The sequence below is a fragment of the Salinirubrum litoreum genome (genome assembly GCF_020567425.1).
Classification (GTDB): Archaea; Halobacteriota; Halobacteria; order Halobacteriales; family Haloferacaceae; genus Salinirubrum; species Salinirubrum litoreum.
In genome coordinates, this window is the sequence record NZ_JAJCVJ010000003.1 from 288,358 (window position 1) to 401,934 (window position 113,577).

The following is a 113,577-nucleotide window of genomic DNA, read 5'->3' on the forward strand; positions in this document are numbered from 1 at the left end:
GTCGTCCGTCGCACGTCGTCGGGTGCGAGGTTGGTCGGGTGAACCTTCGTCGCGAGAACGACCTCGGAACGGTCGACGCTACTCTGCCGGATGCCCGCGCCGACCTGTGCTTCGTTCTCGTACATCTGTGCGGTGTCGACGTGTCTGTAGCCGGCATCGAGCGCCGCAGCGACGCTGTCGGTCCACACCGCGTCGGTCTCGTCGCCGGACGTTCCGTATCCGATCGGCGGGAGTTCGAGCCCAGTCATAGCCACACCGACGGAGAGGAGGCGGAAAAAGGCGAGTGAACGGGCAGGTTCGCGTGACGTACAGGTGTCAGTAGCACATACCTGTTCGTGGCAGCGAGTGACGCCGACCTGAGTCGGCACGCCAACAGCGTTCTGGGGGACGATCGTCTCTGCTCCCACAGCTTTTTCCGCTCCTCCGCCGCGTCTCCTGTATGGAACGACGACACCTCGGGAGTACCGAGTTGCCACTGTCCGCAGTCGGCCTCGGGACGTGGAACGTGGGGCCGGTCTGGGACGACGTCTCGGACGAACAGGCCCGCGAGGCGATCCGGACCGCCCTCGACGCGGGTGCGAACTTCGTCGACACGGCCGAAGTGTACGGCGACGGCCGAGCCGAGACCCTCATCCACGACGTCCTCGCAGAGCGGCCCGCTGACGGAGAGCGGGTCTACGTCGCGACGAAAGCCGCCCCGGACGCAGACGAACGTCACTCGGAGGCGGGACTGCGCGCGTCTGTGGCCGGCTCACAGGAGCGTCTCGGCGTCGACGAACTCGACCTACTCCAGTTGCACTGCCCCGAGACGGCCGCCTTCTACGAGCCCGAGACGTTCGCCGTGTTAGAAGAGCTCGAGGCCGAAGGCGAGATCGCACACGCCGGCGTCAGCGTCGAGAAGGTCGAGGAGGCGACGAAGGCCATCGAGTACGACGTGGTCGAGTCGGTGCAGATCATCTTCAACCCGTTCCGCCAGCGACCCGCAGAGCGCTTCTTCGAGCGTGCCGCCGCCGAAGACGTCGGGATCATCGTCCGTGTCCCCCTCGCGTCGGGGCTGCTCGCAGACGCGTTCGACGGGATCGACGACTTCGGTCCGGACGACCACCGCCGGACGGCAGCCGAGGGTGGCGTCTCCGCAGGCGTCGGGCGTGAGGGTGGCGAGACGTTCGCGGGCGTGCCGTTCGAGGACGGCCTCGATGCCGTCGCCGCGCTCCGGCGACTCGTCCCCGAGCAGGCGACGATGGCGCAGTTCACACTCCGCTGGATTCTCGATTTCGACGCCGTGACGACGGTCATCCCCGGGTCGACGACACCCGACCACGTCGCGGAGAACGTCGCCGCTGCCGACCTGGACCCGCTCTCTCACGAGACCCACGGCGCGGTTCGCGACGTGTACGAAACCCACCTCTACGACGCAGTCCACCACCGCTGGTGACAGTCGACTCGGGCGGGCCACCACACGCTCGGACTGTGTGTCGGTAACACGACGAGTCGGTCGGAGCAGAGGGTCGAGCGACAGGCCGGCTCAGCCGTCGAGTGTGACCCCGACTCGGCGGATCACGGGCGGGGCAGCGGCTGCGTACTGGTTCGCGAGGGCGTACTCCGCGTAGAGGTAGCTCGCGGGAGCGGAGACCCGTTCCTGCCGTACCTGCCGGTCGGCGTTGCCGAGTTCGGTCGCGACCCGCGAAGCGAGTCGGGAGGCCAGCGGCGCAGGCTCGGTGTCGAGTAGTGTCTGGAGTTGCTCTACGGCGGCGGTCCGTTCTGCGGCGATGGGGTCGACCGACTCCGGCGTCTCGTACGCACCGGCTTCGACGGCCTCGGTCACGGCGGCAAAGGCGCGGTCTGCGACCAGGCTGTGCATCGCGGCGCTGATCGTGAGTACGTCGTCGCCGGCGTCGTCGTCCGCTTCGACCGCGGTCTCTGCGTGACTCCAGCGACGGCGGGCGAGTTCCTCGAGCAGGCGTTCGGCCGCCGTGTTCTCGATGTCACGCTCGAAATCACTCGTCAGTGTCTCCCAGTCGGGTGCTGCTGCGTGAGTTTCGACCTCGACGACGAGGCCGTCTGCAACCCCTGCGAAGCGATCGGTGTAGTCGGTGGTGTCCGCCAGCGTCGAGACGTAGTGGTCGCGGAGACGGCGAGCGTCGGCGGCGTACGCACGCCCCCACTCGATGTCCCGTGCGAGTTCGGCTCGGTGCAGGACGGTGTTCTCGTACTCGTAGTACTGATCGGGCTCGAGCAGCCGACTCCCGGTCGTAGCCCACTCCACGATCCGGGCGTGTTCGGCGAGCGTCTCCGCCGGCGCACCCGACGAGCCGACGTACCGGTAGTCGTCGAGAAACGCGGTCGCCTCGCGCTGCTGTCGGTCGCGGCGGGCCGTGAGATCCGTGGCGGTGAGCCGCCCGTCGAAGGCGGCGAGGCCGGCCTGGACGAACATCGCCTCGGCACGAGGATGCGTGAGACCGGCGAGTGCTTCGACGCGCGAGTCGCCGGTCTCGTCGGCAGCGAGCGCGTCTCGTGCAGAGTCCCGCTCACGGTCGAGTCGCTGACGGACGACCGCGTTCGGCACCCGTGAGAGGTCTGTCCCCGCCAGCGACGATCGAACCCGGTCGCGGGCGGCCTCGAGGTGTGCTGGCGTCGGCTGGACGGGTTCCGGAGCGGGTACCTCGGGGACGTCGCCGGGGAGTGCAGCGAGTGCCGAGTCGTCGTACTCGACGGTCGACTCACTCGAGAGGCCTTCGAGCGTGCTACACCCTGCGAGCGTGCCCGCGAGTGCGGTCCCGGCGGTCGCGAGGAGCGACCGGCGACCGTGGTCGGTCACGCCGACTCACTCCCGTTGTGCTCCGCCCGCCGAACGGGTCGACAACGACTGCTCCGTCCGATGGAGTAGCCGCCGAACTCACCGGGGAACGGCAGGCGGACGAACGCAGCGACGGCGTCGCGCACCTCACGCTCGCAGGGGGTCTGCGCGTCGCGGATCACCTGACAGAACTGGAAGTCCGGATCGCCGTCGGCGTCTCGGCTCACGTCGATCAGCTTCAAGCGGTAACACTCCTGGATCTCCGTCTGGTAGACGAAGACGGACTCCTCGGCGAACGCCGTCTCGGCGAGGAGTCGACGAACGGCGGCGACGTTCGTCGCCTCGTCGGCGAACTCGACTCGGGCGGCGTCCGTCTCGTTTCCGATCGACCGAGAGAAGATCCGGTCGGGTGTCGACGCCGACGCCTCGTCGGTCACTCCGTCGTCGGCAGTGTCGGGCAGGGCGACGACCGGCGGGCGCTCACCCGTCGAGCGGGTGAACTCGACGGCGTACTCACGGATCCGTGTCTCGCCGTCGGGTGTACGCCCGGCCTCGGACGCACTGCACCCCGAAAACAGGGTGGTGAGGCCGGTCCCGACGCTGGCGAGGAGGACACGTCTGGAGGGCGTGTGAGCCATCGTATCGGGTTGTGAACGGACGGTCAATAAGCACCGGGGAGTCGGGGGAGTCGCCGTCGAACGCCACCGAAGCCGTCGGAGAGACGCTCACTCGACAGTTTGGTGTCGCCGTCGAATCGGACCGAGAGCTGGAGCAGTCCGGCGAAGCGGTAGCCGACGATGTCCGGACCCGGTCGCGGACCACGAAGAGCGGGGTCTCCTGAAGAGGTTATGCGGCTGGACGACCGAGAGTCCGTATGCAGTGGGTCAGCCGAGCGACGAGGGCAGTAGGGAGGGCGACTACAGCGTCGCCGAACCAGCACCAGACGGAGCGACTGCCGTGACCGGCGAACCGCTTCCGGGTGAACACCTCACGCCGCTCGCCGCACTCGTCGAGGAGGTACTCGCCGCCGTAGGGTACGAGATGGAGACCGCCACCGACCGCATCGACGAGGCCATGCCCGACTACGGCGGCCTGTTCGCCCCGACGACCACCCCTGCCGAACTGCGAGACGCACTCGAACGGCTCCGTGGATCGGACATCGGCCGGCCCCCAGTGGCCGAGCCGACGGGGGACTCGTTCGTCCTCTACGTCGACGGAAGTTCACGCGGGAATCCCGGCCCAGCAGGTGCCGGAGCCGTTATCCTGGATGCGTCCGAAAACGACCTCGCCAGACTCGGTCGGCCCGTCGGCTCGCAGACGGGGAACAACACCGCCGAGTACGGTGCGCTCCACCTCGGCCTCTCGGAACTGCTCGCGCGCTACGAGCCACAGACACTGGAAGTGCGGATCGACTCGATGACCGTGATCCGGGACGTGTGGGGCGGCACCGAGCCGACCGAACCCGGCGTCGAACCGTACAGCGAGGCCATCGCGGCGGCACTGTCGACGATTCCCGACCACCGGTACACACACCTCGCCGACCACGAGCCGAATCCCGCAGACGCGCTGGCGACGGTCGGCGCGGACATCGCGGCGCTGGGGCCCTGAGACGCGCTCCGGTGGTGACCACGGGAGGCGACGACCGACCGATGCACACTGCGGTCCCGGAGCCGGTCTCTTTCGGGTGAATCCCGAGGATATATTCGCGTTCACCCGGAGAACAGACCAATGCAGTCATCCACACCGCTGTGCCTGTTCACCGGACGCGTCGAGAAGCAGAACGGCGAGTACGTCCTCACGATTCCCGACCAAGAGATCGAACTCGGCACGCTCCAGCGCGGAGACACCTACCGGATCGGTGTCCACCCGAGCGAGTCGGTCCCGCCTGCCACCGGTGATCGCCAGCACGAACCGACAGCACGGCGTGTCGAAGAGACCGACGAGGATCGGCAGCCCTCGAAGCCCGCCCAGCGCGGTGATACGCCACAGACGGGAGCGAACGCTGGTCGGTCACACTCCCCGACCGAGTCACACTCGGACCAGCCACCGGTCACGGAAGGGGAGACACTCGAAGTCGAGATCGAGAGTATGGGCGAGAAGGGCGACGGCCTGGCCAGAGTCGGCCCGGGGTACGTCGTGTTCGTCTCGGATACCGACGTCGGCCAGCAACCGCTCGTTCGGATCACCGCCGTCCGCGAGAACGTCGCGTTCGCCGAAGTCGTCCACGAGTAGGAGACAGAACTCCCGTCTACAGAACGACCGAGGCGTCACCAGCGCTTCGGGGTCACGCTCCGAGGCGACGCTACTCCTCGCCGAGTTCGTCGCCGAGCGACCCCTCGTACTTCTCCCGATCCTCGGCAGGCAGATACTGCTCCTCCCACTCGACGACCTCGGGGAAACCGGAGAAGTCGTGGAGACTCCCGAGTGACTGGGCGTCGAAGGCGTCGTCCACCCCGCGCATCGCCGCACCCGGATCGTCCGCGAACGCCTGCATGTCGGCGTGGACCGACGCGATGGTCGACAACGTCGAGAGGATGGGGAACAACACGAGGTCGAACCCCCACGCGTCGAGATCCTCCATGGCGACGTACGGCGAGGTCCCGAGGTCGCCGACGAAGTTGTAGAGCACGGGCCCGTCCACTTCCCGGCCGACGCGCTGTAACTCCGCGGGATCGGTCGGCCCCTCCACGAACCCGACGTCCGCACCGGCGTCGAGATAGGCGTTCACTCGGTCGATAGCCTCCGCGAGTGAGCCGCCACCCGTGCCACGGGCGTCGCTCCGGGCGATGACGACGAACGAATCGTCGCGCTCGTCGCGGACGTCGGCGGCGGCTTCGATCTTGCCGACCGCTTCGGCTTTCGGAACGACCTGCCGCCCCTTCGTGTGGCCACAGCGTTTCGGGAAGGTCTGGTCTTCGATGTGGATCGCCCCGACGCCGGCTTTGATGTACTCGCGGACGGTCCGGACGACGTTCGTCGCGTTGCCGTAGCCGTTGTCGGCGTCCGCGATGAGCGGGACGCCGATTCGCTCCTGGATGGTGCTCGCGTTCTCGATCATCTCCGGCATCGTGATGAAGCCGGCGTCGGGGTAGCCGACCTTCGAGAGCGACGTGCCGTATCCGGTCATGTAGATCGCGTCGAAGCCGACCGAGTCGGCCACGGCGGCGGTGAGCGGGTCGTGGACGCCGGGGCAGACGAGCAGTTCGTCCTCGGCGAGTCGATCGCGGAGTGTCTCCCCTGTGGTAGTCATGGTCGGATCAGCCGCCGGGTCGCTAAACGGTCGTCGATTGTCGTGCGTCGCTGGGTGAGACAGGTCGTGTGAGAGTCGGGTGAGTGCATGATCGGATCAGGTGTCGCTGTCGGTCGCGTCGGTCGCATCAGTCGCGTCCGTATCGGATTCGTCCCCCGCAGTCCCGGCGAGGTCCGTCGCGGTCTCGGTGAGGTGATCGACGACGTCGTCGGTTCGGACGACGTCGCCGTACTTCGCGTCGATGTCGAAGAGGTTGGCTCGGTGGGGACCCTCGGCCCGGTCGCCGACCGCGTCGGCCGGAACGATGGTCCGGTAGCCGTGCTGGAGGCTGTCGACCGCCGTCGCGCGGATACAGCCACTCGTCGTCACGCCCGTGATGACGAGCGTATCGACGCGGTGGGTCGTCAGTTCCGTGGCGAGGTCGGTGCCGAAGAACGCACTCGCGTACTTCTTGAGGATCACGCGCTCGTCGCCGACCGGCGCGATGCGGTCGTCGACGGCGACGCGGTCACTCCCGAGGCGGAGTTCGCGCAGAGCCGGGACCTTCTCGACGAATCGACCGGCGTCGCCGTAGGACTCCTCGAACGCGACGGTGGTGAAGTACCGGGGCAGGTCGTGCTCGCGGAACGCGTCGAGGAGTCGGCGGGTCTGCGCTACGACGTCGCTCACGTCCGCCCCGAGGTCGCTGTCGGGATCGGTGAAAGCGGTTATGAGGTCGACGACGAGCAGTGCTGGTTGGTCACCGAAGCCGACGCGCTCGCCGAACTCCCGGTCGCCGTAGTGGTCGGCGACGTCGGTGGAGTCGTTGGAGTCGTCGATGTCGCCGACCTCGTCGAAGTCGTCTGGCCACGTCATGTGAGATGGGATGAGGGCAACGAGAAGGGCCGGGAGTCAGTTCCCCCGACTGTCGAACTCGCGGCGTTCGGCCGCGATCTGTGCTTCGAGGGCCTCGTCGTCCGGAAGCGGCCCGTAGTCGAACTCGGCGAGTTCGTCTCGCGTCTCGCGGATCTCCGCGCGCCGAGCCTCGGTCGCTTCCTCGTCCACACTACCGTCCGCGAGGACGACGCCGTACTCCTCGTCGGCGGCCGACTCGGAGACGAGTCCACGACGCACTTCGACCGCGACCTGCTCCGGATCGCGTTCGAGTGGGTCGCCGAGTCCGCCGCCGCCGGCGGTGCTGAAGACGAGTTTGTCGCCCGCCGCGACCGGGACGTTCTCGACTTTCGAGGGCAGATCCTCCTCGGTGCCGTCGGTCCGGAGCAGTCGCTTCTCGCTCGGCTGGGCGTATTTCCCGCCGTCGACGCCCCACGGGTAGGTGTGCGCGCGGTCGTCCTGGAAGGTGATCGCGCCGTCCTCCTCGAAGGTGTAGAGCTTCGTGATGCCGTGGCCGCCACGGAACGTCCCCGCCCCGCCCGTGTCGGCTCGCGTGCTGTACTCGTCGATGCTCAGCGGGTAGTACGCCTCCTGGTACTCGGCCGGGACCGTCCGGAACAGCGGCCACCACGAGTGGCCGTCGAGACCGTCGCCGCCGGGCCGGGCCGGAATCCCCCCGTAGAGGATCTCCAGCATCTGGAAGTCGTTCCCCTCCGAGTCGGTGCCGGCGTACACCAGATTGGGCGAGGTGCCGTAGCTCCCGGCGACCGAGAAGCCGTCGATGAGCTTCGAGAACGTCGCCTGCAGGACGTCGAACTGGCGGGCCATCATCGGCAGGCGGTTGCCGAGTGCGGCCGGGTACTCCGGTTGGACGACCGACCCCTCAGGGAGCGTGACCTCGAACAGGTCGTAGTAGCCGTCGTTGAACGTGAGGAGCGGGTCGAACGCCATGATGAGGAAGACGCCGGTGAACATCTTGAACATCTTCTCGTTCAGGAGGAAGTTCACCGTCCCCGGCACCTGCGCGTCTGTGCCCGTCCAGTCGAGGTACACAGTCTCGCCCTCGCGGTAAATCTCGAGGTGGAGTTTGATCGGGCCGTTGCCCATGCCGTCGTCGTCGACGTAGTCCTCGAAGGTGTAGCGTTCGCCCTCGGGGACGAACTCGTGGATGAGGTCGATCATCCCGTCCCGCGTCCGGTCGAGGATGGCGTCACACGCCTCGACGTAGGTCTCCTTGCCGAAGCGATCACAGAGTTCCTGCACGCGTTTCTCGGCCGTCTTCGTGCCGGCGGCGAGTGCCTTGATGTCCGCTTCGGCGTGTTCCGGCAGGCGCGTGTTGTGCGCGAACGTCTGGAGGAGTTCGCTGTCGAACGCGCCTTCCTTGTAGAGTTTGACCGGCGGCAGGCGCATCCCCTCCTCGAAGATGGTCCGTGCCTGCACGGGCATACTGCCGGGGGTCTTCCCGCCGACGTCCATCAGGTTCCCCCACTGACTGGAGAAGCCGACGAGGTCGTCGTCGTAGAAGATGGGTCGCAAGAGGAGCATGTCCGGCGTGTGTGACACCGCGCCGGCACACATGTACGGGTCGTTCGTCGCGATGACGTCACCGTCTTCGAGGTCCTCGATCTCGAACGGGGAGTTCTCGATGATGGTGTCGATCGCCGACCCGAACTGGCCCATCACCATCCGGCCCTGCGCGTCGGCGATGAGCGGGAACTGGTCGGACTGTTCGCGGATGACCGGGCTGATGGCCGTCGTCTCGACGACGCGGTCCATCTCCTCGCGGGTGTTCGCCAGCGTGCTCTCGACGATGTCGAGGGTCGTCCGGTCGATGTCGTGCTCGCCGACGAAGTCGGGCGTCTCACTGCTCATCGGTCGTCACCTCGGGTGATCTCCAGGTTGCCGTACGGATCGACCGTCGCCGTGTAGGCCGGCTGCACGACGACCGTCGAGTCGTTCTCGACGACGATCGCCGGGCCGGTGATCTCGTTGCCTGCCACCAGTTCGGTTCGGTCGTAGATCGGCGTCTCGTGATAGCTCCCATCGAAGTACACCTCGTTCGTCGCCACCTGCGCGCCGCTCGGATCGCTGTCGCCCGGTTCGCTCGCCTCGATGGAGACGCCCTCGATCTCGCCCTTGCCGATGACGCGGATGGTGGCGATCTCCAGCGGGGCGTCGAGCGAGAAGCCGAACTGCTGGTCGTGTCTGGCCTCGAAGTCGTCTTTGATCTCGGCGAGTCCGCCGTCGCGCCGTAGGTTGTCGACGTCCACCGGGATCGACATCTGGATGTCCTGGCGGAAGTAGCGACAGTCGGCGTAGTACTCGAAGCGGTGGTCGTCTGCGGCGACGCCTTCGGAGTCGAGCCAGTCTGCCGCGTCCGCTTGGAGTGTTCGGAACTCTGCCTCGACGTCCGTGCCGTCGACGTCTTCGTCCGTCTCGAGGTAGGTCTCGGAGAACTCGTTTTGCACGTCTGAGGTGAGGAAACCGAACGCGGACATGACGCCCGGTCCCGGTGGCACGATCAGCGGGTCTGCACCCATCACGTCCACGAGGGCGTTCGCGTGCATCGGGCCAGCGCCGCCGAAGGCGACGAGTCCGAAGTCGCGGGGGTCGTAGCCGCGTTCGACCGAGACGACCCTGAGCGCGCCGTACATGTTCTCGTTGACGATGTCGAGGATCGCCTGTGCGGCCTCCTCGATGGAACTGTCCCGTTGCTCGGCGATGCCGGCGACCGCCTCGCGGGCCGCCTCGTGGTCGAGATCCATCTTCCCGCCGAGTTGGACCATCGGCGGGATGCGACCGAGCACGACGTTCGCGTCCGTGACGGTCGGTTCCTCGCCACCCTGGCCGTAGCAGGCCGGGCCGGGGTCCGCACCGGCGCTCTCGGGGCCGACCTGTAAGGCACCGCTGAGTTGGACGCGGGCGATGGAGCCACCGCCTGCACCGACCGTGTTCACGTCGACCGACCGGGACTTGAACTCCCGATAGCCGACCTTCGTCTGTCGGGTGGTCCCCGGTGTGCCACCTTCGACCAGCGAGACGTCCGTCGACGTGCCGCCCATGTCGAGGGTCAGCACGTCGGGAACGCCTTTTTTCGCGGCGATCGTCGCCGCGCCGACGACGCCACCGCTCGGGCCGGAGAGTGCGAGTTCGACCGGTCGACGTTTCGCAGCCGTCGAACTCATCAGTCCGCCGTCCGACCGGACGACGTTCATCGTCGCGGTCGACCCCGCCTCCTCGAGCGACACGTCGAGGTCGTCGAGATACTGGATGACCTGCGGCCGGGCGTAGTCGTTGATGACCGTCGTCAGGGTCCGCTCGTACTCGCCGTACTCCGGGACGATCTCCGAGGAGATCGACACCGGGAGGTCGGGCGCTTCGGCTTCGATGATCTCGCGGACGCGCTCTTCGTGTGCCGAGTCGAGATACGAGTTGAGCAGTGCGACCGTGACGGCCTCGACGCCGGACGCGTGCAGTTCCTGTACGGCAGATCGGACCGCAGATTCGTCGAGTGGCTCGGTCTCCTCGCCTGCCGGCGAGTTGATCTTCCCTGCCACGCCGCGCGTGTCGACGAGATCAGCGAGGGGGTCGGGCTTCTCCATCCCGATCCACCCGTACAGCGGGCCGGGCGTCCAGGCACGTGCCAGGTGGAGGATGTCCTCGTGGCCGGCACTCGTGATGAGACCCACCCGAGAGCCGGTCTCCTCGAGCAACATGTTCGTCACGACCGTCGTGCCGTGAAACAGCAAGTCGAGTTCGCCGACCGACGTGTCGGCTTTCGTCGTCGCCTCTTCGATACCTCGCAGGACGCCCTCCGATGGATTCGCGGGCGTCGAGAGGACCTTGTCGATCGTGAGTTCGTGTGTCTCCTCGTCGAACACGATCACGTCGGTGAAGGTCCCGCCGACGTCCACACCCAAGTTGTATGTCATGTGTTACCGCGTGAGTTGGCAGTCTCGGTATCGGGGGGTAAGCATTCTCCCAACAGCTGTTGGTGGTTTTTATACTGCCACCTCGGCGCTGACACCCGCACATAGCTTTTTGTGCCGGTCTCGCCCATACGGGGGCGAGAACGAGGATGTTCACTGCCACGATCCACTTCAACCAGCACCGGGAGTGCATCCTCAGAGACCTCACGGCCGACGTCGACGGGCCCGTGCCGATCGAGATCGAGGAGGTCCGAAACGGCTCCGTGACGTTCGTCCTCCGGGCCGGCGAGCACGCCGATGCGTTCCAGACGGCTCTCGAAGCCGCCGAGCACGTCGAGTACGTCGCCCGACTCGACGACGTGAACCTGCTCGTCACCAAGCCCTCGTGTGGTGCCTACTCGGCCATCTACCGGAACCACGGGACGCTCCGCCGCTCGAACACGGTTCGCGGTCGTCACCGCGAGTACAACGTCCTCGTCTTTCGCCGCGACGACCTGAAGGCCATCATCGACGACCTCGAAGGGTTCGGCACCGTCACACTCGGGAAACTGGAGACGTTCACCGAGACGACCGAGTCGCCGCTCACCGACCGCCAGCGAGAGGTGGTCGTCGAGGCGCTGGCACGCGGCTACTACGAGTGGCCGCGACGGATCAACAACGAGGACCTCGCCGAGGAACTGGGGATCAGTCGGGCGACGCTCCACGAACACCTCCGACGGGCCGAGAAGAAACTGCTGACGATGGGGTTGACCGACGAGTCACCACTGCCGGCTCAGACGCGTCCCGACTTGGGGGTGTCACACCTGCCCGATGGCGGTCCCGGCTGATCGTCGGGACTGGTTGCCCAATCGCGATTCGCGGGTGAGACTGGGCTGTAAGGACGACAGTCGCCCGTTCGTCAGCACCGGCGTCTCGAAGAGTCGGTCTCACGAGGGGAACGGGCTATCCGGTGCCGACCACGACCTGTCGTCTCGTCTCATCTCGTCTCCGGTAGGCAGTACGTGCTTAATACCTGAAGATGCGATTCTGGGTGCATGAGCCGAGCAGACGCCGAATCGACGGGGGGAGCCGGGACCGATCACGCGGACACGTTCAGACGTCGGTCCTTCCTCGCCGGGGTCGGCGTCGCCGGAGCGAGCCTGCTCGCCGGCTGTACGTTCAACGTCGACAGCGACAGCGTCTCCCTGTCCGACGGCAACTCCTCTGTCGCCTGCGTCCGAGACGGGAACAGCCTCACCTGCGAGACCGACGAGGCGAGGCCCGCGACCACGACGCCGGAGTTGGAGGTCGCACCGATCGAGGACCCCGAACTCGCCCCCGTCGATCAGGACTTCGAGGTCATCACGCCCGAGCCAGCGACGCCGACGGCCACCCCGGAGCCACGAGCCACCAGATACCGCATCTACGACGTCACCATCGTCGTCGACGAGGCCAGCGACGGGAGCGGGCCGTTCGCGGACGACGAACTCGAACTGGTCGGGTGGGTGTTCGCGCGGGGGTACGACGCCCGGAGCGGTCGCTGGATCCGCGCCGAGGGTGCAGACGAGTACAACCAGATCGGGACGCTCGCCCCTCGGCGGAGTTCGCTCCCGATGCGTGCGGGCGAACGGCGACGATTGAACGTCGACACGGTGGTCGAGTTCCCGGCCGGCGAACCGCTCGATGCACGGTCGTTCATCTCCGTCGGTGCGACGTTGCTGGAGGACGACGACGGGTTCAACAACTCGGATCAGTTGGGCTCCTACGGGGACGGCTACGAGTACCGGTGGCGGCCAGCAGACGGTGGTCCCGGTGGGGAGGTTCTCTATCGGGAGGGCGACAGTCAGGTCCGACTCCTGTTCCGGGCCGAACAGGTGGCCTGAGCGGAGCGTCGAGTCTGCGCCTGACCGTCTCGCTACCGACAGTCTCAGCATCGACGAGTGGTATCCCGAGTCAGACGGAATAGTCGGTGTCGGACCTCCTCGATCACGTGAGCGAGGGCCCGGTGTCCACTTACTCTCGATCTGCTCCGGAGAGGATCGACCTTCGGAATCCGCGTCGTCGGAGGTGTCCACAGTCCGACCTCGACGCCGTCGCCACAGCGTGCGGCCAAGGTCGGTCAGAGCAGTCCGACAGAAGACCCATTGTCCGTCGGTTCGGGGTCGTAGAACGTGCCCCCGCAGACGCCCCTCCTCCGACCTGGGAGATACTTCCGAGAGCGCGAGTTGCACCCCGGTCGCGTGTTCCTCGCCGTCTGTCTCGTCCTGTTCGGCGCGCTCGGACTGGTCTACGGCGTCGGCCACGTCCTCGCGTCTCACGTCGACGGAACGGTGCTGGTGGACAACCCGGAACGTCCGCCGGAGACGTTCTGTGAGGGGACCGTGGACCCACCGGGTTTCGACGACGACGCGTGTGACGCCCCACAACAGGTCGAACGGAACGTCGACCGGATCATCGAGCGGGCGATCGGAGAGATCGCCGGCATCGTGTTCGTCGGGATGGCTCTCGTCGTCGTCGGTCTCACGCTCGTCGTTCACACGGGGTCGTGGCTCGCAGGCGGATCGAACGGTCTCGGTGCGTCGTTCGCGGTCACCGTCTGGGGGCTGACCCCGATCGTGTTGACCGTCCCCGTCTCACTGGTCGCGCTGTCGATAGTGCTCGATCCCGTGACCGTCTCCACGGCGAGCGAACCGACCAGCGTGTTCGCCAAGATGGAGGCGCAGATCCGCTCGTTCGGCTGGATCGGGACGGTCTCCTCGGTCGTGAGCGGACTGTGGAGCGCGGTCATCTGGAAGTTCGGTCTCGAGCATCGACGTGACCTGACCGGGGCTGAGGCGACGACCGTCGCGGGGGCCACGGCACTTTTGCTGGTCCTCGGCGGGGCGATCTGATCGCTGCACGCACCGCCCGTCCATCGATCTCACAGTGTCCGCCAGGTGTGCAGTGAGGTGGCCACGACCGTCACAGGTCTCCGTCCGGGAACACCGGGTCACCGATCGGGCTGTCCGGGAGCACAAGTTACTTCTACTGTTGCTCACTCGATATGCCCATGTCGATACAACGCAGACGGTTCCTGCAGGCGCTCAGCGTCGGCGCGGTCGCGAGCATCGCCGGGTGTCAGGCACCCGGACAGACGAGTGCAGACGGGGCGGGCGTCGCCGGCGAGACGCTGACGCTCACGACGACGACGAGCACCTACGACACGGGACTGCTCGACGCGATCCACCCGCAGTTCGAGGAGATGTACGGCGTGACCGTCGACGCGGTCGCACAGGGCACCGGTGCGGCACTGGAGTCCGCCCGGAACGGCGACTCGGACGTGGTGATGGTCCACGCACGCGGCCTCGAAGACGAGTTCATGCGCAACGGCTACGGCATCAACCGCCGGAATCTCATGTTCAACGACTTCGTCATCGTCGGTCCCGAGAGCGACCCGGCCGGGATCCAGGGGATGGACTCGGCGACCGACGCCCTGACGGCCATCGCCGACGCGCAGGCGACGTTCGTCTCTCGGGGCGACAACTCCGGGACGCACACGAAGGAACTCAACCTCTGGGAGGCCGCCGGCACCGATCCCGGCGGCGACTGGTACCAGGAGACCGGGACCGGGATGGGCGAGGCGCTCAACATCGCTAACCAGCAGGGAGCATACACCCTCTCGGACCGCGGAACGTTCATCTCTCAGCGCTCGGAGATCGACCTGACGATCCTCGTGCAGGGGCCGATCGAGGGCGGGCCGGAGATCCTGGCGAACCCCTACGGGATCATGGCAGTGAACCCCGGCGTCCACGACAACGCCAACTACGATCTGGCGATGGCGTACATCGGCTGGATCACCAGCCCACAGGCCCAAGAAGCCATCGCGGAGTACCAGGTGAACGACGAGCAGTTGTTCTTCCCCGAGGCCGTCTCCGAGGATCCGAACTTCCAACAGTACGTGCCGGAAGGCTGGAGTAGCGACGACTCCGAGGAGTGAGCGTGCCGGTCGAATCGGGTCTCGCAACGCTACCAGCCGTCGTCAGATCGATGACGGCCGGGCACACTGTGCTCCCGGCAGTCGCCGGATCGGTGTCGGTCGGCATCAGTTCGCTCCCGGCCGTCGTCGACCTCCCCTTCAGAGACGGCTACGTCTCCAGTATCATCTTCGTCTCACTGTACGTGAGTCTCGTCGCCGTGACGCTGAGCACGCTCGTCAGCGTCCCCATCGCCCTGCTCACCGGGTTCACCGACTTCCCCGGCAAGCGACTCGTGAAGTCGATCATCAACACCGGGATGGGGTTCCCGAGCGTCGTCGTCGGCCTGCTGGTCCTCTTTGCGGTCTCGAATCAGGGACCGCTCGGCTCCTTGGAGCTGATCTTCACCAGAGAGGCGATGATCATGTCGCAGTTCGTCCTCGCCACGCCGCCGATCACAGCGATCACGCTCGCGGCGATCACCGGCGTCGGCGACGACGTACGGGACGCCGCCCGGGTCCTCGGCGGGACGCGACTCGACGTGGCACTGGTCGTCATCAAGGAGGCACGCTACGGCATCGCCACGGCGATCCTCGCCGGTTTCGGCCGGGCGATCAGCGAGGTCGGGTCGGTCCTGATCGTCGGGGGCAACATCACGAGTTCCGACGGTGTCTCGAAGACCCGGACGCTGACGACGGCGATCCAACTCGAAGCCCGCCAGGGTCAGTACGAGACCGCGATGGTCCTCGGGGCGGTGCTGGTCGGTCTCGTCTTGACCGTCAACGCCATCGTCGTCAGACTCGGCGACACGGGGGCGATGAACCGATGAGCCGATGCAGTGTGTCGGAGGGACGCCGAGGATGATCGAACTCGACGCGGTCTCGTACAGCTACGGCGACGACTCCGTCGTCGAGAACCTCTCGCTGTCGGTCGAACCGGGCGAGGTCGTCGGCATCATCGGCCCCTCCGGCGTCGGCAAGACGACCGTCCTGCGACTGCTCGCCCTCCGCCTCCGGCCGAGCGCCGGCGAGGTACGACTCGACGGCCAGTCGGTGTGGGACACGGACGAGCGCACTCGGTTGTCGCTCCGCCGGCAGGTCGGCATGGTCGCACAGGAGGCGAGTCTGTTCGACGCCACGGTCGCCAGAAACGTCGAGTACGGCCTCCACGTCCGCAAGGAGTGGGACGAACGCCTCCGCGACCGACTGGCCGCGCTCGTCAGTTCCAACGGGACGCCCGAGGCGGTCCACGACGCCCTCGACCTGGTGGAGTTGCGCGAGAAGCTCGACCAGCCAGCCCGGTCGCTCTCGGGTGGGGAGGCCCAGCGCGTCTCCTTTGCACGGGCGGTCGCGTACGAACCGAGTCACCTCCTGCTCGACGAACCGACCTCCGACCTCGACCCCCGGAACACCGGGCTGATCGAAGACGCCATCCGCGACGCGAGAGCGCGCGGCATCGGTGTCGTCGTCGCGACCCACGACATGCACCAGGCGGAGCGCATCGCAGACCGGGTCGCGGTCCTCCTCGGGGACGGCTTCACCGAGGTCGGTCCCACCGAGCGAGTCTTCGAGTCACCGACCGACGAGCGGACACGCCGGTTCATCGACGGTGAACTGGTGTACTGAGTCGGCGCTCGATACGAGTCGACGGTGGACCGCCTCGGGGTCGAGCCCCGAGGCACTCGCCGTGTTTCCTCTGTAGAGGGGTTCACCGAGTCCGGACGACCCGCCGCCGGAATCCGGGGTCATCGCTTAAGACACCCGGTGGTGTTGAAGCGCACAGCTATGACCGAACAGAAAGTCGCAATCGTCACGGCGGCAGGACGTGGAATCGGCGAAGCCTGTGCCCGACGACTCCACGAGGACGGCTACACACCCGTCTTGCTCTCGCCGTCGGGGAGTGCCGTCGACGTCGCAGCAGAACTCGGTGGGGACGGGTTCGAGGGGTCGGTGACGGAGCCCGACGACCTGGCGACGCTCGTCGAGGCGACCGCGGACCGCTACGGCCGTATCGACGCGGTCGTGAACAACACCGGCCACCCGCCGTCTGGCGACCTCCTCGACATCACCGACGACGAGTGGTACCAGGGACTCGACCTCGTGCTGTTGAATACGGTTCGGATGGCACGACTCGTCACGCCCATCATGGAGACGCAGGGTGGCGGGGCAGTCGTGAACATCTCGACGTTCTCGGCGTTCGAGCCGTCGACCGAGTTCCCCGTCTCGTCGGTGCTCCGTGCCGGACTCGGCAGCTTCACCAAACTCTACGCCGACCGGTACGCGGCAGACGGTATCCGGATGAACACTGTCCAACCGGGGTTCGTCGACAGCTACGAGATCGACGACGCGACACGCGCTCAGATTCCGATGGGTCGGTCGGCCCGGACTCGCGAGATCGCAGATGCGGTCGCCTACCTTCTCTCGCCGGCATCGAGTTACGTCACCGGACAGAACATCCGCGTCGACGGCGGCTTGACGGCGTCTGTCTGACCGACGACGACTGTGTTCGTCACAGCCGCGAGGTTCGCCGGACAGCGGTCGGCGACGGAGTTTCTTCCATGCACACTGACATCGATCAGTACACACACTCGGGGAGGCGAATCGTCTCCCGAGCGGGAGTTACTCTGCCTCACTCCCGGTCGCGGTCTCGACGCTGCTCCTGTTCGCGGTCGCGGTCGAGTTCTCTGTCGAGTGCGCTCCGGTCGTCGTCCAACAGCGCCGCGTCGCGTCTCTCACGAAACATCTCTTTCTCGTGGCGATGCCGTTCCTGCTGGCTGAAGTAGCGGTAGGCTCCGAGGACGGCGGCAAGCAGGACGACAGCCAGCGTGAGCATGACGAGTGCGAGTTTGGCGACCATGAGCGTGCTCCTCAGCCGGTCGTGTTCGCGGTGGTGTTCGTCCCGGTGGTCGACTCGGCGTCCACGTCCGCGGTCACGTCGCGGGTGAGGGTGAGTCCACCACTCTCGGTCGGGACGTAGATCGTCTCGCCCTCCTTGAGCGCCTCGATGTAACGCTGTTGCAGGACGACCTGGTTCTCCCGGAGCGCTTCACCGCGAATCTCGATCGCCTCGGCGTCGGCTTCGGCCTGCACGATCTTCTGTTCGGCACGGGCCTCTTCCTGTCTGACCTTCTCCTTCTCGACTTCGACCTGTTGTTTCGCCTGTTCTTTCTGGTCGAGCGTCTGGTCGATCTGTTCCGGCAGGTCGATGTTGCGGATCTGGACGGCTTCGAGCGTGATCGGTTCGTCGTCGAACTCCTCACGCAGTGCACCGAGTGCCGCCTCTTCGAGTGCGGCACGGCCCGTCTGGGTGTAGATGGCGTCGGTGCCGGTCGTCTGGAGACTCGACGCCTCGTCTCTGAGGACCGTCCGGATCGTCGGACGGATGAGTCGTGCTTCCATCTGCTGTTCGCGGTTCCAGTCTTCGACGAACGTGTCCGCCTGCGAGGGGTTGATCCGGTAGCGGATGGTCACGTCGACGTCGACCGAGGAGCCGTTGACCGTCTTGACGGTGATCGCGTCGGCTCTCGACTTCTCACCCTCACCTTCGGTCGCGCTCATCGTGTACGTCCGGGGCCGCGTCTCCACGCCCTGGACGGTCGTCATGATCGGGACCTTCCAGTGTGCGCCGGGTTCGAGTGTCGTGCCGGTGACTGCACCCCACTCCTTTTGGACGCCGGCCTGTCCTTCGGGGACCTGTCTGTATGCCAGTACGCCGGCCACGAGACTCACGACGAGGAGGAGTCCGAGGCCGACTGCGAGTGCATTCTGTCGTGCGGAGGGCATTGCGTGCTACGGTCAGGGTGGCTGGTATAAAGTACAGGTGGTTCATCGCAGGGAGGAGTCGAGACGTGAACCGCACGGTCTCGCCGGGAGCACGCCAATCGTCAGTCACCGTCTGTCGCTTCAGAGGCACGCCGGCTGTTGACACATCGACCGACCTGTGCCGCTAGATCCCACAGACTTTTTCCTCACTGTCGAGAACGTCACGACGATGCCCTCCCGCAGGTTCACCCTCGTTCTCGTCGGGCTCCTCCTCGCCAGTGGCGTCTCACTCGCCGCCGGTGCCGTGATCGACGGCCCGCCGACGGCGACGTTCACGAACGAGGACGACGAGTCGTACCGGATCACGATGATCACGCCGCCCGACCGACACGCTGCACTGCTCACCAACGTCGCCGTGACCACCCAGGGGGGTGACCGACAACTCGTGACGGTCGAGGACCTCGTCTGGGACGAACCGTATCGAAACGCCTCGGTCGCCGACGACGTGGAGACGAGTCAGATCGTCGTCGATCCGGGTGAGACGGTCACCACCAGCGTCGAGTCGTGGGAGCCCGGCGACAACACGGTGTACCTCATCGAGCGGCGGGCAGGCCCGGACAGTTCCGTCCGTGCAGACATCGTCACCTGTCCCCAGCGACAACAGGAGTACAACTGGACGTTCGAGAACAGCGGTGGGTCCGGGTCGTCGGTCTGTGCGTCGTCACTCGGCTGGTTTCTCGCCTGAGCCGTCTGGTGTGGGTCCCGTGCTCCCTCCTCGAGTCGCTCAGGCCGTCGACCAGTCGACGAGGACTGCGAGTGCAATCGCGTGAACCACACCGCCGACAGCCGTGCTGACGCCCCCGCCGACCGGGCCGAACAGGACGGCGAGCGCCCACGAGAGTGTGCCGAACCCGACGGCGAGGCCGAGTATCGCCAGGGCGTTGCCGGTCGATTCCCGGACGCTCCGCCGGACTGCTGTCACCAGTGAGTCACCGCCGACGACGTAGCCGGGGACGAGAAACACACGAATCGTGAGGAAGGCCCCCACCACGAGGAGCAACAGCCCGACGAACAGCGAGGACACGTCGACGGTGGGAACGTCGACCAGCGTCGGGACTGTCACGACGGCGAGCACGACCCCGAGGTATCGGACGAGTCCACCGAGCGTCCGACCCCGAGTACTCGCTCGACCGACCGTGAGCCACCCGGCGGTCGCGATCACCAGCGGGACGAGCAGTTCGAGCCCCACCCCCGCGACGAGATACGTCGCTTGCAGGTCGACGAGTGCGTCGACACGTCTCACGGTCCGCGGGACGCCCGACGGGACCACGGTGGCTTGCACTTCGAGTGTTCTCGACAGTGAGTCCGGTCGCGAGACCGGGAGCGGGTCGCGGCGTCGCCAGACGTCGACCGAGACGAGGACCAGTCCAGCACACGCAAACGGGAGGACGAGCACTGGGTCCGCGCGGAGTCGACGCACGACCTCCCGGAGCACGTCGACCAGCCGCCAGTGAGGGTCGTTGGGGAGCTTCTGGTCGGTCGCGCTGTTCGAGGCTGCGCCGGTGCTTGCATCCACGTCCCGAGGTCGCTGACCGGTCATCGACCGTCCTCCAGTGCGACGACGCGCTGCCGGTTCGAGAGGTACAGCGTCCCGTCGCCGACGGCCGGTGGAGAGAGTGGGACCTGCGAGGGTGAGAAGCGAAACTGGCGGTCGCCAGTCGCCGCGTCGAACGCGAGGAGTTCGACCCCCGAGCGGACCGCGTACACGACACCGTCTGCGACGACGGGCGCAGTGGCTCCGTCGAACGACGCCGTCCAGTCGGTCTCGCCGGTTGCGAGGTCGAGTGCGTACAGCGACCCCTGTTCGTCGGTGAGAAACACGCGCCCGTCGGCGACTGCGGGTGCGCTCTCGGTCGCGTTCCCGTCGAGGTCACGCCGCCACAGCGTGGTGCCGTCGTCCGGGTCGAGTAGCCACACGTACTGCCGTGAGGGGACGACGACCCCTTCGGTCGTCGCGACCGGCGGGAGCAGGAGCTGGTCGTCGAGGTCACGTCGCCACCGTCGTTCGCCCGTCGTCGCGTCGTACGCTCTCGTCCGGGACGGCCAACTCGTCACGTACACCGTCCCGTCACGGACGGCCGGACGCCGGGGCTGAGAACTGACCGTGTCGTCTTCGTTGACGACACGCTCCCACGCGACGTCACCGTTCGCTGGGTCGACCGCCACGACGTCGTTCGTCCCCGCGACTGGGGTGAACACGCGACTGCCCGCGGTGACGGCTGGAACGGGCGCGAGGCTGCCGAGGTAGCCTGACCCGGTGGCCCTCGGCCCGTGCCAGCGTTCGCCACCGAGGTTGCGATTCGTGAACGGGAGGTCGATGCCCCCCTTCGCGTTCACACCGAACAGGCCCGCCGTGGCCGTCGTCGCGAGCGTCGGGGTTCGATACACGTCTGTCCGTGCGACCGCCGGTGTCGACCGATACGCGCCGGGAAAGTCGAATCGTCGCGCGCCCGTCTCGACGTCGAGTGCGAGCATCCCGCCGCCGGCCGCGTACAGCGTCTGCTCGAAGAGAATCGGCGCGCTCGTCCCGGCGAACCAGTCGGGTGCAGCGGTCGTCCACGCCGTCCGGACGTCGTCTTTGGGGCCTGTGGCGGTCGGTGAGGACGCGGTCCCGGCCGGGTCGTACCGGGACATCGGCCAGTCGGGGACCACCTCGGGAGTCGTCGACTCCGTGTCTGTCGGGGGAGTCCGAGTGTCGCCGAGTGCGGTGCTGGCACCGACGGCTGCGACGGCCGCAGCGCCTGCACTCGAGAGGACGCGGCGTCTGGAGGGACACATGGGCTTCCGTTCGGCGATGGGTTGTTTAGTCATTGTGGGAGACGCCTGCCCGGCGGTGAGAGGACGTGACCACGGCGAGAGTCTTCAGAGTCGTTCGGTCAATGGCGCGTGCCGTCCTCGGCGTCGCAGTTGTGTCGTGTCGTGCGTGGTTCAGGTGGAGTGTCTTCCGCCCGTGTGTCACCGCATACGGCGGTGCGTACATTCAACTCCGGCCCGCCCTACAGACGTGTATGCAGCGGCGGCAACTCCTCGCGCTGGCTGGACTCACTGGGCTCGGAGGCTGTCTCGGCTACGACGTCGTCGACTCGGAGGCGGTGACGGACCGGAAGGTCCGCATCGCGGAACTGGAGGCGAAACTCGACCGCCGCGACGAACTTCTCGCAGAGCGAGACGCGCGAATCGAGGAACTCGAAGCGGGGGTGGCTCGCCGGCGTGATCGCCAGCGAGCACCACGGATCAACGCTGTCGGGATCGTCGACCGCTGGGACCGGATCGGCGACGTGGTCGAACGCCGGATCGACGCGGTGCCGCCCGGCGAACCGGCACGCATCGCGGTCAACTTCACCTACCGCCGCGACCGGCCGACGGACACACCCGGATCGACTCCCGCCGTCGGCGTGGTCGCGCGACTCCTGACACTCGAGGGGTTCCGCATCGAGCGAGTCGGTCGTCGGATCGACCTGTCGACCGACAGCGCCGGGTCGCTCCACGAGACGGTGGTGACGGTCGACGTGAACCGGTTCCCGACCGGGACGTACATCGCCGTCGTCGAACTGACCGACCTCGTCTCTGGGCGGAGCGCGTCGAACGAGTCGATCCTGCTGCCGGTCGGGTGAGGAAGTGGCGTCGTGCGACCGCGGCGGTGGACTGTTTCACCGGGCGATCGAGGTGCTGCGCAGTCGGTGTGTCTCGGACAGAGTCGGACACGCGCCGCCACAAGAACTATACTGTCGGTGTAAGGACAGTTCTGGACGGTGACGACAGATGGACCCCAAGACACTCGTGCGACCACTCCTCCTCTACACCGGTCTGCTCGGACTGCTCACGGTCGGTGCGGCGTATCTCGCGACACGCTCGGGGCTCGTCATCCTCGTCGTCGCAGGGGGCGGACTCCTCCTCGCCGTTCTCGGTGGCGGAACCGCGTCGAGCGTCGTAAACAGTAGCGGTACGGAACCGGCAGACGGGGACGGACTCGGGATGGAGGCGACCGGGCTGTCGGCGTACACGAACACGGAGAGCTCTCTCCGTCTCGTGTTGCTGTGTTACGGGAGCGGCGTGTTGCTGTGGAGCCTCGTCGTGTTGTTCACACTGCGCGAGACGCTGGTGTGATGGGGGGCGGACGACCCACCGCCGCCGACGACCAGTCACTCGTCCGTGAGACCGACCGCCGGACTCGACTTCCGGACGAACGCGAGACCGTCGAAATCGCGTTTGGGGTTCGATTCGACCGAGCCGACCGGATCGCCGTCGATGGCCGTACCCGTGATCGAGTAGCGCGCTGGCCCGCGAGCGAACCACTCGCCGAGGGGACCGGTCTCGGAAAGGTCCGTGAGATCGAGATAGCCGACATCGAGGCCGGTGTCTGTGAGGGTCGCCGGGAGCGAACCTGCCGGCAGGTCGGAGACCGGATACACTTCGTATCGCCCCGCGTCCGGCGAGTAACTCCGGACCGACCCCGAGCCGATGCTGATCCCCACCGGGACGTAGTCGACGTCGTCGCGCGCAGCGAGTCGTTCACCCATCGAGTCCATGTCGCCGTAGCGGCCCGAGGCGAGCGAGCCGCGTTTGACGTGGTCGTTGTGCGCCCAGACCGCGACGAGGTCGTCCTCGGTGCCCACCAGTCTGGCGACGTTCTCGGCCATCGCCTCGTCTCGAATGCCGACGTGGTCGAACGACTGCTCGCCCGGCTCCAACGCGTCGAACTGGCGGGCGGCCTGTCCCAACACCCGGACCTGGTGGCGCGCCCGCTCGAAGGCCTCCGGACTCGTCTGTTCGACGTACGCCTGTCGTGACTCGTCGAACCGGTCTGTCAGCGCCGTGGCGACCCGGTCGCACGCCTCGCCGTACGCCTGCAGGCTCTCGACGTCCTGCTCGTCCTTGGCCGGCAGTTCGACCGCTGTGAGGTCACTCTCGATCCGGTCGAAGAAGTCGGGGTCGACGGTTTCGAGATACGACCGGAGGTGGTCGGCGGTCGTCTCGTTGTGCTGCATGTCGAAGCCGGCGACACCGATCTGGTCGTCCGGGTGGCGCTCGTTGTACGACCGGATCCACTCGAGCAACGCGAGGACGGACTCACAGTGCCACACGTCGTGAACCGCCGAGTCGAGTAGTCGGTCGCGTGCGGTGCCGTCGCCCTCCTTGACGTAGGCGTCGAGTGCGAACGCCTCGGAGACGTTCGCCTCGATGGCGAACGTCCGACAGCCACACTCGGTGACGAGGTATCTGAACAGTCGGTGTTTGAGTCGGAACACCTCTCTGGTCCCGTGTGACGGCTCTCCCAGTCCGACGACGGTGGCGTCGCCGACGGTGGTGCCGAACGCCGCGAGGTCGGTCAAGGGGTCGAACGGGTCGACCGTGTCACACGGCACGATCGCGTCGTGGAGGGCTCGACGAACCGACTCGGCCGGGCGGCCGTCTGCTCCGTGGTCAGCCATCGATCCATCTCTCTCCCGAACGTGTGATAATAGTGGGTGGTGAACTCGGTCGTACTGCTGTCCAGTGCGTGAGCGTCACGACGAACGTCTCACTCGACGAGTCGAACCTCGCGGCGACGTTCCCCCTCGGGGAGTTGGAGGACGTACGACAGGTCGGCCATCTCGTCGCCAACCTCGTCGCCGCCGGGGTCGTCGAGGTCGAACCTGTCGGTCACCTCGAAGCGGAGCGTCTCGCCGGCCGGAATCCGACGGGAGACGGACGTGATGGGGGCGTAGGCGACTCGCGGCCCGATGCGGTTGAGCGCCGCGACGAACCGGCCGTCGAGTTCTCCCGTGTTGGTGACCGTGAACCCGAGCGTCGGTGTCGTGTACAGTTCGGCGGTCTCGGGGACCGACCACTCCAGCGACAGGGGTGGCGCAGGCGCGGAGAGGCGCTCACGCAGTGCTTGTGGTGGCGTCCACTCGCCACCAGGCCACCGCAGCGCAGCCCCTGAAGCGTCCCCGGTCGCCGGGAGGTCGAAGGCGAGCCACCCCTCTCCCTGCTTCCGACTGTACCGTGTCGCGCCGGGGTTGTAGTCCGACCAGTAGCTCCCCTGCGGTTCGAGCGGGGGCGCCTCGGCTCCGGCGAACCAGAACGTGAACTCGTCGACTGCCGGTGGTTCACCGTCTTCCACGTCGACGGCCACGAAGAGATACTGGCTCGTCTCGCCGGAGACGGTGATCGAGTCGGTCACGAAGGTCACGACCGCTGGCTGGAGTGAGATGAGAGAGGCGGACACCGACGGCGACGGTGTCGGCGTCGCCGTGGCCCTGTCGGTGGGTCTCGGTGTCTCCGACTGGTCGGTCGCCCCGGCCGGATCGTCGCGGCCGCCGGTCAGACAGCCCGCGAGTCCGCCGAGTGTGCCGGCACAACCGACGAGGAGGGCTCGTCGTCGCATAGCTCCGCGCTGTCCACCTCGCGGTAAGTGTCTTCGGGGCGAACACACCGCACCCACACAACTATCATCGATCGTGAATAACCACGCTGCATGCCCGAACTCACCGACGGCGACCGGGAGCGACTTCGCGCAGCCTTCGACCGACAACTCGACGTCGGCCTGCACCACGGCGCACAACTGGCCGTCTACGTCGACGGTGAGTTGGTCGCGGACTTCGCCGGCGGGACCACCGGCCCCGAGGGTGAACAGACCACGCCTGACACACGACATCTCGTCTTCTCCTGTACGAAACCCTACGCCGGCGTCGGACTCCACCAACTGATCGAACAGGGCGAGGCCGACTACGACGACCCGGTGGTCGACCACTGGCCCACGTTCGCCGACGAGGGGACACAGAAAGCCGAGATCACGATTCGCCACGTGTTGAGCCACACGGCCGGCATCCCCTACGGCGAGTTCGACGACCGTGCCGAGGAGTGGGGCGACTGGGACGCGGTCGTAGAGGCGATGGAGGATATCGACCCCGTCTTCACACCGGGCGAGCGACCCGCCTATCACACCTTCAACTACGGTTGGCTGGTCGGCGAACTGATCCGACGGCTCAGCGGCCAGCACGTCGACGAGTACGTCGCAGAGCACGTCTTCGAGCCACTCGGGATGGAACGGACCTCGATCGGACTCGCCGACGACGAGGCGGACGACGTGGCGACGCTCTCCGGCTTCGAGATGTACGACCGGTGCCGCGATCCGGGTGAGGGACTCGGCATCCCCGCCGCCGAGTCGGCGACGGCGTTCAACGAGGAGTCGGTTCGGCGGGCCGTCATCCCGGCGGCGAACGGGGTCGGCACCGCCCGCGACATGGCGCGCTTCTACGCCTGCATGGCGAACGGCGGCGAACTCGACGGGACGCGCCTGCTCGACGACGAGACGGTCGCGGCGGCGACTCGCACCCACGCCGAGACAGAGTCAGATGGAACGCTCTCGCGGCCAGCACGCTACGCACTCGGCTTCTGGACCGGCGGGCTGGCGAACGACATGTTCGGGTCGCTCAGCCGCGAGCGGATGTTCGGTCACGCCGGCCTCGGGAGCATCTTCGGGTGGGGCGATCCGGAGTTGAACGTCGGGTTCGCGTACGTCACGAACGGGATTCGCGAGGAGTCGTGGGAACACGCCGCCCGCGTCGCCGGGCTCTCGGATGCCGTCCGGTTGGCGCTGTTGGAGTCGCGCTGATCGGGTCCGGCGGGACACGACCGCGACCGGGCGTGCGACAGTTCAGGGTGGACGGCGGCCGAACGACCGCCACGACTCGTAGCAGGCACCGATCGGGTGGTATCCCGGTTCGACCGCCGGTCCCGCCGAGGTATCGTACGGCTCCCCCTGCCGGGAGACACGCTCGTACCAGTTCCCGGCGGGTGCGGTCAACCGGCGCTGTGCGTAGTTCCAGAACCGGTCGTAGTCCGCGAGGTAGCGTCGCTCGCCGGTTCGTTCGTAGAGGACGGCCGCCGCACCGATGGCCTCTGCGACCGGCCAGCCGTACTTGTCGTCGACGATCGGCTCGTCGTTCCGGTCGAGGGTGTAGTGGAACCCGCCGTACAGTTCGTCCCACCCGGCGGTGACCGCGTAGTCGTACAACGACCGGGCACGAGGGAGGAGCCAGTCCGGGGCCGACTCGTGGCTGCGGTCGAGCAGGCCCAGCAACTTCGCCCACTCCACGTGGTGGCCGGGCTGGAACCCCCACGGACGGAACTTGTCCGCCGGCGAGTCCCGGTAGTACTCGAAGTCGTGCGTCCAGTCTGCGGTGTAATGTTCCCAGATACGACCGTCGGTCGGCCCGGTCAGGTCGACGCAAAGCCGCTCCGCGAGACGTGTCGCCCGGTCGAGGTGGGTCCGGTCGTCGGTCGCCTCGTAGGTCGCGAGCAGTGCTTCGCAGGCGTGCATGTTGGCGTTCTGTCCACGGTAGTCCTCCGAATCGGTCCACGTCTCGTCGTACTCGCTGCTGTACAACTCGGCTGAAGGTTCGTAGAATCTGTCGTCGAGTACCGACGCGACGTCAGCGAGCCCTCGCTCGGCACCGTCGACGCCGGCACTGACCGCGCGGGCGAACGCGAGGAGGACGAACGCGTGACCGTAACAGACGCGTCGGGACGACACTGGTGTCCGGCCGTCGAGTCGCCAGTGATAGCCGCCGTGACGGTCGTCGCGGAAGGCCGACCGGAGGGTCTCGACGCCACGCTCGACCTGTCTCTGGAGCGCCGTGTCGGTCGACGGGGCGTCGCCGAACTCGGTCCCGGTCGCGTCCGACTCGGCGGCACAGAACTGGAGTCCTCGCCAGAAGTTCGTCGTGAAGCGAGCGGTCGCCACGACGTGCTTCGCGTGCTGGTCGTAGACGTCGCCCGTCTCCGCGTCGAGTTGTGCGACGAATCCGCCGTTTGCTTCGTCGACACACGTCGGGTAGTAGAACGAGTGGATCGCTCCGGCACGGTCGGCGAGCCACGGTCGGCGACGATACTCGGTCATTGTTCTGTGGACGACGGGTCCGTCTGTGAGCACTCGTCTCGCTGTCCGACTCCGTCGACCGAACCGTCGGGCACCGCAGTGTGCGGGAACAGCGACGAGGACCGGGTCGCCTCGACGCCACCGGTACCGTCGGGTCGCAGGCCGAGGCTCGCTCTGAGGAAGGCGAAGGGCGCGCCCGCAGCCCACGCTTGCGGTGTGCAAGCCGCAGGGTACGTCGTCGGCTGTGCTGTCCGGTCGAACCCACAGTACAGTTCCGGGAGTCGCTGGTGGGAGAACGACGTCGCCGCGTCCAGCACGTGGCGAGCCAGTTCGTCCGCGGCGTCGCCGTAGCCGTGCGCCGACAATCCGAGGGCAGTCAGCGAGGTGTCGTGGGGCCAGACCCCGCCAGCGTGGTACGAGACCGGACTGTAGCCCTTCTCGGCCGCGCTCAGCGTCCTGAGTCCCCAGCCCCCCGCGAGCGCGTCGTCCGTCAACCGCGCTGCGACTGGGTCGACACGCTCGGCCGGAATCGTCTCCATCCAGAGACAGTGGCCGATGTTCGACGTGACCGAGTCGACGATGTCGCCCGTACCGGTCTTGGCGACGGCGTAGAACTGCGCGTCCGGGAGCCAGAACTCCTCGTCGAACCGCGTCCGAAGGGTCGACGCACGAGCCGCGTACTCGTCGAGCGGGCGGGGCGGTGCCGTGTCGGTGTCGATCCGTTCGAGCAACTCCGCACCGTCCGCGAGTGCCCTGCTGGCGTAGCTCTGGACCTCGGCGACCGCGAGGGGGCGACCGGCGGGGGTCCCGTCGGCAGCGCGAATGCTGTCTGCGGTGTCCTTCCACGCCTTGTGCGTCAGCCCGTGGTCCGAGGAGTCGTAGTAGACGAAGGGGTCGTCGGGGCCGCGCTCGGTCGCACGGTAGATCCACTCGAGAGCGTCGCGGAGCGGCGCCCGGAGGTCGGTTGCGAGCGCGGGCGAGTCGAGCCACGCGACCGTCTCTGCGAGCAGGACGACCCACAGCGGTGTCGCGTCGACCGTCCCGTAGTAGGGCGTGTGCGGAATCAGGCCGCGCGCCGCCAGTTCGCCGTTCCGCTGCTCGTGGAGTATCTTCCCCGGTTCCGCCTCGGTCACGGGATCGGTCGTCGTCGCCCGGTGCCGTGCGAGGTACCGGAGCGTCCCGACTGCCAGTGTGGGGGCCACGGGGAGCGTCTGGTACGCGGTGAGCAGTGCGTCCCGACCGAACGGCGTCACGAACCACGGCGTTCCGGCGAGCGGGACCGGTCCCACCGGCGTCTCGGTCGTGAGGGCCGTGAGGTCGGCGGCCGCCTGTTCGACGACGGGACCGTGGCGTGCTTCGGACGTGGGGACCCCCTCGACGTCGATCGGTCCGGCGGTGTCCGACGACAGTTCGTCGGGCGACGTCGACGGCGTACGCCCGTCGAGACCGACCGCGAGTTCGACCGTCCGCGTCCCCTGTGGTGGCACCGTCGGCGACCACGCGAACGCGTCGACCGATGCCTCCACCTCGTCCGACTCGGTCGTGAGTCGGGTCGTGTATCGCGACGTCTCGCCGTCGTGGGCGAACTCGTAGGTCCCGGTCACCACTCCGTCCTCGTGTGCCCGCGTGATCGCTCGCTCGATGGTGCTGTCGAACCCCCGAACCTCGAACAGATCCGCGAAGTCGACGTCGAACGTCACGCGGACCTCGTGTTCGGTCGACTCCGGCGTGTGGTTCGAGACGGTGAGTCGTTGCACGAGTCCCTGCCCCTCGGCGACGGCGGTCGCTCGTCTGGCGACCAGTCCGCTGTGCTTGGGGACGCTCCCCGCCGAGATGTCGTTGACCGTGGGAGTCGCCGGCGCGAGGAGTTCCCGCTGGACGGCCGGCGTCCGAAGCGTCGACTGTAACGTTCGGAGGGGTTGGCCGTCGACGGTCCACTGTAACGCCGAGAGATACCGCGTATCCCGGTGGTACAGCCCTCCGACGTCGTCCCGTGTGAACCGCGTGCTCTCGCCGTCGGGGAGGACGAGATACGTGTAGCCGTCGACGAGTGTCCTCGGTGGCATAGCTCAGGCAGTGTGGTGGCCGGACGACTGCACAGTCGGCGGGTTCGTGCGTAGCATGCACACGACTCAATCGTACACCGAAATAACACTTGTGGGGAATACAACAACTGAACGGGGTTGCTCGCCGGAAGCTTTATTTCGCTGGTCTGACGATACCGTGACATGGCTGGACATGGTAACGGTCAACACACGGCGGCAGTGACAGACGCGCTGAGCCGGCGACGACTACTCCAGCTCGGTGGCACGGCGGCAGCAGCCGGCCTGGCTGGCTGCACCGGCGGTGGTGGGGGTGCCGACGAGATCGACTACTGGAACATCCACAACGGCGACGACTTTCGCGGGCCGATCAACGGGATCGTCGACGGCTTCGAGGAGTCGAACGGGACGACGGTAAACACCCGCTACGTCGACAACGACGACATCGCCGAACAGCTCTCCAGTGCGGTCGCGTCCGACACGCTCCCGAACGTCGGGCTGTTGGCGATCCAGACGATCCAGCGCCTCGGTGCGGACGGCTCGCTCGCACCGGAGAGCACGACCGCGGTCATCGAGGAGATCGGCACCGACGACTTCCGCGACGGCCCGCTCCAGTTCATGAGTTCGGGCGACGGCGGCTACTACGGCGTGCCGGCGGACGCGTGGGTCCAGGGGATCTGGTACCGGCGGAGCGCCTTCGAGGAGGCGGGACTCGACGAACCGGTGACGTGGGACGCGATCTTGGAGGCCGCAGAGACGTTCCACGATCCCGACAACGACACGTACGGCATCGGCTTCGGGACGCAGGTCGACGCGTACGCACGGCAGTGTTTCACGCAGTTCGCCCGCTCGAACGGGGCGCGCGTCCTCGACGCCGACGCCAACGTCGTCTTCGACTCCGACGCGATGGTCGAGACGCTCGAGTACTACCAGGAACTCGGCCAGTACACACCGGGGTCGGTGACGTTCGACGACACGCGGAACCTCTACGGCAACGAGCAGGAACACATGTTCCTCTACTCGTCGTACCTCCTCCCGGACCTGCTCTCGGACGAGGGCGAGGAGATGGTCCAAGACACGGCGCTCGCGCCGGCCACGGAGAACACCCGACGGAGCACCTACGGACAGGTGCTCGGTCACGCGATCTTCGGCGCGGGCGACGCCGCCCTCACCGCCTCCGAGGACCTCGTCACCCACATCATGAGCGGGGACTCGTACGTGTCGTGGGTCCACACCAACCCCGGCGGGACGATGCCCGTCAGGCAGTCGACGGCGGAGAGCGACGCCTACCGTGACAACGACATCATCTCGGCGTGGGGCGAGACGATCGGCCAGATCTCCTCGGCACTGGGGAACATGGACCGGTTCGACGTCGTCGAGGGGACGCTGTTGCCGGAGTTCGGACAGATCTCCAGCCAGTCGCTCGTCGCCGAGGCAGTCAACCGGGTGGTCATCAACGGCGACGACCCCGAGACGGTCGCCACCGAACAGGCCGAGGCGATGCGTAGCGCACTCTCATAATGTCGGTCGGGGGTCGTCTCGTCACGGTGGCCGGACTCGAGCGTTACTTCGAGTCGCCCGCTCAGCGACGCGAGACGCTACTCGGCATCGCGCTCATCCTCCCTTCGGTGGTGCTGATCAGCGGGGTCGTCCTCTACCCCATCGTCTACAACGTCTATCTCAGCTTCACGACGGTCCCCCTGAACCCGAACCAAGCACCGACCTGGGTGGGCCTGTCGAACTACGTCGACCTCGTGACGAGTCCCCGGTTCTGGCAGGCGTTCCGGACGACGCTCGTCTTCACCGTCGGGAGTACGGTCCTCTCGACGCTCGTCGGCCTCGGCGTCGCGTTGCTGTTCGACCGCGAGTTCCGGGGGCGACGACTGGCGCGTGGACTCGTCCTCCTGCCGCACGTCACCCCGATCATCGCGGTGGCGTTCGTCTGGCAGTTCATGCTCAGTCCGCTGTGGGGGACCATCCCGAACATCCTCGCAGAGTGGGGGCTCTACAGCGCCGAGGCCGGACTGCTCTCCCGGCGGAGCACCGCCCTGCCGACGGTCATCGTCTTCTCGGCGTGGCGGAACTTCCCGTTCGCCTTCCTCCTGTTCGTCGCTCGACTCCAGGCGATCCCCGAGTCGATGTACGAGGCCGCACGCATCGACGGTGCCGGGGCCGTCGCACAGTTCAAGGACATCACGCTCCCCGAACTGAAGGGAACCATCGCCATCGTCGTCCTGCTCCGGTTCATCTGGGAGTTCAACGCCTTCGCACAGGTGTGGCTCCTCACCAAGCAGGTGCTCACGCTCCCCATCTTCGCGTACCAGACCGCGTTCGCGAACTTCGAACAGGGACTCGGCGCGGCCATCTCGCTCCTGTTGTTCGTCGTGCAGGCGATGTTCGTCGTCGGCTTCGTCACCCTGTTCGGGGAGGACAAGGTATGATCGGACAGATCACGGCGCAGGTCAGGTCGAGTCTCCGCGTGCTCCGGACGGGGTACCGAAAGGACAGCCGACTCGGAAAGCTCGGCTTCTCCCTCGCGTTGGGGCTCACCCTCCTCGTCTCCCTGCTCCCCTTCTACGTGATGCTGCTGACGAGTCTCACCCCGGACGGACAGATCTACTCGAACACGCCCTCGCTCCTCCCGAACACGATCACGTTCTCGCAGTACACGGTGTTGTTCGGCTCCGAGACGTTCGCCTTCGGTGCGTACTTCCTCAACAGCGCCATCGTCGCCACGGTGACCGCGTCGTTCTCGCTCGTCGTCGGCGTCGTCGGCGCGTACAGTTTCACCCGACTGGAGTTCCCGGGGAACGGACTCGTCCGTCGCGGCGTCGTCGTCGTCTACATGCTGTCGTCGATCACGGTCATCGTCCCGCTGTTCCAACTGATCGCCACGCTCGGGATCGTCGACACCCGACTCAGCCTGTTCATCACCTACACCGTGAGTACGCTCCCGCTGACGCTCTACATGCTCTGGAACTACTTCGAGAGCCTCCCGATCGAGATCGAGGAGGCCGCCCTGCTCGACGGCTACTCCCGGGTGGAGACGATCTACCAGGTCGTCGTCCCGCTGAGCCTGCCCATCCTCGTGGCGGCGTTCCTCTTCGCGTTCAAGATCGCGTGGAACGAGTACATCTTCGCCTCGGTCTTCCTGAAGTCGCAGGCGAAGCTGACGCTCCCCATCGGGATCGAACAGATGAACGCCAACTTCCAGAACGTCTGGGGACAGGTGATGGCCGCGTCGTTCCTGACGACACTACCGATCGTCGTCATGTTCCTCTACCTCGAACAGTACATGGTCGAGGGACTCACCGCCGGCGGGGTGGAGGGCTGAGATGTCGCCGAACGACGGACAGAACGGTGGTGCGGCGGGGAGCCGTGCCACCGACGCGCCCCCGTACACTGAAGCGGACTCGCTCACAGAGCCAGACGTGGACAGTGGCGCAGTCGAACTCTCCAGGCTGACGAAGCAGTTCGGAGAGGCACTGGCCGTGGACGCCGTCGACCTCTCGGTCGCGCCCGGTGAGTTGCTGGTCCTGCTCGGGCCGTCGGGGTGTGGCAAGACGACCACGCTCCGGATGGTCGCGGGACTCGAAGCACTGACGAGCGGCTCGGTGTCGATAGACGGCCGCGACGTCTCCGAGACCACGCCACAGGAGCGTGACGTGGCGATGGTGTTCCAGAACTACGCGCTGTACCCCCACAAGACGGTCCGAGGGAACATCCGCTTCCCCCTGCGGAAGATGGATCTCGACGAGGCGACGATGCGGGACCGCGTCGAGTCGACCGCGTCGTTGCTCGACATTCAGGACCTGCTGGACAAACAACCGGCCGCTCTCAGTGGTGGACAACGCCAGCGTGTCGCCGTCGGGCGCGCACTGGCGCGACGACCGTCCGTACTGCTGATGGACGAGCCGTTGTCGAATCTTGACGCCAAGCTCAAACTCCGCACCCGCTCGGAACTCCGCGACCTCCAGCGACGACTCGGCATCACGACGATCTACGTGACCCACGACCAGGAGGAGGCGATGAGTATCGCAGACCGCATCGCGGTGATGAACCACGGGACGGTCGAACAGGTCGGCACGCCACGGGAGATCTACCGGGAGCCACGGTCGGAGTTCATCGCCTCGTTCGTCGGCGATCCGGCGATGAACCTCTACTCGACGGCGACGGCCGATCCGCTGGTGGACGCACTCACCGAGACCGCCCCCGAGCGCGCCGCACGGGTCGGTATCCGGCCCGAAGACGGGTACGTCGTCGGGGAGGACGGCCCGGTCGGGACGGCACCGGCGTCGCTGACCGCGACCGTCGACTCGACGGTCACGGTCGTCGAACCGCTCGGACGAGCCTACGAGGTCGGCCTCGAGACCGCCACTGCGGAGTGTCTGATACGGACCCGCGACTGCCCCTCGTGAGTCACCGGCGGCGCGTCGGTGTCCGTCGCCTTCGATACGACGGGGATCACCTACTTCGACGGCGACAGCGGGAGGCTCGACGATGGTTGAACTGACACTCACGGACGTCACGAAGCGCTACGACGACACACAGGGAACCGAGGTGGCCGTCGACGACCTCTCGCTGACCGTCGAGGACGAACTCGTGGTCCTGCTCGGCCCCTCGGGGTGTGGCAAGACGACCACGCTCCGGATGATCGCCGGTCTGGAGACGGTGACGGACGGTCGGATCTCGATCGACGGCCGGGACGTGACCGACCTGCACCCGAGCGACCGCTCCATCGCGATGGTGTTTCAGGACTACGGGCTGTACACGACGATGTCGGTCCGCGAGAACATGGCGTACGGGCTGAAACACTCGACGAGTCTGTCGGCGAGCGAGCGTCGTGACCGGGTCGAAGAGATGGCGACCATGTTCGGCATCGAGGACCTCCTGGCGCGGGACGTCTCGGACCTCTCGGGCGGGCAGAAACAGCGTGTCGCGCTCGGCCGAGCGATGGTCCGTGAACCCGACGTCTTCCTGCTCGACGAACCGCTTGCCAGTCTCGACGCGAAGCTTCGCTCGGAGATGCGGACCGAACTCCAGCAGCTACAGTCGAGACTGGACATCACGACGGTGTACGTCACCCACGACCAGAAAGAGGCGATGACGATGGCCGACCGTGTCGTCGTCCTCGACGGCGGTCGCCTCCAGCAGGTCGGTCCCCCCGAGGAGGTGTACGCCTCGCCGACGAACCGGTTCGTCGCGGACTTCCTCGGCAACCCGCCGATGAACCAGCTACCGGCGGTCGTCGTCGACGGTGGTCCCTCGGCGCAGGGGCTCCGATACGCGGGCGATGCGGCGGTGTCGCTCGGCACGGTCCCGGCGTCGACGCGCGGTGTCACGCCCGGCGACGAGGTGATCGCCGGGATGCGTCCGGAGTCGCTCTCGCTGACGGCGTCCGGCCCGGAGACGGCCGGGGCGGCCGAGACGGAGACCACCGGGTTCCCCGGGACGGTCACGGTGACCGAGTACCAGGGCAACGACAACTTCGTCCACTTCGCGGTCGGGGACGAGGCGTTGACGGCGGTCGTCGGTCCGGACGTCGAGTTCTCGCCCGGAGAACGAGTGTCGGTGCACGTCGCGCCGGAGGATCTCTATCTGTTCGATCCTGCGACCGGCGACGCCCTGTCGACCGGGGCGGACGCGCGGGAGCGACGGCCGGGTGCGTCACGGTAGGCGGTCGTCAGTCGCGTCCGAGGCGGAGTGACGATGCGGCGACGTCTTCGACCGTCGCGCGCCATCCACCGACCGTCACTCGGCCGTCTCCAGTGTCGACGGTCAGTGACGCGATGGTCGGCGGCGCGATCCCGAAGTCCGTCTCCACCGGGCCGCTGATCTCGTAGTCGACGATCCGGCCATCGAGCGCCACCGCGGCCTGTGAGTCCGTCCAGTGGCCGTCGACACTGACGGTGAACTGTCTGCCCTCGTCGAGTTCGTCTCTCAGGTCGACGATCAGCCGCCGGGGGTCGAGATATCTGCGCGGGAGCGTGGCGGCGTCCTGCACCTCGGCGGAGGTCTCCCAGACGGTCTGGACGAAGTTCTGGAGCAGGTGTACGAGCGTCGCCTCCTGGGTGATGAGGTACGACCGGTTCGTCGCGCGGGGGTGCCCGCTCCCGTAGATACCGTAGCGCCGATCCGCCGCGACGACCGTGTCTGCCGCACTGCGAAACCGCACCGGGACGTCCGCCGGATAGGTGAGATCCGGAGGCTCGGCGACCCCACTGATCAGCAGTCTGACCGTCACACCCCGCTCGATGGCGTCTGTGACCTCGTCGGCGATTCGTTCGTAGAGGTCGGCGGGCACGGCGACGACGAGCCAGCACTCCGCACGCTTGATCGCTCGCTCGATGTGGCGGACTGCCGTCTCCCGACGACGGGCCATCGTCACGTAGCCGTCTTCACCCTGATCCGTCGCCGTCTCGTCGTACAGTTCCGCGAGCCCTTCGGTGACCGACTCGATCTGTGAGTTCAGCGCCGTGACTCGCCGCTCGCGCAGGTCCTCGAGCACCGTCTCGGGTCTCGGTGCCATCACGACTTTCCCGCGACTCCCGGACCGGAGTTCGACCAACCCCATCGACTCGAGGTCGGCGAGTACGTCGTAGATACGTCCCTGTGGAACGTCCGACAGTTCTACCAGGTCGTTCGGCCGCGCCTGTCCCGCTTCGACCGCCGCGACGTACGCCTGGGACTGGTACGTCGTGAGGCCGAGGTCCTGTAGTTGACTCGTGAGTGCTGGATCGGTCATCGGTCGGTGTCGTCGTCACTCCGCGTTCGGCGTCGTCTGCTCATACTCTCTCCGCGTGCACGTCCACTGTGTCGGCCCGCACCTATATAAAACCACGAATCGTGGTTGTCTTTATGTCTACGTACGGACGCCCCCCGGACGCCTCGTTTGCGGACGCGACGACGGTGCTCTCGCCGCCGGGCAGTGGACAGGGACACTGGGTCGGCGCGCCGTGTGTCCACCGGCACGGAGACCAGACGTACCTCGCCGTCCGGTGGCGGACCCCCGAGGAGCGCGGCCACGCGGTCACGGTGTACGAGTACGACGGCCCGGCGTCGCTCTCGGAGTGTGCGCGGATCACCGCCGACGACCTCGGCGTCGTCAGTGTCGAACGTGCCGCACTCTGTACGAACCCGCGAACCGGCGACCTCCAGTGTTACCTTCCCGTCGACCGGGGCGGGAACGACTGGGTCATCCAGAAACTCGGTGACGTCGCCGACCCGGAGACGTTCGATCCGACGACCGCACACACCGTCCTCGCACCGACACCGGGAACCACCGACGGCGGAACGGTCAAGGACCCCGTCGTCGACGTCGTCGGCGGACAGTACGTCATGTTCTACGCCGGCGCGGACGGACTGTCCGAACAGGCGCACCTCGCCACCAGCGTCGACGGGGAGACGTGGACGAAACACTTGGACAACCCGGTCGTCGACCGCGCCTACTGGCACGACCACCACGTCCGCGTGTCGACGGTCGTCCCGGCCACCGACGCCCCGGTGTGGCTGGTGTTCTACGACGGGAGCGGCGTGGCCGACCACGGCCGGACGTGGAACCTCCGGACGGGGATGGCCGTCTCGCCAGATCTCAGGCGCGTCACCGACACGTCCCCGGACGGGCCGGTGTACGAGTCCCCGGTCGCCGACCGCGCGACCGGTGTCGACTCCTTTGCGACCTGCCGGTATCTCGATGTCCTGCGACACGACGACGAGTGGGAACTCTTCGCCGAGGTGGCGCGCCCGGACGAGTCGTTCGAGTTGCGTCACCTGCGCACCGACCCACCGTGAACCCCGTCCCGACGGCGGCCGCCTCACCCGGTGCCACTGTCTCGTCACACCGACGCCGTGAAACGACGTCGTCCACGAGGAGTCACAGCCCACGCAATGTGCGCGTCCGAACTCGTCGAGGACTACCTCGTCGTGTGGTCACTCTGTGCGGTCTGGCTGGGAGTCGCCGTGCCGAGAAACGGTAACCCGAACCAATCGGCGCCTGTCGCGATCGAGGTCTGGAGGAGGAGTCCACCGATGAGCACACCGACACTACCAACAACGGGCTGAACGAGCGGAGGGCACCGAAGCTCAGAGAGCACAGTGGCCCGGATGAGCGACTCTGGGCGATGATTCCCTCCTCAGCGAATGCTCCTTCCTCGAGATGTCGTCGGAACCGTAGAGGAGTGTCAGATCCTTTGCCTTCTCGATCGACAAGTAATTAAAATCTCGACGAGAGACGCAGCACAAATGCCCTCCACTCCCGCAATCGAGTTCGACAGCATCTCGAAGCAGTTCGGGGACGTCACTGCGCTTCACGATCTCGACCTGACTGTAGAAGAAGGAGAGATCTACGGCTTTCTGGGTCCGAACGGTGCCGGAAAGTCTACCGCAATCAACATTCTGCTGGGGTTTCTGCCCCCGACCGATGGACAGGCGACCGTCCTCGGATACGGGACCCAGACCGAGTCGACGACGCTCCGGCAGCATCTCGGCGTGCTCCCCGAAGGATATCAAGTGTATGGCCGTCTCACCGGACGGGAGCATCTCGAAGTCGCTGCGGAGTCGAAGGGTGCGACGCCAGAGTACGATCGACTGTTAGACCGAGTCGGAATCCGGGAGGCGGCCGACCGGAAGGCGGGAACGTATTCGAAGGGGATGACCCAGCGCCTCGTCTTCGGGATGGCACTGGTCGGAGAGCCAGATCTCTTGATTCTCGATGAGCCGTCGAGCGGACTCGACCCGAATGGTGCAAAGGAGATGCGTGAGATCATCCTCGAAGAGAACGACCGCGGAACGACGGTGTTCTTCTCGAGTCACATCCTCAGTCAGGTCGAAGCCGTCTGCGACCGGGTCGGCATCCTTCGGGCCGGGAGTCTGATCGCCGAAGATTCGATTCAGGGGCTGCGGCAGACGGTCGACACGGGTGACGTCTTGACGGTCAGTCTCGATTCCGTCACCGACGACTGTGTCACAGCCGTCGAGACACTCGACGGTGTCTCAGACGTGCAGACCGAACGCCGGGAGTTAACTGTCACCCTGGACGGAGGGTCGAAGACCGCTGTGTTGCAAGCGCTGGAGTCGACTGGAGCCGAGGTGAGAGACTTCTCGACGGAGGAAAAATCCTTGGAGGAGCTATTCACCGCCTACACCGAACCCGAGGGGCGCTCGGCGTGAGCATCCGAGTCGTCGCGAAAGTCGACCTCCGGGAGACAGGTCGGTCGTGGCGCCTGCTGGGGTTGGGCGCCGCGTACGTCTTCTTTTTCACAGGCGCGGCTGCCATCTTCGTCTCGTTAGGGCAGCTTCCAGGTGTCGTCCCAGTGAGTCCGGGGTTTACTGGGGCGCTCGTACACCCATTGGGGCTGTTGTTCCCCGTCGTCGGCATCCTGCTCGGCTATCGGACGATCATCGGTGAGCGCGTGAGTGGAACCATCCGGCTTCTGCTGTCGTTGCCTCACGCTCGGGTCGACCTCGTGGTGGGAAAACTCACCAGTCGTATCGTGCTCGTGTCGACGACGGCAACCCTCGGGGCGATGTGTGGGTATCTCGCTTCGGCGCTGTTCGAGGGGTCGATTAGCGGGCTGGAGTACGCGTTGGTGATTGCGCTGGCGCTCGTGTTACAGGCGACCTTCGTCGCGATCAGTGTTGGGCTGTCGGCGGGAATCGAGTCGGAAACAATGGTCGTCGCTACTGCGCTCGGTTCGGTACTCCTGTTCGCGGTCCTCTGGCAGGGCGTCGTACAGACACTTGTGAGTCTCGTCTCGGCGATGGGTGCCTCAGCGATCGCAGAACCATTCACCGTAATCTTAAACGCGGTCAATCCCGTTCTCGCGTTCTCACGACTCGCCTCGCTGGTACTCGGTACCGGGGGACAGGTCTCGTCGCCGTGGCACGAGTGGGTAGTTCCCGCACTCGTCTTGCTCTCTTGGCTCGTTCTTCCGGTCTTGCTCGGCGTGAAACGGTTCGAGGGTGCAGAGATATCGTGACAGTTCACGGGGTAATACGGGGACACTACATTCGTGGAGCGGCTACGAGAGGTGCGCAGTCCGAAAGCGGTAATACCCGATGCCGAGAGGAACGAGCCCCCAGAGAAGCAACAGCGGGAACCCGACCCATTCTTGCATGTACACCGCAGTCGAGTCGGGATAGAACGTGAGCTCTCTGTACGCCGGGATGACAGTCCGGACAGCATACATGAACGAGGTCGACGGATTCGCCAGTCCGATGAACTTGAACCAGTCGGGGAGCCCCCCGTCGGGCACCTGCGGTCCATAGACCGCCAGTTGTAAGAAGAGCAGCAAGATGTCCCATCCGATGATGAACAGAAGATACGCAGCACTCGCACCGACCAGTGCCTTCTCCTTCGATTCCAGGATCGAGGAGATGCCGATCGCGAGAGCGATATACATCGTTCCGTAGAGGGCGGTGAGTCCAGTGTAGATTCCAAAGATGCGGACATCGAACGTCTCGTAGGTTGCGAGTGCGATCGTGCCAGCAACCGCATACCCGATTCCGATCGACACGAGCACGACCAGCGTCTGGCCGATGAACTTCCCAAAGACGACATCCGCCCGTGAGTTCGGTAAGCTCAGCAGTAGTCTGAGGCTGCCCGTCTGTCGCTCGTTCGCTATCGCACCGTATCCGACGGCGAGTCCGATCATCGGAACGAAGAAGACGGTTGGCTGTCGCATGCTGTTGAGCAGTGCCAACGTACTGGTGTCGTACTCACCAGTCAGGTACGTCGGCGGGACGTGCTGAATGAGAGCGAGACCGCCGGCAAATAGGGTGAACACACCGATGAGGGTGATAAGCGAGTACGACCGGATCGAATCCGTGAATTCCTTTTTGGCGACAGCTCTGAGACTCATCAATTTCCCGTTTATACGTAACCAAGTTGTGATTTTCGGTTGACACGCAGCAGTGGCCGATCGAAAATGTGGATAGAGAAGTTCAGAACTGTAGACCTGCGGCCTGCCCCCGAAAGAGAGGTTCACAGCCGAGACGAGCCACCGTCGGGGTTACGGGGAGTCGAGGAGAGAGCTCCGCTGTTCAGGGTGGGAAGGATGTCACCGCTGTAGACGATCCGCCGCTCGTCGACGTCCTGGTGTGCGGCGATGCGAGCCAGTGGGAACGCAGTCGCCAGACAGTCCGGGTCCGGGTGTAGTGGCAGACGATGACAGTTCGTCGCCGCTCTCGATGAGGGCCGACAGCGCGTCGAGGGCGGGGATCGTGGCTCTGTCGTCCCTTCGACGGACGGTGAGAAGATTCTACGGCCTGACCACGCGGTGGAGGCCGTCGCCCGACCGGAATCGACCGCTACGCCGAGGCGGCCGCGCCCGCCTCGACGCGCGTCTTGAGGTTCTCCAGAGTCGTCCGGAGTTCCCGCTCGTTGTATCGCCTGACGAACGGTTTGACGACGGCGTCGAGCACCGGAATCGGGATCTCGTAGCGCCCGACGTAGGTGACGACCGTCTCGTCGCCGTCCGCCGTGAACGTCCACTCGATCTCACCCGACAGGTCGCCGGACATCTCCCACAGGATGTGCGCCTCGGGGTCGTACTCGACCGCTTCGATCTCCCCGTCGAGGTCGATACCGGCCATCGTGTAGGTGTAGGCCACTCGCTTCCCGCCGTTCGACAGTTCCTCCAGCGTCTCCGAGTGGGTGAGACTGGGCGTGATCTCGGGTTGGTTCTCCGGGCGATCCATGTACTCGAACACCTCAGCTACCGGCGCGTCGATCCGTACCGTCTCTTCGACTTCGAGCATGGTTGGTACCTCCCCTCACCCTACGCAGCCTCGCCCCGTAGGCGTTGTCATCGACAGTCGTTCACACGGTCACCGAGGGCCGACAACTGGACGACCTGTCGTCACCAGACGCTCCCGTCGTACTCGAACGTCAGGTCGGCGGCGGCGTCCGGGGGGATGCCCAGCGCCGCGAACCGGTCGCGGATCGACTCGCGGAGGTCTCCTTCGGCGCGTTCGGCACCGGGAGGTCCGTGGACGGTCACCCCTATTGTGCCCGCGCGGTCGACGTTCAGGACGTACGTCCACCGGCCGTCGCGGTCGGTCAGTTCTGCCCGCCCGACGACGAACCAGAGTTCGCCGGCGTCCGCGCCGTCGGTGGTGTACTGGTAGACGACGCCGCCCTGCCCGTCGCCGCTCGTCCGGACGATGGGTGACCCCTCGGCCTCGAACGCTGCGTACACCGGCGCGAGGCGGAGTCGCTCGTCGGCGTACGTCTGTGGCGTCTCGCCGTCGGCGGCCCGTGATCGCAGCTCATCGACGTACCCCTCGGCGGTCGCACGGTCGACCCCGAGGGCGAGTTGGAGCCGGTCGGTCAGCCAGGCCGGTGGGAGGCGGTCGGAGTCGACCGGGGTGTACTCGCGCCCGTAGACCACCAGTTCGGTGCGGTCCCCGTCGGCGACGGTCAGGTGTAACTCGACCCCGCTCTCGTGGTGGAACACGACACGGGTGACCTCGTAGTCGTCACCCAGTGCCGCGTCGAGCGCGGTGACTCCATCGGGGTGGAAGCCAACCGAATCGACCCTCTCGACGGCGTAGCCGGACGATTCGGCCGTCGTCAGCACCTCGTCGTAGTCGTAGACTGCGGTCGTGTTCGCGGTGTAGGTCGCCTGGTCGAACGAGTAAAGGATCACACCGAACGCGGCGTACGCGGCCACCACGACGAGCACTGCGGCGACCAGCAGGAGTCCCAGTGTCCGGAGCGCTTTCATGACAATAGTACAACAGGCGGGGCGATATACCCGGGTCTCGGCTCTCACGGGGTGAGAAACGGGACTGCGGCGGTGGTACGGGGGATCGAGCGACGACACCGACGCCCTGCTCGTCGCCAGCGTGGCGGTCCTGCTGCTCGTCCGGTACCGCCCCTGGGACTTCACGGGGCGGGCGCGTGTCCGACTCTCCGAACCGGTCTGACCGCTCGCACGGGAGCCCACCCGCAACGCTTTGCTTCTTCGTAGATACCGACACCCATGCACCGCAGAGCGCTGCTCCGCGGCCTCGGCACGCTGGGTATGCTGGGCACAGTGGGTGTCGCTGGCTGTACCGGCAGGCTCGACGGCCCGGCGTTCCGCGAGAGCTTCGAGGCGGGGCTCGGCGACTGGGAGTCGGGTGCGGCCATCGGGCCGGAGGTCGACCTCGCGGAGTTCGAGTGGGAACTCGACGTCTCCGACGCGCAAGCGGCCGACGGCGAGCGGTCCCTCCGCATCTGGAACGAGGGCGACTACGACGACGGGGTGACCTGGGGCGTCCACCCCGTGTCCGTCGAGTCCGGGCGAGCCTATCGTGCCAGGGTCACGGCACAGCTCTGGAGCGAGTCGGAGTCGTTCAACACGCTCCGCGACGCCGTGATGCGACTCGGTCCCGAGCCGCCGTCGGTCGAGGAGGACTTCCCCCAGCCGGGCGTGAACACGAGCCAGCTCGGCGAGACGCCCTACGGGGGCCTGCGCGAGCCACTCTGGCTCGCAGACGGCTGGCGCGAGTACCGCTTCGAGTGGACCACTCCCGAACTGACGACCGACACGCTGTACGTGGCGGTTGGGACGGCCGTGATCTGGGAGGGTGACGCGACGCACTTCGTCGACGACCTCAGCGTCGAGATTACGCCGCGGTGACGCGACGACGAGCGTGTGGCGGGGCAAAGTGAAGCGACGACGGGGTAGTATCTGGTCGGGGTGAGGCGCCGACGAACGACCCCTCACAACTCCCGCGTCGCGTCCGGCCACGTCGCGAAGGAGCCGTCGAAGAACGTCTCACGCTGGTGGGCGAGGTACGCACGCTGCGCCCCGTGGATCGCCTCCGTCAGCGAGGCCCCCGCGTCGAGTCGCGTCGCCGTCTGTGCCCGCTTCCACCCCGCCGGTGTGCGTCCCCGCCGGACCCGGTCCCGGAGCGGTTCGAGCCACGCCGCGGCTCGCTCCGACTCGAGCCCGCGCCGGCGGAGTCCCTCACTCGCCACGTCGAGGACGTCGTCCAGACAGCGAGTGAGGTCGTCCGTCCGCTCGCCGTCGGCGGTGATCCAGCGGATGTCGGCGTCCAGCCCGTCCCGGGCGGCGGCGTAGAAGTTCTCCTCGGCGCGGTCCCACGAGAGGTCCGCGGCCGGGTGGTCCGTGGCCGGGAGCGCCGTCATCAGCCCCGCGAAAGCGGCGAGGAACGCCATCGCGTCCCCGAGGGTCGGCTGTCCCGGCAGCGGCCGGAACTCCAGTCGGGCGTTGGCGTCGGACTCGGAGGCGCCGTCGAACACCGGCCGGACCCAGCGCCAGTAACTCCCGTGTTTGTGTCTCAGGTGGACGAACGCGTCGTCGAACCGCTGGCCGGCCTCGATGGACGCCGGGACGATGAGGTAGTCCTCGACGATGCGGTCGACCGCGTCGGTCAGTCCATCGAGGTCCGCCGGGAAGCGTACCTTCGGCGGGCCGTCGACTGGGTTCATCATCTGTTCGTACACGGGGACACGGTTCTCGACCCACCCGTCTTCGAGAACGGTCGCGCGGTCGGTCTCCTCGTACAACTCAGGCGGAAACAGCGGCGAGTTGACCCCGAGTGCTAACAGTGGGCCGGCGATGCGGAGTGCGTAGTTGAAGTGTCGGGGGAGCGTCGCCGCCCGCTCGACCTGGTAGTGCGGCTGGATCGACGTCGTCAGGCTCACCGGGCCGGAGTTGTCCGCACTCAGGGTGACGCCGGGCACGTCGATCTCGGTGGCGAGCGCCCGCTCGCTGCTCGCGAACCCGTGGTACCGCACGGCGTTGCTGACGTTGATTGCCAGCGTCAGGCCGTTCTCGTGTGTCGCCTCGAAGAGATACGACGGCGTCGAGTGGTCGTCCGGCCCGATCGTCCACATCCCGTCGCTGACCAGTTGGACGCCGTGGTCTGCGGCCCACTCCCCGGTCGCGGTCACCTTCCCGTCGAGTTCCGCCGCGATGGCGTCGAAGCCGGCGGCCGTACACGGGTGGACGCCCGTCGTCACCTCGGCGTTGTGCAGGCCCAGTTCCTGCTCGAAGCCGAGAAAGTCCATGAGTGACCGATCGAGTCGGCGGATCGCCCCGGTCTCGCTGTCGGCGGCGTAGAACTCGTGTTCCAGTCCGATGGTCGACTGGGGGTTGTCGAACGTCCCGGCCTCGAGGTGGTCCACGACGACGGCGGCCTCCTCGCGGACGCGTCGCTCGAACGCCTCGTAGTCGATCCCCTGCGAGGTCACCAGTTCGTCGACAGGGTTGTCAACTATTAGCACGATTCATGCGAACGGGCCCTAATAATTCATTCCCCGACGGGGGTACAGACGGCGCGCGGGACCTCACGGCCACCATCCGACAGGGCTGGATCCGACTCGCTAGAGTCGTCGTTCGGCTACCACAGGTCGAAGTCGTCGCTGATCGTCGTCGTCCGAGACGGGCGTGACCGTGCGAGCAGGGAGACCGTCCCGGACCGTCTCGGACCAGCAAGATACTTGAGACTCCCAACGAGACCGAGGGACGGAGATGCCCGGTCAGGACTCCGCAGGACCAACAGGCCCCACGAGCGACGAGACGAACCAGACGCACGGTGACGACGTCCTCGCGGATCAGTTGTCGACCGACCAGGTCTACCAGCGGGTGGTCGCAGACGCCGACCACGAGGTCACCTCCGGGGGGCGAGAGCTGTTCTTCAGCGCGCTCGCGGCGGGCTTCGCGATCACGATCACCTTCCTGGTGTACGCCTCCGTCACGGCCACGACGGACTCCAAGTTCGTCGGCGTCCTCCTGTATCCGCTGGGGTTCGTCTACATCATCGTCGGCGGCTACCAGCTCTACACGGAGAACACGCTCCCGCCGGTGGCGCTGACGCTCGAACGACTGGTCTCGATCCCCACCCTCTTCCGCCACTGGCTCATCGTGTTGGCCGGGAACTTCGTCGGCGGTGGGCTGGGTGCGGTGGCGCTCGCGTACGGCGGCGTGTTCGACGAGGCGGCAGCACGCACGGCCGTCGGCTTCGCGGAGAAGGGGATCGCCACCCCCGCACCCGATCTGTTCGTCAAGGCCGCCTTCGCGGGGTTGATCGTCGCCGGCGTCGTCTGGGTCAACTTCTCGGCCCGCGATACGGTCTCGCGGTTGCTGGTCGTCTACCTCGCGTTCCTCGCCATCCCGATGGGGAACCTGTTCCACGTGGTCGTCTCGTTCACCGAGGTGGTGTACCTGGCGCTCACCACCGGGGTCGACCCGGTCCCGGCGCTGGGCGGGTTCGTGCTACCGGTGCTGCTCGGGAACACGGTCGGCGGCGTGGTGCTCGTGACCGTGGTCAACTACTACCAGACCTCCGACCGGCGGCTGGAGATCGACCGCTTCCGGAACGTCCGTCGACTCTCCGTCCGCGAGTGGATCGCGGGGCCGCTGGCCGGCCGCTCGTACGTCCCGGTGATCGACACCGTCGAAGAGATCGTCCGCGATCCGGACACCTACCGGATCCTCGTCCCGATCGCCAACCCCCGGACCGAGAGCGAGGTGGTTCGCCTCGCCTGCCAACTCGCCAGCAGTCGCAAGAAGGGGAAAGTCCACGTCGTCCACGTGGTTCAGGCACCCCGGCGCTGGTCGCCCGACGCCGACAGCCGACAGCAGGCACGGCTCAAACAGGAGTCAGAGCGGCTCTTGGAGAACGCCCGGACGATCGGTCAGCAGCACGACGTGGCCGTGGAGACGTCGACCGTCGTCACGCCGCGCTCGTTCGAGGAGGTGTTCACGGTCGCCCGGCGCACCAGTCCAGATCTGGTGGTGATGGGCTGGGATCGGGAGGGGCTGTGGAGTTCCGCGCGTGCGGAACGGCCTCTCGCCGAACTGACGAACCGGCTCCCCTGTGACTTCCTGGTGATCAACGATCGCGGCCTCGACCCGTCACGGATCCTGCTGCCGACGGCCGGAGGCCCCGACTCCGACCTGAACGCCGAAGTCGCACGCGCACTCCAGCAGGTTGCGAACGCCGAGGTCGAACTGCTCCACGTCGTCGCAGAGGAGAGCGACGTCGGCGCGGGCGAGGCGTTCCTCCGCGACTGGGCCGACCAGCACGGCCTGGACGACGTGGAGACGACGGTCGTCGTGGGGGACGTAGAGGGGGCAATCGTCCAGCGGGCCGGGGACAACACGATGCTCATGCTCGGGGCGACCGAGGAGGGCCTGCTCTCCCGACTGGTCCACGACTCGCTCCACCTGGACGTGGCCACGGACGTCGACTGTTCGGTGTTGCTGGCAGAACGCCCCTCTCCACGGTCGATCCGCGATCGACTGTTCGGGACGCCGACCCGGGACCGCCGCCCCGCGCTCGCGTTCCGTGACAGTCTCGAGACGGTCGACGGGGACACGACCGACGAGTGAGCCAGTCGGGGCGCGCAGATTCGACTGGCTACCTGCCGAGCGTCACGTGAGGAGCGACGTGAGTTCCTGGCTGTCGCCGGGTTCGCGGGCCCGAGTGGCTGTCTGGGGTACGACGTCGTCGGCGGCGAGTCGGTCACCCAGCGAAAGGTACGCATCGCGGAACTGGAGGAAAACATCAACCGACTGACTTCACGGTTCGCGTGGAGAGCATAGAGGGCGTCACGAACCTCACCGTTGAAGTGGTCGATCCGGTCGCAACGGACGGGGGAAGCGGTCGGCAAGACCGGCATGATCCCCCCGAAGTCTCGGTGATTCTCAGATCCATCGTAGTATGGATGCAATCACTCACTACGGAGAGCGCAAGGTGTAGAGGCCCTACTTCATCCCAGTCCGTGTATCGAGGAGAGACCGAATGGACGCCGTCTAGATAGCTACTGTGACCGTATTTGTTTCAGTCAGCCATCGGCCCTGCTCACGACTTCTTCTTGATTATAAACAAAGACACAAACATATTTGAGAGTGTAGTGCGAACACTGTTGATAGAGGTGCCCAGCATGTCCGAATCTCCGCGAGATGGAGTCCAATCGTGGACTGAGTCGATGAGCGCCCGCGACCGTATTCGAGCCGTCGCCGAGACGCTTCGTGAACCCCGGTCGGTTAATTGGATCAGCGAGCACGCCGACGCCGCCTGGAGTACGACCAACGATGAACTACAGGATCTCGTCGATCAGGGGCAGCTGCGCCGCGTTGAGGCCGGCGAGACGACACGTTACCAGCCGGACTACACGCGTCTGCTCTTCGAGGAGATCCGCACACTCATCGAAGAGAATACGCGCGAGGAGTTGCGGAACGAATTGGCCGCGATTACCGAAGAGATCGAGGAGTGGCAGGCGACCTACAATGTCGAGACATGGGAGGAGCTCGAACAGTCTCTCGCGGACGGCGACCTCACAAGTGCCGAGCTTCGCGAACGCCGAGACGTCATCGCGTTCTGGCGCGAGAACGAGGAGGATCGCCGCCTCATCAAGCACGCACTGGAACTCTACTCCGATGTCGAAGCCGCCCGCGAGCAGCTGACCGACGTGGCTGACCGCGCCACGAGCTAATTCTCCTCTCTCACAGTATGATTTTTCTTGCCGGTCGCGACCGCTATACACAGCGGACCCTCCTCCGCGACGTTCACGACCGATTGTCGAGGCAGGCTGGGTGTGAGGACGTGCGGTATCGCCCGTCTCGACGACGGCCTCGGTACGTCATTGCGGATGTTGACCCGACGACGTTCCTGAGTGACTCCTACGACCCGGAGACCGCCCGACTGGAGATTCGTTTCTGGTACCCCGCCGGCGTCGACCACGAATACTACCGTATCAACTGGGTCGAACCAGACCGGAACCTGATGGTCGGCTTCCACCAAGATGCCGACCAACCGGACCTTGGGCCCTGTCACATCCAACTCAATTACGAAGACGCACCCGTCAATCGGCATAACGCGACGTTTCTCGATGCACACCCGCTCGCTGTTCTTGATGACCGACTGCAGCAGTTCCCAGCGGCAGTAGAGGCGATTCATTGGGAAAATGGGATCCCCTCGCTTCCGACTTGGCCCGTCTAGACAGTGAGTTCTTCGAGCGTTTCGTGATGCGTCCGAACCGTGGTTGGCGTGACGTTCCCAGTCTCCGCGACGGTACTTTGCGTCAGCCATCGCCCCTCCTCGCGACCGGCCTTGTAGAGGCAGGCTGCGGCGAACCCGGCCGGATGGACGCCCGTCGTGACGCCGCGCTCCTCGGCCTGTTCCGCGAGGGTGCGGGCCCGCTGTCGGATTTCGTCCGGACACTCGAGGTCCGAGGCGAGGCGCGGTACGAACTGACGGACAGACTGGTGTCAGCGAGTGCGTCTCAACTCGTCAAGGGTATTCCTGAATCAGACCGGGTACGGGTGCGACCGCGTCGTCTGGGGTCCACCGACATGGTTCGACGCTGGCTCACAGCGATACGGAGAACCCACCCCAATCGTCAACACAAACGATGCCCATTTATTACGTGATGGATAACTCGCGGACGCCGATCAACTCCAAGGAGGAAGCTGTGCTCGAACACCTCGAGCAGTATCTCGACACAGCGAGCGATGACGAGACGCTCACCCGAGAGGCGGCCGTCGGCCATCTCGTACAGCAGGATTTCGAGCGTCCCGATGCGCGAGCCCACATCGAACAACTGCTTCTGAAAGGGAATCTCTACGAGGTCGACGAGGAACTGCGGATTCCACCCCGCCCCTGACGGGGATAGCAGCTGTAGTTCTCAGTCCCATAAGCGACGGCTGTCGCAACGCAATGACAGAGGAGGCTGTAGGTTGTAAGAGAATTAACCAACACTGACCGTTGGTATCGACCACGTGTTGGTTAATTCCCGAGAACGCACAAAATCGAGTCTCTGTGAACGAGAACTCATTTTCCCTGTCTACGACGCCGATCAGCTCCAGTCGATCCTTCAGTCGCGGTCGGCGGCGTTCAAAGATGGTGTCCTGAACGACGACGTCATCCCCCTCGTCGCGGCTGTCGCAGCGAAAGAACACGGCGATGCGCGGAAAGCGATCGACGTGCTGCGGTTCACTGGCGAGATTGCCCAAGAGAACGACGACGACGGGGTTCGAATCGAACACGTCTATGACGCAGACCGGGAGGAGGGCAAAGAGCGAATCCGGGAGTTGATCGAAGGGACCTCGCCGCACTCTCAACGGTTGCTCCGGTCACTCGCCTTACTGATCCAGTCGTCCTCAGAGTCTGACCCTGCAATCCCGAACGAAGATGTGTACGAGTTCTACAGGGACTTGAGCGAGCGGAACAGCTACGAGACGCTGAAGAAACGCCGTGTTCGTGACCTACTCAACGAACTGGAATTCCTCGATCTCATCGAGCAAGAAACAGAGAGTCGTGGTCGGGCTGAAGGGCTCCGTGTAGTGAACCGACTTCTGCATGAACCTGGGTTGGTGGTCGATGCCTGTAGTACTGAAGAGTAGCCACGACTGGTTGCAGTCGTCAAAGTCCGGTCCTGTGGTCTAGCAATACATCAGGATTGAGGAGAGGTTCTGTGAAGCCAGAAATGAGGCTACGCTTGGACCACCCGATCACTTCTATCTCGTCATACCCTTTTGATATTGAGTGGACGGAACGCTTTGATCAGGACGGTGGTGATCGGAAGACACCAAGATCAATCTCGTAGGGTCGAATGTCTTCGACTCGGTATTCTAACTCGCCGTGCTGGCCCCCGGGTACGTCCGCAATTCGTGTACGCCGGAACGTCCGTCTCTGGTGACTGCCTGCACAATATCACTCTTCGACCATCCCACCTGTCGAGTCTAAACCCTCGATTTCATGCTTCTTGAGCCGTAAGACGGTTGTCTTCCATGAGCCATCAAATATTCTGCCTCAGCATTGGTAGAAACGAGAGTGCGACTCAGACCACCGAAGCCGTTCTCTCACTCACCGACTCACACCCCTCGTTCAGACTGAAACTATGCTTATCTCAGCGCTTTCAAGCCGTCTAGACGTGGTTTCTGGCCAACGGTCTTGATACCAGAGCGTTCGATACAACTTTGCCAGCGCCAGAAGAGCAGGGACGGCGGTCACACCGATTCCCCCCTCACTCGATCCCCACAGTCAACGTGTCGCTAACGCCACAGAGGAGTATATATTCCCTCGCTCCATGAGAATTCACTGTAACAGAGAGGGGTAAGTTCAGGATAGTCCGAAGCTGGCTCAGAGAGTCAGGCCAGTTGGTTCTCGAAGACAGACGTGCCCCGGACTCTCCCGACCAAGATCGGTGTACCCGCCCAGCCCCGGAGACATGCAATGACCACCACACCCGCCGCACACTGGTATGAAGTGACCTTTCCAGTCCCGTAGATCGTCCACAACGTCGCCACCGCACAGGACGCGATCAACATCGCTGTCGCCGAACTCGGCAAGTGCCTCGCCACCGTCAGTGGGCCAGTCCGAAAGGCCGATATTTCGGTGCAGACAGCCCGCTGTCGCGGCTGTGAATCGCCTCGGGGTCAAGCCCCGAGGCTTCCCGTTTCTACGACGCGCTTTGCAGACACCGAATGGGTGTCCGTAGGGAGCGCAGTCTCCACGGGCGTTGATTCGGGCCATCCCAGCCCTAATTCAGAAAAACCGCGTTTCAAGACGTTCAACGAAGCGTTCGCGTCACGGTCGCACTCAAAACCACACGACGGACAGGAGTGTTCTCTGACCCAGATGGGTTTCGCCGTCTCCACACCACACGACGCGCACTCTTTGGTGGTCCCTCGTGCTTCGACCTGCTTGACGTGTGTACCGTACAGGTCGCCCTTGTATTCGAGGAGCGTGATGAATTGCCTCCACGCAACGTCCTGCTTGTTTCGGGCGTTACCGTCGTCCTGAAGCATACTCTGGACGTTCAGGTCTTCCACGAACACGGCATCATACTCTTTGACAAGCCACGTCGTGATTTTGTGCTGGTAGTCCAGCACCTTCCGTCGAATCCGACGTTTGACTTTGGCTACTTCGACTCGCTGTTTTTCGTAGTTGTTCGACCCCTTCTCCTTTCGAGATAACTTACGCTGTTCGTGTCGGAGTCGCTCGTAGTCGTCTTCGAGGTCAAGCCAATCCACGGTCTTGCCGTCGCTGGTGTGGATGTAGTTGAGGATGCCGAGGTCGATGCCCACGCTGTTGCTCGTGTTGAGTGAGTCCACGGCGGGTTTCTCGGGGATGTCAGCGTCTTCGGTTTCGAGTCCGAAAGAGACGAACCATTCGTCGGTTGTCTCTTTCTTGATGGTGACTTCCTTAATGTCTGCTTCGTCAGGAATCGGGCGGTGGTAGCGAATGCGAATGTCTCCGACTTTGGAGAGTTCTAACGTTGCGTGTCGGCCACTCGTGTTTTTAAGTTTGAAGCCGGACTGCGAATACGTCATACTCTGATACTCGGTCGGAGACTTCCACTTCAACTTCCCAACTTTGTGTCCATTCTGCTTCTTCTCGGAAAGGTTCGAGAGGTTCTGATAGAACCGAGTGACGGTTCGTTGCAGAGCCTTCGAGTTCACTTCGGAGAAGACGGGGAAATCGCGTTTCCAGTCGGGGAGTCGGTAGTGGTGTTTGTACGCTGAGCCGATGTTGTCGGCGTCAACGTGTTCGTATTCGTATCGAGTGTAGTTGTACGCTTGGCGATGGACGTCGATATGGTATTCCAGTCGCTCCGCTACCTCGTCGGTTGGGTAGGCGTGGTAGCGGTGACTGTACTCCATCGCTGTCTCTTGATCAGGAACGTGTTGACTTAATGGTTTGTTTCACGAAGTGTCGGATTCAACCCCGAGGTCAAGCCTCGGGGCATTCTCCTTGTACTTCTGTAAAACTGAGATGGAGGTCGCAACCGTCGTCGCAGGCCAAGCGTTGGTCGGCCTGCTGTTGACCGTCGAAGTCAGAGCCCAGAGTCCAGAAGAAGCCGGCATCATCGCCCGGCGTGAGATCGGCCCGCACGTCCCGGACACACCACTCGGTTTCGTCAACTCTCGAGAGTAGCACTGCCGCGTAGCGACTACTGTTCGACGACCTCGGCAAAGGCGAAATTTTCACGAGCGGTAGTGACCCGAACGAGTGGTTGCTGACCGATTTCAGTGTCTGAGACGAAGACGACGTATCCCGGACCCACTTTGGCGAGGCCGTCGCCCTTCTCGCCCATGCCCTCTATCTCGACTTCGAGTGTCTCACCTTCAGTCACTGGTGGCTGGTCCGGCTGGGAGTTGATCGAGACATCCGACCGATCCGAACTCGGTGACGTATCTGATGCGCCTCTATCCTGAACCGACTTCTCTGCCCGTTGGGTCCCATGCGTGACCAACGGCCTCTGTACTGTCGAGTTTTGCTCGTGTGTTCGACCCCTACCTGTTCTTGCATCAGTAGGGTAGACTCCGACTCGATAGATCTCATCAGCCTCGAGCGTGCCGAGGTCGATCTCCTGTTCGGGAATCGTGAGCACGTACTCCCCGTTCTCGCGTTCGATCCGTCCGGTGAACAGACACAGCGGCGTGGATAGCTGCATTGGTCTGTTAACCGGTGGAGCGAGAATATATCCTCTGGATTGTCCGAAAGAGAGAACTATTCAACAGTCGGTTTCGTTTCTCACGAGCGGGTGCACTGTCGTGAGATCGAGAGAGTGGCGACAACGGTCAAACGCTCGTGAACTCTATCACGGTGCACGTGTGCGTCCGGGAATGCCGGTAGCAGACAGGGGTACAATTATTCACGAAGCTGTTCTGCAGTCGATCATGGCCACCAAAGAGTCGTTACTCGAATTGGAACGGCAGTTGTGGAACGCCGACGAGGAAGTCTACGAGGATATACTCTCGAAGGATGCTGTGATGGTATTTCCTCCACCGACTGGCATCCTAGATCGGTCAGCTGTGCTGGACTCACTCGGAAGTGCCGACAGATGGCGGCGTCTCAAATTCGACGAGGCGCGACTGATCGACGTCGGTGAGGACGTCGTCCAGCTGATCTACCGAGCAGTTGCAGAACGCAGTGGGGATGGCTCTGAGTACACTGCTCTCGTCACTACGACGTACGTCGAAGCCAACGGTTCGTGGCAACTCCTCACTCATCAACAAACCCCCGTCGACGAGTAACTGCAACTCCGTACGTCTACTACTGGTTTGCGCGCGCAGTCGGTATCCGTGTTTAACCAACAGCCCGATCAATCACAGCTCGATTGTTGGTTAAGATCGTCTTAACCCGAACTCGGAGCGCATCTGGATGGCCTCGGTGTAAATCGAAACACCCACTCCACCGGTCAGACTGAAAACATGCTGTTCTCCGAGTTTTCAAGCCGTCTGCACGGTATCTGTGATCGCTGTGGCGGAATATTACGTGTGAAAAAGATTTATTCCGTCCCAGGTCGAGGAACCGAGTATGGAAGAACCGCGCGAGGAACTGAGTGCCGATGCCGATGAGCGTGCTGAGGCCCCCGACTTCGAGGCGTTGACACCCCCGGAGGAGCTCGTCCGGGGGGAGCGAACGCGGGACGATTTCTTCGACGCCGTCCTCGCACTTGACAGTCCAGCGACGGCGAACGACGTCGCCGAACTCGCGGGACACGGTGTTGATGCCGCACGTGAGTACTTGGACTGGTTCGAACGGATGGGAATCGTGACACAGGTCACGGAATCGCCAGCCACCTACGAGCGGAACCAGGAGTACCTGAATTGGCGACGGGTCCAGAAGCTCCGCCAGGAGTACGCCACTGAAGAGCTTCTTGACTTTCTGAAGACGGAGTCAGAGCGCGCAGAGAACCTAGAGAGCGAATTCGATGTCGGATCACCGGATGAGATTTCGATTTCCCGCTATGCGAGCGAGACTGATCGATCCATCGAAGACGTCTGGGAGCGTCTCTCCGCGTGGCAAACAGCACGTCGTCGGGTGGTGCTGCTCGAACGAGCCCTCACGACCGAGTCCGGTGACGGCGCTGATCTACAGTCCGCGGTATGAGTGGGGGCGACGAAAACCCGTCCGACTTGCGTAGCGGCTCGCCGATTGATTTCGACCGACTCGACGCTAATCGAGAGCGTTTCTCGGCTGATGATCGCTTCAAACGGATCGATGAGCAGCCGGCGTTTGCTCCGGACCGTCTGGTGTGCGTGTACGACCGACGGTTCTACCCAGAACGATTCCGTGGTGCCCGCCTGGAAATCGTTTGGTTCGAAAACGGAAACTTCTCGCTACACTACCACGAGGAACACGAGAGGGGCGAGTTTGACCACCGATGGGACAGACACCCGTCCGATCACAACACCCGTGACCACGTTCATCCAGGGCCTGATGCACCGACACCCGGTGACGATACATCACACCCGACGGACTGGCGAGATGTCCTCTCGATGGTCCTTTCAGAGATTGAGGACCGACAGCGCGCCTTCTGGGCAGAGTGAGCGGTGTCGAGTGAGTCGACAGTCGCTCGGGTATCTTCTCCGTGGTTCGGTGGTGAAGAGTACATCTCACGGTACGACAATGACGAGGTGACGCTGGTGAGTGACGGCAGTGCCAAAGATGAGGGATTCGAGGAAGGAGCCGATGCTGAACGAGTACGGTGAAACACCTATCTTTCTTCGAGGAGAGAATCCCGCCGTTTACCGCGGGGAGGATGTCACCGGGTAGTGTCCTACGAACTCGGGCGAACGCTTTCTGGGAGAGTCGGGACACGGTCTCGAAGCTCTGTGAGGCAGGTATCGAGGATTGCCATCGGATTCGAATCTGTGAACGATGCAGATTCGCGGTGCGGTACTGACCACTCTTTGTGATCAACTTGGAAGTGACTCGGGCCCAGGTTCTCGTGGGTTTCGTCCTGATGCCAACCGCATGACCACTGTGTCCCCGGCTCGTTGTACTGGATGCGGAATTCATCGCGCTCGGAATGCGGACGCCACTCGAACTCGAGCGTTGCGTCGCCAGCATCCAGATCCTGAGCAGCAAAGACCGCACGATCGAGTGTCGCCACGAGACGAACTGGACGCATCGGACTTGGATCCGCGTTCACGCCCGTGACGCCAGTTTCTCGTCGAAGACGCGTCGCGACTCGCTTGTGGACCTCATATCGGTGGAGATGCGTGTCTCCAGGAATCGGTGAGTTTCCCATTCGCTGTCACCGAGTCAGTTGGCGGATGCGAGCCGATTATCGCGAGTCGCCTCGATCGTGTCGTAGAGCTGGATTGCCTGCTTGATGAGCGTGGCTTGGTGCTCGTAGTACTCCCAGTCTTCTGCGTTGTGCTGTCGCTGTCTGCGTTCGGCTGCCGGAATATCATCACCGACGGTCGCCCGGAGTTCGTCAGCAGACTCCACGCCGTATGCATCCTTCCACTCGTCGATATCCTCCCGGATGGCAGCTAATTCAGCCGTGAGTTCGTCCTTCTGATGCTCGTTAATGAGGTCACGGATCTGATCGAAATACTGGGTGACTGGATCTGGATAGTAGCAGGTCTCACGGCCACGCTGGATCGTTGCGAGTTTATCAGCCTCAACGAGTTGGGTGAGGTACTTTTCTGCCGTGTTCCGGGCAACACCAGCAGCATCAGCTATCTCGCCCGCATTTTTTGGTTCGCGAACCGTCATCGCAACTTCCCGAATCCGAACGACCTTTTCGGTGTGGTCCGTGGTTCCTGTATCGCTCATAGGCATACTCGGATCTCCAGCATCATTAGGATTTTGAAATTTGATTCAATATACTGAATTAGTAAGGCGCAATTCGCTGCCTGCTGCCAGCTGAGGGGTTGGAATCCTGAAGAATGGCGATATACCGGGGGTGTAAACTATCATTTCAACAGTATTTCAGCAAAGGTAGCACTTCACCTTTGTCGAGACTCTGTGACAGTCCGATGGACGCACATCATCCACGTCCGGGCGTTTGAGCACGCTGTCTGAGGTGGCACAGTCTGGATGGATGCCCTCTCTTCGCCAGCAGAATTTATCGATGGCAATCGAGTGGCCAGGCGGGCGTGAGCGGTGTCGAGTGAGTCGGCAGTCGCTCGGGTCTCGCGTGGTCGGGGTTGGCTTCGATGTCACAGACACTACCAACGAGTGCAGACAGTATCGCTGTCGAACAAACGCAGTCTTCCAGTGAGCGGCTCTCTCCTCCGGCGTCGAGATGCCCGGAGTGCAACGACCGACTCGTGACCGTCCGGCACGAGACCTACTGTGACGGCTGTGGTGTCCTCGTCTCAGACCGTCCACTCGATCACGGTCCGACCCTCGCCGATCTCGGTGCTGGGGCCGACCATGACAGTCAGGCGTCGATCGAGCGGCACTCACCGTACTTCATCGACAAGCGCGGGTCGACGTTCTCGTTCTCGTATTTCGACGCGAAGGGCAACGCACTCTCGTCGCGGCAACTCGCGCTGGTGCGCCGGATGGAGCGGCGACAGTGCTGGGAGCGCGACAGCCGAGAGGAGTTGCTGACTGATGCCCTACACGACATCCGGACGATAGGCGCGACTGCAGGCCTCCCGAAATTCGTCTGTGAGCGCGCAACGCAGTTGTTCAGAGACGCGTTCGAGGCGGGGCTTCCCGGTGGTCGGATGTCCTACGAGTCGCTCTCGGCCGGTGCAGCGGTCGTCGCCGCGCGAGAGGCAGGCTGTCCGCAGGCGATCGAGATGCTCATCCGCGATTCTCGGACGTCGCTCGAACGTGGCTGTGCTGGTGCGCGGAAGATCCGGCTTGGCCTCGATCTCGTCGAGTCGTGTCCACCGGGACGACAGGATGCCGTGCAAACGGTGTTGGATGCGCTTCGAGACGAACTGACTGGTGAGGACCTGTGTTCGATCGGAGAGCACGCAGCGAGGCTCATCCGGCTGGCTGATGAGCGACGCATCGGTCCTGGCACCACTCGATTGACTGTCGCGTCGGCAGCCGTGTACGTCGCAGCAAAAGCGGCAGATCTCCGGCTAACACAGAGCGTGGTTGTCACCGCTGTCTCACCCATCGTCGAGACCACGACTGGGCGGGTCAGCCGGTACGGCTGTGAACTGAGTCAGACTGACGAGCGTAGTGAGATGTGTTGAGGGCGCGACGGACTGGTCAGCAGTTCACTTTGTAGTGAGCGAGCAGAGCGAGACAGCCTCGCAGATGACACTCACACCGATCCAAGCGCCAAAACCCTCCGCCAGCGAGAACCTACTGGCAGTCCCTTCGTGTGGGAAGCCCGGGCGTTCACGCCAGAGAGGATGTCATATCAGCTTATCTCGTGTGGGGTGGTAGCTTTTTACATGATAGAACGAGGACAGTCATCGAACACCGAGCAGGCTGGGATGTCACCGGCGGAGGCGTTTGCGATCTTGGGCGACAGAACGCGGCTTTCGATCATTCGGGTCCTCTGGATGGCCGATCGCTTCCACACGTACGAAGACATCGACAACAGCGCGTCGACGATGTCGTTCTCTGAACTCCGTACCCGCGTCGACGTCAGTGACAATGGTCGATTCAACTACCACCTCTCGAAGCTCGTCCCACAGTTCGTTCGGAAGATGGACGGTGGGTATCGGCTGAGCGGCGCGGGAAAGCGACTTGCACGGACGGTCGCCACGGTCGCAGGCGAACACGACGTCGAGATCGCTGGCGAGGTGGAGACGGAGTGCCCTGTGTGTGGCGGCGCAGTGACAGCCACGTACGAGGACCAGTGGCTCCGCGTTGCCTGCACCGAGTGTGCTGGAGTCTTCGGCGACGCAGCTCCTGAGGGGACCCTTCTGAACGCGCCGTTCCCGGCACCGGGGTTGGTCGGTCGGACACCCGACGAGGCGCTCGCGACGGAACTCTACCGGTGTATGCTGGATCTGACGTCGATGATGCAGGGTGTCTGTCCCGGCTGTGCGAGTGCCGTCACCGGCAGCCTCTCAGTGTGTGACGGACACGACGCGGCCTCCGACCGGATGTGTCGAGACTGCGGGACTCCCTTCGTCGCGTGGGGCGAACTCCGGTGTGACACCTGTCGGTTCGTCAAACGACTTCCAGTCGAGCTGTGTGTGATGGGTCTGGCACCCGTTATCGGTATCCTGTATGCGCAGGGAATCAACGCGCTCGCACCCTCGCTCAACGACCTCTTTGAGTTCACACGGACCCGGATGACTACTGCCGTGACCGAGGACCCCTTCGGCGTACTCGTCCATATCGGTGCCGAGGACAGGATGACGCTGACGCTGGACGAACACCTGACGGTAGTCGACACTGCTCAGTAGCCTCGCTCGAGGACCAATCCGGTCTGTGTTCACCGCCATCGGTAGTGACAGCGCTTCCTTGTCCCCGAGGAGAACGGATATTCACTCGATTTTCTGAGAGAATTATCATTCTCCAAACAGTTAATCCCAGCTGCCGTGTAGCACTGACTGCCCATGTCGATCACAACAGACCACTACAACGTGGACCTCGGGAAACTCGGTGCGCGGCTGGACGTCGCACGGACGGACAACGAGGCGAACGTGGCTATTGTCGACCACACGCTCCCGCCACACACACTGGCCGCACCGCTTCACCGGCACACCCGCGAGGACGAGATCTCTTACGTGCTGGAAGGCGAGATGACGGTGCTGGCAGACGGGAAACTGTCGACCGTGCCCGCCGGCGAGTCCGTCGTCAAAAGCCGGGACGTCTGGCACACGTTCTGGAACGCAGGCGACGAATCGCTCCGGTTTCTTGAGGTCATCGCGCCGGGTGAGTTCTCCGAGTTCTTCGAAGAGGTCGCACCACTGACCCCGCTCGACCCGTCGGACTGTGAGTCGATCGCGGAGTTCCTGCGTATCGGTGAGCGCTACGGCTTCGAGGCCGACCTCGAGAGCATCCCGAAGCTCTGTGCGGAACACTCCCTCCAGATGTAGGCCGAATCTCACGTCCGCCGTTCCAGCCGCGCCGCTGGCCTCGCCGACCACTTTGCCCCCTGCCTGCCCCCACCGACTCGTCGATGACCGTGGCACACCTGCCCGGCCGTTTTGCCGTCGACGTGCTGAGCGACTCTGTCATCTTCGCCGCCGATGTCTACGAGCTGCCGTCCACGTCGTCCGCGTAGAACGTCAGTTCTTCCCGGTCCCAGCCACGATCGCCGTCGCGAACGTTGTAGAACCAGCCTGACGTCCCTCGGTTGTTGGGATCCACGAACCCGTAAATGCCCTCTCGACCCGGCACGCCGTCGTGTTCTTGTGGGTTGGGAGGATAGGCGTACCAGACAGGTTCGGTCTCGTCAGACCAGCCGTGACCCGGACGCTGTTCGACCGAGAGTTTGTAGCGGATCGGGTTCGGAGCCGAGTGCCGATAGACAGGCACTCTCTCCCCGCCGGGTACCGTCGAGACGTGGAAGAACGGCTCGTCGTGGAGCCGCCAGCCACCGTCAGCCAGATCAGACCGGCTCAGCGAGAAGTACCACCGCCGGGGGCTGTCCGTCGAGTAGCCGTACACCGGCGCGATAGTCGGATCCGGTTCCGGGGCGAACCCACCAGAGTACTCTTTGTAAGCGGCTTCGAGTCGTGCCCGTCGTGTCTCGTCTTCACACAGGTCCCAGAGTGGCCGCAAGCTATCGGCGTTCAACGAGACGAACACGAGGTTCTGGCGGATGCTCTTGCGCCAGTCGTCGTACGATCCGTCGACGATCTTGCCGGCGAACTCTGCCTGGCCGCCCCGGGCGTGCACCTTGACCGTCGACGCCTTTCGGAACTCCTCGATCGCTTCACTGTACTGGGTCTCTTGATTGGCCGAGAGCTGGCCCGTCACCCCACGATACGACATCTCTGCTGCGACGGCGAAGTCCACCTCTGAATTATACTTCGTGGTGTTCGTCGCGGCGCTGTAGGTCGCTGCAGCGCCGACGATCAAGCTGTGCAGGTAGTGGGTTCCGTACCGATCGAACAGCACGGTCGGGTCTGCCGTCTCCAGATCAGTCGCGGCCCGTTCTCTGAGCAGTTCTGTGATCGGGACGTCCGGGTCCAGGGTCAACAGGGCGATGTCGTACTGATCGGTCTGCGTCACGAAATTGTACACCGTACTCCGGCGCTGGAGTTCGTTGAACTGGAAGTCGAGTGATCCCTTGAAGAAGCCGTAGCCGCCTTCGAGGCCGACCTGCGTGGCCAGATTGCGCTGGTAGTCGCTGGCCTGTGTGCCACTCGTCGCGGTGATCCGTGCATCTTCGATCCACTGGACGCGGACGGTCTCGGGCTTGTAGAACAGCCCACCGCTGGTGTCGAACTCGACTGGATCGCCCAACTCGAACAGTGGCATCCTCGTCGACTCCGGACTCGCGAACTGCCCGCGGAACACGTCGTAGCTGAACCCGATCGAGTCGAGACCGGGGAACGCAACGCCACTCGGTGGGGCCTCACTGTCTTCAGTCGTGGGATCGCTGTCCTCACTGGGTGTTTCGCCGATGGTATCACTGCCTTCACTGGGCGTTTCGCCGATTGGCCTCCCGCGGTCTGCACACCCTGCGAGGCCAGCGATTGTTCCGGCCCCAATTGCACGAAGGAACCGTCTCCGGTTTGACCCATTCATAATTGTTATTGGTTACGATGTTTGGGGCTATAAACAGCAATTATAGCTATATTTCCAGTTGCAATCGTCAAAACACTAGAATGCTGGAATCGAGCGGCGATGGGAGCCTGCACAGCGGTTCCCGACCTAGGCACTTCACCACGATAGAGCCCCTCGATACAGCGTCGTATCAGGCATGCCGCTGTAAGCGCGTACGATCCACTGTAGGATACGAGACGGCGTGAGTGAGGGCTTCGAACCTACGGACGGGCGAATAGCGTGGAGAAGTGTTCGGATACGCCGAACTTTCGATTCTGCTGGTCCCGGTCGGCCTCAGATTCCTCTTGCCGACAGCGGCCAGCTACCTGATACAAGGAGAGAGTCCCGCCCTTCAGGGCGGGCGTGAATCCGACCATTCTCAGTCCGAACCTCGTGTTTATGCTGGTCGGGGTCGCCTCTCCGGTAACTCACTGGGCAAAAGTTGGCGGTTGGATTGATGTCCGCCCGCACGACGAAGAATACCATACCGTTCCCGAAAGGGCGTCACGAGGTCGTGGAAACACGGCAACCAAAATGCGAACCTCGCCCGTGTGAGCGTCACCAGCGTGGCAGAGGGGTGACGCAGGTCGATGGCACGACCCGTGCTCGGACGCGGAGAAATCTGCGACTGGGGGCATCCCCCGACTCCCTCGTGGACGGCGGGGATGCACGTTGCAAGGAGATACCGCGTCTCTCGGGACGCAGAATACGCCACATTCCGCCCGGGACTCACGTTTCGCGCACAAACCGAGACACCTCGCGCAAGCGGGTGGAATTGCCCCCGTCCGACGGACTGGAGTCCCACGCACCGTTTTCAGTGGTGCGATGGCCAGCCCGACCCCGAGCGCGGATGGGGAAACCCCATCGTTCACCGCGGGGAGGATGTCATTCTGGTGTGGCAGTTCTTGCTTTGGTTTCGCTGGTCGTGGTGTGGCTTCTCTCACTCGGAGTGATCGGTGTGTACACACTGGCTGGGCCCCGGTAGGTTCACACCTGTTCCCCATCTGACCTGAGCCCATTCCAGAATTCAGTGCACCTGTTCACTGTCTTCAGGTCAAGTTCGCGGAAAGGGGGGTTAGAGTTCTGAGTCCGGGGGTGGACTCTGCGTACTACGATTCGCTACAGGTCTCTGCAGTCGTCAGACATCACCGATCATTCCTCATGCGATTTTGCTGGTCGTCTGTGGATCGCTTGACGATGGTCAGGCTGCTGTCCCGGCGTGTCTCGAACGTCGGGTCACCGTTGTACCATCGCTTCACGACGTTCTCACAGCGCACGACGTCGCCTTCGCGTAGCTCTGGATGGCGGTGTGAACGGACGAGCGTCCGGCCGTCATCGGTCGGGTCGGGTGTTGGACGCGTCTCGTCCCACTCGCTTTTTCGCCAGATGGCGAACTTGATGACACCAGTGTCGTCGCTCAACAGGCCAGCCTGCTTGATCGCGGGATGTGTGTTCTCGAACAACCGGGAGACCGTTCCCTGCGTCGAGAAGCGTCCCCGCGTGGAGTCAACTGACGTATACCGGACGTTGCCGACCGTCAGGACGTTCCGTGGGTCGGTCGCCTCGGCGTCGGCCTGCCGGAGCAGTGCCTGTGTCGGCTCAGTGCCGTCATGCAGTCGCGTTGCGAGGTCGATCCCGAGTGTGAGTCGAGATTTTCGAATCTCGACGACTCGGTCGAACTCCTCACTCAGCAGTCGGTCTACCATGCAGGTGACTTCCTCGTGCTGCTCGGAATCGAGCTCTGCGAGCGGTCGGATCCGCTCGCGGTACGCCGCAGTTGCGCGTTCGGCACGCGCCTCGGCGAGTTGGGCTGACGACGGACGCTGTGTAGCGTACTCGTCGTATCGGTTGGCCAGCCACTTCGCATGGCCCACGAGTTCGACGGTTTCTGGCTGAGTGTCCGGATCGGTCCGGGCAGTCAGGATACCGTCGGTGACGCGTTGCATCTCGGCTGCGACAGCGAGGGAGTACTCGATCGATTCGAGTGAACTCCGGGCGAACTGCTCGGGTTCTACGAATAGCTCACCGAGTGACGTGAGTCGCCCGTCGGGCGTCTGCACTTCCACCTCTGCCGTCGGAACACCTTCAGAGGTGTCTTCGGGTGTCGGATCGGCCGGGATGTCGAACGCACGGAGTCGTCGTAGACGTGCCTGTTCGGCAACCGGCAACGTCTCCAGCACCGTGTGATCGAGCGCGCTGTCCCGGTCCTGAGAACGGGAATGAGCACGCATCGAGGTGAATCGGCTCCGGACAGAATCCTGCGTCGTCGCGGGAGTTGTCCGGGGCATCGTCGACTCGAGGCCGCTCGCAACGCCGATCATGCGCTCACCACTCGGATCGACGAGCGTCGGGCCCGCCGTGCGGTCGTACGTGATCGCGAACGTCGTCTGCTGGTCACCGGACTGTTCGGCGAACAGGAAACTGGCGTTCGGTCCGGACGCTGTGACGTCTCCGGCCCTGTCGGGGTCGAAGAGGGTGTCTCCGGGCGTCCAGTTGGCGTCGATGCGGCTCGCGGCGAGTCGGCCGGCCGGGGCAACCACCGGGTCACCGTCAGCGGTCTGTCCGTAGACGCCGTCGACGGGTTCCGTCCGGGTACCGTACTCGTTCTTCGAGGCGGTTCGTTCGGTGTACGCTGTCGACTCGGATGCCGTCCCATCGGTCGTGGTGCTCGTCGACGACTCGGTGTCGTCGGTGACGAGCGCGTGCAAGATTCCCACGAGTCTCCGCACCAGTGCGGTACGGTCATCGAGAGAATCAGCACGCTCACTGTACTCCCGGTCGGCCCGGAAGGAGGGGAATGGCGTGTCGGTCTGCCGCGTGCAAGCGGTCGCATCTGTCGTGGTCGGTTCTGTCGTTTCGTTGTTTGTACCCGATACGCTCATATCGGGAGTGTTGCTACTGTTCATTGGAATTGTACCAATTCCATTCGTGAGGCTCTGGTCAGCCTCACACTCTACACCGACTAGCGACGCATAGCTGTATCGCCGCCAGAAGCCTCTATTCGTATGTCTTCGAAGAATACCCCACATCGAACCCACAGGCATCCTCACTAGCAAAACAGCCGTTCGTAGTTCAAAGGAAGATGGTTGTCAAATCGATCAGAGCTCGTATTTCGCTTTCATCGCGTTCCAAGAGCGACGCCACGACGGCGAAGCACCACCTCTCCACTGGCAAGGACGGCATAGAGAACGACATACAGCGGTGCGCCCGCGAACACGAAGAGGAAGCCGGGCGAGTCACCCTGCCCGGTTCCGATCGGTGGAAACTCAACGAGAATATGCCAGAACACCAGGAGTACGACCAACAGGGCTCCGGGACTTCGAATGTCATATCTCTCCCAGAGAAACACGGGGACACCGACGGTCCCGAGTGCCATCGCGGACTGGACGGCAAGTGCGACCCACAGCGACCCTGCGACCGAGACGTTCGTCGCCGGGTGCGCGCTGTACGCGAGGACGATAGCGGTGTACAGGACGCTGAGGCCGCCGCCGGCGGCGAAGGCACGGACTGTAGACCTCGACACTGGAGACCAGTGGTGACCGTCGGCCATCGTCTCCAGATAGCCCCTGTGTGACTGAAGTTGTTTGGGTGAAATGTACGAACCGGTGACATCTGAACCCCCGTGCGACAGAGCCCGCCTCGTGGACGGAGACTTGGTACGGATACCAACCAGAGGCCCTGTTGAAATCTCCTCCCACTGATAGGTATGTGTGGCGAAAAGAGCATAAAGAGTCAAGCAGCGCCGACGCCGAGGCGCGATTGGGGGGTACCGCCGATGGACGACCCGGGACGAGATGCTCAGCACCGGTCCGAACTTGATCGCAGCCGTCGTCGATGGGATTTCTGGAGTTCTCGTTGGGGACTTGTCGAGGCCGATACCGTCGCTGTCCGGCGAGAGACCATCCACCAGCTGGACCTCGAAACCGGGGATACGGTCCTCGATCTCGGGTGCGGCCCCGGCGTGAACTTCGAGATGCTCCGGGAGGTGGTCGGCCCCGCGGGACAGGTGATTGCTGTGGATCTGAGTCGTGCGATGCTGAAACGAGCGCAGGCGCGAATCGACGAACACGGTTGGGAGAACGTGAATCTGCTCCAAGCGGACGCTACCACGCCTGTCGTGGCAAACAACAAACTGGACGGTGTCGTTGCCACCACTGCCGTGAGCGCCACTCCCGACGTCACCGCGACTGTTCAGTGTGCGTACGACTCGCTGCGCCCCGGCGGTCGGTTCGCGGTATACGAGATACGTCTCGTCCCCGAAGGGCCGCCGAAGGTACTGAATCCGCTCATCCGACGGTTCTATCGGCTTTTCGGCAACTGGAACTCGGAGGAGGACGTGTGGCTGGAGCTCCGGGCTCGATTCGACGCGGCGGAGTTCATTCGGGCGTTTGCCCTCGGAACCAATTACATCGCCGTGGCCGAGAAGGCAACAGACGAAGGCTCTCCTAGCACCTGAACCACTGCGTACGGTGTCTTCTGGACTGCCTGATTCACTTCAGTAGAGCTGAACAGAGTGTTCTGTCTGTGGACGAAACCCGAGAGCTCTCCCCCCGATATTTCTATCTCCGATTCGAACGAGGTCCTATGCCCTCCCTCGTCGATGAAACCCTTTTCAGTGACCCGTCTGGACCGGGAGTCGCACTCGTCCACTTCGGCAGTGCAGTGGCGTTCACGCTGATACTCGCTCGGTCGTGGTTCCGAGGGGCTCCGTTCACGAACTACTGGTTGGTGTTCATGGTTGCTGGGACCGCGCTGGCCGGCGTGGCCGAGGCGTTACCGAGCGACTGGAATCGGACGGCCGGGTTCTTTCGACTCGCCGGTATCTTCACACTCGCGAGTCTGCTCTGTCTTCTCGTGTTCACCCCGGAGCTACTCCTGTAGGACGTGAACACCGTCACCGCGTGTTGGGGCGTCTCGGGGTCGTCAGACTACGTGGACAGCGTCGATGAGTTCGTCGTAGTCGGGTTCGTTCGTCGGGTCGTCTGCGACCCAGGTGTACGTCACGACGCCGTCCTCGTCGAGGACGAACACCGCCCGATTGGCGACACCGTAGAGGCCGAGTTCCGGGAGGTCCACCGACAGGTCGTACGCCGCAATCGCGTCACCGGCCATGTCACTGACCAGATCGAACTCGAGACCGTACTCCTCGGTGAATGCACCCTGCGCGAACGACGAGTCGGCACTCACCCCGAACAACGTCGCCCCTGCTTCCGTGAGTTCGTCGAGATGCTCTTGCAGCGCGACCATCTCGTTCGAGCAGGGCGGGGTGAATGCCCCTGGGAAGAAGGCCAACACGGTCGGTCCGTCGCCGAGGTGCTCGTCGAGATCGAACGTCTCGTGATCGCTCCCACGATAGGTCGCCGTGAAGCGTGGAGCAGTTTCTCCTGTTGAGACCATATCGTCTGTCAGTAACGGACGTAGTGGGCTAAACCCTTGGCCGAACATCTGAGGATGCCTCCGAATCGCGGAGAACAGATTCCCTATGTTCGATTCCGGCTTCGGAGGCGTGGGTCATCGGACAGGCACGGTCCGAGGGCGGGTCGGGGGTCTCCGACGTCGAGTCCCGGTCGTGCCGACAGAACCGACGTGACCACACTCTCTCCACGTCCCGATACCGTTCGACGATCGAGAGACTCACCAGAGGGTTCGCAGGCCGGCGCTGGACCACCGGATTGAAGCGACTAGTCGTGAAAACCACTCACAGACCAACCGGCCCGATGCGTGACTCAGACCAGCCGCCACCGCCAGACCACCTACCCGACCTCCTCCAGGAGGGTACACACGAGGAGACCGTGGCGTGTCTCGACCGACTCGGCGCGGCCGATGGTGAGACTCGCAAGCGTGCGTTGCAGGCGGTTCGGGAGTTCGCTGCCGAGCGGCCGTCTTCCGTTGCTGACCTCGTCGGTCCGCTTTCGACGTTCCTGACCGACGAGGACCGGGCGGTCAGGCTGACCACCGCGAAACTGTTCGTCGCGCTGGCGCAGTCGGAACCCACGGTCGTCCTGTCCGGCGTCGACGTTCTCGCCGACCGACTGGCGGACGAGGAGGAGTTCTACTACGTCCGGGCGCGATGCGCCGAGGCGCTCGGGTACGTCGCCGTCGAAGCGCCCGAAGCGGTCGCCGACCCGGAGACGCTCGCGGACCTCCGTATCGGACTGGCGTTCGACGAACCCGAGGTCAAAGAGAAACTGGCGAAGGCGCTGGCACACGTCGCACTCGGAGACCCGAGTCGACTCCGCCATCACGTCTCGTCGTTGGCCGAGCACCTCGACGACGACGACGAACTCGTCCGGTATCACCTCTGTACGGCGCTGGTAGTCGTCGGGTGTGAGTATCCCGGGACCCTGGCCGAGACAACAGGACCGCTTCAGGCGCGTCTGGCCGATGAGAACCCGTACGTGCAGGGGCGTGCAGCCGAGGCGCTCGGCCTCCTCGCGGGATCCGACACCGGAGTCGAGGGAGGGCCTGCCTTCGGTGACGGTGCGGGCGAGCGCGAGGAGCCACCGACGTTTCTGACCGACCGACTGGCGTTCTGCCGACGGCAGGGTGCCGCCGAACAGTCCGGGGAAGACCCGGACGGAGTCGGGACGAGAGAGTCGATACGAGAGGCCACGGAGGAGGTGGTCGAGGAGATGACCACACCTGACGGCAGCGCGTGTCCCCACTGCGGGTTCGATCTGCCCGAGAGCGGCCCGCCGATGTGTCCGGGCTGCGGTGCTCCGCGCTGACGTTTTTGGCTGGCCTAAAATTCGGTACGCTTTTGATCGTTTAGGTGAGCCTAAACCGTATGGGAGACGATTCGAGCGATCACGAAACACCGACGCGCAGGGACTACGTGAAGTACGGCGGGGCGATCGTCGGCAGCGGACTCTTCGCCGGTTGTACCGGAGAGGGTGACTCGGGGGCGATGCCCACGACCGACAGTGGCACGGCTACCGACAGCGCCCCGACGACCGACACCGAAGCAACGGAACCGACGGCCGCAGACAGCTCCTATTCCGTAGAGATGGCGCCGGTCGGCGAGGTGACCTTCGAGTCGCCGCCCGAGAGGTGGGTCGCCTACGACGGCGGCTACGCAGATATGGCGGTGGCGCTGGGTCGTGCCGACGGCCTCGCCGGTAGCGGCTACGCGAAGCGGTACTACCGATCCATCTACGACGAACTGCCCGGCGTGGACGTTCCGGAGGACCCTCTGGAGACGTTCCCCGAGGTCAGGACCAAAGAGGCGTTCTACGAGATCGACGCCGACGTCCACCTCTACGACCCGCAGATGCTGGTAAACTGGTTCGACTGGGACCGGTCCGACGTCGAAGAGATCAGCGAGAACGTCGCGCCCTTCTTCGCGAACCTGATCTTCCGCCGGTCCGACGACTGGCACACCTATCGCTACTACACGCTGTACGAGGCCTTCGAGAAGGTCGCCGCGATGTTCCAGACCCAGGACCGCTACGAGGCCTTCAGCGCGCTCCACGACGAGTTCATCGCGAGCATTCAGGCCGAACTACCGTCCGAGGAGGAGCGCCCGCGGGTGCTCCTCACCTACGAGGGAACGGACGAGCCATCGACGTTCTCGCCGTACCGGCTCAAAGACAAGGGCACGAGCAAGAAGCAGTGGCGGGACCTCGGCGTGAAAGACGCGCTAGCGGGGACCGACATCGAGAACCTCAGCACGACGAACCGTGGGGAACTCGACTACGAGAACCTGCTGGAGGTCGACCCCGACGTGATCCTGATCCGTGGTCAGGAGCGCAAGAGCGCCGAAGAGTTCCGCGACGTCGTCTTGGGGTACATGCAGGACCACCCCGTCGGCAGCGAACTCACCGCGGTCGAAAACGAGCGCGTCTACCGCGGGGGGTACCTCAACCAGGGGCCGATCCAGAACCTGTTCCTGACCGAACGGGCCGCAAAACAGATCTACCCCGAAGTCTTCGGCAGGGTGACCGGTGACGAAGAACTGTTCGACCGCCAGCGCGTTGCAGACATCGTCAACGGGAGCATCTGAGATGGGCCATTCGAGCCAGCGAGAACGTGCTGTCGACCACGACGTGGTCATCGTCGGCGGGGGGCCAGCAGGCTGCGCTGCCGCGCTGTTCACCGCCCGGTACGGACTCGACACGGTCGTCTTCGACAAGGGGAGTGCCGCCCTCCGGCGGTGTGCCTATCTCGAAAACTATCTCGGCTTCCCCGGCGGCATCGACGTCGGCGTCTTCCACGACCTGCTGCACGCCCACGTCGAGGAGGTGGGCGGTGAGATCGTCCCGGAGACGGTCGTCTCGGTCGAACGTGAGGACGCAGACGACCCCTTCGTGGTGGAGACGCAGACGGGACGCAGGTGTACAGCGTCGTCCGTCGTGGCTGCGGCGTGGTACGACGGCTCCTATCTCCGCTCGCTCGACGAGGACGCGATGTTCACAGAAGAGGAACACCACGGCGAAGTGGAAGAACGATTCGACACGGAGTACGCCGACGCGGATGGACGAACCCCGATCGAGGGGCTGTACGTCGCGTCCCCTGCTGGCGACCGGAGCGCACAGGCCATCGTCGTGGCCGGACACGGCGCACACGTCGCTCGATGCCTGCTGGAAGACCGGCGGCACCGACGAGGGTACTCGGGAGGCGTCGCCCCACACTACGACTGGCTTCGTGGCGACGCGGAGTTCGCAGGTGAGTGGGCCGACAGGGATCGCTGGCGCGAGTGGTTCCACAACGAGATCGAAGCCGACGAAGTAGCCGACGATCGGCTCGCGGACCTCCGGGAACGCTACATCGACCGCGCGTTCGAGACACGCCGCACCGACGAGGAGATCGACGAGGAGGCCGAACGAGGACTCCGGCGTCTCGTGGACACGATCGGGACCGACCGAGTACTCGACGCGATCGACGATGCGGAGATCGAACAGTACGTCGGTGACAGAGGTGAGCCCGCTCGTGAGTGACCTGCCAGCCGACTGTGGAGGGATCGAGAGGCCCGAACGAGCGGCCCGCGATGCGCGGTCACTCGACCGGCTGTTCGAGTGCTCGGTCGAGCCCCACCCGGACCAACAGCGTCGCCAGCACAGTCTCGGGGAGAACTAGCCGAAAGAGCCGATCCACAGGACCACCCATGGTTGGCCCCACACTCATCGACATCAGAGAACACATCGACGCCCTCGCCACCGAGGACGGCCAGTACTACGTCCGCTGTGGACGCACGGGCGACCGGCCGGTGCCAGCGGCCGGGCACCGATTCTCCGACCGTGCCACCGCCCGCGCCGCTGCCCGCGCGACAGCACAGTATCGCTCGGCACTCCGTCGATACGACCCGCAGGTCCCCTACTACGACCTGATCGTCTGTGAGACGCCCCGCGACGACACGGTGGGACACCCACGGGAGTCGAGTGAGAGACCGGAGCACCGTCTCTCCGACCCCGTGGTACCCGACAGCACCACGCCCGCGCGGCGTGATCTCGTCGAGTTCTGTCACCGCGTGGCAGGAGCCGTCTTCGAGACGCTCTCCAGTGCAGGCTACGACGCCGTCGAGAGAGCCGTCATGGACGCGTACTTCGAACTCGCAGAGACTGTCGACGACCCCGATGAACTGTGTCTGTGTCTGCTCGAGAGCATGGCCAGTGAACTTCGAGGCAGTCTGTCTCCCGGCGAGCAAGCAGAGGTTCTCACCGACGCCGCAGCCCGGCTGGATTCGCCCAGAGACGACGACGACCCACTCGACGCGACACTTACCGCGCTCGAACAGCGAGGACTGATCGAGAGCTTCACGCGCTCGCCGTACTCGGTCGACCGCGATGGTGAGGAACGATCTGCGGTCGTTCAGATCTCCGGCTACGTGCTTTCGCCACGCGACGGTCGACTCCCCGTCCTGCCGCTGACCCTCGAGCTCTGCCGGCACCACGCAGAGCGATCCTCTCGATCCGTTCAGGTGACGGCCGTGGACGGTGGGTGGCAACTCACGTTCGCACTCGCTGACACGGAAGACCAGAACGGTCTCGTGAGCGCCCCGATCGACGGGGAGGTGTGAGATGGCAGTCGGGGGTCAGACGGACCGCTTTACCACACCGACGGCGGGGAGATCAGCTCTCACAGGCCGTGCATTCGAGGATATTTCGGCTGAACTTCTGTGCCGCGTTCACGCTGTTCTGATAGTAGAGGCTCTTCACTCCGTTCTTCCACGCCTCGATGTAGAGTCGATTGATCTCTTTGACGCTCACTTCACTTGGATCGATCGAGACGTTCAGGCTCTGTGCCTGATCGATGTGTTTCTGCCGCTGGGCTGCCTGGTTGATGATCGCCATCTGTGGGATCTCGGCGAAGGTCTTGAAGACGTCTTTCTCTTCGTCCGTCAGACAGTCGAGATGCTGTACGCTCCCATCTTTGTTCGCGATACTGTCCCAGACGTCTCTCGTGTCTCTCCCTCGCTCTTTCAGTAGTGCTTCGAGGAATCTGTTCTTTTGAGTCGACTTGAGCTTCGCTCCATCTCTCACGAAGTAGTTCGACTGTAGCGGCTCGATGCTCGGACTGACCTGGCCCAGAATGACGCTGCTCGATTTCGTCGGGGCCACACTCATCGTCGTCGTGTTCCGTCTGCCGTATCCCTCGAGCACCTCTGGTTCACCGAACTCGTCGGCAAGCGCTTCGCTCGCCTCGTAACTTCGCTCTTTGATCGTCCGGAATATCTCCTCGTTCTTCTGCATCGCCTCCATGCTGTCGAACGGGATCATGTTGCTCTGGAGGTAACTGTGCCAGCCGAGGACGCCGATTCCGACTGCTCTGTGTCGTTTCGCGAACCGCACGGCCCGTTCCATGAACTGTGTTCCGTCTGCTTTCTGGACGAACTCCTCCATCACGGCGTCGAGGAAGCGCGTCAGGGTTTCAACTGCATCCGTGTCCTTCCACTCGTCGTAGTGGAGCGCGTTCATACTCGAGAGACAGCAGACGAAACTCTCGTCCGGTGTGGCTGGGAGTGCGATCTCCGTACACAGGTTGGACGCGTTTATCTCGTATCCCTTGTCCTTGTAGACCTGTGGCTTCCCCTCGTTCATGTTGTCTCTGAAGATGATGTAGGGGACGCCGATGTTGATCCGTGTCTCGATGATCTTTGCCCACGTCTCTCTTTTATCCTCGTCACCGTCGACCATCGCTTGGAACCACTCGTCGCCGATGATGACACCGTAGAAGATGTCCTGTATCGGATCACCCTCGGTCTTGATGTTGAGCCACTCTTCGAGGTCACCGTGTTCGACGTCGATGTATCCTGCAAACTGACCTCGTCGGGTTTCGCCCTGACTCACCACGTTGATCGCAGTGTCGAACAGTTCTGTGAAACTGTAACTCCCGTTGCTCTTTCCGTTGTTCGTTATCGGGCTGCCTCGTGGCCGGATTTCACCGAAGTATCCGCTCGTGCCGCCGCCCAGCTTCGTCATTTCACCCACTTCGGCGTGGGTGTAGAGAATGCTCTCCATACTGTCTTCCATGTAGCTGCCGAAGCAGCTGATAGGGAGGCCCCTGTCGAGTCCGAAGTTCGCCCAGATTGGGCTTGCGAGACTGTAGAACCCGCGGCTCATGTAGTCGTAGAACCGGTCTGCGAAGCCCGCTTCGCCCAGAATCTCTTCGGCGTTCTCCGCGATCTGTCTGATCCGTTCTCTCGGTTCGACCCCTTCGATCAGGTATCCTTCCCTGAGGAACTCCTCGCTGTCCTCGTTCAACCAGTAGAAGGGTTCGTCGTGCTGTTCTCTGACTCGCGTGAGTGCTGCGTGTGACATCGTTAGAACATCTCCTCGGCCGTGACGCTCTGCGTGTGTTTGTTGTACGTGGTCGATCGTTTGCTGAAGAAATCGTTGTCCTTCGTCATCATGATATCCTCGTCGAACCAGCGAGTCTCGTCGAGGAGGGCATCGTCCGTCTCGAACATCGGATCTACGCCGACGTTCTCCAGACTCTGATTGAATCGGGCTTGCAGAAACTCGTCTACGTGCTCTCTGGGAAGGAATGCCAGGTCTCCCGCTTCGAATATCCAATCCAGAATCTCCATCTCTGCTTCGTAGGCCTGCCGACAGGCCGCCTGGACTTCCGCTTCGAATTCGTCGTCGAACAGGTCCGGGTTCTCTTCTCTGATCGTCTCGACCAGTTCTACTCCGAACAGCCCGTGGATCTGTTCTTCTTTGCTGGTTGCTTCGACGGCGTTGGATATCCCCGTGAATTTCTTCTCGTACTTGTCGAAGCTCGTCATTATCAGGAACTGACTGAACAGCGAGACGTGTTCGACGAACGTACTGAACAGGAGGATGCTCATCACGTACTCTTCCGTGTCGTCACTTCGAGTCCGTTCCAGACATTCGTCGAGGTACTCGATCCTGTTTTTGACGGCTGGGACGTCAGTCACCTGCTCGAAATCGTCTGTGATCCCCAACACATCGAGGAGGTGACTGTAGGCGTCCATGTGTCGCACTTCACTCTCTGCGAAGGTCATGCCGACACTGCCGATTTCTGCTTTGGGCATCTCTTCGTAGATATCTGACCAGAACGTCTTCACCTGCACCTCGATCTGTGCGATAGCCAACATCGTCCGTTTGATGACGGTCTTCTCGGCGGGCGTCGTGTTGACCTTGAAGTCCTGAACGTCTCCTGAGAAGTTGAACTCCGTGTGAACCCAGTAGCTGTTCCGTATCGCGTCCTTGTAGTCGAGGAACCTGGAGTACTCGTACGGTTTGAGCTCTGTTCGTCCCGAGAAGATGTCGGTCTCTGCATCCTCGTCTGTGGGTTTGTGTTCAGTCATTGGTACGTACCCCGGACGGGCCATCCGCCGGTGGTTGGCTTCTGTTTCCGTCGTTCTCGGTTCGGTGTACTCGGATGCCCCCGCGGTGGCTTCTGTACGTCCGTTCGTGGTCTCTGTTCACTCGGTCGGGGGGTGACCGAACGTCCATTTGCTCTGTGTGTTCGTGTCATTGTGAGTCGGTGGGGGCTTCGAAGTCGTCGACTTCTGCATCGAGGACCGCATCGAGTTCGCGAAGGAACTCTTCGGGTTCGGAGAAGGCCTTGTAGACCGAGACGAATCGAATGTACGCGACCTTGTCGACGTCGCGCAACCGCTCGGAGACGAGTTCGCCGATGAGACTCGACGAGACGATGCGCGTCTCTCGATCTTGCAGCGCGCTCTCGACGTCGTCGACGAGACTCGTCACAGTCGTCTCGGCCACGTCACGCTTCTCTACGGCCCGTTCGATCCCTGCGCGAAGTTTCGCGCGGTCGAACGGGTCGATGGTTCCGTCGCGTTTCTTCACCTGGAGGGAGTCCCACTCCGGACGTTCGTAGGTCGTAAAGCGGAACGAGCAGCGTTGACACTCACGACGCCGCCGGATGGAAGTTCCATCCGCGCTGGTCTCGGTATCGACGACGCGTGTTCGCTCGTCCCCGCAGTCCGGGCAGTTCATAGTTGTCACTACGTGTCCCTCCAGCTCCTTAACCCCATATGTGGGGGTTGTCGTCTTCAGCCGCAATATCTGGTGCCGGCGGGACCCACATAAAACTTCCCCAACCAATTTGATGTAGTACAAATACACTTGTACTCGGCGGAGATCGACTTGCTCGATCCGGTGGGCACGATCGGGGCTACATTGGTGGTCCCGAGAGTCTCGGAGCCTCTCGCTCGTCATCGCGAGCGCGTACGCCTCGATCGATCGTGCGATCGTCCCGCAACAGATCTGGACGCCGACCGTACGATGCTCGCCCGCTGCCTGCAGGGTTTCGACAACCTCGACGAGCCGACGTGGTTTCGTCGGCTGTGTCTTCGGGTCGTCGTCGGCACCGATTCCGTCCTCGAAGGCAGTCCGACCGCGCCCGACCATCTCGAAGCCATCCTGTGCACGTTCGAGACGCAAACAGACTGAGACGCGTCGAGTACTCGGGTTCTAGCATCACACGACAGCTGCGTCGAAAGTGTCGACCTCGCGTCGAGGCGACGGGTCTGCCACGGCAGCCGCCGAACGGAGAGCGGCCGTCCCCGGTCGGCTACCGGCTCACAGAACCGCCTGCGTCGCCGTCGACCCGACGAGGAACCACGTGATCAGGAGGGCGTTGACCAGCGCACCCGTCCAGACGCGACCGGTTCGGTGGAAGAAGTACGTCGAGACCACCGCGATGAGCGGGAGCGCCGGCACGAACGGGAGTCCAACGATTGCGTACAGCGCGAGTTGGGGAATCGGCAGTGCGTTACTGGTGAACAGCACGCCGTACTGCAGAGCCAGCAGGAGCGCCATCCCGCCGGTGAGGATCACGCTGTTGATGACCATCGCGCGGCGGAGCGAGTCAGTCGTCGCACGCGTCCGGAGTCGCCCGTGGAGCAGCACCCCGACCGCCACGAAGAACACGAACAGCAGGGGCAGGTACGCCACGAAGGCCTGGAACTGCCACGGCGTGAGCAGGCGGAAGGCGACGAACCACACCCGGAAGTCCACGTTGAACAGTGCGTCGACGACGAGCGAGAGCGCGTAGACACCCCCGACGACGCCGACCGCGAGACCGACCGACCGGGTGAGCGAACCCCACCCCTGCGGGAGCGAGAGACCGTACGCCGTCGACGCCGCACGGTCGGTCGCCGACCCGCGAGTGAGGAGCCACCCGCCGAGCGTCACGCCGACGAGGAGTGTGCCCACGACCGTCGGCAGCCCCAGCAGATCCTGTCCGGTCACGAGGAAGTCAGCGACGCTGGCGACGACGATACCGAGCGCACTCCCGACGAGGACGGCCGGGACGATCAGTCGGCCCACGCGGTCCTCGGCCGTTCGCCGGACGTGCCAGGCACCGACCAGTCCGGCGATGACGACGGTGTTCACCAGCGCCCAGAGGACGACCGCGTTCGTCAGTTGCTGTGGGAACAGCCAGTTCGGAGCGAGCGGAACGAACGAGTCGCCGGCGACGACGGTGGGGAAGTACGTCACGGCGGGAATCAGCGTCGCCAGGAGCGCACTCACGTGCCACCCGGCGTCACGCTCGGTGGCGGCCTGCGGGACCGTCGCCTGGAGCGAACTGAACGGCTCACGGTCGAGCAAGAGACCGCCGGCGGGGAAGACGAACAGCATCCCGCCGAGGAGAGCGAGGAACGTCCCGACCTCCTTCCAGTACCACACTTGGTTCGAGGGGGCCGGACTCTCGCCACCCGGGAGCGTTCGCTGGATCCAGTCGACCGAGTCGGCGACCGCGTTCGTCGAGATGTGGTCACCCGGATGGGTCGTCGCCGGCGTGTAGAGCCTGCGTGCCGTGCCGTCCTCGATACTGCCGTATGTTCGTCCCTCCTCGACGGTCGCGTCGGTGCCGAAGAATTCCTGCATCTTCTGTGTCTCCTCGGCGGTCGCTGCACTCGCAGAACCGGGCCACATCAGCCAGTGGAACTCGTCGTACTCGCTGAAGACGACACCCGTGTTTCGCGGAAACTCCGCCGTGCCGTTCGGCACCGGGAGGCCGGCGATGGGGCCGGGTGCAGAGCCCTGATACAGCGCGGCGTCGTAGCCGTCGGGATCACTCGCGGCCGCCGCCGTGATCGCCCAGCCACCCATCGAGTGACCCGTCACCGCTACCCTCTCTGTGACCATCGGTCGGTCGTTGAGATACGCCAGCCCCGCCGGGCCGCCGAACCCACCCGCGAAGGCCGGTGGTGCCGACCCGCCGTGACCGGTCTGATCCAGCGCGAGGACGACGTACCCTCGACGGGCGTACTCGGTCGCGAAGGGTGCCTGCACACCCTTCGTGTTCACGTAGCCGTGGACGGCCAGCACCCCCGGAGCCGGGTCGTCTGCCGAGACGCCCGCCGGGACGTAGAGATGCCCCGACATCTGTGTGCCGTCTGCCGACTGGAACTGCACGTCGCGCACCTCGACGGTCCCACCCGCAGTGTGCCCCCAGTAGCCGATCACGCCACCACTGAACACGAGCAGTAGTGAGAGTACCAGTACCGTCACCCGTCTGTCGACAGCTACCATCGTGTAGGTACACTGAGTAGTTCACTTTATAATTATTGTTCGTAGATCACGGCGACGAGTGACCGCGTCGGCGCAGTCGCTCGGTCGGCGAGTCCGTGTGCGATTCGACCGCGAGTCTCGGGACAGTCGTATCGTGCCGATTTCCGGTCGTTTTTGAGCCGTCGGTCCGTGTAACGGACATGAACACGACGGCGATACTGCACTCGGTGGCCGCTGTACTGGTGCTGGGCGGAATCCTCCTGTCGGGAGAGGTTCTCACGATCGGCCTCCTGGGACTCGGCGCGGTGCTGTTCGTCGCGGGCATCGTCGTCGCACGGCGCGACGACACGGGCGACGCGGCCTGATCGGGACACCTGCGAGTGTGGCGTTCACTGCACGCGAGCCGACTCACTCCCGACGAATCTTGGTCGTCCGCTCGAAGCCCTCGCGAGTGAACGCGCCACTCGCCGCGACCGGCCGTTTCGTACCTGTGCGTCGGGGACGCCGACGAGAGAGACGAGAGCGACCGGCGAGCAGTCGGGGACGCGTCGCGGCTCAGATCAACAGTTGGATGTCCGCGTCGGCCATGTCCTGGATGGCGGTCGCAGCCCCGACGCCGGTCCGGACGCCGTCGAAGAAGTCGTCCTCGTCGTAGTCCATCAGTTCGATGGTCATCTGGCAGGCCTGGAACTCGACGCCCATGTCGAGTGACGTCTCGATCAGTTCCTCGATGGTGGCGGTCTCGTTGTCCGCGATGCGTTTCTCCATCATCCGGGTCGTCATCCGGTCCATGCCGGGGAGCGCACCGATGAGGTTCGGAACCGGCATGTTGGGGTTGCCGACCGAACTCAACTTGAGGTGCTTCGAGCGTTCCTCGTGGAGGATGTCGAGTCCCCAGAACGTGTGGAACACCGTCACGTCGTAGCCGAACGCGGCGGCGGTACTCGCCAGAATGAGCGGTGGGTAGGCCATGTCCAGCGTCCCCTTCGTGGCGATGATCGACATCTTCCGGGTGCCGTCGTCGGTCGTCGCCTCGGCGAGCGACTCCTCGAGGTCCGCCACTCTGGCGGCCAGTTCCGCCCGTGACGGGAGGTCGTCGTCGGGTGCGGTGGGAGTGTCGGTACTCACGATGCTCACTCCGTCTTGCGGACGTAGTGCGTGTAGCGCCCGTCGTCCTCCTCTTGTGCGAGCAGTTCCACGCCCGCCGTCCCGGAGGCCCAGCCCTCGATGTCGCTCATACTCCCGGAGTCTGTCGCGACGACTTCCAGCACCTCGCCGGCCGCGAGGTCGTCGATGGCCCCTCTCGTCTTGACGACCGGCATCGGGCACGATTCACCTTGCACGTCGAGCGTCTGTGTGATGTCGAATTCGGCACTCATTGAAGTACACTCCTGTTGTGTCTTGGAGCTAACGCACAATATTGAGGCTGTGGGTATAAGGATGACGATCCGGGACACCGCGACGATCGAGGCGGCCGTATCGCTCTCTATAGCCACTCTGTCGGAGACTGTCGGATGTTTCCCGACGGACCACAAGCCACTCGGCGGAGCACCGACCACGTCCTCTTTGCGCACACGGTGTTGAACTGTATTCACAAGTGTCCGGACGGTGGGCCGTTCAGGGCGACCCCGCACGGACCGTCGTCGTCACCGCCGGCGGCCGCCTGGTCGACCGCCTCGCGTGGCTCAGCGTGGGGTCGCCGACTCCGGCGGGACGAGGAGGACGTTGTTGTTCCCGCGTGCGACGACCGTCTCGGCGGTGTCGCCGAGGAGCAGTCGCCGGAGGCGACTCGTCCCGCGGGCACCGAGGAGGGTCGTCGTCGCCCCGACGCGCGTCTCCTCGGCGAGGATCTCGTCGACCACCCCGCCGGTCCGGACGTTCGTCTCCACCTCGATCCCCATCCGGTCGCGGAGTTCGGTCGCCATCTCGTCGAGTCGCTCGCGGGCGTCCGCTTCGGTGTCCGAACCGTCCTTCTGTTCGCGACCGCGCACGTGGAGCAGGTACGCTCGCTGTGTCGCGCCGGTCAACTGCGGGAAGAAGTCGAACGCTCGCTCGGCGTTCGCCGAGAAGTCGGTCGCATAGAGCGTGTCCCGGAACAGGTGCTCTTTCTTGACGGCCGGGCCCGACTCCGTGCGTTCGATCCGTTCGACGAGCAACGGTCTGACCGCCGTCCGCGCGACGTTCCGCACGGTCCCGCCGATGAGTCGGTTCTCCAGTGGCGACTCCCCGCGAGAGCCGACGACGATCATGTCGGCGTCGATGCGTTCTGCGAGGCCGTTGATCCGCCGGTGCGGCGTCCCGCGGGCGACGTGTGTCTCGACCTCGAAGCCGGCGTCCTCGAACACGTCTCGCTGGGCCGCGAGCGCCGTCCTGGCGTCACTGGCGATGTCCATCCCCGGGAGACCGCTGGAGACGTTGTCCGGGACGACGGTGAGCAGGTGGACTTCCCGCACGCCGATGTTGGCGAGACACTCCAGACAGGTGCGTGACTCGATCGCCGTCTTGCTCGCGTCCGAGAGGTCTGTCGCGAATACGATGCGCATACCGCCCGCTACGCGACCCGACGTTAATATTGTTTGCGTTGCACAATACAAACATCGGAGTGACGCGAGTCGAGTGCGCCGTGGTCGGCGCGTGAGGTGACGACTCGTGAGACGGTCACCGTGGCCACGCGAGACCGGTGGGTCGGTGGTGACACTCGACTGGACACGTCGCGCTCTCGGGGCGCTCCCGCACCTCTCGGGGTCTGAGGGACGCTCGACCGCCTCGCCGGGGTCGAGACCGCTCCCGGCGGGCCTGTATTGGACTATATAAGCAAGAGTCACTCGCACCGCCGACCGTCTGTGCCGTCGGTCGAGTATCGGAAGGTCGTCGTCAGGCGGCCGTCTCCAGACGGTTTCTCGGTGTATCGGCCACGTTTCACCAGTCCGGCTACCACCGACCGCCCGACACAGTATTGTAGAGATAAGGAATTATCTTCCAAACCCTTATGTGCGAGCCCCCAATAGCTGAGGGTGCATACATGAACCCAGACGATCTGCCCACCGTGGATGCCGACGTCGAGACGCTCGCTCCGGAGACGCTGAAAGCCCGGATCGACGCCGGCGAGGCGGTCACCCTGCTCGACACGCGGATGACCGGCGACTACGACGAGTGGCGAATCGACGGTGAATCGGTCGAGTCGATCAACGTCCCCTACTACGAGTTCCTCGACGAGGACATCGACGACGAGGTGCTCGAATCGATCCCGGACGACCGCGACGTGACCGTCCTGTGTGCGAAGGGCGGCGCGAGCGAGTTCGTCGCCGGGACACTCGCCGAGCGTGGCTACGACGTGGACCACCTCGAAGACGGGATGAACGGCTGGGCGCGCATCTACGAGCGCGTCGAGGTCACCGGCTACGACGGCCCGGGCACGCTCTACCAGTATCAGCGACCCTCCTCGGGCTGTCTCGGGTACCTCCTCGTCGACGGTGACGAGGCGGCCGTGGTCGACCCGCTGCGAGCGTTCACCGACCGCTACCTCGACGACGCCGACGACCTCGGCGTCGACCTCGTCTACGCACTGGACACCCACATCCACGCCGACCACATCTCGGGCGTCCGTGACCTGGACGACCGGGGGGTCACCGGCGTGATCCCCGAGAACGCGGTCCCGCGTGGGGTCACCTACGCCGACGACCTCGAGACGGCCGCCGACGGCGACGAGTTCGTGGTCGGGGACGCCACCGTCGAGACGGTCTACACGCCCGGCCACACGACGGGCATGACGTCGTACCTGCTCGGCGACGGTCTGCTGGCGACCGGCGACGGCCTGTTCGTCGAGAGTGTCGCCCGCCCCGACCTCGAGGAGGGGGACGAGGGCGCACCCGAGGCCGCCCGGATGCTCTACGAGTCGCTCCAGGAGCGCGTGCTGACACTCCCGGAGGACACCCTGATCGGCGGGGCACACTTCAGCGACGCCGCCGACCCGGCGGTCGACGGCACCTACACGGCTCCTGTCGGTGACCTCGTCCAGCGGATGGACGCGCTCACGGTGGCCGAAGACGATTTCGTGGAGACGGTCCTCGCGGACATGCCGCCGCGACCCGCCAACTACGAGGACATCATCGCCACCAACCTCGGCCAGCAGGCGGCCGACGACGAGGAGGCGTTCACGCTCGAACTCGGCCCGAACAACTGCGCCGCGAGCCAGGAGTCGCTCGCCGACGACTAACGACGAGAGGCAATGGTAGACCCACTCCCACTGCAGCTACTGGCGGAGTACTTCCCGAACGGGATCGCCCGCTACGCGATCGGCGGACTGTTCGTCGGACTCGGTGCCAGTCTCATCTACCTCGGGACCGGCATCAGCGCCGGCGCGAGTTCGTTCCTCGAGTCGACGCTGTCGTACGTCTCGGACCGGTCGCGGTTCCAGCAGTACGCCGCCTCGCGCGACTGGCGCTTGGTGTTCACGCTCAGCATCGTCGCCGGGGCGGCAATCTACTCGCTCACGCTCGGTGACGCGTTCGCCTACGAGACCGACGTACAGGTCTGGCGGCTGTTCGCCGGCGGCGTCCTCGTCGGGATCGGCACCCGCGTCGGCAAGGGGTGTACCTCCGGCCACGGCGTCTGTGGGGTTGGTTCTGCCTCCCGGACGTCGCTCGTCGGGGTGGCCACGTTCCTGCTGGTCGCCATCGGCGTCGCACAGGTCGTCGCCGCCCTGGGGGTGAGCCCCTGATGGCCGACCGACACCCGCTGTTCATGCCGACGATCGTCGTCGGCGGACTGATCTTCGGGTTCGGCCTCGGCTACAGCCACATGGCCCGCCCCGAGGTCGTGCTGGACTTCCTCCAGTTCGACGACCTCGGCTTACCCTTCGTCATGTTCGGCGGGGCCGCCGTCACCGGGTTGGTGTACTTCCTCGCGCCGCGACTCCTCGACGGTCCCCCGCTGACGCGGCGGGCCTTCGAACGCCGGCTGAAGTCGTTCGACCGGAACGTCCTCGTCGGCGGGGCCATCTTCGGAGCGGGCTGGGGCCTCTCGGGGATCTGTCCCGGCGCGGCCTACGCCAGCCTCGGTGTCGGGAACGTCACCATCCTCTGGGCGCTCGCCGGCATGTTCGCCGGCGCGTACGTGCAGGGCGTCTGGCGGAGCCGTAGCGACACCGACGACTCGACGGTGGCCGGGGCCGACTGAGTCACGACCGCGCACGCAGCGCTCTCAGTTCCACGTTCTCCCCGCGCTCGGGGACTCGTCGTCGCTCCCCTGTTGAGCGGTCGCTCGGCTCTCGGTGGCGACTTGTATTGTACGATAATCACAAAACTGTTATCAGCCTCCGATCCCAACGTGGGTGTGATGAGCGACCGAGACCAGCGCAGACGCGAGAGACTCGACGACCCGCGGGAGACGGCGACAGACGGCGGCACGACCGAGACCGTCGACGAGCGCAGTGAGCCGATCCACGTCGAGAGTGCCGAGCACCTCGACGAACTCGTCGCCGAGGGCGGTGTCGTCCTCGCCGACTTCTACGCGGACTGGTGTGGTCCGTGTAAGATGCTCGAACCCGTCGTGGAGGAACTGGCCGCCGAGACGGACGCGACGGTCGCGAAGGTCGACGTCGACCGACTCCAGCGACTGGCCCAGCAGTACCGGGTGCAGGGCGTCCCGACGATGTACCTGTTCGCCGACGGCGAGCAGGTCGAGCAGATGGTCGGTGTGCGGCAGCGAGACGAACTGCGCTCGCTGATCGAACAGTACGCCTGATCGGTCGGGAGCGACGGCTCGTTCTCTTTCGACTCCCACCTCCGAGCGACGCCCGTGCTCAGTTCCGGGCGTCTCGACCGCCGCCGTCTCGCAGTGCACGCCGCGTCGACGTCCACCGACGCCCGGAAAGAGACACCCCGGACGAGGGGCGAGTGGTCAATGCTCGTGTCCGTGCGGCGTCGCCGGGTCGGCCGGGAAGTCACGCTCGCCCGCCTCGATGCGGACGTCCAGCCAGTTGTCCATCGGGATCATCGGGCACTCGTAGGCGTAGTTGTACGCGCACGTCGGGTTGTAGGCCGTGTTGAAGTCGAGCACCCAACCGTCGGCCGTCAGGTGGTGATCGAACTCCAGGTCGATGTACCGGCCTGCACCGTACGTCTCCTCGTCGTTGGTCTGGTCGCGGAAAGGGACCCAGAGCCGGTCGGTCTCCCGGTCCGGGCGGTACGCCTGGAGGGTGTACTGCTCGCCGTCGAGTTCGAACCGGAACTCGCCCCACCGCAGGTACGTCTGTTCGCCGTCGGCGGTCGTCTCGACGGTGATCTGTGCTTTCTCGTCGTGTTCGACGAGCGGGAGGACGAACCGGTAGTCCGGGTCCGGCTCGAAGTAGTCGAGCCCCGGGAACTGTGTACCACGCATCCCCGACGGGAGCGGCGAGTGTCTCGACTCCCGGAAGTACCGCCGCTTGTGCTCGCGGTCGGCCTCGATCTGTTCGCGCCACTCGTCGAGCTGGTCGGTCGAGAGCATGTGACTTTATATTGTGCGTACTACACAATATTAGTTTGGGTGGCGAGGAGTGCGACGAGTCTCGCCACCACTGGGATCAGGTGTCGGAGTACACTCGGGGTCGGGCCCCGAGACAGTCGCCTCGTTCGTCCGTAGACTCGGGACCGACGGTCGGAGCGACGCCGGCCGCCGGTCAGCGCGGTGGCACCGACGCCGGGGGGACGAGCAGGACGTTCGCGTTCCCCTGTGCGATGACGGACTCGGAGACACTCCCGAGGAGGAGGCGGCGCAGGCGGCTCTGCCCGCGTGCGCCGAGCAGGGTGACCGTCGCGCCGACGCGCCGTTCTTCGGCGAGTATCTCCGTCTTCGGGCTGCCAGACCGGACGTTGACGGCTGTCTCGACGCCCATCCGGACCGAGAGGTCCTCGGCGAGCGACTGGAGGCGATCGTGGGGGGCCGCCGCAGACTCGCCAGTCCGCTCTTCGCTCCCCCGGACGTGGAGGAGGTTCACCCGTCGCGTCGCCCCGCGCAGACGGGGCAGGAAGTCGTAGGCGCGCTCGGCGTTGTCGGAGAAGTCGGTCACGTACAACACGTCCCGGAAGAGATGTTCGTGTGCGACGCGGTGTGTGCCGTCGGCCGGGTCGATCCGCTCGACGAGCAGTGGGACGACGGCGGTCCGCGCGACGTTCCTGACCGTGTCGCCGATCAGCCGGTTCCGCAACGGGCTCTGCCCGCGCGACCCGACGACGATCATGTCGGCCGGCAGGCGCTCGGCGAGACCGTTGATCCGGCGGAAGGGCGCGCCGCGTGCGACGTGCGTCTCCACGTCGAAGCCGGCCTCCTCGAAGACGGCCCGCTGTCTGCGGAGTGCGGACTCCGCGTCGGCCGCGCTGTCCAGTCCCGGGAGGCCGCTCCCGACGGTGTCGGGAACGACGGTGAACAGGTGGACCTCCCGGACACCGATGGTGGCGAGGCACTCCAGACACGTCCGCGACTCGACGGCAGCCTCGCTCGCGGCGGAGAGGTCCGTCGCGAAGACGATGCGCATAGCAACAGCAGGCACTGGAGACACATATACTGTCGCGGCGTCCTGCGTGGTAAATCGCCTCGGGGTCAAGCACCGGGGCATCCGCCTTGTTTATCTGTGAAAACGAGTGAGCCCGCTCGCCGACGATCGCGACGGCTCCGTCAGTCAGCAGTCGCCGTGTCTGCACCCGGCGTCTCGGCGCGGAGTTCACGAACGCTCGTGACGATGACGGCCCCGCTCACGAGGAGCGCGGCCCCGAGGATGATCACGAGGCTGACGACGTCGAACACCTCGATGCCGAGGTAGCCGCCGACCTGGCGGACGGCGACCGCGATGGCACCGAGCAGCAGCATGGCGCCGAAGTACACCTTGATGTCGTCCTCGTTCACGAGGCTGGTCGCCCCGGCACCGATCCGGGCACCGAGTGCGCTCCCGGCGAGCAACGGCGCGACGATCGAGAGGTCGACCGCGCCGGACTGTGCGTAGAGGAACGACCCGATTCCGCCCGAGAAGACGATCTCGAACAGGTCGGTCCCCACGGCGACCGGGACCGGGACGCCGACGAGGTAGAACAGCGCCGGCATCCGGATGAAGCCGCCACCGACCCCGAGGAACCCGGACAGGAGACCGGTCGCGAACGCGACGCCCAGCACCATCCACAGCGAGACGGTGAACCCGCCCCGGACGGAGATCATCGGGGGGACGTCGTACGACTGGATCTTCTGTGCGATCGCCGGGATGTCGTCGCCGTCGTCCTCGTCGGCCTCGTCGACGTCGTGTGACAGCCCGCCACCGCCGCCCTTGAGGGCAGTGTAGGTGACGAACGCCCCGATCGACCCGAGCAGGAGCACGTACGCGATACTCACCACGCTCCCCGCGAGCCCGAGGTGTTGGAGGTACTCCAACCCGATCTTGCCGACCTCGATCCCGGCGGTCGTCCCGGCGATCATCAGGACGCCGAGTTTGTAGTCGACCTGCCCGAGGTCGCGGTGTTTCAGCGTCGCGATGACCGAGGTCCCGAACACGAACGCGAGGCCGGACCCGACCGCGACGTTCGCGTCGTAGCCCATCACGAGCAGTGCGGGCGTGACGAGGAACGACCCGCCCATCCCGAAGAAGCCGAACAGGATGCCGATGAGCAGGCCGAACCCGGTGAACATCGCCAGTAACTCGACGGCGATACCGAACACCTCCATGCTCACAGCCCCCTGATCAGATCAGTCACCCGCTTTGCGAGTGCAGACTCCAACAGTCCGTAGCCGACGTACAGTACGATCGCTTCGAGTAACACGAGTCCGATCAACACGGCGGCCTGCGTGTTGCCGCCGAGCGTCTCGATCCCGAACATCACTGGACCCTCACCCGCTGAGATTGCTGCATTGGTGGATTTCCTCTCGACTCCCCCTAACCGGTGGGTAGCTATAATAGTTTTGCAATTGTGCCACAATACTATATTCCCGCAACGCACGGGTGGTGACTCGTAACGTACCGATAACTACGAGATGTCGCTATTCACCGTGCAGAAACGCTAAAGTTGCAGTCGAGCAAACAGCAAATCGCGCGGGGTGGGCTGTCAGGAGATAACCGGAGATTTGGTTGTGCGTGTAATGAACAACTTCCGGGCGCGTCGCGTGATCGAGAGTTCGGCCCACCGTTCACTCCCAAAGTACGTCGGCGTGGTCGGCGACACCGAGGCGGGTGGCGAGTGGCGACCGAACAGGTACGGAGTTCCCGTCACTGGCTGTGGACCTGCTCGGATCCGGACTCGAGCGACGTCGTGACCGCGCGGATCGGACTCTTGTTCGTGCCCGACAGCCGTGCTTCTGGCCGGAATCGGCCTCACCGGGAGCACCGGCCGCCGTGACGCCGAGAGGTCGGGCCCTCGGTAACCGTGGCCGTGCCACCGTAGAATTGTAAATACTACACACAACTCTTTTGTCGGAGCGCGCCCAAGCGTACGTACACACATGCCGGACTCGATGTCTGAACAACTCCAGCAGGACATGGTCTGTGAGAGCCTGCTTGAGTGTTTCCACGGACTGAAGCAACTCGACAGGGAGTGTTACAGCGCGCTGGTCGACGCGACGGAACCGCTCACCGTCGACGATCTCGCCGACGCGGTCGACCGCGAACGCTCGACCGCGTATCGGTCGGTCCAGCGGTTGGTCTCGGCGGGATTCATCCAGAAAGAACAGGTCAACTACGAGAACGGCGGCTACTACCACGTCTACCGCCCGACCGACCCGTCACAGATCGCCGACGACATGCAACGCCTGTTGAACGACTGGTACGCGAAGATGGGACAGCTCATCGGCGAGTTCGAGCGCAAGTACGAGAACGCCGACCGCGTCCTCTTGGAGAACTGACTCCGACTCGTCCGATGGCTGCAGACGGCTCGCTCGACGTCGACACGTTCACGCCGGTGTGGACCGCAGGCTGGCAGTGGCCGTGGGCCGTGGTGCTCGCACTGATGCTCGGAGGGAACTTCCTCCTCGCAGCGGACAGACCCCTGCTCGGCACCGCAGTCCTGTTCGGTGGTCCCGCACTCGCGGTCGCCGGCGTCCGTGCGGTCAGCGCCGAGAGTGCGGCCGTCCGTCGAGCCGCGGTCGAGAAGATCCGCGCGACTGCCGCCGAGACGGTCGGCGTCGACCCCGACGACCCGTCGGTGTACACGCTGTCCGGTGGGCGCGGATCCGTCGTCGGTCTGGACGCCGCGAAGCGGTACGAGACGACCGTGCTGTTCGTCGGGGAGTCGTCGGTGTCGGTCCACGACGGGGAGGTGAACCTCCTCGCGACGTCGTGGCGACTGGCCGACGACGCGGAGACGCTCGCGTGCGATCGGATCGACGAGGTCACGTACAGTGACGGGGCAGTCGTGGTCTCGCTCGACGACGGAACGCGTCGGACGTACCCGAGTGACTCCCGGCCGACCGACGCGCTGGCCGCACTCGCGGCGGCCTCCCCGAGCGCGGCCGTCGTCTGAGTTTTCGCCGCCACCACCGCAGGGGGTACTCTCGCGGTGGCGAGGGAGACGGTGACTACACTCACGACCGGGAAGGTGATGTGGCCGATTGTCGTGACGGCGACCTGCAGGTAACTCGGCCCGCACGACGGAGCGAGTGACACCACGCGGAGCGGACCGGTCACACTGGACACAGTGTGAAATTTTCAGAATGTCCACAATGTTCAGAGAGTTCGGCAGAGCCCAGTCGAGCGTCCGAGGGACCGAACCCGCGTGGTCGTGAGCGCCGATCGCGGTGCGGCGTCGCGGTAGTCGAGTCCGGCCCGTCGGGACCCAGTGACTCGGCTACGCTGTCGTCGTGTGGTCGTCCGGTTCGGGGAGTCCGTGGGCGGCCTCTAAGAGTGCCCCGAACCGGCTGGTGAACCGCGTCGCGGGCGCGCCGTCCACGACGTCGTGATCGACCGTCACCGTCAGGTGGAGGAACTCGCGGGTCGTCAGTTCACCGTCGACGAGCCGTGGCCGCTCGCCGATCCCGCCGACGGTCACCTGCACCGTGTAGTTCGTCGGAGTGATCGCCCACCCACCGCCCGCACCGAACATCCCGACCGAGGTGACGGCGACGGTGCCTGCCACGGCTTTCCACCGCCGGGGGAACCACTGCGGGAGTCGCCAGACGAGTCGCCGGAGGAACCCGGGGAGTCGCAGTGCGGCGTGCTCGACGGCCGAGAGATCGGTCGGATCGCGTGATCGCTGGGCGGCCCGAATCTCGTCGTGGAGCGAGCGGACCGAGCGACCGCCGGCGGCTCTGAGGACGTGCGGGACGCCGAGTCGGTCGCCGTCGACGGTCGTCTCGACGAGGACGTTCACGTCGACGTCGTCGAAAACGTGGACCCGGCCGCGCCAGTCGCGGTAGGCGTTCATCCTGGGGTGGTCCGCGAGAGCGCGTGCGAGACAGCAGACGACGAACGCGGTGAAGGAGAGTCGCTCTCCCGTCTCGGCCTCGATGGCGTCGATGCGGGCTCTCGCCTCGGTCACGTCGACCGTGACGAGGCCGTGGACGTTGCTCCGCCGGCCCGCCGCTCGCATGTAGTCGACCGTCCCCCGGCGGCGCGGCGAGAACGGCTCGAGACGATCGCCTCGGTCGCGCATACCTCACGTCGGTCGGGAGCCACCTTACGTGTTGACCCGGTGTGACGAGTCGACACGCTCTCGTGGGAGCCGAGCGGTGGGTTCCGAGAGTCGAATAGCACGGCGGAGCCGTGAGCCTGCCGCCGCCGGGGAACGAACGCTGAAGACGCTGAGAGTACAGTGACTGTTTGAGTTACCCGAAGGCACTTTCCTGTACGGGCGTGTGCTTCGAACGTGAAACGACGAGACGTGCTCTCGACGTGCGGGTTCGGCGTCGGGACGCTCATCTCGGCGACGGCTGGCTGTCTCGCCAGCGACGGCCGGCCACTGTCTGACGACGGCGCAGGTGACCCCGCCGGATCTGCAGGCGAGCGGCGACTCGAGGTCGTCCGTGTCGAGACGCCGACCGACGTCGTCCGACTCAACGACCTGGGCACCTCACCGAGCGTCGACGTCCCGGATGTAAGGTCACTGTCGGACCGCGAACGCACCGTCGCGACTGCGGCGCTGGACGACGAGTACGAGACCGACGACCTCCCCGACTGGCTCGTCTCGTTCGTCGCCGAGACGCCCTATCTCCGCCGTGACGGGCCGTACTACGAACTGATCCACGACTTCCCCCGGTACACCATCACGGCCGCAGAGACGACCGCGGACGCGGTGGGCGGACCGATCGCGGACGAAGCGGCCTACCGGGAGGCGGTGACACACGACGGCGTCGTGACCTCGGGACTACTCCGGATCGCCAGCGAGGACGGCTACAGGACGCTCCGACTCTGGCCGTCGCTACGGGAGTTTCTCGACAGCCACGAGGGCGTCCGGTACCGCGGCACCGTCTACTCGCTGTCGCTGTCGGTCGAGGACGACGGGCAACCGTACACGGTGACCGCCTCACGTGTCTCCCCGACAGACCTCACAGACGAGTCGGTGTACGACGCGACCGAGGCGACCGAGACGGTTCGGGAGGCGGTCCGGGCGGCCGGCGAGACGCAGGGTGTCTACGCCGGCGACCTACCGGAGCAACTGCTCGAGGCCGTCGCCGCCCACCAGTACGTCTACCTCGACGGCACCTTCTACTGGGCCGGCCTGGAGAACCGTGAGGACCTCCCGGTCGACCTCGAGGGGACGGTCACGCAGTCGCAGTTCTCGGAGACGGTGCCGAGAATACGTCTCGTACTCGGCAACCACGGCGATCGGGACGTCTCCGTCTTCAGTGGTGCGCCCGCACCGTTCGGTGTCATCGAGATGGAGGCGGTCGACGGCGACGGCGGGTCACTGCTGTGGACCGACGCCTACCGGGAGAGTTCCCACGTCAGGACCGACGAGCAGTCCGTCACGTTCGTCAACGCCATCGGACTCACGACGCCGCTCCCGGCGGGCGAGCGTCTCGACCGGACGTTCGAGGTGGTCGACGCTGTCGCGCCCGGCGAGTACGTCGTGCAGGACGACGTGGGTATCGAGTCTCCCGGGAGCGACGAGGGCGGGACACTCGCCTATCGGGTGTTCCTGCGGGTGACAGATGGAGCGGCGACCGACGGCTGATCGGCGGCGAACGACGGACGACTCACGGGACCGGCAGTCGCGCGATGCCCGCGTCGTCGCGGTAGGCGACGTACAGCGCGTCGTCGGCCGCGTGGACGTGCATCCGACTCCCGTCGGGGTCGTACTGCCACAGCGGCGACCCGTCTCCGGTCGCGAACGCCCTGATCCGCCGGTCGCTCCCGACGACGAGGGTGCCGTCGACGAGTGTACACGTCTCGACGACCCCCCCGATGGCGATGTCTGTCGTCCGCTGCCAGCGGCGGGTCCCGTCCCGGTCGAAGCCGTCGATCCGGATCAGGATGCCGCCGTCGGGGTCGTCGACCGAACTCACCGCGAGCACCGTCTCGTCGGTCGAGACGATCCGTTCGATCTCGTAGCCGCCGGTCCGCCGCCAGCGCTCCTCGCCGGTCTCTCCGTCCAGTGCGACGACGACGCCCGGGCCGTCGCGTGGGCGGAGTTTGACGTACGCATCGCCGTCGAGGTGGACTGCCCCGCCGAACAGCGTGTCGACCGCCGCGTCGAACTCGGTGCGCCACTGGAGGCTCCCGTCGGCGAGTGAGCGGAGTTCGACTCCCTCCTCGCTGACCGTCGCGAGTCGGTCGGCGTCGACCGTCAGGCCCCGGTAGCCACCGGGGTCACTCCGCCAGCGGACCGCGCCGTCGGCCGGCGAGAGGGCCGCGAGGCGTCGCTCCGACCGCTCGGCCGGGTCCAGCAGGACGAACACGTCCCTCGTGAGACCGGGGAACCGGTAGGCGCTCGTCACGCGCTCGAAGCGTCGGGTCCCGGTCGCCGCGTCGTAGCCGGTGACGGTGTCGGAACGCGGGTCGAACTGTACGAGCAGCGACCCGGCCCGCGCCAGGACCGCGCGACTGTGGACACCCTCCTCGTGCCACGCGACCGTCCCGTCCTCGTCGATCGCGTAGAGGTCGCCGTCGGTGCTGTGGGCGTGGACGAACCCGTCTGTCGGCGAGACCGTCGGTGCCGTCTCGACCGGGCCGCCGGTCTCCACTGCGAACTCCCGGGTCCCGTCGTCCGCGCCGAACGCGTACACCCGCTTGTCCTGTGTCCCGAGGACGACACGGTCGGCGGTCGCGACCGGCGGTCCCGCGTTCAGGCGGGCCGCGATGGACTGCCGCCAGAGCGGGCGGACCCCACGGAGGTCTGTGAGTGTGCTACACCCGGCGAGGCCGCCGACGGCCGCCACACCGAGCGCCGCGAGTGTCTGCCGGCGGGAGTACGTCTGGTCAGTCACGCCGGGTCACCCCCGAGGCGAGTTTCGTCAATCCGTAGGCCTGTCCGAGGTACACGTCGCCGTCGACGACCGAGAGCCAGTGTACCTCGCCTCCGTCGAGTCGTCCGTCGAACCGGACCGAGCGGACACGCGTCCCGTCGCGCTCGTGGACGTACAGCACGGTCGGGCCGAAGGGGAGGTCACCCGCCGTGCCGCGAACCCGATGAGAGCCGCAGACGAGCGTCACGAGTCGGTCACCGACGGGATACGGCCCGTGCGTGATCGGACTCACGAGGTCGTCCTGCCACAGCGGTTCGCCCGACTCGCGGTCGAACGCCCGGAGGACGTAGTCGGCACCGCCGACGTAGACGCGGTCGGCGGTGACGAGCGGCCGGGCGAACACCGTGTTCCGGAGGCGACCCCGCCACGTGACCTCGCCGGTCTCGGCGTCGAGTGCGAGGAGTCGTTCGGCGGGGGTACCGACGACGACCGTCCGGCCGTCCGGGGCGACACCGACGCTCGAGGCCGCACCCGTGATCGAGCGTTCCCACCTCCGGTCACCGTCGGCCGTGAGGGCGACCAGTCGGCCGGTGACGGTCGGGAAGACGATACCGCCGCCGGCGACGCCTGGCGCACCGGCGAGCGACGAGGGTATCTCGTGGACGAACCGCTCCTCGCCGGTGTCGGCGTCGAGACCGTGGAGTCGATCCGTGACGTCCTCCTCCGTGCCGGAGACGGGAACGACGACGCGGTCGCCGAGGTCGACGGGGGCAAACTCCGTCACACCGGGGTCTGCGTCCGCGACGCGACCGATACTGTGTCGCCACACCTCGTCGCCACTGGCGGCGTCCACGGCGACCGCGAACCCCGAGTCGGCGAACGCGTACGCCCGGCCACCCGAGACGCAGACGGGCGACTTGTCGCCCTTCGACACAGACACGGCCCACTCGCTCTCGCCGGTATTGGCGTCGACGCCGGCGATCAGTGGGTCGTCGTCGAAGGGGCTGTACGATCCCGTGAGAAGCGTGCCGTCGACCGTTCCGGCGGCCGGCGACGGCTCACGGGGGCGACCGTGCCAGGCCCGTGTGACCGGGAACTCCTCGCGGCCGCCGGTACAACCGGCGATGCCGACGCCGAGTGCGAGCGAGGAGACGCCTCGCAGGGCGTCTCTGCGTGTGAAGGAGGGCATACACGAACCACGCCGTCCGGGCAGTGTATCAGTCTTGTCGTCTCTCCCGTGTCGACAGGGTCGCCCTCGGTCGTCGAAGCCGACACTGCTCTGTCGACCCGTTCGAGCAGGCTCGGCCGTGATCTGCCGGGTACGGAACGTCGAGGAGAACGCTCCGCCGTTCAGCGCGGGGAGGCGGTCACTTCTGCATCTTCGGTCCGGGCTTCCACGTGTTACCCTCCAGTTCGACCAACTCGTACGTCTCCAGTACGTGTAACAACTCGACGACCCGTTCTGAGTCGTACTCGACACTCATCTCTGCTGGGAGGCTGTCGGCGATCCTGCTCCGGGTTCCGCCATCGATTCGTGCGACCGTCTCGATCACCCGGTGAACGTCTCCGAGGACGGAGTCCGGAACGCGGGTCGCCGATCCGTCTGCCGAGAGTTTGTCGATGACGCTGTCGTACGATCCCGACAGTTCGACCGAGACACGGACGTCTTCTCCGGATTCGTGATCGTTTTCGACCATTCTACGACCGTATTCTGTCTCGTAGCACTTAGTTTGCTCGAATGCAGCTACCGGTTCGGTAGACTCTGCTCAAGGTCGCCTTCACGGCCGGACGTATGGACGTTCCAGCCAGATTTGGCGCTGAACTCCGGACGATTCAAACTCGAAGCCGGTACCGATGATCGACTACGGTATCGACGATCGACTACGGTACCGACGATCGACTATCGTGAAGGCGTGCGTTCGAGTCCGGCACGCTGCGCTCGTCTGCGTCTCTCTCGAGCGCCGACCGACACTGCCGAGTCCCGACGTGATCGCCCGGAGTAACGAGGCGTGTTCGCCCTCGAGTCACTTCTGACGATGCCACCTCACTCGCCACCCGTACAGTCACAGCCGCCAGCAGCCAGCACCGCCGAGAGGTCGTACTGACGCTCGCAGTCCTCACAGTACACGGTCACGGCTGTCTGGACGTGGAACGACCCGAGCGTGAGTCGACCGGCCCCGACGAACTGTTCGAGTTTCTGCTCGACGACGGCGGTCGTTCTGCCGATCAGCCGCTCCAATTGTCGTTGTCCCTGTTCGTACGTATCGCTCGGACTCGTCTCGTAGGTCGCACCACGAACGTCTTTGAGATACGACCGGATCGCCTGGTACGTCACGAACTCCGAGTCGAGTGTCTCGACGTCGACGCCCCGGTGTGCCAGCCTCGTCTCGACTTCCGTCTGCACGCCCCGACTCACCTCGTCGCTCGTCAGTTGTCGGTAGAGGTTCTCGACCTCTCCTGCGAGCGGATTGAGTTGTGCGTCGCGCATCGCCGCTTCCAGGAGCCGCCTGTTGAATGCGGTAGCGAGGGTGCGGAGGCTCTCTCGCTCGCCAGGGGGGCCCGTCCAGCGTGCCTCGAGTTCCGCCCCGAGTCCGTCGAGTTCGTACTTGGCGAGCAGTCGTTCGACTTTCGTCTCCCCGACAGTCCTCGACTCGTCGGTCTCGGTCGGATCGGTCATCGACTCCTGCGTGTCGACGTGTCGTATTCAAACTCCCGGTGAGTCTCCGCGTCGGGCGGCCTACGCGACGCGGGCAGTGAGATGTGGATCGTCCTCTCGGAGAGGAGTCCGTCGTTCTGTCGTGGTCGAATGACGTGCGCGAGGTTCGAATAACAGCGTTAGTTTTGTTATTCTAAGAGAGATCGGTGACCTCTCGGACAACAGGTGGGATCGGTCTCCCACTACCGGGGACGCCGACAGTGTGACCCAGGATGGCCGTGAGCGTGCTCTACGAACAGATTCGAGGATACGTCGAACCAGGTGTCTCCATCGGTCGCTCGAACCCGGGCGGGCCGATCCTCCCGCGCTGTTCGATATCGTCGAACGTTCGGCTACCGACGCGGGTCGTCGTCGACAGACTACCGTCCGAGCACCGTGTCGGGCCACGCTGACAGGGTGTCGGAGCGGTGAGGGAGACGGGGTGCGAACGTGGCCGCCCGGTGCGTCACTGAAACGCCAGCTTCAGCTCGATCTCGTTCGCGACACCGAGAATGAGGTCGGGGATCTCCTCGTGGAGCACGTCTCCCTTGATGCGATGTGTCGGGCCCGCGATACTGATGGCTCCGAGGATCTCGTCGTCGCTGTCGATGATCGGGACGCCCACGGCCCGGAGGCCGCGCGTGCTCTCCTGCCGATTGATCGCGTACTCGTTTGTCCGGATCTCTTCGAGTTCGGCTCTGATCTCCGCGGTGTCGGTGATCGTGTGTTCGGTGAACGCGACGTGCTCGCCCTGGAGAATGGATTCACGCCGTTCTTCGGGAAGGTACGCGAGGATCGCCTTGCCGGCGGCCGAGATGTGGAGCGGGAAGTGGCGTCCGATCCAGACGTTCGTCTGAACCGCGTTCTGGCCGTACGAACAGTAGAGGTGAACGCCGACCCCGTCCTGTTCGACCACGAACTGCGCCCGCTCTTCGGTCTCGATAGCCAGTGTGTCCACCTTCTGGCGGATCAACTCGGGGAGGTACCGGTCCTGGACGGTCCCGCCCAGATCCAGCATCCGTAACCCCAGTTCGAAGCCGTTCTCGGTCTCGATCAGGTACCCCTCCTCCGCCAGCGTGTGCACGTGCGCGTGTACCGTACTCTTGGCGAGCGAGAGTTCGTCCGCGAGTTCGGTGATCGTCTGACCGCCCGACCGCTGGAGCGACTGCAGTATCCGCAGTAGCGTGACGTCGGATTTGATCCGTCGTGGTGCCCCGTTTTCGCTTCCCATGTGAGTACGATGACGGGACGTGCACAAGTGTTTTACCCTGTCGAACGCCGTATCACCTCCAAATATGGCTTACACCGCACTCTCGAGGGCGATATTCGGTACACAAGGCAGATCAAACCTAATTCGGTCTCGACGAACAGGATTTCGATCTGTTCGTCCTGGTCGAATATCGTGTGGTACCGCGTGTCACAATATTCCGTCCGGGCGAGTGTGAGAACTACCACGTCTCGCCGCCGAGCCAGTCCGAGCCCCGAGGTGGGACCGGCAGGCAACGTGCTCGTAGTGGTCGGCACACGCGTTCCTGGCTGTCGGACCAGCGAGAGACGATCTCCGGTGGACTACCGCCCGAGATCGGATGCAGACGCCGACGGCCGGGCTCTTCGGATGTCGAGCCGAGGTCGGCTCACTGACCCGGCCGGATCACGACCTTCCCGACGACGTCGCGGGTCTCAAGGACACGGTGTCCCTCGAAGACTCGTTCCAGCGGCAGCACGCGATCGACGCACGGTTCCAGGTCGCCAGCACCGACCAGTCGGCCGACCGTCCGGAACTCCGTGCGGTTGCCCATCGGTGCGCCGAGAATCTGCCGGTGGTGTTGGTACACCGACCGGATGTCGAGATCGGGGGTCGCGCCGGACGTCGCGCCGCAGATCACCATCCGACCCCCGGTGGCGAGACTGTCGATACTCGTCTGCCAGGTCTCTTGCCCGACGTGGTCGGCGACCAGATCGACGCCACGGGCGTCCGTCAGGTCGGCGACGGCCTCGTCGAACGGGACGGCCGTGTAGTCGATCACCTCGTCTGCGATCTCCGAGAGCGCCTCGGCCTTCTCGGCGGTGGAGGTCGTCGCGTAGACGGTCGCACCGAGGAACGCGGCGATTCGAGCGGCGGCGTTTCCGACGCCGCCGGAGGCCCCGAGAACGAGTGCCGACTCGGCCGGCCGGAGCCCACCCGCCGTGACGATCATCCGCCACGCCGTGGTGAAGGCCACGGGGTATGCGGCGGCCGTCACGAAGTCGAGATCTCCGGGAAGCGGGTCGAGCGTCTCGGCGGGGACGACGACGAACTCGGCGAGTCCGCCGGGGCGGTCTTCACCGATGATCTCGTAGCTCGCACACATCGTCTGCTCGCCCGACAGACAGTACTCGCAGTCGCCACAGGAGACGATCGGATAGACCACGGCGCTCTCGCCGGGGGCCCAGTCTGTCACGTCGTCGCCGACGGCGTCCACGGTGCCAGCGACGTCACCGCCGGTTCGCTTTGGGAAGATGTCGGCCTCGTCGGGGTGACCGAGTCGAGCGAACACGTCCAACCGGTTCAGGGCACAGGCCTCGACGCGAAGTCTGACCTCTCCCGGTCCTGGCTCCGGCGTCTCCACGTCCACCACCGAGATCGCCTCCTCCGGGCTCCCGAGCTGAGTTACCTGCGCGGCACGCATACCCCGGCCTCCCCGGAAGCGAGCATAGTCTCGCGGGGGGCGGCAACATTCACCGGGTTCGCGGCGACAGCGGCAGACCGAACTCACAGCTCGTCGATATCCGGCGGGCCCAGCAGTCACCTGCGTACATACGCTTTAGTCGTTCGCCGGTGGAGAGGAGGTCATGGAGTCCGTACATCGGCGGCGAGGACCCACTGGAATCGCGGAGGGAACACGATGGAGATAACAGACGTGGCCGTCGTCGGTCGCGACATTCCCCTCGCGGACGACTTCCCGGTGAGTTACGAGGACCACCGCACGACCGACCACGTGTTCGTCCGTCTTCACACGGACGACGGGACCACGGGGGACGGGGAGGGAACGGCGCTCCCGTGGTTCACCGGCGAGACGACACGGAGCATGGTCGCGTTTCTCGACGACTGGCTCGTCCCACGCATCGAGGGGTCGACTGTCGAGGACGCCACTCGGGAACTCGCTACCTTCGGGAGCGACTTCCCCCACAACGCCGGCGGGAAGGCCGCAGTCGAACTCGCGCTCCTCGATCTACAGAGCAAGCGCGCCGGCGTGCCCCTCTGGGAACTCCTCGGTGTCAGACACCGGGAGACGGTTCCCTGCGTGTACCCGGTTCCAGGGCTCTCGCCGGAGCGCGCTCGTGAGGTGGCCGAGTCCGGCGTCGACGCGGGCTACCGTCGATTCAAGATCAAGGCGACGGGCGATATCCCGCCGGACGTCGCCCGCATCGACGCGGTGCTCGATCAGCTCCCGGCGGACGCGACCGCTCGCGTCGACGCGAACACCGGGTGGGAGACGTACCCCAGGGCGAAACGGGCGATCACGGCCATCGCCGACACCGCGAAGATCGAGTACTTCGAACAGCCCGTCGCGCCCGACCGCCCCGAGGACCTCCAGAAGCTCTGGGAGGACACCGGCATCCCGGTCTACGCCGACGAGTTCGTTCACGCGCCCGGCGACGTCGAACGGATCGGACGCGAGGGACTCGCACGGGGGTGTCACCTCAAACTCGCCAAGACGGGGTCGCTCCGCACGATGGCGGACATGGCGCGCATCGCCGACCGGTACCGGCTGAACGCGACCGCCGTCAGCGCCTTCGGAACCTCCCTGGAGGCGACTGCGATCCTCCACCTCGCCGCCGTGATCCCCGCGATCCCCGCGGCGTGTGAACTCGACCCGACATTGCTCGCCGACGATCCGACGGACGACCCGCTCGTGGTCGGCCCGGAGACGCCCGTCCCCGACGGTCCCGGGATCGGCGTGTCGCTCGACGACAGCCTGTTCGAGTGACGCGCGCTGGCGTAGATATTTATAATCGAGTTGCTCACTCTACGCATGGCAGAGATCGCGTACCTGCTTTCCAGTGTCGGACATCCCGACGAGGAGATCGAACGACGGGAACGTGTCGCGAACGAACTCGTTCCGGACGGAGATACCGTCCGGCTGGTCAGGCCGAGCGCCGCACCCCAGTCGGTCGAATCCACGGTCGAAGAACAGTGGGCGGCGGCCGAACTCGTGCGGTCGGTCGAGGCGCACGAAGACGAGTTCGACGCGTTCTTCGTCGGCTGCTTCGGCGAACCGGGACTCCCTGCGGTCCGGGAGATGACGCGGAAACCGGTTGTCGGGTCGGCGACGGCGACGTTCCACACCGCCGCGCAGGTGGCCGATCGGTTCAGCGTGTTGACGATCCTCGACTCGACCGAACCGATGGTCCACCGGCAGGTCCACGAGGCGCACCTCGACGACCGCCTCGCGTCCGTCAGGGTGGTGGAAGCGCCGGTTCTCGACATCGATCACTCCTCGGACTCACTGGTCCAGGACATGATCACGACGGGGCGGGAGGCGGTCGCGGAAGACGGGGCGGAAGCGCTGATTCCCGGCTGTATGAGCCTCTCGTTCATGCAGGTTCACGACGAGATCGCCGCAGCACTCGGCGTGCCGTTTCTCGATCCCGTCCGGATCGGCCTCGGGACGGCGTCGATGTGGGCACACTGGAACGTCACACAGAGTCTCGCCACGTACCCGACCCCGGACCGCTCGAAGCTCGACGCGCTCTTCTCCGGGTGATACAGAGCTGTTCGGAGACGCGACGGTCCCCGGGTACAGGGTGACGCCGATCGAGACGGAGCTGTCTCGACAGTACACGGGTGTGGTAATCGATAGCATCACAATGCTTAAGCACGAATCCCTGTAGGGAGCTAACATGGAATGGTACGAATACGTCCTCAAGCGCCTCTTGCTGTTCGTCCCCACGCTGTTCGGCGTGTCGATCTTCGTGTTCTATCTCGTCCACCTCGTCCCGGGGAGTCCGGCGGTCGCGATGCTCGGTGTCCGGGCGACCGAGGAACGAGTACAGGAGATCGAACGTGAGTTGGGGTTACACGAGCCGCTCCCGGTCCAGTACGTCGACTGGTTCACCGGCGTCCTCGTCGGCGATCTGGGACAGTCCTACTCGTTCAACGGGGCCGTGGCACCGATACTGGCCGAGCGCTTCTTCGTGAGTCTCGAACTGGTGCTGCTCACGCTGGTGGCCTCGCTGTGTCTGAGCATCCCGCTCGGCATCGTCGCCGCACTGAACAAGAACAGTGCGGTCGACTACTTCAGCATGGGCGTCGGGATCACGGGCGTGAGCGTGCCGACGTTCTTCTCCGGGGTCGTGTTCATCGCCGTCTTCGCGGTCGGCCTGAGTTGGTTCCCGGTCAGCGGCTACGTCGCGCCGACGGAAGACCTCGTGGAGAACCTCCGGCACATGGCGCTCCCGACGCTGACGATGACGCTGGTGGCGGTCGCGGTGGCGATGCGGATGATGCGGTCGTCGATGATCGAGACGATGGGCGAAGAGTACATCCGGTTCCTGAAGGCGAAGGGACTCCGGTCCCGGTCGATCCTGTTCGGTCACGCGCTGAAGAACAGCTTCATCCCCGTGATCACGGTCATCGGCCTGCAGTTCGGCTACATGCTGTCGGGTGCAGTCGTCGTCGAACAGATCTTCGCGATCCCCGGACTCGGGCGGACGGTGCTGCAGGCGGTCCTCCAGCGGGACTACCCGCTCGTCCAGGGCTCGGTGCTCCTGCTCGCACTGTGGTTCTCGGCGGTCAACCTCGGCACCGATCTAATAATCTCGTATCTCGACCCGCGCATCATGGAGGAGGAGGCCTGACGATGGCAACTGAGACCGAAACACAGCAGACGACCGATCGCGGCGAATCACAGCTCCGTCGGTTCACCGAGAGCTTCCTCGAGAACAAACTCGCAGTGTTCGGACTGTTCCTCATCCTCTCTGTCGGGGTGATCACCCTGTTCGCACCGCAGATCGCACCGTACGAACCACGGACGCAGAACTACGACGCGATCCTGGAAGGGCCGTCTGCGGACCACCTGTTCGGCACCGACGATCTGGGCCGTGACATCTTCTCCCGGGTGCTGTACGGCTACCAGACCGTGATGACGATCACGCTCGGCGGGGTGATGATGGCGTTCGTCCTCGGGACGTCGATCGGCCTGACGGCGGGGTACCGTGGCGGCTGGACCGATCAGTCAATCATGCGCGCGGTGGACGTGTTGATGGCCTTCCCGTCGCTCATCCTCGCGCTGGCGTTGATCTCGGCGCTCGGCCCGTCGAAGTGGGGCGTGTTACTGGTACTCGGGGTCGCGTACACGCCGATCTTCGCCCGCGTCGCCAGGAGTGAAGCCGTCTCACTCCGGGAAGAACAGTTCGTCAAGAGCCTGGAAGTTCGCGGCGCGAGCCAGCCCCGTATCGTCTTCCGGCACATCCTCCCCAACGCCGTCGGGCCGCTCATCGTCACCATCACACTGCAGTTCGCCTTCGGGATCCTGACGACGGCCACGCTGTCGTTCCTCGGCGTCGGTGTCCAGCCCCCCGATCCGTCGCTCGGCCGGATGCTCACGGAGGGGAAGGACTACCTCGCGACCGCCTGGTGGTACAGCATCTTCCCCGGTCTGGCGATCATGCTCCCGGTGATCGGCTTCAACACGATCGGCGACGGACTCCGTGACACCTTCGACCCGAAGCAGGTGAACCGCTGATGTCGAGCCCACGTCTCAGTGTCCGTGATCTCGAAGTGACGTACACGACGAAACACGACGAGGTGAAGGCCGTGGACCGGGTGTCGTTCGACGTCTACGACGACGAGATCTTCGGCGTCGTCGGTGAGTCCGGGTGTGGCAAGAGCACGCTCGCGAGCACGATTCTCCGACTGCTCGACGACAACGGCGAGATCACGGGCGGCGAAATCTGGTACGGCGATCGGGACCTCGCGGCCATGTCCGAGAGCGAACTCGCCAGAGAGATCCGGGGCAGAGAGATCAGCATGGTGTTCCAGGACCCGAACACCAGTCTGGACCCGGTGTACACGATCGGCCGGCAGTTGATAGAGACGATCCGCCAGCACCTCGACGTCTCGAAACGGGAGGCTCGCAGACGGGCGATCCAGTCGCTCGCAGACGTCGGGATCCCCAGCCCCGAGGACCGACTCGACGACTACCCACACCAGTTCTCGGGCGGGATGCGTCAGCGCGTGGTCATCGCGATCGCGCTGTCGTGTGATCCGGGGCTCCTGATCGCCGACGAACCGACCACCGGGCTGGACGTCTCCATCCAGGCGCAGATCCTCGATCTCCTCGAAGACATCAACGACAACCACGACACCTCGGTCGTCCTGATCACCCACGACCTCGGCGTCGTCGCGGAGGTCTGTGATCGGGTCGGGGTGATGTACGCCGGCAACCTGGTGGAAGTCAGCCCCGTCGACGTCGTCTACGACGACCCGAAGCACCCGTACACCGAGGATCTACTCCGCTCCATCCCGGAGACCCACGAGATGAAAGCGGAGTTGACCGTCATAAAGGGAACGCCCCCGGACCTCCGGGAGCCGCCGTCCGGCTGTCGCTACCACCCGCGGTGTACGAAGGTGTGTAGCGACGCCTGCGAGACCGGTGACATCCCCCGAGTGTACCAGGAGGACGGCTCGGCGGTCCGCTGTTACCTGTACGATCCGGCCGAGAACCCCGAGTACGAGGGCTCGGCGGCGGGTGACGACGAGCACCCGGACGGCCGGCTGGAGCGCCCCGAAGGGAGTGATCGGCTGTGACCGACCCGATACTGGCGGTCGACGGACTCACGAAACAGTTCACGATGAACAGCGGCGTGGTCTCGCGCCTGCTGGGGAACACTCGGACGCTCACTGCGGTCCGTGACGTCTCCTTCGAGGTGGGGCGCGGCGAGACGCTCGCACTCGTCGGCGAGAGCGGTGCCGGGAAGTCGACGGTCGGGAACGTCGTCACCCGCATCCACCGGCCCACGGCCGGATCGGTTCGGTATCGCGGCGACGACGTCCACGAGTTGTCCGACGAGCGCCTGCGAGCGTACCGGCAGTCCGTCCAGATGGTGTTCCAGGACCCGTACTCCAGTCTGGATCCGCGCTACCGGGTCGGGTCGACCATCGCCGAACCGCTGAAGATACACACGGATCTCTCGAAAGCCCAACGCCGTGACCGGGTTGCCGACCTGCTGGAGACCGTCAACCTCGATCCTGACTTCGCCGACCGGTATCCACACGAACTGAGCGGCGGCCAGTTACAGCGTGTCTCGATCGCGACCGCGCTGTCTGTCGATCCCGAGTTCATCATCCTCGACGAACCCGTCTCCGCGCTGGACGTGTCCGTTCAGGCCCGGATTCTGAACCTGCTCATGCGACTCCAGCGCGAACGAGAGCTGTCGTACCTGTTCATCTCACACGACCTCGGCGTGGTCAAACACCTCAGCGACCGGGTCGCCGTGATGTACCTCGGAGAGATCGTCGAACAGGGCGAGACCGCCGCCCTGTTCGAGGGGCCGGCACACCCGTACACGGAGGGACTGCTGGCCTCCGTCCCGCAGGCGAATCCACACGTCCGCCGGCGCGGCCAGCGACTGACGGGGGAGATCCCGTCGCCGATCGACCCGCCGAGCGGGTGTCCCTTCCACCCGCGCTGTGAGTATGCCACCGAGGAGTGTCAGACCGACGACCCGCCGCTAGAACCGGTGTTCGAGGGGCGGGAGGCGGCCTGCCATCACTGGGAGGACGTGAGCGCGTTCGACGGCGACGGGAAAGTACCGGCAGAAGAGCGGGGCAACGCGGACGACTGAGCGACGATCAGGCGACCCGCACGCCGTCTTTGAACACCCCGACTGGAGCTTCGAGCACACCGATGTCGGCGGTCGGATCGCCGTCGAGCAACACGAGGTCCCCGCGCTTGCCTGGGGCGACACTCCCGACCTCGTCCTCGCGATCTATCGCGCGCGCCGCGTCGAGCGTCGCGGCGTTCAAGGCCCGCTGGGGCGTCGCGCCGAGTTCGACGATCTTGCCGGCCTCGTAGTACATGTACCCGTGCATGCTGTCGGTGCCGATTGCGATGTTCACGTCGGTCGCCAGGATCTGCTTCCAGGCCGCCGCGCTCTTCGTTCTCGACTCCCGGAGCTTCGCCATGATCGCGGGGTTGTCGGCGTCACCCGCTTCGATGCCACGGGGGTGCGACCCGATCGCGAAGTTGCCCACGACGTACTGGTCTGACCCGTCGAGCATGTCGATCTCCTCGTCACCGAAGAGGTTCGCGTGCTCGATCGTGTCGACGCCCTCCTCGATAGCCATCCGTGCCCCGGCCCCCCCGTGGGCGTGGGTCGCGACGTGTTTCTCGTGTCGGTGTGTCTCGTCGACGATCGTCTGTACCTCCTCGCGGGAGTACTGGGACTGTCCCGGCGATCCCGTATCGGAGGAGATCCCGCCCGTGGCGAAGTACTTGGTGTGCGTCGCTCCTTCCCGCATGTTCTCCCGGATGCGCCGTCGGATCTCCTCGACGCCGTCGGTCGCGCTGTGGACCATCCCGTGTCCGTCGGTCGGCGTGAGGTGGATCCCGCTCGGGAGGAGCCGAGGGCTCTCGATCTCGCCGGCCCGTTCGGCCTCGGCGAGTCTGACGTCGAGGTAGCCTTCCTCGGCCATCAGTCGCATCGTCGTCGTTCCCGCCTCGAGATCGGTGCGGAGGTTGTTCACGGCCTTGACCGTCGCCGTGGTTCGGTGGGCGCCGAGTTGGCCGATCTGATCGCCCTCCCACGGGCGGATCGTGGCGTGGGAGTGTGCGTCGACGAGGCCGGGGATCGCCACGCCGTCGTGGTCGGCGACGAGGGGGACGTCGTTCGGGACGTCGTCTCGAAGCTCACGCACGCGACTCCCCTCGAACACGACCACGGTCTTGCCGTAGTCGCGGGTCTCGGGGTCGTAGATGCCCGTCGTTCGTACCGCTCGCAGTTCAGGTGCCGTCTCGGTGTCTGTGTCGTTCATGTCGGTGGTGGGTGGTCCGTCCGTTGGTGGTCCCTCCGTCCGTCGAGGTCGCAGGCAGGCGACCCGGACGGACCGGCCGGAGGACGCCTGTGTTCGACGAGATGCTCGTCTCGGCTGTGGTCTGGACGCCGTCGCGTCGGCTGCCCATCAGTCGTCGTCGGCCGTGAGGGGGTTCGATCCCAGTAGTCCGTCGAGTTTGCTCCGGTCGGCACTCGGGTACGCCTCCCGACTGTGGGTCATCCCGTGTCGGGCCCACGTGCTCGCGGTCTCGAGGCTGGCGGTCACCGGGTCGACGAACGGCACGCCCACGGCGTCCGCGATCTCGTCGTGTACCTGCATGAACGAGAGGCTCATACAGCCGGGAACGAGTGCCTCCGCTCCGTCGTCCGTCACCGCGTCTCGCCCTGCGTCGATCATGTCCGTGACGATCGCGTCCGAGGAGTGGTCGATGTCCAGGACCGGCGCCTCCACGACCGGGACGCTCGCCAGTCGGTCGCCCAGTCCGTACTCGTGGACGAGCCGCCGTGTGAACGGTTTCGTCGACTCGAGGATGGTGAGACAGGAGAAGCGATCGGCGAGTTGGACCGCCGTGTAGAACGACGCCGCGGCGGGCCCGACGACGGGCGTGTCTGTCAGCTCACGGGCCGCAGCCAGTCCGGGGTCGCCGAAACAGCCGATGACGAACGCGTCGACCTCGTCTTCGTACTCGGCGACACTCTTCATCACGCCGATAGTGCTCCACTCCTCTTCGACCGTACTCTCGATCGAGAGCGGTCCCTCGCCGGCCTCGACGACGCGGACGTCGTCCGTCACGAGTTCGTTGGCGATCGCCTCTCTGCGGTCGAGTTCGTCGTCGTCCAAGCCGACGCCCGGCACAAGGTATGCTATCGAAGGCATACGTGTGACAACCTCACACACCAGCATAAACCCACGGATGGCGGGTCCAGCAGGGGGCGCGTCGACGCCCGGACCGGCCGGACCGCGAGCGACGCGGGACGACGACAGAGCCGACTGCAGAACGGAGTGGACGCGAGCGAGACGTCGGCGGCGCGAGGACGACAGAAACGGAAGCAGGGGGTCGGCCGGGACTACATACTCTGGTCGAGCCAGACCTGCTCGAACCACCACTCCTGGTCGAGGAGGGGCTGGTAGTTCCTGACGCGCGGGTGCATCGCCTGGACGGCGTGATCCCAGTACGGGTAGTACTTCCCGGCGTCCGCGATGTACTGCTCTGCGATCTGGCGGTACAGTTCTTCCCGCTGGGCTCTGTCGGTCGTCTGGCGGGCCTGCGGGATCAGCGTCTGGATCTCGTCGTTGACGTAGCCGCCGTAGTTGAAGAACGCCCCGTCGATCAGGTTCACGCTGAACATCTGATCGGGGTCGAACATCCCGTTGAACCCGGAGACGGTGAAGCCGAAGTTGTTGTTGCTCTGCTCTTCGAAGACGACGCTCCCGTCGGCGATCTGGATGTTGAAGTTCATCCCCAGGTTCTGGTTGAGCATCTCCTGGAGCAGTTCCTGCATCGTGATCCGAATGTTGTCACCCCGGGTGACGAAGTTGGTGAACTCGACGGTGTGGTCGACCTCGGCTTCGGCGAGCAGTTCCTCGGCCCGGTCCAGATCCTGGCCCTGATACGGATCTTCGATGTCCGGGTCCCACCCGGTCTGTGGCGGGATCGGGAAGTTGTCGGCCCGACTCGCGACCCCGTGGAACGCGACGTCCAGCACCGTGTCCCAGTCCATCGCGTGGAGCACGGCCTTCCGGACGTTCGGGTCGCTGAACGGCGGTGCGGTCGTGTTGAACTGGATGATCCCCATGAACGCGCCCTGGCCGCTGTCCTGCGTGACGAGCGTCTCGTGGTTGCGGATGCGCTCGACCTCCCGGCGGGGGACGAGGTCGATCCAGTCCAGTTGGTCCTGTTCCAGCGTGGTGAGTTTCGTGTTGACGTCCGGGTAGATCGTGAACTCGATCCGGTCCAGATACGGAAGCTGAGTGCCCTCCTCGTCTTCCTTCCAGTAGTCCTCGAACTTGTTCACGTAGACGTGGTCGCCGTCGACCCACTCCTCGAACACGAACGGCCCGGAGCCGACCGGGTTCTGCGACATGTCGCCGTTCATGTCGGCTTCCTCGTTGATGATCCCGACGATGAACCCGAGTGTCGACTCCAACGAGGCGAACGGTTGGTCGCCGGTGTCGAACTCCACGGTGTATTCGTCGCGGGCGGACACCGTGACGTCCTGAGCGAACAGCAAGGAGGCGGTGTACTGCGGCTGATCGTACAGCGTGTCGAACGTGTACGCGACGTCGCTCGCGGTCACCGGTTCCCCGTTGTGGAACACGGCGTCCTCGTTCAGCGAGACGACGAGCGTCGTGTCGTCTTCCCACTCCCACTCCGTCGCCAGATCACCCACCAGGACGAGTTCGTCGCCGTCGCGCCGCCAGCGCATCAACTTCGAGTAGATGTTGTAGAAGACCTGGAACGACTGCAGGCCGGTCACGGAGCGGCCGTCCATCGTCTCGATGCCCACCTTCATCCCGGCGTTCAACGTGCCGCCGCTCTGGATCTGTGAGGACTGCGTCGTCGTCGAGGTGGTGTCACCGTCGCCGTCGCCGTCGGTTTCACCGTCGCCGTCGCCGTTCCCCCCGAGGCACCCTGCCAACCCCATCGCGGCCGCCGCGGGGCCGAGTGTCTTGACCAGATCCCGGCGTGACACGTCTGAGAGGTTTACCATTGTCTTCTCCATCGGCTTATCGGACATGACTACCACGACGGGGGTAACGGGGAGATATAAATCCTGTGGTGAGATACCATACCAAGGTGTCTTGTTCTCTGTCAGTTACCCACGACTGAAGTCGTGGGCTTCCTCCTTGCATCTCTGTGATGAAGCCCCGGTCAGTCCCCTTCCGGAGTGTACCGTCTCCTGCCGGTTACACAACGGTCTTATAGTCAATTCGGGTCCAGTACGGCATGACTCACCGGATTGCCAACGAGTCCGCACTGTCGGAACTGGAACGGCGTGTCGTCGAGGCGGTCGACGACGAGGAGCCGTGGGCGCTCTTAGAGCGGTTCGCCGACCTCGAGCGCGTCTCCGGAAGCGACGACGAGGTGGTCGCCGCCGAGTACATCGTCGACCGGTTGGAGGCATTCGGCGTCGAGTACGACCGATACGATCCCGAACTGTACATCAGCCAGCCACACGCCGCGTCGGTCAGCGGCGTGGACCGCGACTTCGAGGCGAGTTTCGTCAAGACCGTCTCGTTCGCGGCCGACGCGACCGTCACCGGACCGGTGGAGTACGTCGGCTCGGCCGGCCCGAGTTTCCTCGACGATCCCGATCCCGACGAGACGCAGTCGGAACCGTACGCCGACGTCGGTGACCTCGCCGGCACGGTCGCGCTGACGGCGGCCGGGAGCCTGTCGATCCGGGCGACCCGGACGCTCGAAGACAAAGGTGCCGAGGCAGTCGTCGCCATCCACCAGCACGAACGGGAACCGCACAACGGCATCGCGACCCCGATCTGGGGCGGGGTCCCGGAACTCGGCGAACAGCACCTCATCCCGGACATCCCCATCGTCCACGTCACAAAGCCGGACGGGGCCCAGTTGCGCGAGTGGGCCGAGTCGGACGACGGGGTGACGGTCGAGGTCTCGACGGACCTGACGACCGACTGGTTCGCGTGTCCGCTGGTCGTCGCCGAGATCGAACCGCCGGACGCAGACACCGACGAGTTCGTTCTCCTCCACGCCCACTACGACTCCTGGGACGTGGGGATCACCGACAACGCGACCGGAGACGCAGGGCTGCTCGAACTGGCGCGGGTACTCGACGGCCACGCCGACGAGTTACGGCGGGGGCTCCGGATCGCCTGGTGGCCCGGTCACTCGACGGGCCGGTACGCGGGCTCGACGTGGTACGCCGACACGTTCGGGCTCGATCTGGCCCGCAACTGTGTGGCTCACGTGAACATGGACAGTCCGGGAACGAAGGACGCGACGGAGTACACGGACATGTCCTGCTGGACGCCGGAGGCGCACGACCTCGTGACGGACGCCATCGACGACGTGACCGGCGCTCCCGCACAGGAGCGGTTCCCGTTTCGGGCGGGCGACTACTCGTTCGACAACCTGGGGATCACGGGCTTCTTCATGCTGTCCTCGAACATCCCCGCGGCAGTTCGCGACCAGCGAGGCTACCACACGGTCGGCGGGTGCGGGGGCAACTCCGACGCGTGGCACCTCTCGACGGACACCCTCGACAAGGCGGGCCGCGAGGAACTCGTCCGCGACATCTGCGTGTACGCCGTGAGTCTCCTGCGGGTCCTCACCGCCGACGTCCTCCCGTTCGATCACGCACGCAACGCCGCGAAGATTCACTCGACAGTACGGCGGTACGACGACGCCGCCGGAGAACACGTGGACTTCTCGCCGACGCTGCAGGCGCTCGATCGCCTCGGGACGAAGATCGACGAGTTCGAGACCGCCGTGTCCGCCGGCGACGTCCCGCCCACCGTCGCCAATCGGACCATCACGGACCTCTCGCGGGTGCTCACCCGGTTGAACCTCGTCAGAGCGGGGCGGTTCGAGCAGGACCCCGCAGTGTCCAGACAGCCCGTGCCACGCTACGCGCCGGCCGAACAGTTCGACACCGGAGCGCTCGACGCGGACGAACGTCGCTTCTTGACGCGTCAGTTACAGCGCGAACAGAACAGCGTCGTCTACGAACTCGAACGAGCGCTCGAAAGTCTCCCGACGGCCTGACCCCGGTCTACCAGACTTCGTCGAGGACGCGGAGGACGTTGCCGCCGAGCACCTTGCTGATCTCCTCGTCGGAGTAGCCGTTCTGCACCAACCAGCGAGGGATGTTGTTCCACGCCTCCGTCGGGTTCTCGAGTCCCTTCACGTAGGGGTTCTGCATCGTGCTCTCCGGCAGTTCGACGCCGTGGAACTCCGCCAGCACCTCCAGCAGCGACGTGTGGTCGCCGTAGAGCACGTCCGGCCCGAACGCGACGTGATCGATGCCCACGAGGTCGACGACGTACTCGAAGTGCTCCATGTAGGTCTCGATGTCCGGTAAGTGGGTCGACGAGAGGATTCCGATGACGCCGCCGGTGTCCGCGATGGCACGGAGCTCCTCGTCCGAGGACCCGCGTTGGCCCATCCCGCCGGTCTGGGCGAGTGCGTGGGTGTCGAAGATCGGCCGTTCGGTGACGTCACACACGTCGAGGGTCGTCTGCGGACTGGAGTGGCTGGTCGAGACGGCCATGCCGACCGCGTTCATCCGGTGGACCGCGTCGACGCCGAAGGCGGTGAGGCCGCCGTCGCGTTCGTAGATGTCGCCCTGTCCCGTCCCGAGTGAGTTGGACGCGTTGTACGTGATCCCCATACAGCGGACACCCATTCCGTAGAGGAGTTCGATCCGGTCGAGTTCGTTCTCGATCATCGCCGCCGACTCCAGTGCCGGAACGATCGCGATCTTCCCCTCGTCGTGTGCGCGGTGGATGTCGTCGACGTCGCGACACCGCATCGCGTAGTCGGAGTGGGCGATGTCGCACGCGCGCATCGAGACGTCGTGGACGATGTCGTCCCACTTCCAGCCGTGTTTCGAGTGGATCCCCGACAGTCCGTCGAGATGCATATCGAACGCCGCATCGAGTGGGGTCTGTGCGAGGAACTCGTAGGCGGTGTGGACTCGCCCTTCGCGGACGTACGTCCAGAGGTCTTCGTGAACGTCTTCGGGGAAGTAGAACGGGTGATCGTGGAGGGAGATCACGACGTCGTCTGCAACGAGCGACTCGAGCCGTGCCTCCTCGTCGTCCGAGAGCGCTATCTCGTGGGCGTCGTACCCGGAGAACATGTCCGCCAGTTCGACGCTGACGTAGTCTTCGTCCGCTGTGAGGTACTCGTACGACTGGTAGCCGTCATACTGCTTGTCCGAACCCATGTGCCAACAGGGAACACGTGACGTAATATACTTTGACCTTGGTCCTGCACTCTTTTCAGCGTAGACACGCTCTCGGAGGCACTCGATCGCGGGTCGGCTCACACGCGAGAGAGTGGTCGTGAATCGAGGATCGTGGTCAGGGGCCGGGGACCCGCTCTGTGACGACGACGGCCCGGGACGAGTCCCTCCTGCGTGTACCCGCATTGATGTTCAGTAGCTGTGTTCATTGTTTGTGTTCACTACGTACGTTCGTTTGTGAACACACTGAACACACCTAACGAACACACGTAATCGTGAGATGCAGAGAGTGGTGTTCGTGGCAGTGTCTGACGAAGCTTCAATACGCTGGTCCCACACGGTTCGGCTATGTTGGCGTACTCGACCTACAGCGAGGCCGGCGGTGTGGGGAAGACCACGACCGCGGCGAATCTGGCGGTGGCCCACGCCCGAGCGGGGTTGAAACCGCTCGTCGTTCCACTCGACCCGCAGGACGGCGACCTCTCTCGACTGTTCGGCGTCGACGAGGACCGGACGGAACCGGTCGACAACCTCGTCCGGCACATGATCCGACGACCGAAAGGCGACTTCGGGGACCTCGTCCGGACCGTCGAAGGCGTCGACGTCGTGCCGGAACACAACATGCTCTCGGACGTGGGCGAGTACCTCCAGCGGGAGAAAGACCAGGCAGAAGCGATGGGCGAGGCGTTCGGCGTGCACGCGCAGTTACTGCGTGTCCTCCGTGAAGCGGGCGTGCCGGACGAGTACGACGTGTTGATCTGTGACCCGCCCGCGACGGAGGGACCGCACCTCTACAACGCCATCCACGCGACGCGCTCGCTCGTGATCCCGGTCGAACCGAGCGCGAAGGGTCGGGCGGCGGTCGAAGGGTTAGAAGCGCTCGTCGCCGGGTTAGAAGAGCAACTGGAGGTAGACGTCGGTGTGCTCGCAGCGGTCCCGATCGGATTCAAGAACACGCGCGACCAGCAGACGATCCTCGGCGAGATCGAGTACGACATTCCTGAGGTGATCGGCGAGCGAGCATCGCTGATGGAAGGCTGCTGGATGCAGCAGTGTTCGGCGTTCCGATACGTGCGGGAGTTCCGTGATCGGACACGCGACTACGAGGTCGAGACGCTCGCACAGTTCGATCGGATCGCCCGGCATCTCGAAGCCGCAGTCGGGATAGAGGCACCGAACCCACCGGAACCGGGTGATCTCGACCACGGGGTGCTCTCGGCATGACGGGCATGAAACAGGGCGCAGGCGAGAACCCCTTCGCCGACGACGACTCGGCAGAGAGCGCGAGCGAGGCCGAGGAGCAAGAAGAACAGACAGCGTCGGAATCCGAGACCGAGGCGGCGACGAGTGAACAGGATTCGGATCGTCAGCAGCTACGGATTCCGTACAAGTTCCGCCGTGACGGGGTCCAGGACGGGCGCAGTCGGGTGCCGCTGTTCCTGCAAGAGGAGACCAAGCGAGGGGAACGAGACGCACAGCGGGAACTCGAAGCGCGGGTCGACGACGACGTCTCGCTCACCGATCTGCGGGAAGCGGTCGTGTTGGTCGGGCTACAACACCTAGACGAGGTCGAGAGTCAGTTAGAAGAGTGGGGCTACGGGATGACGTTCGACGACTGAGCGAGGCGCTGTTTTCTCACGAACCGGCGGCCGAACGGAGACACGAACCGGCCCGGTCGGGTGCTGTCTCGGTCTCGTCGTCTCTCCGTGTCGACGTGGCCGCACTCAGTCGTCGAAGACGTGCGTGTCGTACGCGTCGTTCGACTCCCGGACCAGTCGCCCGGTCCCCTCGTGGGCGGCGAGGTCGCCCTCGTCGAGGCCGGCGTTGACGCGTTCGATCTCCGCGGCGGTCACCTTCTCCGTGACCTCGAAGTCCGTGACGGGGCTGACGACCCCCCACGCCGCGCCGGCGGCGTGCAGAACCACTGCGAGTGGCGTCAGGACGAGGAACACCGGCCAGAGGAGCGGGTGCTTCCGGTAGGCGACGACGCCGAAGAGCATGAAGACGAACAGCATCGCCAGCAGCCCCGTCGAGAGCAGGCCGTACAGTTCGATACCCGGTGCCGTGCCGGGCAGGAGGTACGAGACGAGCACGAGTACCGGGACGAACGGCGAGAAGGCCCACGCGACGACCCGCGTGAGGTACAGTGGGCGGTACCGCACCGGGAGGAGGTCGTCGTCCGCGATGGTGCCGGACATCCAGCGCCGGCGCTGTTTCAGCATCGACTTCAGCGACGGCGGGGCCTGGTTTCGGAACCGGCTGTCGACGAGTTGGTACTCCAGGTCGAAGGCGTCCGCGGCCCGCCAGATCAGGTTCGTGTCCTCGGTGATCGTCGCCACGTTCCAGCCGAGTTCCTGTTCGATCGACCGGCGGATGGCGAACCCACCGCCCCAGGCGTACAGGGGGTAGCGCAGGCGGTGGAAGCCGAGTTGCTCGAACTGGTAGCCGGTCCGGAACACCTCACAGAGGTAGGTGAGCCGCGACCCGGTGTAGATGGGTTTCTCGGTGAACTGGACGAAGTCGGCGTCCGGCAGCCCCGTGAGGTCGGTGACGATGGTGTCCTCGTCGAGATACAGGACGTACTCCCGGTCACAGGGGACGTGCCGGCGTGCCCACTCGACCGCCCGGCCCTTGTTCGTCGCTTCACACTCGAACTCCGCGGGGACGACGTGGACCTCGGCGTCCGCGACGTCGATGTCGCGTTCGGCGATCACCCGCACGTCCGCGATACCGTCGGGGAGTGCGTTCACCGTCTGCTGGACGACCGCCTCGGCGTCGACCGTGAGGACTCGCACCTGTATCGCGTCGAGTCCCCACGCCTCGGTGTCGTCGGGCCTCCAGTCGTACGAGAACAGGAACGTCTCGGCGAGCCACCACAGCGACGAGAAGCCGTAGACGGCCAGCGCGACCCACAGCAGTACGGCGACGAGCGTCTGCCCTCCGGAACCGTCGAACACGTCTACAGTCGTGGGACTGACGTAAATAAGCGTAGCTACTTGGGACGTAACTGTATGTTTAGTTCGCACGCCGGCGAACCGTGGTGGAGTAGTCCTCACCCGGGCACTCGACCGAGTCGCAGGCTGTGATCCGGGGAACGCAGACCGACGCTCACCCGAACAGCCGTTCTCGGATCGACCGGGTGTGCGGCCGTTCGGCCAACAGCACCGTCGTATCCAACTCCTCCAGTACCGACAGCGTCAGCGACCGGCCGACGATCCGAGAGAGCAGGCCGCGCTCGGTCGCACCGACGATGACCAGCGTCCGGCCGGTCGCCGCCTCGCCGATGGCCGTCTCCACGTCGCCGGTCTCGACCAGCAGGTCGGCGTCGGCCAGGCCGTGCTCGTCGGCCCACTCGTCGACGAACGCCCGGCCCGTGGCCTCGTCGGCGGCGACGTGCAGGACCGCGACCTGCGCGTCGAGGGTGTCCCGGAGTGCGACCGCGACCTCCGCCGAGAGATCCGACGAGTAGCCCCCGGCTGTCGGGAGCAGGATCGAACTCGGGTCGAAGCCGCGTTCGTCCAGGACGAGCACGTCACACGGCAGATCGCGGGTCAGTTCGTCGAGTGCGCCCTCGACTCTCCCGCCGGCGAGGCGCGTCCCCCTGTGGCCCATGATCAGTCGGTCGACCCCCGCAGCGCGGGCGATGTCGAACACTTCGTGGAGTCCCTGGTGTGAGAGGACC

109 protein-coding genes and 4 pseudogenes (2 of these 113 cut by a window edge) are annotated in these 113,577 nt (G+C 64.9%); 59 read left to right on the top strand and 54 right to left on the bottom strand.

Annotated elements, in window-relative coordinates; translation table 11 throughout:
- Positions 1–248, bottom strand: partial view of an aldo/keto reductase gene (locus tag LI337_RS17225; protein WP_227231155.1) — the 5' portion only. It extends 556 nt beyond the left edge of the window; only the first 248 of its 804 coding nucleotides appear in the window; it begins with the start codon at positions 246–248; its stop codon lies beyond the left edge, outside the window.
- Between the two features lie 191 nt (positions 249–439).
- Here LI337_RS17225 and LI337_RS17230 point away from each other — a divergent pair, with 191 nt between their 5' ends.
- Positions 440–1,435: an aldo/keto reductase gene (locus tag LI337_RS17230; RefSeq protein ID WP_227231156.1), complete on the top strand. Its 996-nt coding sequence runs from the start codon at positions 440–442 to the stop codon at positions 1,433–1,435.
- A 90-nt stretch (positions 1,436–1,525) separates the two neighbouring features.
- On the opposite strand, the gene LI337_RS17235 is transcribed toward LI337_RS17230, so the two are convergent.
- A complete protein-coding gene (locus LI337_RS17235; protein WP_227231157.1) occupies positions 1,526–2,818 on the bottom strand; it encodes a hypothetical protein in 1,293 nt (430 codons plus the stop codon).
- Positions 2,815–3,435 carry a hypothetical protein gene (locus LI337_RS17240; RefSeq protein ID WP_227231158.1) on the bottom strand — a complete coding sequence of 207 codons (621 nt, stop codon included), beginning with the start codon at positions 3,433–3,435 and terminating at the stop codon, positions 2,815–2,817. The genes LI337_RS17235 and LI337_RS17240 overlap by 4 nt, the downstream gene beginning before the upstream one ends.
- A gap of 319 nt (positions 3,436–3,754) precedes the next feature.
- Between LI337_RS17240 and LI337_RS17245 the strand changes: the two genes are divergently transcribed.
- Both LI337_RS17245 and LI337_RS17250 read left to right on the top strand, forming a co-directional pair.
- The gene (locus LI337_RS17245; protein WP_345777776.1) at positions 3,755–4,405 is read left to right on the top strand and encodes a ribonuclease HI family protein; all 651 of its coding nucleotides are present in this window, start codon (positions 3,755–3,757) and stop codon (positions 4,403–4,405) included.
- A gap of 120 nt (positions 4,406–4,525) precedes the next feature.
- A complete protein-coding gene (locus LI337_RS17250) occupies positions 4,526–5,029 on the top strand; it encodes a TRAM domain-containing protein (RefSeq protein ID WP_227231160.1) in 504 nt (167 codons plus the stop codon).
- Between the two features lie 70 nt (positions 5,030–5,099).
- On the opposite strand, the gene LI337_RS17255 is transcribed toward LI337_RS17250, so the two are convergent.
- The 4 genes from LI337_RS17255 to LI337_RS17270 form a co-directional block, all read right to left on the bottom strand.
- Positions 5,100–6,047, bottom strand: a complete 948-nt coding sequence (locus tag LI337_RS17255; protein WP_227231161.1) for an isocitrate lyase/PEP mutase family protein — start codon at positions 6,045–6,047, stop codon at positions 5,100–5,102.
- 96 nt (positions 6,048–6,143) lie between these two features.
- Entirely contained in the window at positions 6,144–6,902 is a 759-nt protein-coding gene (locus LI337_RS17260) for an isochorismatase family protein (protein WP_227231162.1), read from the bottom strand.
- A gap of 36 nt (positions 6,903–6,938) precedes the next feature.
- Positions 6,939–8,792, bottom strand: a complete 1,854-nt coding sequence (locus LI337_RS17265) for a hydantoinase B/oxoprolinase family protein (protein WP_227231163.1) — start codon at positions 8,790–8,792, stop codon at positions 6,939–6,941.
- Positions 8,789–10,852, bottom strand: coding sequence for a hydantoinase/oxoprolinase family protein (locus tag LI337_RS17270; protein ID WP_227231164.1), 2,064 nt, complete (start codon positions 10,850–10,852; stop codon positions 8,789–8,791). The genes LI337_RS17265 and LI337_RS17270 overlap by 4 nt, the downstream gene beginning before the upstream one ends.
- A gap of 146 nt (positions 10,853–10,998) precedes the next feature.
- Here LI337_RS17270 and LI337_RS17275 point away from each other — a divergent pair, with 146 nt between their 5' ends.
- The 7 genes from LI337_RS17275 to LI337_RS17305 all read left to right on the top strand — a co-directional run bounded on the left by LI337_RS17275 (position 10,999) and on the right by LI337_RS17305 (position 17,270).
- The gene (locus LI337_RS17275) at positions 10,999–11,676 is read left to right on the top strand and encodes a helix-turn-helix domain-containing protein (protein WP_227231165.1); all 678 of its coding nucleotides are present in this window, start codon (positions 10,999–11,001) and stop codon (positions 11,674–11,676) included.
- Positions 11,677–11,883: 207 nt separating this feature from the next.
- The gene (locus LI337_RS17280; protein ID WP_227231166.1) at positions 11,884–12,711 is read left to right on the top strand and encodes a hypothetical protein; all 828 of its coding nucleotides are present in this window, start codon (positions 11,884–11,886) and stop codon (positions 12,709–12,711) included.
- Positions 12,712–12,999: 288 nt separating this feature from the next.
- Positions 13,000–13,719 carry a YIP1 family protein gene (locus LI337_RS17285; RefSeq protein ID WP_227231167.1) on the top strand — a complete coding sequence of 240 codons (720 nt, stop codon included), beginning with the start codon at positions 13,000–13,002 and terminating at the stop codon, positions 13,717–13,719.
- A 158-nt stretch (positions 13,720–13,877) separates the two neighbouring features.
- Complete coding sequence (locus LI337_RS17290) at positions 13,878–14,804, top strand: ABC transporter substrate-binding protein (RefSeq protein ID WP_227231168.1); 927 nt, start codon at positions 13,878–13,880, stop codon at positions 14,802–14,804.
- A gap of 50 nt (positions 14,805–14,854) precedes the next feature.
- Entirely contained in the window at positions 14,855–15,610 is a 756-nt protein-coding gene (locus LI337_RS17295) for an ABC transporter permease (RefSeq protein WP_227231169.1), read from the top strand.
- Between the two features lie 31 nt (positions 15,611–15,641).
- Complete coding sequence (locus tag LI337_RS17300) at positions 15,642–16,406, top strand: ABC transporter ATP-binding protein (protein ID WP_227231170.1); 765 nt, start codon at positions 15,642–15,644, stop codon at positions 16,404–16,406.
- 159 nt (positions 16,407–16,565) lie between these two features.
- Positions 16,566–17,270, top strand: coding sequence for an SDR family oxidoreductase (locus LI337_RS17305; protein WP_227231171.1), 705 nt, complete (start codon positions 16,566–16,568; stop codon positions 17,268–17,270).
- Between the two features lie 139 nt (positions 17,271–17,409).
- Here LI337_RS17305 and LI337_RS17310 read toward each other — a convergent pair whose 3' ends face one another.
- Entirely contained in the window at positions 17,410–17,637 is a 228-nt protein-coding gene (locus tag LI337_RS17310; RefSeq protein ID WP_227231172.1) for a hypothetical protein, read from the bottom strand.
- A gap of 11 nt (positions 17,638–17,648) precedes the next feature.
- Positions 17,649–18,563, bottom strand: coding sequence for a prohibitin family protein (locus tag LI337_RS17315; RefSeq protein WP_227231173.1), 915 nt, complete (start codon positions 18,561–18,563; stop codon positions 17,649–17,651).
- Positions 18,564–18,771: 208 nt separating this feature from the next.
- On the opposite strand from LI337_RS17315, the gene LI337_RS17320 reads away from it, so the two are divergent.
- Complete coding sequence (locus tag LI337_RS17320; protein WP_227231174.1) at positions 18,772–19,287, top strand: hypothetical protein; 516 nt, start codon at positions 18,772–18,774, stop codon at positions 19,285–19,287.
- 39 nt (positions 19,288–19,326) lie between these two features.
- On the opposite strand, the gene LI337_RS17325 is transcribed toward LI337_RS17320, so the two are convergent.
- Positions 19,327–20,142, bottom strand: a complete 816-nt coding sequence (locus tag LI337_RS17325; protein ID WP_227231175.1) for a hypothetical protein — start codon at positions 20,140–20,142, stop codon at positions 19,327–19,329.
- Entirely contained in the window at positions 20,139–21,413 is a 1,275-nt protein-coding gene (locus LI337_RS17330; RefSeq protein ID WP_227231176.1) for an outer membrane protein assembly factor BamB family protein, read from the bottom strand. Before LI337_RS17330 ends, LI337_RS17325 begins: the two co-directional genes overlap by 4 nt.
- A gap of 197 nt (positions 21,414–21,610) precedes the next feature.
- Between LI337_RS17330 and LI337_RS17335 the strand changes: the two genes are divergently transcribed.
- On the top strand, positions 21,611–22,216 hold the full coding sequence (locus tag LI337_RS17335; protein ID WP_227231177.1) for a hypothetical protein: 606 nt from the start codon (positions 21,611–21,613) through the stop codon (positions 22,214–22,216).
- A 148-nt stretch (positions 22,217–22,364) separates the two neighbouring features.
- Positions 22,365–22,709, top strand: coding sequence for a DUF8070 family membrane protein (locus tag LI337_RS17340; protein WP_227231178.1), 345 nt, complete (start codon positions 22,365–22,367; stop codon positions 22,707–22,709).
- A 35-nt stretch (positions 22,710–22,744) separates the two neighbouring features.
- Here LI337_RS17340 and LI337_RS17345 read toward each other — a convergent pair whose 3' ends face one another.
- Positions 22,745–24,034 (bottom strand): erythromycin esterase family protein, encoded by a 1,290-nt coding sequence (locus LI337_RS17345; protein ID WP_227231179.1) that lies wholly within the window; start codon positions 24,032–24,034, stop codon positions 22,745–22,747.
- 89 nt (positions 24,035–24,123) lie between these two features.
- On the bottom strand, positions 24,124–24,972 hold the full coding sequence (locus LI337_RS17350) for a hypothetical protein (RefSeq protein WP_227231180.1): 849 nt from the start codon (positions 24,970–24,972) through the stop codon (positions 24,124–24,126).
- A 90-nt stretch (positions 24,973–25,062) separates the two neighbouring features.
- On the opposite strand from LI337_RS17350, the gene LI337_RS17355 reads away from it, so the two are divergent.
- Entirely contained in the window at positions 25,063–26,202 is a 1,140-nt protein-coding gene (locus LI337_RS17355; protein ID WP_227231181.1) for a serine hydrolase domain-containing protein, read from the top strand.
- Between the two features lie 42 nt (positions 26,203–26,244).
- On the opposite strand, the gene LI337_RS17360 is transcribed toward LI337_RS17355, so the two are convergent.
- Both LI337_RS17360 and LI337_RS17365 read right to left on the bottom strand, forming a co-directional pair.
- Positions 26,245–27,489 (bottom strand): AGE family epimerase/isomerase, encoded by a 1,245-nt coding sequence (locus LI337_RS17360; protein ID WP_227231182.1) that lies wholly within the window; start codon positions 27,487–27,489, stop codon positions 26,245–26,247.
- Positions 27,486–29,534 carry an amylo-alpha-1,6-glucosidase gene (locus tag LI337_RS17365; protein ID WP_227231183.1) on the bottom strand — a complete coding sequence of 683 codons (2,049 nt, stop codon included), beginning with the start codon at positions 29,532–29,534 and terminating at the stop codon, positions 27,486–27,488. The genes LI337_RS17360 and LI337_RS17365 overlap by 4 nt, the downstream gene beginning before the upstream one ends.
- A gap of 162 nt (positions 29,535–29,696) precedes the next feature.
- Here LI337_RS17365 and LI337_RS17370 point away from each other — a divergent pair, with 162 nt between their 5' ends.
- The 5 genes from LI337_RS17370 to LI337_RS17390 all read left to right on the top strand — a co-directional run bounded on the left by LI337_RS17370 (position 29,697) and on the right by LI337_RS17390 (position 35,186).
- Entirely contained in the window at positions 29,697–31,031 is a 1,335-nt protein-coding gene (locus LI337_RS17370) for an ABC transporter substrate-binding protein (RefSeq protein WP_227231184.1), read from the top strand.
- Between the two features lie 26 nt (positions 31,032–31,057).
- Positions 31,058–31,951 (top strand): carbohydrate ABC transporter permease, encoded by an 894-nt coding sequence (locus LI337_RS17375; protein WP_227231185.1) that lies wholly within the window; start codon positions 31,058–31,060, stop codon positions 31,949–31,951.
- Positions 31,948–32,844, top strand: a complete 897-nt coding sequence (locus LI337_RS17380; protein ID WP_227231186.1) for a carbohydrate ABC transporter permease — start codon at positions 31,948–31,950, stop codon at positions 32,842–32,844. Before LI337_RS17375 ends, LI337_RS17380 begins: the two co-directional genes overlap by 4 nt.
- Position 32,845: 1 nt before the next feature.
- Positions 32,846–33,928 carry an ABC transporter ATP-binding protein gene (locus LI337_RS17385; protein ID WP_227231187.1) on the top strand — a complete coding sequence of 361 codons (1,083 nt, stop codon included), beginning with the start codon at positions 32,846–32,848 and terminating at the stop codon, positions 33,926–33,928.
- An 82-nt stretch (positions 33,929–34,010) separates the two neighbouring features.
- Positions 34,011–35,186 carry an ABC transporter ATP-binding protein gene (locus LI337_RS17390; protein WP_227231188.1) on the top strand — a complete coding sequence of 392 codons (1,176 nt, stop codon included), beginning with the start codon at positions 34,011–34,013 and terminating at the stop codon, positions 35,184–35,186.
- A 7-nt stretch (positions 35,187–35,193) separates the two neighbouring features.
- Here LI337_RS17390 and LI337_RS17395 read toward each other — a convergent pair whose 3' ends face one another.
- Positions 35,194–36,255: a TrmB family transcriptional regulator gene (locus LI337_RS17395; RefSeq protein WP_227231189.1), complete on the bottom strand. Its 1,062-nt coding sequence runs from the start codon at positions 36,253–36,255 to the stop codon at positions 35,194–35,196.
- A gap of 113 nt (positions 36,256–36,368) precedes the next feature.
- Between LI337_RS17395 and LI337_RS17400 the strand changes: the two genes are divergently transcribed.
- The 3 genes from LI337_RS17400 to LI337_RS17410 all read left to right on the top strand — a co-directional run bounded on the left by LI337_RS17400 (position 36,369) and on the right by LI337_RS17410 (position 39,487).
- Entirely contained in the window at positions 36,369–37,301 is a 933-nt protein-coding gene (locus tag LI337_RS17400) for a glycoside hydrolase family protein (protein WP_227231190.1), read from the top strand.
- Positions 37,302–37,751: 450 nt separating this feature from the next.
- Positions 37,752–38,678 (top strand): ABC transporter ATP-binding protein, encoded by a 927-nt coding sequence (locus tag LI337_RS17405; RefSeq protein WP_227231422.1) that lies wholly within the window; start codon positions 37,752–37,754, stop codon positions 38,676–38,678.
- A complete protein-coding gene (locus LI337_RS17410) occupies positions 38,675–39,487 on the top strand; it encodes an ABC transporter permease subunit (RefSeq protein WP_227231191.1) in 813 nt (270 codons plus the stop codon). Before LI337_RS17405 ends, LI337_RS17410 begins: the two co-directional genes overlap by 4 nt.
- Positions 39,488–39,529: 42 nt before the next feature.
- On the opposite strand, the gene LI337_RS17415 is transcribed toward LI337_RS17410, so the two are convergent.
- The 4 genes and pseudogenes from LI337_RS17415 to LI337_RS17425 all read right to left on the bottom strand — a co-directional run bounded on the left by LI337_RS17415 (position 39,530) and on the right by LI337_RS17425 (position 42,235).
- Positions 39,530–40,369 carry an ABC transporter permease gene (locus LI337_RS17415; RefSeq protein WP_227231192.1) on the bottom strand — a complete coding sequence of 280 codons (840 nt, stop codon included), beginning with the start codon at positions 40,367–40,369 and terminating at the stop codon, positions 39,530–39,532.
- 194 nt (positions 40,370–40,563) lie between these two features.
- Positions 40,564–40,676, bottom strand: a pseudogene (locus tag LI337_RS20325) (DHH family phosphoesterase); the annotation flags it as partial.
- 141 nt (positions 40,677–40,817) lie between these two features.
- The gene (locus LI337_RS17420) at positions 40,818–41,267 is read right to left on the bottom strand and encodes an SRPBCC family protein (RefSeq protein WP_227231193.1); all 450 of its coding nucleotides are present in this window, start codon (positions 41,265–41,267) and stop codon (positions 40,818–40,820) included.
- A 101-nt stretch (positions 41,268–41,368) separates the two neighbouring features.
- Complete coding sequence (locus LI337_RS17425) at positions 41,369–42,235, bottom strand: hypothetical protein (RefSeq protein WP_227231194.1); 867 nt, start codon at positions 42,233–42,235, stop codon at positions 41,369–41,371.
- A gap of 258 nt (positions 42,236–42,493) precedes the next feature.
- On the opposite strand from LI337_RS17425, the gene LI337_RS17430 reads away from it, so the two are divergent.
- The gene (locus tag LI337_RS17430; RefSeq protein WP_227231195.1) at positions 42,494–43,135 is read left to right on the top strand and encodes a hypothetical protein; all 642 of its coding nucleotides are present in this window, start codon (positions 42,494–42,496) and stop codon (positions 43,133–43,135) included.
- 83 nt (positions 43,136–43,218) lie between these two features.
- Here LI337_RS17430 and LI337_RS17435 read toward each other — a convergent pair whose 3' ends face one another.
- Positions 43,219–44,748, bottom strand: coding sequence for a glutamate-cysteine ligase family protein (locus LI337_RS17435; protein WP_227231196.1), 1,530 nt, complete (start codon positions 44,746–44,748; stop codon positions 43,219–43,221).
- Between the two features lie 247 nt (positions 44,749–44,995).
- Here LI337_RS17435 and LI337_RS17440 point away from each other — a divergent pair, with 247 nt between their 5' ends.
- The 3 genes from LI337_RS17440 to LI337_RS20235 all read left to right on the top strand — a co-directional run bounded on the left by LI337_RS17440 (position 44,996) and on the right by LI337_RS20235 (position 48,470).
- Positions 44,996–46,858: a formate/nitrite transporter family protein gene (locus LI337_RS17440; protein WP_227231197.1), complete on the top strand. Its 1,863-nt coding sequence runs from the start codon at positions 44,996–44,998 to the stop codon at positions 46,856–46,858.
- 554 nt (positions 46,859–47,412) lie between these two features.
- Entirely contained in the window at positions 47,413–47,964 is a 552-nt protein-coding gene (locus LI337_RS17445; RefSeq protein WP_227231423.1) for a DUF7342 family protein, read from the top strand.
- Positions 47,965–47,981: 17 nt separating this feature from the next.
- Positions 47,982–48,470, top strand: a complete 489-nt coding sequence (locus LI337_RS20235) for a hypothetical protein (protein ID WP_345777771.1) — start codon at positions 47,982–47,984, stop codon at positions 48,468–48,470.
- Here LI337_RS20235 and LI337_RS17455 read toward each other — a convergent pair.
- Positions 48,467–48,733 (bottom strand): annotated as a pseudogene (locus LI337_RS17455) (transcription initiation factor IIB family protein); the annotation flags it as partial. The gene LI337_RS20235 and the pseudogene LI337_RS17455 overlap by 4 nt on opposite strands.
- A gap of 167 nt (positions 48,734–48,900) precedes the next feature.
- Here LI337_RS17455 and LI337_RS17460 point away from each other — a divergent pair.
- The 3 genes and pseudogenes from LI337_RS17460 to LI337_RS20330 form a co-directional block, all read left to right on the top strand.
- Complete coding sequence (locus LI337_RS17460) at positions 48,901–49,134, top strand: hypothetical protein (RefSeq protein WP_227231199.1); 234 nt, start codon at positions 48,901–48,903, stop codon at positions 49,132–49,134.
- A 115-nt stretch (positions 49,135–49,249) separates the two neighbouring features.
- The gene (locus LI337_RS17465; RefSeq protein ID WP_227231200.1) at positions 49,250–49,873 is read left to right on the top strand and encodes a Cdc6/Cdc18 family protein; all 624 of its coding nucleotides are present in this window, start codon (positions 49,250–49,252) and stop codon (positions 49,871–49,873) included.
- 886 nt (positions 49,874–50,759) lie between these two features.
- Positions 50,760–50,891, top strand: a pseudogene (locus LI337_RS20330) (DUF555 domain-containing protein); the annotation flags it as partial.
- Between the two features lie 17 nt (positions 50,892–50,908).
- Here LI337_RS20330 and LI337_RS17470 read toward each other — a convergent pair.
- Positions 50,909–52,135, bottom strand: coding sequence for an RNA-guided endonuclease InsQ/TnpB family protein (locus LI337_RS17470; protein WP_227231201.1), 1,227 nt, complete (start codon positions 52,133–52,135; stop codon positions 50,909–50,911).
- A 49-nt stretch (positions 52,136–52,184) separates the two neighbouring features.
- Here LI337_RS17470 and LI337_RS17475 point away from each other — a divergent pair, with 49 nt between their 5' ends.
- Entirely contained in the window at positions 52,185–52,409 is a 225-nt protein-coding gene (locus tag LI337_RS17475; RefSeq protein WP_345777772.1) for a DUF555 domain-containing protein, read from the top strand.
- 16 nt (positions 52,410–52,425) lie between these two features.
- Here LI337_RS17475 and LI337_RS17480 read toward each other — a convergent pair whose 3' ends face one another.
- A complete protein-coding gene (locus tag LI337_RS17480; RefSeq protein WP_227231203.1) occupies positions 52,426–52,929 on the bottom strand; it encodes a TRAM domain-containing protein in 504 nt (167 codons plus the stop codon).
- A gap of 226 nt (positions 52,930–53,155) precedes the next feature.
- On the opposite strand from LI337_RS17480, the gene LI337_RS17485 reads away from it, so the two are divergent.
- The 3 genes from LI337_RS17485 (at position 53,156) to LI337_RS17495 (ending at position 54,811) form a co-directional block, all read left to right on the top strand.
- Complete coding sequence (locus LI337_RS17485) at positions 53,156–53,512, top strand: nuclear transport factor 2 family protein (RefSeq protein ID WP_227231204.1); 357 nt, start codon at positions 53,156–53,158, stop codon at positions 53,510–53,512.
- A 283-nt stretch (positions 53,513–53,795) separates the two neighbouring features.
- Positions 53,796–54,371 carry a DUF7342 family protein gene (locus LI337_RS17490; RefSeq protein ID WP_227231205.1) on the top strand — a complete coding sequence of 192 codons (576 nt, stop codon included), beginning with the start codon at positions 53,796–53,798 and terminating at the stop codon, positions 54,369–54,371.
- The gene (locus tag LI337_RS17495) at positions 54,368–54,811 is read left to right on the top strand and encodes a toxin-antitoxin system TumE family protein (protein ID WP_227231206.1); all 444 of its coding nucleotides are present in this window, start codon (positions 54,368–54,370) and stop codon (positions 54,809–54,811) included. The genes LI337_RS17490 and LI337_RS17495 overlap by 4 nt, the downstream gene beginning before the upstream one ends.
- Positions 54,812–55,529: 718 nt before the next feature.
- Here LI337_RS17495 and LI337_RS17500 read toward each other — a convergent pair.
- Positions 55,530–56,048 carry an ArsR/SmtB family transcription factor gene (locus LI337_RS17500; protein ID WP_227231207.1) on the bottom strand — a complete coding sequence of 173 codons (519 nt, stop codon included), beginning with the start codon at positions 56,046–56,048 and terminating at the stop codon, positions 55,530–55,532.
- A gap of 383 nt (positions 56,049–56,431) precedes the next feature.
- Between LI337_RS17500 and LI337_RS17505 the strand changes: the two genes are divergently transcribed.
- The 3 genes from LI337_RS17505 (at position 56,432) to LI337_RS17515 (ending at position 59,239) form a co-directional block, all read left to right on the top strand.
- Positions 56,432–57,433, top strand: a complete 1,002-nt coding sequence (locus tag LI337_RS17505) for a transcription initiation factor IIB family protein (protein ID WP_227231208.1) — start codon at positions 56,432–56,434, stop codon at positions 57,431–57,433.
- Positions 57,434–57,562: 129 nt separating this feature from the next.
- On the top strand, positions 57,563–58,603 hold the full coding sequence (locus tag LI337_RS17510) for a DUF7351 domain-containing protein (RefSeq protein WP_227231209.1): 1,041 nt from the start codon (positions 57,563–57,565) through the stop codon (positions 58,601–58,603).
- A gap of 153 nt (positions 58,604–58,756) precedes the next feature.
- Positions 58,757–59,239, top strand: coding sequence for a cupin domain-containing protein (locus LI337_RS17515; RefSeq protein WP_227231210.1), 483 nt, complete (start codon positions 58,757–58,759; stop codon positions 59,237–59,239).
- A 157-nt stretch (positions 59,240–59,396) separates the two neighbouring features.
- Here the strand turns inward: LI337_RS17515 and LI337_RS17520 are convergent, their stop codons facing one another.
- The 3 genes from LI337_RS17520 to LI337_RS17530 form a co-directional block, all read right to left on the bottom strand.
- Positions 59,397–60,629, bottom strand: a complete 1,233-nt coding sequence (locus LI337_RS17520) for an MAC/perforin domain-containing protein (protein ID WP_227231211.1) — start codon at positions 60,627–60,629, stop codon at positions 59,397–59,399.
- Between the two features lie 1,433 nt (positions 60,630–62,062).
- Positions 62,063–63,955: a hypothetical protein gene (locus LI337_RS17525; protein ID WP_227231212.1), complete on the bottom strand. Its 1,893-nt coding sequence runs from the start codon at positions 63,953–63,955 to the stop codon at positions 62,063–62,065.
- An 80-nt stretch (positions 63,956–64,035) separates the two neighbouring features.
- A complete protein-coding gene (locus LI337_RS17530; protein WP_227231213.1) occupies positions 64,036–64,467 on the bottom strand; it encodes a hypothetical protein in 432 nt (143 codons plus the stop codon).
- A gap of 225 nt (positions 64,468–64,692) precedes the next feature.
- Between LI337_RS17530 and LI337_RS17535 the strand changes: the two genes are divergently transcribed.
- Complete coding sequence (locus LI337_RS17535; protein WP_227231214.1) at positions 64,693–65,373, top strand: class I SAM-dependent methyltransferase; 681 nt, start codon at positions 64,693–64,695, stop codon at positions 65,371–65,373.
- 128 nt (positions 65,374–65,501) lie between these two features.
- A complete protein-coding gene (locus LI337_RS17540; RefSeq protein ID WP_227231215.1) occupies positions 65,502–65,798 on the top strand; it encodes a DUF8011 family protein in 297 nt (98 codons plus the stop codon).
- A 42-nt stretch (positions 65,799–65,840) separates the two neighbouring features.
- On the opposite strand, the gene LI337_RS17545 is transcribed toward LI337_RS17540, so the two are convergent.
- Positions 65,841–66,314, bottom strand: a complete 474-nt coding sequence (locus tag LI337_RS17545) for a redoxin domain-containing protein (protein ID WP_227231216.1) — start codon at positions 66,312–66,314, stop codon at positions 65,841–65,843.
- Positions 66,315–66,634: 320 nt separating this feature from the next.
- Between LI337_RS17545 and LI337_RS17550 the strand changes: the two genes are divergently transcribed.
- The 4 genes from LI337_RS17550 to LI337_RS17565 all read left to right on the top strand — a co-directional run bounded on the left by LI337_RS17550 (position 66,635) and on the right by LI337_RS17565 (position 70,932).
- Positions 66,635–67,645 carry a HEAT repeat domain-containing protein gene (locus LI337_RS17550; protein ID WP_227231217.1) on the top strand — a complete coding sequence of 337 codons (1,011 nt, stop codon included), beginning with the start codon at positions 66,635–66,637 and terminating at the stop codon, positions 67,643–67,645.
- 59 nt (positions 67,646–67,704) lie between these two features.
- Positions 67,705–68,919 (top strand): ABC transporter substrate-binding protein, encoded by a 1,215-nt coding sequence (locus LI337_RS17555; RefSeq protein ID WP_227231218.1) that lies wholly within the window; start codon positions 67,705–67,707, stop codon positions 68,917–68,919.
- A gap of 1 nt (position 68,920) precedes the next feature.
- Complete coding sequence (locus LI337_RS17560) at positions 68,921–69,853, top strand: FAD-dependent oxidoreductase (protein ID WP_227231219.1); 933 nt, start codon at positions 68,921–68,923, stop codon at positions 69,851–69,853.
- A gap of 167 nt (positions 69,854–70,020) precedes the next feature.
- Positions 70,021–70,932: a DUF7551 domain-containing protein gene (locus LI337_RS17565; RefSeq protein ID WP_227231220.1), complete on the top strand. Its 912-nt coding sequence runs from the start codon at positions 70,021–70,023 to the stop codon at positions 70,930–70,932.
- A 52-nt stretch (positions 70,933–70,984) separates the two neighbouring features.
- Here the strand turns inward: LI337_RS17565 and LI337_RS17570 are convergent, their stop codons facing one another.
- The 5 genes and pseudogenes from LI337_RS17570 to LI337_RS17585 all read right to left on the bottom strand — a co-directional run bounded on the left by LI337_RS17570 (position 70,985) and on the right by LI337_RS17585 (position 76,885).
- Entirely contained in the window at positions 70,985–72,673 is a 1,689-nt protein-coding gene (locus LI337_RS17570; protein ID WP_227231221.1) for a ribonucleoside-diphosphate reductase subunit alpha, read from the bottom strand.
- A gap of 2 nt (positions 72,674–72,675) precedes the next feature.
- On the bottom strand, positions 72,676–73,686 hold the full coding sequence (locus LI337_RS17575) for a ribonucleotide-diphosphate reductase subunit beta (RefSeq protein ID WP_227231222.1): 1,011 nt from the start codon (positions 73,684–73,686) through the stop codon (positions 72,676–72,678).
- Positions 73,687–73,852: 166 nt separating this feature from the next.
- Entirely contained in the window at positions 73,853–74,341 is a 489-nt protein-coding gene (gene nrdR / locus LI337_RS20240; protein ID WP_345777777.1) for a transcriptional regulator NrdR, read from the bottom strand.
- A 168-nt stretch (positions 74,342–74,509) separates the two neighbouring features.
- Positions 74,510–74,788, bottom strand: a pseudogene (locus tag LI337_RS20370) (DUF8154 family protein); the annotation flags it as partial.
- Between the two features lie 138 nt (positions 74,789–74,926).
- The gene (locus tag LI337_RS17585; protein WP_227231224.1) at positions 74,927–76,885 is read right to left on the bottom strand and encodes an alpha/beta hydrolase family protein; all 1,959 of its coding nucleotides are present in this window, start codon (positions 76,883–76,885) and stop codon (positions 74,927–74,929) included.
- 179 nt (positions 76,886–77,064) lie between these two features.
- Between LI337_RS17585 and LI337_RS17590 the strand changes: the two genes are divergently transcribed.
- Positions 77,065–77,229 (top strand): hypothetical protein, encoded by a 165-nt coding sequence (locus LI337_RS17590; RefSeq protein ID WP_227231225.1) that lies wholly within the window; start codon positions 77,065–77,067, stop codon positions 77,227–77,229.
- A 190-nt stretch (positions 77,230–77,419) separates the two neighbouring features.
- On the opposite strand, the gene LI337_RS17595 is transcribed toward LI337_RS17590, so the two are convergent.
- The 3 genes from LI337_RS17595 to LI337_RS17605 form a co-directional block, all read right to left on the bottom strand.
- Positions 77,420–77,992 (bottom strand): DsrE/DsrF/DrsH-like family protein, encoded by a 573-nt coding sequence (locus LI337_RS17595; protein ID WP_227231226.1) that lies wholly within the window; start codon positions 77,990–77,992, stop codon positions 77,420–77,422.
- Between the two features lie 5 nt (positions 77,993–77,997).
- Positions 77,998–78,243 (bottom strand): sulfurtransferase TusA family protein, encoded by a 246-nt coding sequence (locus LI337_RS17600; protein WP_227231227.1) that lies wholly within the window; start codon positions 78,241–78,243, stop codon positions 77,998–78,000.
- Between the two features lie 306 nt (positions 78,244–78,549).
- Positions 78,550–79,407: a universal stress protein gene (locus LI337_RS17605; protein WP_227231228.1), complete on the bottom strand. Its 858-nt coding sequence runs from the start codon at positions 79,405–79,407 to the stop codon at positions 78,550–78,552.
- Between the two features lie 479 nt (positions 79,408–79,886).
- Between LI337_RS17605 and LI337_RS17610 the strand changes: the two genes are divergently transcribed.
- From LI337_RS17610 to trxA, 4 genes are all read left to right on the top strand, one after another.
- Complete coding sequence (locus LI337_RS17610) at positions 79,887–81,080, top strand: MBL fold metallo-hydrolase (protein WP_227231229.1); 1,194 nt, start codon at positions 79,887–79,889, stop codon at positions 81,078–81,080.
- Positions 81,081–81,092: 12 nt separating this feature from the next.
- Positions 81,093–81,584 carry a YeeE/YedE family protein gene (locus tag LI337_RS17615; RefSeq protein WP_227231230.1) on the top strand — a complete coding sequence of 164 codons (492 nt, stop codon included), beginning with the start codon at positions 81,093–81,095 and terminating at the stop codon, positions 81,582–81,584.
- Positions 81,584–82,042: a YeeE/YedE family protein gene (locus LI337_RS17620; RefSeq protein ID WP_227231231.1), complete on the top strand. Its 459-nt coding sequence runs from the start codon at positions 81,584–81,586 to the stop codon at positions 82,040–82,042. The genes LI337_RS17615 and LI337_RS17620 overlap by 1 nt, the downstream gene beginning before the upstream one ends.
- Positions 82,043–82,201: 159 nt before the next feature.
- Positions 82,202–82,609, top strand: coding sequence for a thioredoxin (gene trxA / locus LI337_RS17625; protein WP_227231232.1), 408 nt, complete (start codon positions 82,202–82,204; stop codon positions 82,607–82,609).
- A 156-nt stretch (positions 82,610–82,765) separates the two neighbouring features.
- Here the strand turns inward: trxA and LI337_RS17630 are convergent, their stop codons facing one another.
- The 4 genes from LI337_RS17630 to LI337_RS17645 form a co-directional block, all read right to left on the bottom strand.
- Complete coding sequence (locus tag LI337_RS17630; protein ID WP_227231233.1) at positions 82,766–83,353, bottom strand: DUF1684 domain-containing protein; 588 nt, start codon at positions 83,351–83,353, stop codon at positions 82,766–82,768.
- A 172-nt stretch (positions 83,354–83,525) separates the two neighbouring features.
- Positions 83,526–84,380, bottom strand: coding sequence for a universal stress protein (locus tag LI337_RS17635; RefSeq protein WP_227231234.1), 855 nt, complete (start codon positions 84,378–84,380; stop codon positions 83,526–83,528).
- A gap of 140 nt (positions 84,381–84,520) precedes the next feature.
- A complete protein-coding gene (locus tag LI337_RS17640; RefSeq protein ID WP_227231235.1) occupies positions 84,521–85,555 on the bottom strand; it encodes a sulfite exporter TauE/SafE family protein in 1,035 nt (344 codons plus the stop codon).
- A 2-nt stretch (positions 85,556–85,557) separates the two neighbouring features.
- Positions 85,558–85,707, bottom strand: coding sequence for a DUF7512 family protein (locus LI337_RS17645; RefSeq protein WP_227231236.1), 150 nt, complete (start codon positions 85,705–85,707; stop codon positions 85,558–85,560).
- A 619-nt stretch (positions 85,708–86,326) separates the two neighbouring features.
- On the opposite strand from LI337_RS17645, the gene LI337_RS17650 reads away from it, so the two are divergent.
- A complete protein-coding gene (locus tag LI337_RS17650) occupies positions 86,327–86,725 on the top strand; it encodes a helix-turn-helix domain-containing protein (protein WP_227231237.1) in 399 nt (132 codons plus the stop codon).
- 14 nt (positions 86,726–86,739) lie between these two features.
- On the top strand, positions 86,740–87,342 hold the full coding sequence (locus LI337_RS17655) for a hypothetical protein (protein WP_227231238.1): 603 nt from the start codon (positions 86,740–86,742) through the stop codon (positions 87,340–87,342).
- 324 nt (positions 87,343–87,666) lie between these two features.
- Here the strand turns inward: LI337_RS17655 and LI337_RS17660 are convergent, their stop codons facing one another.
- Positions 87,667–88,470 (bottom strand): 2-oxo acid dehydrogenase subunit E2, encoded by an 804-nt coding sequence (locus tag LI337_RS17660; protein ID WP_227231239.1) that lies wholly within the window; start codon positions 88,468–88,470, stop codon positions 87,667–87,669.
- Between the two features lie 213 nt (positions 88,471–88,683).
- On the opposite strand from LI337_RS17660, the gene LI337_RS17665 reads away from it, so the two are divergent.
- On the top strand, positions 88,684–89,991 hold the full coding sequence (locus LI337_RS17665; RefSeq protein WP_227231240.1) for a hypothetical protein: 1,308 nt from the start codon (positions 88,684–88,686) through the stop codon (positions 89,989–89,991).
- A 22-nt stretch (positions 89,992–90,013) separates the two neighbouring features.
- Here the strand turns inward: LI337_RS17665 and LI337_RS17670 are convergent, their stop codons facing one another.
- The 6 genes from LI337_RS17670 to LI337_RS17695 form a co-directional block, all read right to left on the bottom strand.
- Complete coding sequence (locus LI337_RS17670) at positions 90,014–91,243, bottom strand: PQQ-like beta-propeller repeat protein (protein WP_227231241.1); 1,230 nt, start codon at positions 91,241–91,243, stop codon at positions 90,014–90,016.
- Entirely contained in the window at positions 91,236–92,411 is a 1,176-nt protein-coding gene (locus LI337_RS17675; protein ID WP_227231242.1) for a PQQ-binding-like beta-propeller repeat protein, read from the bottom strand. The genes LI337_RS17670 and LI337_RS17675 overlap by 8 nt, the downstream gene beginning before the upstream one ends.
- Positions 92,412–92,589: 178 nt before the next feature.
- Positions 92,590–92,919, bottom strand: coding sequence for a hypothetical protein (locus LI337_RS17680; RefSeq protein ID WP_227231243.1), 330 nt, complete (start codon positions 92,917–92,919; stop codon positions 92,590–92,592).
- A 347-nt stretch (positions 92,920–93,266) separates the two neighbouring features.
- Positions 93,267–93,899, bottom strand: coding sequence for a rod-determining factor RdfA (rdfA, locus tag LI337_RS17685; RefSeq protein ID WP_227231244.1), 633 nt, complete (start codon positions 93,897–93,899; stop codon positions 93,267–93,269).
- Positions 93,900–94,383: 484 nt separating this feature from the next.
- Positions 94,384–95,148: an IclR family transcriptional regulator gene (locus LI337_RS17690; protein WP_227231245.1), complete on the bottom strand. Its 765-nt coding sequence runs from the start codon at positions 95,146–95,148 to the stop codon at positions 94,384–94,386.
- Positions 95,149–95,551: 403 nt separating this feature from the next.
- Positions 95,552–96,586, bottom strand: coding sequence for a zinc-binding dehydrogenase (locus LI337_RS17695; protein WP_227231246.1), 1,035 nt, complete (start codon positions 96,584–96,586; stop codon positions 95,552–95,554).
- A 216-nt stretch (positions 96,587–96,802) separates the two neighbouring features.
- Here LI337_RS17695 and LI337_RS17700 point away from each other — a divergent pair, with 216 nt between their 5' ends.
- The 6 genes from LI337_RS17700 (at position 96,803) to LI337_RS17725 (ending at position 102,746) form a co-directional block, all read left to right on the top strand.
- Positions 96,803–97,888 (top strand): mandelate racemase/muconate lactonizing enzyme family protein, encoded by a 1,086-nt coding sequence (locus LI337_RS17700; RefSeq protein WP_227231247.1) that lies wholly within the window; start codon positions 96,803–96,805, stop codon positions 97,886–97,888.
- A gap of 45 nt (positions 97,889–97,933) precedes the next feature.
- Positions 97,934–98,665 (top strand): aspartate/glutamate racemase family protein, encoded by a 732-nt coding sequence (locus LI337_RS17705; protein ID WP_227231248.1) that lies wholly within the window; start codon positions 97,934–97,936, stop codon positions 98,663–98,665.
- 136 nt (positions 98,666–98,801) lie between these two features.
- A complete protein-coding gene (locus tag LI337_RS17710) occupies positions 98,802–99,758 on the top strand; it encodes an ABC transporter permease (RefSeq protein WP_227231249.1) in 957 nt (318 codons plus the stop codon).
- Between the two features lie 2 nt (positions 99,759–99,760).
- Positions 99,761–100,645, top strand: a complete 885-nt coding sequence (locus LI337_RS17715; RefSeq protein WP_227231250.1) for an ABC transporter permease — start codon at positions 99,761–99,763, stop codon at positions 100,643–100,645.
- Positions 100,645–101,709, top strand: coding sequence for an ABC transporter ATP-binding protein (locus tag LI337_RS17720; protein ID WP_227231251.1), 1,065 nt, complete (start codon positions 100,645–100,647; stop codon positions 101,707–101,709). The genes LI337_RS17715 and LI337_RS17720 overlap by 1 nt, the downstream gene beginning before the upstream one ends.
- Positions 101,706–102,746: an ABC transporter ATP-binding protein gene (locus LI337_RS17725; protein WP_227231252.1), complete on the top strand. Its 1,041-nt coding sequence runs from the start codon at positions 101,706–101,708 to the stop codon at positions 102,744–102,746. The genes LI337_RS17720 and LI337_RS17725 overlap by 4 nt, the downstream gene beginning before the upstream one ends.
- A 7-nt stretch (positions 102,747–102,753) precedes the next feature.
- Here the strand turns inward: LI337_RS17725 and LI337_RS17730 are convergent, their stop codons facing one another.
- The 3 genes from LI337_RS17730 to LI337_RS17740 form a co-directional block, all read right to left on the bottom strand.
- A complete protein-coding gene (locus LI337_RS17730; protein WP_227231253.1) occupies positions 102,754–103,935 on the bottom strand; it encodes an amidohydrolase family protein in 1,182 nt (393 codons plus the stop codon).
- Positions 103,936–104,082: 147 nt separating this feature from the next.
- The gene (locus tag LI337_RS17735) at positions 104,083–104,832 is read right to left on the bottom strand and encodes an aspartate/glutamate racemase family protein (RefSeq protein WP_227231254.1); all 750 of its coding nucleotides are present in this window, start codon (positions 104,830–104,832) and stop codon (positions 104,083–104,085) included.
- Positions 104,833–105,023: 191 nt separating this feature from the next.
- A complete protein-coding gene (locus tag LI337_RS17740; RefSeq protein ID WP_227231255.1) occupies positions 105,024–106,667 on the bottom strand; it encodes an ABC transporter substrate-binding protein in 1,644 nt (547 codons plus the stop codon).
- 236 nt (positions 106,668–106,903) lie between these two features.
- Between LI337_RS17740 and LI337_RS17745 the strand changes: the two genes are divergently transcribed.
- Positions 106,904–108,694, top strand: coding sequence for a M28 family metallopeptidase (locus tag LI337_RS17745; RefSeq protein WP_227231256.1), 1,791 nt, complete (start codon positions 106,904–106,906; stop codon positions 108,692–108,694).
- Positions 108,695–108,701: 7 nt separating this feature from the next.
- On the opposite strand, the gene LI337_RS17750 is transcribed toward LI337_RS17745, so the two are convergent.
- Positions 108,702–109,877 (bottom strand): dipeptidase, encoded by a 1,176-nt coding sequence (locus LI337_RS17750; protein WP_227231257.1) that lies wholly within the window; start codon positions 109,875–109,877, stop codon positions 108,702–108,704.
- Between the two features lie 366 nt (positions 109,878–110,243).
- Between LI337_RS17750 and LI337_RS17755 the strand changes: the two genes are divergently transcribed.
- Both LI337_RS17755 and LI337_RS17760 read left to right on the top strand, forming a co-directional pair.
- Positions 110,244–111,119 (top strand): ParA family protein, encoded by an 876-nt coding sequence (locus LI337_RS17755; protein WP_227231258.1) that lies wholly within the window; start codon positions 110,244–110,246, stop codon positions 111,117–111,119.
- Complete coding sequence (locus LI337_RS17760) at positions 111,116–111,514, top strand: DUF7970 domain-containing protein (protein ID WP_227231259.1); 399 nt, start codon at positions 111,116–111,118, stop codon at positions 111,512–111,514. Before LI337_RS17755 ends, LI337_RS17760 begins: the two co-directional genes overlap by 4 nt.
- A gap of 105 nt (positions 111,515–111,619) precedes the next feature.
- On the opposite strand, the gene LI337_RS17765 is transcribed toward LI337_RS17760, so the two are convergent.
- Both LI337_RS17765 and LI337_RS17770 read right to left on the bottom strand, forming a co-directional pair.
- On the bottom strand, positions 111,620–112,852 hold the full coding sequence (locus LI337_RS17765; RefSeq protein ID WP_227231260.1) for a glycosyltransferase family 2 protein: 1,233 nt from the start codon (positions 112,850–112,852) through the stop codon (positions 111,620–111,622).
- Between the two features lie 151 nt (positions 112,853–113,003).
- Positions 113,004–113,577 carry the end of an amino acid permease gene (locus LI337_RS17770; RefSeq protein ID WP_227231261.1) on the bottom strand. 1,670 nt of this gene lie beyond the right edge of the window, so only the last 574 of its 2,244 coding nucleotides appear in the window; its start codon lies off the right edge, out of view; its stop codon occupies positions 113,004–113,006.

Bases quoted from the DNA above. Each gene is read 5' to 3' on its own strand.
- LI337_RS17420 (WP_227231193.1), bottom strand. From the start codon at position 41,267: ATGCTCGAAGTCGAAGAGACGGTACGGATCGACGCGCCGGTAGCTGAG.
- LI337_RS17260 (WP_227231162.1), bottom strand. From the start codon at position 6,902: ATGACGTGGCCAGACGACTTCGACGAGGTCGGCGACATCGACGACTCC.
- LI337_RS17280 (WP_227231166.1), top strand. From the start codon at position 11,884: ATGAGCCGAGCAGACGCCGAATCGACGGGGGGAGCCGGGACCGATCAC.
- LI337_RS17385 (WP_227231187.1), top strand. From the start codon at position 32,846: ATGTCGCCGAACGACGGACAGAACGGTGGTGCGGCGGGGAGCCGTGCC.
- LI337_RS17660 (WP_227231239.1), bottom strand. From the start codon at position 88,470: ATGCGCGACCGAGGCGATCGTCTCGAGCCGTTCTCGCCGCGCCGCCGG.
- LI337_RS17630 (WP_227231233.1), bottom strand. From the start codon at position 83,353: ATGCTCTCGACCGACCAGCTCGACGAGTGGCGCGAACAGATCGAGGCC.
- LI337_RS17250 (WP_227231160.1), top strand. From the start codon at position 4,526: ATGCAGTCATCCACACCGCTGTGCCTGTTCACCGGACGCGTCGAGAAG.
- LI337_RS17265 (WP_227231163.1), bottom strand. From the start codon at position 8,792: ATGAGCAGTGAGACGCCCGACTTCGTCGGCGAGCACGACATCGACCGG.
- LI337_RS17570 (WP_227231221.1), bottom strand. From the start codon at position 72,673: ATGTCACACGCAGCACTCACGCGAGTCAGAGAACAGCACGACGAACCC.
- LI337_RS17720 (WP_227231251.1), top strand. From the start codon at position 100,645: ATGTCGAGCCCACGTCTCAGTGTCCGTGATCTCGAAGTGACGTACACG.
- LI337_RS17370 (WP_227231184.1), top strand. From the start codon at position 29,697: ATGGCTGGACATGGTAACGGTCAACACACGGCGGCAGTGACAGACGCG.
- LI337_RS17620 (WP_227231231.1), top strand. From the start codon at position 81,584: ATGGCCGACCGACACCCGCTGTTCATGCCGACGATCGTCGTCGGCGGA.
- LI337_RS17680 (WP_227231243.1), bottom strand. From the start codon at position 92,919: ATGGTCGAAAACGATCACGAATCCGGAGAAGACGTCCGTGTCTCGGTC.
- LI337_RS17745 (WP_227231256.1), top strand. From the start codon at position 106,904: ATGACTCACCGGATTGCCAACGAGTCCGCACTGTCGGAACTGGAACGG.
- LI337_RS17575 (WP_227231222.1), bottom strand. From the start codon at position 73,686: ATGACTGAACACAAACCCACAGACGAGGATGCAGAGACCGACATCTTC.
- LI337_RS17495 (WP_227231206.1), top strand. From the start codon at position 54,368: ATGAGTGGGGGCGACGAAAACCCGTCCGACTTGCGTAGCGGCTCGCCG.
- LI337_RS17425 (WP_227231194.1), bottom strand. From the start codon at position 42,235: ATGAAAGCGCTCCGGACACTGGGACTCCTGCTGGTCGCCGCAGTGCTC.
- LI337_RS17585 (WP_227231224.1), bottom strand. From the start codon at position 76,885: ATGGTAGCTGTCGACAGACGGGTGACGGTACTGGTACTCTCACTACTG.
- LI337_RS17555 (WP_227231218.1), top strand. From the start codon at position 67,705: ATGGGAGACGATTCGAGCGATCACGAAACACCGACGCGCAGGGACTAC.
- LI337_RS17730 (WP_227231253.1), bottom strand. From the start codon at position 103,935: ATGAACGACACAGACACCGAGACGGCACCTGAACTGCGAGCGGTACGA.
- LI337_RS17655 (WP_227231238.1), top strand. From the start codon at position 86,740: ATGGCTGCAGACGGCTCGCTCGACGTCGACACGTTCACGCCGGTGTGG.
- LI337_RS17340 (WP_227231178.1), top strand. From the start codon at position 22,365: ATGGACCCCAAGACACTCGTGCGACCACTCCTCCTCTACACCGGTCTG.
- LI337_RS17395 (WP_227231189.1), bottom strand. From the start codon at position 36,255: ATGACCGATCCAGCACTCACGAGTCAACTACAGGACCTCGGCCTCACG.
- LI337_RS17565 (WP_227231220.1), top strand. From the start codon at position 70,021: ATGGTTGGCCCCACACTCATCGACATCAGAGAACACATCGACGCCCTC.
- LI337_RS17695 (WP_227231246.1), bottom strand. From the start codon at position 96,586: ATGCGTGCCGCGCAGGTAACTCAGCTCGGGAGCCCGGAGGAGGCGATC.
- LI337_RS17750 (WP_227231257.1), bottom strand. From the start codon at position 109,877: ATGGGTTCGGACAAGCAGTATGACGGCTACCAGTCGTACGAGTACCTC.
- LI337_RS17560 (WP_227231219.1), top strand. From the start codon at position 68,921: ATGGGCCATTCGAGCCAGCGAGAACGTGCTGTCGACCACGACGTGGTC.
- LI337_RS17485 (WP_227231204.1), top strand. From the start codon at position 53,156: ATGGCCACCAAAGAGTCGTTACTCGAATTGGAACGGCAGTTGTGGAAC.
- LI337_RS17255 (WP_227231161.1), bottom strand. From the start codon at position 6,047: ATGACTACCACAGGGGAGACACTCCGCGATCGACTCGCCGAGGACGAA.
- LI337_RS17760 (WP_227231259.1), top strand. From the start codon at position 111,116: ATGACGGGCATGAAACAGGGCGCAGGCGAGAACCCCTTCGCCGACGAC.
- LI337_RS17490 (WP_227231205.1), top strand. From the start codon at position 53,796: ATGGAAGAACCGCGCGAGGAACTGAGTGCCGATGCCGATGAGCGTGCT.
- LI337_RS17535 (WP_227231214.1), top strand. From the start codon at position 64,693: ATGGACGACCCGGGACGAGATGCTCAGCACCGGTCCGAACTTGATCGC.
- LI337_RS17650 (WP_227231237.1), top strand. From the start codon at position 86,327: ATGCCGGACTCGATGTCTGAACAACTCCAGCAGGACATGGTCTGTGAG.
- LI337_RS17365 (WP_227231183.1), bottom strand. From the start codon at position 29,534: ATGCCACCGAGGACACTCGTCGACGGCTACACGTATCTCGTCCTCCCC.
- LI337_RS17300 (WP_227231170.1), top strand. From the start codon at position 15,642: ATGATCGAACTCGACGCGGTCTCGTACAGCTACGGCGACGACTCCGTC.
- rdfA (WP_227231244.1), bottom strand. From the start codon at position 93,899: ATGACCGATCCGACCGAGACCGACGAGTCGAGGACTGTCGGGGAGACG.
- LI337_RS17415 (WP_227231192.1), bottom strand. From the start codon at position 40,369: ATGAGTCTCAGAGCTGTCGCCAAAAAGGAATTCACGGATTCGATCCGG.
- LI337_RS17440 (WP_227231197.1), top strand. From the start codon at position 44,996: ATGCCCGGTCAGGACTCCGCAGGACCAACAGGCCCCACGAGCGACGAG.
- LI337_RS17430 (WP_227231195.1), top strand. From the start codon at position 42,494: ATGCACCGCAGAGCGCTGCTCCGCGGCCTCGGCACGCTGGGTATGCTG.
- LI337_RS17390 (WP_227231188.1), top strand. From the start codon at position 34,011: ATGGTTGAACTGACACTCACGGACGTCACGAAGCGCTACGACGACACA.
- LI337_RS17445 (WP_227231423.1), top strand. From the start codon at position 47,413: ATGTCCGAATCTCCGCGAGATGGAGTCCAATCGTGGACTGAGTCGATG.
- LI337_RS17600 (WP_227231227.1), bottom strand. From the start codon at position 78,243: ATGAGTGCCGAATTCGACATCACACAGACGCTCGACGTGCAAGGTGAA.
- LI337_RS17530 (WP_227231213.1), bottom strand. From the start codon at position 64,467: ATGGCCGACGGTCACCACTGGTCTCCAGTGTCGAGGTCTACAGTCCGT.
- LI337_RS17360 (WP_227231182.1), bottom strand. From the start codon at position 27,489: ATGACCGAGTATCGTCGCCGACCGTGGCTCGCCGACCGTGCCGGAGCG.
- LI337_RS17715 (WP_227231250.1), top strand. From the start codon at position 99,761: ATGGCAACTGAGACCGAAACACAGCAGACGACCGATCGCGGCGAATCA.
- LI337_RS17755 (WP_227231258.1), top strand. From the start codon at position 110,244: ATGTTGGCGTACTCGACCTACAGCGAGGCCGGCGGTGTGGGGAAGACC.
- LI337_RS17275 (WP_227231165.1), top strand. From the start codon at position 10,999: ATGTTCACTGCCACGATCCACTTCAACCAGCACCGGGAGTGCATCCTC.
- LI337_RS17305 (WP_227231171.1), top strand. From the start codon at position 16,566: ATGACCGAACAGAAAGTCGCAATCGTCACGGCGGCAGGACGTGGAATC.
- LI337_RS17515 (WP_227231210.1), top strand. From the start codon at position 58,757: ATGTCGATCACAACAGACCACTACAACGTGGACCTCGGGAAACTCGGT.
- LI337_RS17700 (WP_227231247.1), top strand. From the start codon at position 96,803: ATGGAGATAACAGACGTGGCCGTCGTCGGTCGCGACATTCCCCTCGCG.
- LI337_RS17345 (WP_227231179.1), bottom strand. From the start codon at position 24,034: ATGGCTGACCACGGAGCAGACGGCCGCCCGGCCGAGTCGGTTCGTCGA.
- LI337_RS17380 (WP_227231186.1), top strand. From the start codon at position 31,948: ATGATCGGACAGATCACGGCGCAGGTCAGGTCGAGTCTCCGCGTGCTC.
- LI337_RS17545 (WP_227231216.1), bottom strand. From the start codon at position 66,314: ATGGTCTCAACAGGAGAAACTGCTCCACGCTTCACGGCGACCTATCGT.
- LI337_RS17310 (WP_227231172.1), bottom strand. From the start codon at position 17,637: ATGGTCGCCAAACTCGCACTCGTCATGCTCACGCTGGCTGTCGTCCTG.
- LI337_RS17710 (WP_227231249.1), top strand. From the start codon at position 98,802: ATGGAATGGTACGAATACGTCCTCAAGCGCCTCTTGCTGTTCGTCCCC.
- LI337_RS17635 (WP_227231234.1), bottom strand. From the start codon at position 84,380: ATGCGCATCGTCTTCGCGACGGACCTCTCCGCCGCGAGCGAGGCTGCC.
- LI337_RS17590 (WP_227231225.1), top strand. From the start codon at position 77,065: ATGAACACGACGGCGATACTGCACTCGGTGGCCGCTGTACTGGTGCTG.
- LI337_RS17270 (WP_227231164.1), bottom strand. From the start codon at position 10,852: ATGACATACAACTTGGGTGTGGACGTCGGCGGGACCTTCACCGACGTG.
- trxA (WP_227231232.1), top strand. From the start codon at position 82,202: ATGAGCGACCGAGACCAGCGCAGACGCGAGAGACTCGACGACCCGCGG.
- LI337_RS17230 (WP_227231156.1), top strand. From the start codon at position 440: ATGGAACGACGACACCTCGGGAGTACCGAGTTGCCACTGTCCGCAGTC.
- LI337_RS17325 (WP_227231175.1), bottom strand. From the start codon at position 20,142: ATGACCGGTCAGCGACCTCGGGACGTGGATGCAAGCACCGGCGCAGCC.
- LI337_RS17350 (WP_227231180.1), bottom strand. From the start codon at position 24,972: ATGCGACGACGAGCCCTCCTCGTCGGTTGTGCCGGCACACTCGGCGGA.
- LI337_RS17550 (WP_227231217.1), top strand. From the start codon at position 66,635: ATGCGTGACTCAGACCAGCCGCCACCGCCAGACCACCTACCCGACCTC.
- LI337_RS17735 (WP_227231254.1), bottom strand. From the start codon at position 104,832: ATGCCTTCGATAGCATACCTTGTGCCGGGCGTCGGCTTGGACGACGAC.
- LI337_RS17500 (WP_227231207.1), bottom strand. From the start codon at position 56,048: ATGAGCGATACAGGAACCACGGACCACACCGAAAAGGTCGTTCGGATT.
- LI337_RS17405 (WP_227231422.1), top strand. From the start codon at position 37,752: ATGCCCTCCACTCCCGCAATCGAGTTCGACAGCATCTCGAAGCAGTTC.
- LI337_RS17480 (WP_227231203.1), bottom strand. From the start codon at position 52,929: ATGCAGCTATCCACGCCGCTGTGTCTGTTCACCGGACGGATCGAACGC.
- LI337_RS17705 (WP_227231248.1), top strand. From the start codon at position 97,934: ATGGCAGAGATCGCGTACCTGCTTTCCAGTGTCGGACATCCCGACGAG.
- LI337_RS17320 (WP_227231174.1), top strand. From the start codon at position 18,772: ATGCCCTCCCGCAGGTTCACCCTCGTTCTCGTCGGGCTCCTCCTCGCC.
- LI337_RS20235 (WP_345777771.1), top strand. From the start codon at position 47,982: ATGATTTTTCTTGCCGGTCGCGACCGCTATACACAGCGGACCCTCCTC.
- nrdR (WP_345777777.1), bottom strand. From the start codon at position 74,341: ATGAACTGCCCGGACTGCGGGGACGAGCGAACACGCGTCGTCGATACC.
- LI337_RS17315 (WP_227231173.1), bottom strand. From the start codon at position 18,563: ATGCCCTCCGCACGACAGAATGCACTCGCAGTCGGCCTCGGACTCCTC.
- LI337_RS17640 (WP_227231235.1), bottom strand. From the start codon at position 85,555: ATGGAGGTGTTCGGTATCGCCGTCGAGTTACTGGCGATGTTCACCGGG.
- LI337_RS17610 (WP_227231229.1), top strand. From the start codon at position 79,887: ATGAACCCAGACGATCTGCCCACCGTGGATGCCGACGTCGAGACGCTC.
- LI337_RS17240 (WP_227231158.1), bottom strand. From the start codon at position 3,435: ATGGCTCACACGCCCTCCAGACGTGTCCTCCTCGCCAGCGTCGGGACC.
- LI337_RS17690 (WP_227231245.1), bottom strand. From the start codon at position 95,148: ATGGGAAGCGAAAACGGGGCACCACGACGGATCAAATCCGACGTCACG.
- LI337_RS17740 (WP_227231255.1), bottom strand. From the start codon at position 106,667: ATGGTAAACCTCTCAGACGTGTCACGCCGGGATCTGGTCAAGACACTC.
- LI337_RS17540 (WP_227231215.1), top strand. From the start codon at position 65,502: ATGCCCTCCCTCGTCGATGAAACCCTTTTCAGTGACCCGTCTGGACCG.
- LI337_RS17675 (WP_227231242.1), bottom strand. From the start codon at position 92,411: ATGCCCTCCTTCACACGCAGAGACGCCCTGCGAGGCGTCTCCTCGCTC.
- LI337_RS17605 (WP_227231228.1), bottom strand. From the start codon at position 79,407: ATGCGCATCGTATTCGCGACAGACCTCTCGGACGCGAGCAAGACGGCG.
- LI337_RS17460 (WP_227231199.1), top strand. From the start codon at position 48,901: ATGGATAACTCGCGGACGCCGATCAACTCCAAGGAGGAAGCTGTGCTC.
- LI337_RS17615 (WP_227231230.1), top strand. From the start codon at position 81,093: ATGGTAGACCCACTCCCACTGCAGCTACTGGCGGAGTACTTCCCGAAC.
- LI337_RS17295 (WP_227231169.1), top strand. From the start codon at position 14,855: ATGACGGCCGGGCACACTGTGCTCCCGGCAGTCGCCGGATCGGTGTCG.
- LI337_RS17355 (WP_227231181.1), top strand. From the start codon at position 25,063: ATGCCCGAACTCACCGACGGCGACCGGGAGCGACTTCGCGCAGCCTTC.
- LI337_RS17470 (WP_227231201.1), bottom strand. From the start codon at position 52,135: ATGGAGTACAGTCACCGCTACCACGCCTACCCAACCGACGAGGTAGCG.
- LI337_RS17400 (WP_227231190.1), top strand. From the start codon at position 36,369: ATGTCTACGTACGGACGCCCCCCGGACGCCTCGTTTGCGGACGCGACG.
- LI337_RS17505 (WP_227231208.1), top strand. From the start codon at position 56,432: ATGTCACAGACACTACCAACGAGTGCAGACAGTATCGCTGTCGAACAA.
- LI337_RS17335 (WP_227231177.1), top strand. From the start codon at position 21,611: ATGCAGCGGCGGCAACTCCTCGCGCTGGCTGGACTCACTGGGCTCGGA.
- LI337_RS17520 (WP_227231211.1), bottom strand. From the start codon at position 60,629: ATGCCACTGTTCGAGTTGGGCGATCCAGTCGAGTTCGACACCAGCGGT.
- LI337_RS17290 (WP_227231168.1), top strand. From the start codon at position 13,878: ATGTCGATACAACGCAGACGGTTCCTGCAGGCGCTCAGCGTCGGCGCG.
- LI337_RS17330 (WP_227231176.1), bottom strand. From the start codon at position 21,413: ATGACTAAACAACCCATCGCCGAACGGAAGCCCATGTGTCCCTCCAGA.
- LI337_RS17645 (WP_227231236.1), bottom strand. From the start codon at position 85,707: ATGTTCGGGATCGAGACGCTCGGCGGCAACACGCAGGCCGCCGTGTTG.